This window comes from Methylophaga nitratireducenticrescens, assembly GCF_000260985.4.
Classification (GTDB): Bacteria; Pseudomonadota; Gammaproteobacteria; order Nitrosococcales; family Methylophagaceae; genus Methylophaga; species Methylophaga nitratireducenticrescens.
Genome location: NC_017857.3, coordinates 1323843 through 1439185, shown reverse-complemented (window position 1 = coordinate 1439185; position 115343 = coordinate 1323843). Strand labels below are relative to the sequence as shown.

103 protein-coding genes, 1 pseudogene and 4 riboswitches (2 of these 108 cut by a window edge) are annotated in these 115343 nt (G+C 42.9%); of the genes and pseudogenes, 16 read left to right on the top strand and 88 right to left on the bottom strand.

The features are described from left to right. The 9 genes from Q7A_RS06965 to Q7A_RS06925 form a co-directional block, all read right to left on the bottom strand. Window positions 1–659: the beginning of an O-antigen ligase family protein gene (locus tag Q7A_RS06965; RefSeq protein ID WP_014706633.1), read on the bottom strand. 850 nt of this gene lie to the left of the window's left edge; only the first 659 of its 1509 coding nucleotides appear in the window; its start codon is at window positions 657–659; its stop codon lies off the left edge, out of view. 250 nt (window positions 660–909) lie between these two features. Beyond that, window positions 910–1554, bottom strand: a complete 645-nt coding sequence (locus Q7A_RS06960) for a CpsD/CapB family tyrosine-protein kinase (RefSeq protein ID WP_014706632.1) — start codon at window positions 1552–1554, stop codon at window positions 910–912. Beyond that, window positions 1535–2890 carry a GumC family protein gene (locus Q7A_RS06955; RefSeq protein WP_089418516.1) on the bottom strand — a complete coding sequence of 452 codons (1356 nt, stop codon included), beginning with the start codon at window positions 2888–2890 and terminating at the stop codon, window positions 1535–1537. Before Q7A_RS06955 ends, Q7A_RS06960 begins: the two co-directional genes overlap by 20 nt. Window positions 2891–2908: 18 nt before the next feature. Beyond that, window positions 2909–4033, bottom strand: coding sequence for a polysaccharide biosynthesis/export family protein (locus Q7A_RS06950; RefSeq protein ID WP_014706630.1), 1125 nt, complete (start codon window positions 4031–4033; stop codon window positions 2909–2911). A gap of 451 nt (window positions 4034–4484) precedes the next feature. Further along, on the bottom strand, window positions 4485–6422 hold the full coding sequence (gene asnB, locus Q7A_RS06945; protein ID WP_014706629.1) for an asparagine synthase (glutamine-hydrolyzing): 1938 nt from the start codon (window positions 6420–6422) through the stop codon (window positions 4485–4487). A gap of 13 nt (window positions 6423–6435) precedes the next feature. Then, entirely contained in the window at window positions 6436–7641 is a 1206-nt protein-coding gene (locus Q7A_RS06940; RefSeq protein WP_014706628.1) for a glycosyltransferase family 4 protein, read from the bottom strand. 47 nt (window positions 7642–7688) lie between these two features. Beyond that, the gene (locus Q7A_RS06935) at window positions 7689–8606 is read right to left on the bottom strand and encodes a glycosyltransferase family 2 protein (protein ID WP_041354439.1); all 918 of its coding nucleotides are present in this window, start codon (window positions 8604–8606) and stop codon (window positions 7689–7691) included. A 40-nt stretch (window positions 8607–8646) separates the two neighbouring features. Beyond that, the gene (locus tag Q7A_RS06930; protein WP_014706626.1) at window positions 8647–9006 is read right to left on the bottom strand and encodes an SMR family transporter; all 360 of its coding nucleotides are present in this window, start codon (window positions 9004–9006) and stop codon (window positions 8647–8649) included. Continuing rightward, entirely contained in the window at window positions 9003–10433 is a 1431-nt protein-coding gene (locus Q7A_RS06925; protein ID WP_014706625.1) for a UbiA family prenyltransferase, read from the bottom strand. Before Q7A_RS06925 ends, Q7A_RS06930 begins: the two co-directional genes overlap by 4 nt. Before the next feature lie 85 nt (window positions 10434–10518). Here Q7A_RS06925 and Q7A_RS06920 point away from each other — a divergent pair, with 85 nt between their 5' ends. Further along, window positions 10519–11745, top strand: coding sequence for an ArnT family glycosyltransferase (locus Q7A_RS06920; protein ID WP_014706624.1), 1227 nt, complete (start codon window positions 10519–10521; stop codon window positions 11743–11745). Between the two features lie 6 nt (window positions 11746–11751). On the opposite strand, the gene Q7A_RS06915 is transcribed toward Q7A_RS06920, so the two are convergent. The 8 genes from Q7A_RS06915 to Q7A_RS06880 form a co-directional block, all read right to left on the bottom strand. After that, window positions 11752–12747: a glycosyltransferase gene (locus tag Q7A_RS06915; RefSeq protein WP_014706623.1), complete on the bottom strand. Its 996-nt coding sequence runs from the start codon at window positions 12745–12747 to the stop codon at window positions 11752–11754. Further along, window positions 12744–13274, bottom strand: a complete 531-nt coding sequence (locus Q7A_RS15515) for a serine O-acetyltransferase (RefSeq protein ID WP_014706622.1) — start codon at window positions 13272–13274, stop codon at window positions 12744–12746. Before Q7A_RS15515 ends, Q7A_RS06915 begins: the two co-directional genes overlap by 4 nt. After that, window positions 13271–14149, bottom strand: coding sequence for a sulfotransferase family protein (locus Q7A_RS06905; protein ID WP_014706621.1), 879 nt, complete (start codon window positions 14147–14149; stop codon window positions 13271–13273). The genes Q7A_RS15515 and Q7A_RS06905 overlap by 4 nt, the downstream gene beginning before the upstream one ends. Then, entirely contained in the window at window positions 14130–15110 is a 981-nt protein-coding gene (locus tag Q7A_RS06900; RefSeq protein ID WP_014706620.1) for a glycosyltransferase family 2 protein, read from the bottom strand. The genes Q7A_RS06905 and Q7A_RS06900 overlap by 20 nt, the downstream gene beginning before the upstream one ends. Continuing rightward, window positions 15107–16183 (bottom strand): glycosyltransferase, encoded by a 1077-nt coding sequence (locus Q7A_RS06895; protein WP_014706619.1) that lies wholly within the window; start codon window positions 16181–16183, stop codon window positions 15107–15109. Before Q7A_RS06895 ends, Q7A_RS06900 begins: the two co-directional genes overlap by 4 nt. 115 nt (window positions 16184–16298) lie before the next feature. Then, on the bottom strand, window positions 16299–17672 hold the full coding sequence (locus Q7A_RS06890) for a hypothetical protein (RefSeq protein WP_151903901.1): 1374 nt from the start codon (window positions 17670–17672) through the stop codon (window positions 16299–16301). A gap of 21 nt (window positions 17673–17693) precedes the next feature. Continuing rightward, window positions 17694–18605, bottom strand: coding sequence for an NAD-dependent epimerase/dehydratase family protein (locus Q7A_RS06885; protein WP_014706617.1), 912 nt, complete (start codon window positions 18603–18605; stop codon window positions 17694–17696). Further along, window positions 18602–19756 carry a glycosyltransferase family 4 protein gene (locus tag Q7A_RS06880; protein ID WP_014706616.1) on the bottom strand — a complete coding sequence of 385 codons (1155 nt, stop codon included), beginning with the start codon at window positions 19754–19756 and terminating at the stop codon, window positions 18602–18604. The genes Q7A_RS06885 and Q7A_RS06880 overlap by 4 nt, the downstream gene beginning before the upstream one ends. A gap of 43 nt (window positions 19757–19799) precedes the next feature. Between Q7A_RS06880 and Q7A_RS06875 the strand changes: the two genes are divergently transcribed. Both Q7A_RS06875 and Q7A_RS06870 read left to right on the top strand, forming a co-directional pair. Then, window positions 19800–21167 carry an oligosaccharide flippase family protein gene (locus tag Q7A_RS06875; RefSeq protein ID WP_014706615.1) on the top strand — a complete coding sequence of 456 codons (1368 nt, stop codon included), beginning with the start codon at window positions 19800–19802 and terminating at the stop codon, window positions 21165–21167. Between the two features lie 2 nt (window positions 21168–21169). Continuing rightward, entirely contained in the window at window positions 21170–22072 is a 903-nt protein-coding gene (locus tag Q7A_RS06870) for a glycosyltransferase (protein ID WP_014706614.1), read from the top strand. 112 nt (window positions 22073–22184) lie between these two features. On the opposite strand, the gene Q7A_RS06865 is transcribed toward Q7A_RS06870, so the two are convergent. From Q7A_RS06865 to galE, 13 genes are all read right to left on the bottom strand, one after another. Beyond that, window positions 22185–23090: a glycosyltransferase family protein gene (locus Q7A_RS06865; protein ID WP_014706613.1), complete on the bottom strand. Its 906-nt coding sequence runs from the start codon at window positions 23088–23090 to the stop codon at window positions 22185–22187. A gap of 302 nt (window positions 23091–23392) precedes the next feature. Continuing rightward, a complete protein-coding gene (locus tag Q7A_RS06860) occupies window positions 23393–25285 on the bottom strand; it encodes a right-handed parallel beta-helix repeat-containing protein (protein WP_014706612.1) in 1893 nt (630 codons plus the stop codon). Between the two features lie 356 nt (window positions 25286–25641). Beyond that, entirely contained in the window at window positions 25642–26532 is an 891-nt protein-coding gene (locus tag Q7A_RS06855; RefSeq protein WP_041354437.1) for an ExeA family protein, read from the bottom strand. A 3-nt stretch (window positions 26533–26535) separates the two neighbouring features. Continuing rightward, window positions 26536–27372: a polysaccharide biosynthesis tyrosine autokinase gene (locus Q7A_RS06850; RefSeq protein ID WP_014706609.1), complete on the bottom strand. Its 837-nt coding sequence runs from the start codon at window positions 27370–27372 to the stop codon at window positions 26536–26538. Between the two features lie 34 nt (window positions 27373–27406). Continuing rightward, window positions 27407–29167, bottom strand: a complete 1761-nt coding sequence (locus Q7A_RS06845; RefSeq protein WP_014706608.1) for a GumC family protein — start codon at window positions 29165–29167, stop codon at window positions 27407–27409. A gap of 15 nt (window positions 29168–29182) precedes the next feature. Further along, complete coding sequence (locus Q7A_RS06840) at window positions 29183–30367, bottom strand: autotransporter domain-containing protein (protein WP_014706607.1); 1185 nt, start codon at window positions 30365–30367, stop codon at window positions 29183–29185. A 38-nt stretch (window positions 30368–30405) separates the two neighbouring features. Beyond that, on the bottom strand, window positions 30406–30957 hold the full coding sequence (locus tag Q7A_RS06835) for a polysaccharide biosynthesis/export family protein (RefSeq protein ID WP_014706606.1): 552 nt from the start codon (window positions 30955–30957) through the stop codon (window positions 30406–30408). Window positions 30958–31528: 571 nt separating this feature from the next. Then, window positions 31529–32053, bottom strand: a complete 525-nt coding sequence (locus Q7A_RS06830) for a PEP-CTERM domain protein (RefSeq protein ID WP_014706605.1) — start codon at window positions 32051–32053, stop codon at window positions 31529–31531. Window positions 32054–32081: 28 nt separating this feature from the next. Then, window positions 32082–32166: riboswitch (cyclic di-GMP riboswitch) on the bottom strand. 296 nt (window positions 32167–32462) lie between these two features. Continuing rightward, window positions 32463–32993: a hypothetical protein gene (locus Q7A_RS06825; RefSeq protein WP_014706604.1), complete on the bottom strand. Its 531-nt coding sequence runs from the start codon at window positions 32991–32993 to the stop codon at window positions 32463–32465. A gap of 28 nt (window positions 32994–33021) precedes the next feature. After that, window positions 33022–33107: riboswitch (cyclic di-GMP riboswitch) on the bottom strand. A 283-nt stretch (window positions 33108–33390) separates the two neighbouring features. Continuing rightward, window positions 33391–33915 carry a hypothetical protein gene (locus tag Q7A_RS06820; RefSeq protein ID WP_014706603.1) on the bottom strand — a complete coding sequence of 175 codons (525 nt, stop codon included), beginning with the start codon at window positions 33913–33915 and terminating at the stop codon, window positions 33391–33393. A gap of 28 nt (window positions 33916–33943) precedes the next feature. After that, window positions 33944–34028: riboswitch (cyclic di-GMP riboswitch) on the bottom strand. A gap of 204 nt (window positions 34029–34232) precedes the next feature. Continuing rightward, entirely contained in the window at window positions 34233–35636 is a 1404-nt protein-coding gene (locus Q7A_RS06815; protein WP_014706602.1) for an undecaprenyl-phosphate glucose phosphotransferase, read from the bottom strand. Window positions 35637–35663: 27 nt separating this feature from the next. Next, window positions 35664–37064, bottom strand: coding sequence for a mannose-1-phosphate guanylyltransferase/mannose-6-phosphate isomerase (locus Q7A_RS06810; RefSeq protein WP_014706601.1), 1401 nt, complete (start codon window positions 37062–37064; stop codon window positions 35664–35666). Between the two features lie 15 nt (window positions 37065–37079). Then, window positions 37080–38060: a UDP-glucose 4-epimerase GalE gene (gene galE, locus Q7A_RS06805; RefSeq protein ID WP_014706600.1), complete on the bottom strand. Its 981-nt coding sequence runs from the start codon at window positions 38058–38060 to the stop codon at window positions 37080–37082. A gap of 247 nt (window positions 38061–38307) precedes the next feature. Between galE and galU (Q7A_RS06800) the strand changes: the two genes are divergently transcribed. After that, complete coding sequence (gene galU, locus Q7A_RS06800) at window positions 38308–39165, top strand: UTP--glucose-1-phosphate uridylyltransferase GalU (protein WP_014706599.1); 858 nt, start codon at window positions 38308–38310, stop codon at window positions 39163–39165. A gap of 232 nt (window positions 39166–39397) precedes the next feature. Here galU (Q7A_RS06800) and Q7A_RS06795 read toward each other — a convergent pair whose 3' ends face one another. Both Q7A_RS06795 and Q7A_RS06790 read right to left on the bottom strand, forming a co-directional pair. Then, a complete protein-coding gene (locus Q7A_RS06795) occupies window positions 39398–40504 on the bottom strand; it encodes a beta-alanine-activating enzyme beta-propeller domain-containing protein (RefSeq protein ID WP_169712024.1) in 1107 nt (368 codons plus the stop codon). 281 nt (window positions 40505–40785) lie between these two features. Beyond that, window positions 40786–41151: a hypothetical protein gene (locus Q7A_RS06790; RefSeq protein ID WP_014706597.1), complete on the bottom strand. Its 366-nt coding sequence runs from the start codon at window positions 41149–41151 to the stop codon at window positions 40786–40788. 322 nt (window positions 41152–41473) lie between these two features. On the opposite strand from Q7A_RS06790, the gene galU (Q7A_RS06785) reads away from it, so the two are divergent. Continuing rightward, complete coding sequence (gene galU / locus Q7A_RS06785; RefSeq protein WP_014706596.1) at window positions 41474–42319, top strand: UTP--glucose-1-phosphate uridylyltransferase GalU; 846 nt, start codon at window positions 41474–41476, stop codon at window positions 42317–42319. Window positions 42320–42396: 77 nt separating this feature from the next. Here the strand turns inward: galU (Q7A_RS06785) and Q7A_RS06780 are convergent. Continuing rightward, window positions 42397–42549, bottom strand: a pseudogene (locus tag Q7A_RS06780) (LexA family protein); the annotation flags it as partial. An 870-nt stretch (window positions 42550–43419) separates the two neighbouring features. On the opposite strand from Q7A_RS06780, the gene Q7A_RS06775 reads away from it, so the two are divergent. Together Q7A_RS06775 and ppsA are read left to right on the top strand one after the other, a co-directional pair. Further along, a complete protein-coding gene (locus Q7A_RS06775; protein ID WP_014706594.1) occupies window positions 43420–44310 on the top strand; it encodes a pyruvate, water dikinase regulatory protein in 891 nt (296 codons plus the stop codon). A 5-nt stretch (window positions 44311–44315) separates the two neighbouring features. After that, the gene (gene ppsA / locus Q7A_RS06770; protein WP_014706593.1) at window positions 44316–46673 is read left to right on the top strand and encodes a phosphoenolpyruvate synthase; all 2358 of its coding nucleotides are present in this window, start codon (window positions 44316–44318) and stop codon (window positions 46671–46673) included. Window positions 46674–46754: 81 nt separating this feature from the next. Here ppsA and Q7A_RS06765 read toward each other — a convergent pair whose 3' ends face one another. The 14 genes from Q7A_RS06765 to lepA all read right to left on the bottom strand — a co-directional run bounded on the left by Q7A_RS06765 (window position 46755) and on the right by lepA (window position 60288). After that, window positions 46755–47897 carry a DNA alkylation repair protein gene (locus Q7A_RS06765; protein WP_014706592.1) on the bottom strand — a complete coding sequence of 381 codons (1143 nt, stop codon included), beginning with the start codon at window positions 47895–47897 and terminating at the stop codon, window positions 46755–46757. Window positions 47898–47979: 82 nt separating this feature from the next. After that, window positions 47980–48567: a VPLPA-CTERM sorting domain-containing protein gene (locus Q7A_RS15510; RefSeq protein WP_014706591.1), complete on the bottom strand. Its 588-nt coding sequence runs from the start codon at window positions 48565–48567 to the stop codon at window positions 47980–47982. Between the two features lie 17 nt (window positions 48568–48584). Continuing rightward, window positions 48585–48661, bottom strand: a riboswitch (cyclic di-GMP riboswitch). Between the two features lie 145 nt (window positions 48662–48806). Continuing rightward, the gene (rlmD, locus tag Q7A_RS06755; protein ID WP_014706590.1) at window positions 48807–50135 is read right to left on the bottom strand and encodes a 23S rRNA (uracil(1939)-C(5))-methyltransferase RlmD; all 1329 of its coding nucleotides are present in this window, start codon (window positions 50133–50135) and stop codon (window positions 48807–48809) included. A gap of 81 nt (window positions 50136–50216) precedes the next feature. Next, window positions 50217–50816 (bottom strand): YdbL family protein, encoded by a 600-nt coding sequence (locus Q7A_RS06750; RefSeq protein ID WP_014706589.1) that lies wholly within the window; start codon window positions 50814–50816, stop codon window positions 50217–50219. A gap of 11 nt (window positions 50817–50827) precedes the next feature. Beyond that, the gene (locus Q7A_RS06745; RefSeq protein WP_041354435.1) at window positions 50828–52885 is read right to left on the bottom strand and encodes a translocation/assembly module TamB domain-containing protein; all 2058 of its coding nucleotides are present in this window, start codon (window positions 52883–52885) and stop codon (window positions 50828–50830) included. Continuing rightward, window positions 52885–53772 carry a cysteine synthase CysM gene (gene cysM / locus Q7A_RS06740; RefSeq protein WP_014706587.1) on the bottom strand — a complete coding sequence of 296 codons (888 nt, stop codon included), beginning with the start codon at window positions 53770–53772 and terminating at the stop codon, window positions 52885–52887. The genes Q7A_RS06745 and cysM overlap by 1 nt, the downstream gene beginning before the upstream one ends. Before the next feature lies 1 nt (window position 53773). After that, window positions 53774–54154, bottom strand: a complete 381-nt coding sequence (gene acpS / locus Q7A_RS06735) for a holo-ACP synthase (RefSeq protein ID WP_014706586.1) — start codon at window positions 54152–54154, stop codon at window positions 53774–53776. After that, a complete protein-coding gene (gene pdxJ, locus Q7A_RS06730; RefSeq protein ID WP_014706585.1) occupies window positions 54151–54882 on the bottom strand; it encodes a pyridoxine 5'-phosphate synthase in 732 nt (243 codons plus the stop codon). The genes acpS and pdxJ overlap by 4 nt, the downstream gene beginning before the upstream one ends. 12 nt (window positions 54883–54894) lie before the next feature. Next, window positions 54895–55614 (bottom strand): DNA repair protein RecO, encoded by a 720-nt coding sequence (gene recO / locus Q7A_RS06725; protein WP_014706584.1) that lies wholly within the window; start codon window positions 55612–55614, stop codon window positions 54895–54897. A 12-nt stretch (window positions 55615–55626) separates the two neighbouring features. Further along, the gene (gene era, locus Q7A_RS06720) at window positions 55627–56532 is read right to left on the bottom strand and encodes a GTPase Era (RefSeq protein WP_014706583.1); all 906 of its coding nucleotides are present in this window, start codon (window positions 56530–56532) and stop codon (window positions 55627–55629) included. Further along, window positions 56529–57212: a ribonuclease III gene (gene rnc, locus Q7A_RS06715; protein ID WP_089418515.1), complete on the bottom strand. Its 684-nt coding sequence runs from the start codon at window positions 57210–57212 to the stop codon at window positions 56529–56531. The genes era and rnc overlap by 4 nt, the downstream gene beginning before the upstream one ends. Further along, on the bottom strand, window positions 57209–57595 hold the full coding sequence (locus Q7A_RS06710; RefSeq protein WP_014706581.1) for a DUF4845 domain-containing protein: 387 nt from the start codon (window positions 57593–57595) through the stop codon (window positions 57209–57211). Before Q7A_RS06710 ends, rnc begins: the two co-directional genes overlap by 4 nt. A 121-nt stretch (window positions 57596–57716) precedes the next feature. After that, on the bottom strand, window positions 57717–58478 hold the full coding sequence (lepB, locus tag Q7A_RS06705) for a signal peptidase I (RefSeq protein ID WP_014706580.1): 762 nt from the start codon (window positions 58476–58478) through the stop codon (window positions 57717–57719). A 13-nt stretch (window positions 58479–58491) separates the two neighbouring features. Next, window positions 58492–60288 carry a translation elongation factor 4 gene (lepA, locus tag Q7A_RS06700; RefSeq protein WP_014706579.1) on the bottom strand — a complete coding sequence of 599 codons (1797 nt, stop codon included), beginning with the start codon at window positions 60286–60288 and terminating at the stop codon, window positions 58492–58494. A 265-nt stretch (window positions 60289–60553) separates the two neighbouring features. Here lepA and Q7A_RS06695 point away from each other — a divergent pair, with 265 nt between their 5' ends. Beyond that, entirely contained in the window at window positions 60554–61921 is a 1368-nt protein-coding gene (locus tag Q7A_RS06695; RefSeq protein ID WP_014706578.1) for an MATE family efflux transporter, read from the top strand. 70 nt (window positions 61922–61991) lie between these two features. Here the strand turns inward: Q7A_RS06695 and Q7A_RS06690 are convergent, their stop codons facing one another. From Q7A_RS06690 to rpoE, 8 genes are all read right to left on the bottom strand, one after another. Further along, window positions 61992–63938: a TonB-dependent receptor domain-containing protein gene (locus Q7A_RS06690; protein WP_014706577.1), complete on the bottom strand. Its 1947-nt coding sequence runs from the start codon at window positions 63936–63938 to the stop codon at window positions 61992–61994. A 171-nt stretch (window positions 63939–64109) separates the two neighbouring features. After that, window positions 64110–65453 (bottom strand): sensor histidine kinase, encoded by a 1344-nt coding sequence (locus tag Q7A_RS06685; protein WP_014706576.1) that lies wholly within the window; start codon window positions 65451–65453, stop codon window positions 64110–64112. Then, entirely contained in the window at window positions 65450–66154 is a 705-nt protein-coding gene (locus tag Q7A_RS06680) for a response regulator transcription factor (RefSeq protein ID WP_014706575.1), read from the bottom strand. The genes Q7A_RS06685 and Q7A_RS06680 overlap by 4 nt, the downstream gene beginning before the upstream one ends. A gap of 177 nt (window positions 66155–66331) precedes the next feature. After that, a complete protein-coding gene (locus Q7A_RS06675) occupies window positions 66332–67759 on the bottom strand; it encodes a DegQ family serine endoprotease (RefSeq protein ID WP_014706573.1) in 1428 nt (475 codons plus the stop codon). Continuing rightward, entirely contained in the window at window positions 67759–68181 is a 423-nt protein-coding gene (locus tag Q7A_RS06670; RefSeq protein WP_014706572.1) for a SoxR reducing system RseC family protein, read from the bottom strand. Before Q7A_RS06670 ends, Q7A_RS06675 begins: the two co-directional genes overlap by 1 nt. After that, window positions 68178–69158 (bottom strand): MucB/RseB C-terminal domain-containing protein, encoded by a 981-nt coding sequence (locus Q7A_RS06665; protein WP_014706571.1) that lies wholly within the window; start codon window positions 69156–69158, stop codon window positions 68178–68180. The genes Q7A_RS06670 and Q7A_RS06665 overlap by 4 nt, the downstream gene beginning before the upstream one ends. Before the next feature lie 3 nt (window positions 69159–69161). Continuing rightward, complete coding sequence (locus tag Q7A_RS06660) at window positions 69162–69731, bottom strand: sigma-E factor negative regulatory protein (RefSeq protein ID WP_014706570.1); 570 nt, start codon at window positions 69729–69731, stop codon at window positions 69162–69164. A 2-nt stretch (window positions 69732–69733) separates the two neighbouring features. Further along, window positions 69734–70309, bottom strand: coding sequence for an RNA polymerase sigma factor RpoE (rpoE, locus tag Q7A_RS06655; protein WP_014706569.1), 576 nt, complete (start codon window positions 70307–70309; stop codon window positions 69734–69736). 128 nt (window positions 70310–70437) lie between these two features. Between rpoE and nadB the strand changes: the two genes are divergently transcribed. Next, complete coding sequence (gene nadB, locus Q7A_RS06650; RefSeq protein ID WP_014706568.1) at window positions 70438–72039, top strand: L-aspartate oxidase; 1602 nt, start codon at window positions 70438–70440, stop codon at window positions 72037–72039. Here nadB and Q7A_RS06645 read toward each other — a convergent pair. Further along, window positions 72014–72457 (bottom strand): protein YgfX, encoded by a 444-nt coding sequence (locus Q7A_RS06645; protein ID WP_014706567.1) that lies wholly within the window; start codon window positions 72455–72457, stop codon window positions 72014–72016. The two genes, nadB and Q7A_RS06645, sit on opposite strands and share 26 nt — an antisense overlap. Before the next feature lie 70 nt (window positions 72458–72527). On the opposite strand from Q7A_RS06645, the gene ygfZ reads away from it, so the two are divergent. Then, the gene (gene ygfZ, locus Q7A_RS06640; RefSeq protein ID WP_014706566.1) at window positions 72528–73436 is read left to right on the top strand and encodes a CAF17-like 4Fe-4S cluster assembly/insertion protein YgfZ; all 909 of its coding nucleotides are present in this window, start codon (window positions 72528–72530) and stop codon (window positions 73434–73436) included. Between the two features lie 14 nt (window positions 73437–73450). On the opposite strand, the gene Q7A_RS06635 is transcribed toward ygfZ, so the two are convergent. The 5 genes from Q7A_RS06635 to suhB form a co-directional block, all read right to left on the bottom strand. Further along, on the bottom strand, window positions 73451–74806 hold the full coding sequence (locus Q7A_RS06635; protein ID WP_014706565.1) for a sigma-54-dependent transcriptional regulator: 1356 nt from the start codon (window positions 74804–74806) through the stop codon (window positions 73451–73453). Continuing rightward, window positions 74803–76398, bottom strand: coding sequence for a sensor histidine kinase (locus tag Q7A_RS06630; RefSeq protein WP_014706564.1), 1596 nt, complete (start codon window positions 76396–76398; stop codon window positions 74803–74805). Before Q7A_RS06630 ends, Q7A_RS06635 begins: the two co-directional genes overlap by 4 nt. Next, the gene (locus Q7A_RS06625) at window positions 76398–76616 is read right to left on the bottom strand and encodes a PP0621 family protein (RefSeq protein ID WP_014706563.1); all 219 of its coding nucleotides are present in this window, start codon (window positions 76614–76616) and stop codon (window positions 76398–76400) included. The genes Q7A_RS06630 and Q7A_RS06625 overlap by 1 nt, the downstream gene beginning before the upstream one ends. A gap of 111 nt (window positions 76617–76727) precedes the next feature. Then, entirely contained in the window at window positions 76728–78560 is a 1833-nt protein-coding gene (gene typA, locus Q7A_RS06620; RefSeq protein WP_014706562.1) for a translational GTPase TypA, read from the bottom strand. 64 nt (window positions 78561–78624) lie between these two features. Beyond that, the gene (gene suhB, locus Q7A_RS06615; RefSeq protein ID WP_014706561.1) at window positions 78625–79419 is read right to left on the bottom strand and encodes an inositol-1-monophosphatase; all 795 of its coding nucleotides are present in this window, start codon (window positions 79417–79419) and stop codon (window positions 78625–78627) included. A gap of 225 nt (window positions 79420–79644) precedes the next feature. On the opposite strand from suhB, the gene Q7A_RS06610 reads away from it, so the two are divergent. Continuing rightward, window positions 79645–79944: an Lpp/OprI family alanine-zipper lipoprotein gene (locus tag Q7A_RS06610; protein WP_014706560.1), complete on the top strand. Its 300-nt coding sequence runs from the start codon at window positions 79645–79647 to the stop codon at window positions 79942–79944. 87 nt (window positions 79945–80031) lie between these two features. Here Q7A_RS06610 and Q7A_RS06605 read toward each other — a convergent pair whose 3' ends face one another. Next, on the bottom strand, window positions 80032–81195 hold the full coding sequence (locus Q7A_RS06605; protein ID WP_014706559.1) for a L,D-transpeptidase family protein: 1164 nt from the start codon (window positions 81193–81195) through the stop codon (window positions 80032–80034). 470 nt (window positions 81196–81665) lie between these two features. On the opposite strand from Q7A_RS06605, the gene Q7A_RS06600 reads away from it, so the two are divergent. After that, on the top strand, window positions 81666–82448 hold the full coding sequence (locus Q7A_RS06600) for an outer membrane protein assembly factor BamD (protein WP_014706558.1): 783 nt from the start codon (window positions 81666–81668) through the stop codon (window positions 82446–82448). A gap of 21 nt (window positions 82449–82469) precedes the next feature. Here the strand turns inward: Q7A_RS06600 and Q7A_RS06595 are convergent, their stop codons facing one another. The 4 genes from Q7A_RS06595 to sucC are packed head-to-tail and all read right to left on the bottom strand — an operon-like array spanning window position 82470 to window position 86503. Continuing rightward, window positions 82470–82808: a P-II family nitrogen regulator gene (locus tag Q7A_RS06595; RefSeq protein WP_014706557.1), complete on the bottom strand. Its 339-nt coding sequence runs from the start codon at window positions 82806–82808 to the stop codon at window positions 82470–82472. 8 nt (window positions 82809–82816) lie between these two features. Next, on the bottom strand, window positions 82817–84460 hold the full coding sequence (locus Q7A_RS06590) for an NAD+ synthase (RefSeq protein ID WP_014706556.1): 1644 nt from the start codon (window positions 84458–84460) through the stop codon (window positions 82817–82819). Beyond that, the gene (sucD, locus tag Q7A_RS06585; protein WP_014706555.1) at window positions 84460–85332 is read right to left on the bottom strand and encodes a succinate--CoA ligase subunit alpha; all 873 of its coding nucleotides are present in this window, start codon (window positions 85330–85332) and stop codon (window positions 84460–84462) included. The genes Q7A_RS06590 and sucD overlap by 1 nt, the downstream gene beginning before the upstream one ends. Before the next feature lie 7 nt (window positions 85333–85339). Further along, complete coding sequence (gene sucC / locus Q7A_RS06580; protein ID WP_014706554.1) at window positions 85340–86503, bottom strand: ADP-forming succinate--CoA ligase subunit beta; 1164 nt, start codon at window positions 86501–86503, stop codon at window positions 85340–85342. A gap of 113 nt (window positions 86504–86616) precedes the next feature. Here sucC and pip point away from each other — a divergent pair, with 113 nt between their 5' ends. From pip to Q7A_RS06565, 3 genes are read left to right on the top strand one after another with little or no spacing between them, the layout of a single operon-like run. After that, window positions 86617–87609 carry a prolyl aminopeptidase gene (pip, locus tag Q7A_RS06575; RefSeq protein ID WP_014706553.1) on the top strand — a complete coding sequence of 331 codons (993 nt, stop codon included), beginning with the start codon at window positions 86617–86619 and terminating at the stop codon, window positions 87607–87609. Then, entirely contained in the window at window positions 87606–88049 is a 444-nt protein-coding gene (gene dtd / locus Q7A_RS06570) for a D-aminoacyl-tRNA deacylase (RefSeq protein WP_014706552.1), read from the top strand. Before pip ends, dtd begins: the two co-directional genes overlap by 4 nt. A gap of 14 nt (window positions 88050–88063) precedes the next feature. After that, entirely contained in the window at window positions 88064–88690 is a 627-nt protein-coding gene (locus Q7A_RS06565) for a hypothetical protein (protein WP_041354432.1), read from the top strand. Here Q7A_RS06565 and Q7A_RS15625 read toward each other — a convergent pair. From Q7A_RS15625 to ileS, 18 genes are all read right to left on the bottom strand, one after another. Further along, on the bottom strand, window positions 88669–92013 hold the full coding sequence (locus Q7A_RS15625; RefSeq protein ID WP_104935198.1) for an EAL domain-containing protein: 3345 nt from the start codon (window positions 92011–92013) through the stop codon (window positions 88669–88671). The genes Q7A_RS06565 and Q7A_RS15625 overlap by 22 nt on opposite strands. 39 nt (window positions 92014–92052) lie before the next feature. Next, a complete protein-coding gene (locus Q7A_RS06555; RefSeq protein ID WP_169697719.1) occupies window positions 92053–93138 on the bottom strand; it encodes an ABC transporter substrate-binding protein in 1086 nt (361 codons plus the stop codon). Between the two features lie 70 nt (window positions 93139–93208). Further along, on the bottom strand, window positions 93209–93418 hold the full coding sequence (ccoS, locus tag Q7A_RS06550; RefSeq protein WP_014706548.1) for a cbb3-type cytochrome oxidase assembly protein CcoS: 210 nt from the start codon (window positions 93416–93418) through the stop codon (window positions 93209–93211). Between the two features lie 3 nt (window positions 93419–93421). Further along, window positions 93422–95884, bottom strand: coding sequence for a heavy metal translocating P-type ATPase (locus tag Q7A_RS06545; RefSeq protein ID WP_169697717.1), 2463 nt, complete (start codon window positions 95882–95884; stop codon window positions 93422–93424). A 25-nt stretch (window positions 95885–95909) separates the two neighbouring features. Beyond that, window positions 95910–96413, bottom strand: a complete 504-nt coding sequence (locus Q7A_RS06540) for a FixH family protein (protein ID WP_014706547.1) — start codon at window positions 96411–96413, stop codon at window positions 95910–95912. A gap of 559 nt (window positions 96414–96972) precedes the next feature. Further along, window positions 96973–97908, bottom strand: a complete 936-nt coding sequence (ccoP, locus tag Q7A_RS06535) for a cytochrome-c oxidase, cbb3-type subunit III (RefSeq protein WP_238595960.1) — start codon at window positions 97906–97908, stop codon at window positions 96973–96975. After that, window positions 97898–98107 (bottom strand): cbb3-type cytochrome c oxidase subunit 3, encoded by a 210-nt coding sequence (locus tag Q7A_RS06530; RefSeq protein WP_014706544.1) that lies wholly within the window; start codon window positions 98105–98107, stop codon window positions 97898–97900. Before Q7A_RS06530 ends, ccoP begins: the two co-directional genes overlap by 11 nt. Beyond that, the gene (gene ccoO, locus Q7A_RS06525) at window positions 98100–98777 is read right to left on the bottom strand and encodes a cytochrome-c oxidase, cbb3-type subunit II (RefSeq protein ID WP_014706543.1); all 678 of its coding nucleotides are present in this window, start codon (window positions 98775–98777) and stop codon (window positions 98100–98102) included. The genes Q7A_RS06530 and ccoO overlap by 8 nt, the downstream gene beginning before the upstream one ends. A 10-nt stretch (window positions 98778–98787) precedes the next feature. Then, window positions 98788–100209, bottom strand: coding sequence for a cytochrome-c oxidase, cbb3-type subunit I (gene ccoN / locus Q7A_RS06520; protein WP_041354430.1), 1422 nt, complete (start codon window positions 100207–100209; stop codon window positions 98788–98790). A gap of 718 nt (window positions 100210–100927) precedes the next feature. Beyond that, window positions 100928–101314, bottom strand: a complete 387-nt coding sequence (locus Q7A_RS06515) for an Mth938-like domain-containing protein (RefSeq protein WP_014706541.1) — start codon at window positions 101312–101314, stop codon at window positions 100928–100930. 6 nt (window positions 101315–101320) lie between these two features. Next, window positions 101321–101611, bottom strand: coding sequence for an integration host factor subunit beta (locus tag Q7A_RS06510; RefSeq protein ID WP_014706540.1), 291 nt, complete (start codon window positions 101609–101611; stop codon window positions 101321–101323). A 112-nt stretch (window positions 101612–101723) separates the two neighbouring features. Beyond that, a complete protein-coding gene (gene rpsA / locus Q7A_RS06505) occupies window positions 101724–103397 on the bottom strand; it encodes a 30S ribosomal protein S1 (RefSeq protein WP_014706539.1) in 1674 nt (557 codons plus the stop codon). A 109-nt stretch (window positions 103398–103506) separates the two neighbouring features. After that, window positions 103507–104169 (bottom strand): (d)CMP kinase, encoded by a 663-nt coding sequence (gene cmk / locus Q7A_RS06500; protein ID WP_014706538.1) that lies wholly within the window; start codon window positions 104167–104169, stop codon window positions 103507–103509. Then, window positions 104162–105481: a 3-phosphoshikimate 1-carboxyvinyltransferase gene (gene aroA, locus Q7A_RS06495; RefSeq protein WP_014706537.1), complete on the bottom strand. Its 1320-nt coding sequence runs from the start codon at window positions 105479–105481 to the stop codon at window positions 104162–104164. Before aroA ends, cmk begins: the two co-directional genes overlap by 8 nt. A 19-nt stretch (window positions 105482–105500) precedes the next feature. Further along, on the bottom strand, window positions 105501–106388 hold the full coding sequence (locus tag Q7A_RS06490) for a prephenate dehydrogenase (RefSeq protein WP_014706536.1): 888 nt from the start codon (window positions 106386–106388) through the stop codon (window positions 105501–105503). Next, on the bottom strand, window positions 106385–107482 hold the full coding sequence (gene hisC, locus Q7A_RS06485) for a histidinol-phosphate transaminase (RefSeq protein WP_014706535.1): 1098 nt from the start codon (window positions 107480–107482) through the stop codon (window positions 106385–106387). Before hisC ends, Q7A_RS06490 begins: the two co-directional genes overlap by 4 nt. Next, on the bottom strand, window positions 107479–107946 hold the full coding sequence (gene lspA / locus Q7A_RS06480) for a signal peptidase II (protein ID WP_014706534.1): 468 nt from the start codon (window positions 107944–107946) through the stop codon (window positions 107479–107481). The genes hisC and lspA overlap by 4 nt, the downstream gene beginning before the upstream one ends. A gap of 10 nt (window positions 107947–107956) precedes the next feature. Next, window positions 107957–110758, bottom strand: coding sequence for an isoleucine--tRNA ligase (gene ileS, locus Q7A_RS06475; RefSeq protein ID WP_014706533.1), 2802 nt, complete (start codon window positions 110756–110758; stop codon window positions 107957–107959). A 586-nt stretch (window positions 110759–111344) separates the two neighbouring features. Here ileS and Q7A_RS06470 point away from each other — a divergent pair. Continuing rightward, a complete protein-coding gene (locus tag Q7A_RS06470; protein WP_014706532.1) occupies window positions 111345–111632 on the top strand; it encodes a DUF3579 domain-containing protein in 288 nt (95 codons plus the stop codon). A 78-nt stretch (window positions 111633–111710) separates the two neighbouring features. On the opposite strand, the gene Q7A_RS06465 is transcribed toward Q7A_RS06470, so the two are convergent. The 4 genes from Q7A_RS06465 to Q7A_RS06450 form a co-directional block, all read right to left on the bottom strand. After that, the gene (locus Q7A_RS06465; RefSeq protein ID WP_014706531.1) at window positions 111711–112160 is read right to left on the bottom strand and encodes a CBS domain-containing protein; all 450 of its coding nucleotides are present in this window, start codon (window positions 112158–112160) and stop codon (window positions 111711–111713) included. 64 nt (window positions 112161–112224) lie between these two features. After that, on the bottom strand, window positions 112225–113811 hold the full coding sequence (locus Q7A_RS06460) for a peptide chain release factor 3 (protein WP_014706530.1): 1587 nt from the start codon (window positions 113809–113811) through the stop codon (window positions 112225–112227). Between the two features lie 163 nt (window positions 113812–113974). Beyond that, complete coding sequence (locus Q7A_RS06455; RefSeq protein ID WP_014706529.1) at window positions 113975–114889, bottom strand: nucleotidyl transferase AbiEii/AbiGii toxin family protein; 915 nt, start codon at window positions 114887–114889, stop codon at window positions 113975–113977. A gap of 2 nt (window positions 114890–114891) precedes the next feature. Next, window positions 114892–115343: the 3' portion of a type IV toxin-antitoxin system AbiEi family antitoxin gene (locus Q7A_RS06450; RefSeq protein WP_014706528.1), read on the bottom strand. Its footprint extends 388 nt past the window's final position; 452 of the gene's 840 nt are visible here — the last part of the coding sequence; its start codon lies beyond the right edge, outside the window; it ends in the stop codon at window positions 114892–114894.

The window sequence follows — 115343 nt, the reverse complement described above, 5'->3', positions numbered from 1 at the left end:
CCTCCAGCCTCAGCAAAGACCAAACTGGTACCAGTTGTTGTAGTTTTTGCTCCCTGGAGATCAATAATATTACCCACCATAAGTTCTAGAAACATCATCATGAAATGGACACACATAGCTAATCCAAACGCATAGAAAATCAACCGGATTTGACGTGGGGTTTTTACATAATCAGCAAAAAAAACGAAAATAACAAAATACTTGGTAAAGCTGATACATAGAAAAAAACCGGCAAGTTTGTCTTCTGATATCGCCATCGTTGCCCATGACCACAAGAGAAAAATCAATGGTAAAAAATGCAGTTTACTCCAATAAATTTTTTCTCCATGTACAATTTTTTTATCAAAAAGCCATAAAAATAATAGTGGGATCAAGAAAATATCAGACAACGTTACTGAAAGACCCGGAGTATAAATCCCTCCTTCCACAATCAACGCTTTCGTCAATGAAATCGAACTGGTAAAAACAAACCCAAAAAAAAGAACGTTTTGAATATCTTTAAACCAGAATGCCCCTGCCGCAAAACAAAGCGCCAGAAAAAGTAACACAATCCAGGTAAAACTGAGCGCACTTAAACTGACATATATAAGTGCAAAGATACCTGCCAAAGGCAGATACCAAAGAGGGTAATGCTGTATGCGACTTGCTGGATTATCCATGAGCTAAAATTAAGGCTTGTTTATCTTTCATATCCACCACCGCTGGCGGCCGTAAAAATAGTCCCAGTCCTACGGGCTGTGACTGAAAAAGCGCCGAACTGCGTGGCCTACCTGGATGTAGGTCAGGGGCGTGAGCAGGATGCGGAAGCTTTGCTCGTTGCTTATTTAGAATAACTAAAAGACGCTTCTCGTGCCTTGATTGACGCTTTTTCAGCTCATAACAGAGGCAAAGAAGAAAGACAAACAAGCCCTAGGCCCTATCGTATATAAAACGAGGAATATAGCGAAGCTTCTTGTTTAGCACCGCACCAAGAATTTTGTCTTCGGAAACGTTTAATTCACCTAATGCAAAATCCAAAACCTGCTTTCGAGTGGCACTGGCATCAATCACAATCACAATCCCATCTGCAAGATTGGCAAGGCTATTGGCACCGCTTCGAATTATGCTTGCTGAGTCGACAATTATCAGGTCATACTGGCTTTTAACGGTGTTTAAAAACGCATCCATAACATGCTGTTTAAATAACAACCCGGGACGTCTTTGCCCTCCTCCAGACAGTAGGAACAAATTATCCAGATCAGTTGTTTGATAAGGAATTGATTGCCACTCTTTATCTATTAAGACATCTGATAAACCAGCCTCTTCATTCGCATCAAAAAAATGATGTAATGTTGGAGACTCCATATTGGCATCAATCAACAATACACGATTATCCGTGATCGAAGCTGCATGGCTTGCTAATGAAGCAGAGATAAACGATTTACCTTCCTGATCACCAGCACTGGTGACATAGACCACCTTTCCATGTTGTGATGGAACAGCACTTTTCTCCAACCGTGACAACAAACGAATGGTCATTTTCTGGAACGTGGATTCAGTGCGAGAAAGTTTCATGCAGAAGTCTCCATCCTGTCAGGTCGGGAATATTTTTTTCTGGCAGCTTATCGATCCAGTCCACCGTTCCCAAAACATCCATACCGAATAACCGGTTGACCTGATCCTTGCTGTTAACAGTATGATCCATATATTCACGAAATCCTGCCATACCTAAGCCCAACACCAAACCGGCAAAAGAGCCTAACACAGCTAAAACAATATCCTTTTTCCAGCTCGATTCCCGGGGTTTAATTGCCGGCTCGACAATAATGCGATTTCCCAGTCGACGCTCATTCATTTCCATATAGAGTTCGATTTGCGACATACGTTTTTTCAGTTCCAGGTAAACCGTTTCAGCCGACGTCACTTCACGCTCTAAGGTAATTAATCGTGTATCCGTCTCAGCAAATTGATTACTCTCAGCACTAATACGAGCTTTAAGTTCTCTGATCGCTTTTTGAATGTTCGCAATTCGCTCGCTGCCCGGTTTGTATATCACGCTGGCATCAGTCAGTTCTTTTTCTCGCTCAATCAATTGTTCCTTTAACAAAGCGATTGTAGCGGTATCCCCTGGCGTAGTTATGGTGTTTTTAATCGAGTTATTCGCCTGATTCGACAGTAGCTTTTCTAAATTTTCCTGTGCAGCAATCAAATCAAGGTAAGCATCAGTAGTTTTAGCTTCGACTATACTGTATGCGCGTTCAGCGGCTTCCTGCTTAATACGGATATCGTGATCACGATAAACCTCCATGATTTTTTGCAGAACTACGGTTGATAATTCAGCACTCGGTGCTTTGAGCTCTAACTGCACGATATTAGAAGTTGTTTCTGAACTTTTACTTTTCACAGGTGCAATTGAAATACTTTTTATTAACTCAGTGACCGTATCACTGAATCCTCGTTTCTCTGGATCAGTGGGAATACCAAATTTTTCCAGCATGATTTCGTCATAAAAATCCGCAACAGGACGAAGTAAATGCACATAAGGTTTGTGATATACGTCCCAATATCCCAATTGCAATTCTTCTACAACTTGTTCAGCAATCGGTCTCGCTTCAACCAATTGCATTTCGGTTTCCATTTTACGGTTAACGGGATCCGACTGCTGCTGTTCCTGATAAGCGGCGACTCCGGAAAAAAACATCGGGTTACCCTGTTGCTCTGTCTTAATCAGGACTTTACCGGTAGAGGTATAAACAGGTGGCAAAGAGAAAATACCCCACCAGACTAAAATACTGACCAGCAAAAAAGTAATCAGAATGACATATTTATGTTTGAAAACAATATTGAAAAGATCACGCCGACTGAAAGAACTCTGGTGTTCCTTTTCTGCACTGCTGAAAATCGGTTCCACGACTGGATTCCTTGTGTATTATTGGCCTGTATTCACATTTTCGAACTTATCTACAGGATTAAGATTGTAAATAAATCCAAATGAGCTGTTCCTTAATGCCGGAATTAACGTGTAGAGATATTGATCCAGATAGTTGTTAACCTTGGCAATATTCGATTTTGGTACTATAACAATATCGTTGGGCTGTAAGGTCACATCGCCCAAAGCGGCTAAAGTAACAGGCATATCACTATCATCATTGGAAGAAATTTGAGGATTGAGGTTACGTAACATCAATTTTGGATTCTCGCCATTACTGCCTTTGCGAATAATGGCAACTTGGCGCATTTCACCCGTGTCTCTGTTGCCACCAGCCATGATAATCGCCTGCAATGCTGTTACAGGCCCCGTGTAAGGAAAAAAGCCTGGTAGTTGCACTTCACCACCGACAAAAACCTGCATGGGTGTTTCATCTCTTACAACCACAACGATGTCTTCAAGGCCTTTAACCTTTGCTCTGGTTTTGACACCATTTAAATAAAAGTTATTTTCACTGAATTCGCGAATTATGACGACTAAATTAGGCTGCAGGAGATGCTCCTCGTAAGCCTCCTTTAATTCCTTGTTTAGTTGTTCAGGAGTTTTATCTTCAACAAATAAACTGCCAACCAGAGGCAATGAAATCTTGCCATCTGGTCTGACTATAACAAGTTCATCAAAATCTGAGTGATAGGGAAACTTGATTTCTATCTGGTCATATACTTGAATGCGGTATTCTTTATTCTTTTCAATATCCGGTTCATCCGCCATCCAATCCGAATACAAGTCATTGATCAGGAGTTGTACTTCTTCAGGAGTTTTCCCTGCGGCAAGAATAGAACCAATAAATGGTAATGATATTCTTCCATCGGTTCTTACTGTGTATTCATCATTAAACTCGGGTCTGAAAGGATACTTAACTTCTATTACATCACCCGTTGCGATTCGGTATTGAGCTTTATAAACAGATACTTCAGATGACTCATCCAGGATCATGTCTTTTTCAAGCGAGAGTGGTTTGAGAGCGATATCACGGTTGGAAATATTTCCAGGAGCACATCCGGTAATGATAAAAGCCAGCCCCAGAAGTGTAAGACTGGTTCGAAATAATTGACGAAACTCCATGTGTTTATTCCATGCGTAAGTAATTAAAATTGTGTTTGTTAAACTTACAAAGTTTTCCCACTCTAAACATTAATACTACATGCACATACCCAGTCTGAGGATGTATTTAATTGAGCTGTTCAAGTAATAGGTGCTATTAAATAATAGTTATCCAGTGGTTACACTACCTGATTAATCCTATCATCAAATAATGCAAAGATTAAAGCTTAAAGATGATGATTCGATTAAAAGCTTAACAAAGATTGTCTGCTTACCAAGATGCTTCAATATTTTGAATTCATCTAGATGTTATCTTTTAATGAACACTCCTTTGATACTCTTTAATCGATCATCATAGAATTTGGCAGCGTTTTTATCTACCATCACATACACTACTTTGAAGCAATACAGAGGATGGCATGTGAAAGATGGAATTGTCATTTAAGTTTAAGTTTGTTTGACTTCTTAATTATTAGTACAAAGAAACTTGGTTCTTTTTACACCATGCCAACAAAATATAAATGGACCAGATTCTAGTCCAATATATACCAGCTTGATTTCTTTTAAATGCTACTAGTAGCTCATAGAGCAATGAAGAATTTAACCCTATTGATGAACACAAATCCTTATCATTAAATAATTCTGAAATTTTCTCTTCCATTGAGCTTTTACACCAAACATCCAAAGGTAATACAAAGCCTGATTTGGGTCGCTCAAAGATATCAGGATTTATATATCGAGCAGCAAGATCTCTTAACACTTGTTTTTTTCCAAGAGGTTGGTATCTCGTTTCTGGAGATAAACCTGCAACTGACTCAATGAATACGTGGTCTAGTAGAGGTACTCTTACTTCAAGTGATGTCGCCATACTCGCAGCATCTGTGTCCCTCATCAATCGCTGTTCAATAAACATGTTTAGCTCAAGATTAGAAATTGATTCTAAAGTTGAACAATTAACGATGTCTTCAGATAAAGTCGCATATAGAGCCTTATCTACCCCAAACTTAATATTCTCTGATTTTTGAGCTGAAAGCTTATTTTGAAATTCACTGGTAAATAGTGAATAAGAAGTTTGATAAGCCCCTATCGTATTGCCTTTAACTCTAATCAAATCAGCCAACTTTCCCCACCTTGTCTGTGGCGGCACTGAGCCATACTTTAATTCCATAATTTTATTCCACGCACCTGCTGTTAAATTAGCCAAACATTCTGGTACATGATTAATGATGTTCCCCACTTGTGTAATCTTGGGGACTTCTCTAAAACTGGAATAACCACCGAATAATTCATCGCCTCCAGTTCCTGCCAGAGCGACCGTGATTCCTGCGTCTTTAATTGCCTTACTAATAAAAAAAGTATTGATTCCATCAAATGTTGGTTGATCAATACTCTCAAATGCTGCTGTAAAGTTCTGATTAAAATCGGATTGGGTTAATTTAATTTCGTGATGGTCGGTGCCTAATGACTGCGCAACTTGCCTTGCATACTTTGCTTCGTCAAATAATGCTTCATCAAAAGACAGGTTATATGTTGAAACCTGTGTATCGGCCTGGCTCTTAGCAACTGCTGCAACCGCACTTGAATCAACCCCACCAGATAAAAAAATTCCAAGTGAAACATCGCTCAGCATATGCAATTGCATGGTTTCTTCAAAAACCGTTGAAACACGACTAACCGTTGACTGAGGTGAAGAGGAACTTTTTGGGAGACTCCAAAATTTATACTTAGAAATAATTTCACCTGAAGAAGCAGAAACCCTCATGCTGAACCCGGGAGACAGCGTTTTTATATCCTTGATAATGGTTGACTCTTTAGACGCAACAAACCCATTCCAAAGATAACTTTGCATACTTTCTGGATTTAATTTTCTAGGCACAAGACCACTTTTTAACAGTGTTCTCAACTCAGAAGAAAATAACAGCGTTCTATTTTGATCTTGCTTCTCGTAATAATAGAGAGGCTTTATACCTAGCCTATCACGACAAAATATGACTTCATCTTTACTGGCATCCCATAGCGCAAAAGCAAACATCCCCCTTAATTTTCCAACAAAGCTTTCACCCCAGTGTCGATATGCAACCAAAAGAACTTCAGTATCCGTTTTGGTTTTAAAGGACTCACCTTGAGCAACAAGTTCATCTCTTAAAGACCGATAATTATAAATTTCACCATTAAAGGTAATAGCGTTTCCAGAAACCACATCAATCATTGGCTGATGTCCGTCTTGACTCAAGTCAATGATAGCTAAACGCCGATGACCAAAAATAACGCCTTGATTTTTTTGGGTAAGCTTATGCTCCCAAACACCTTCCCCATCTGGTCCCCGGTGCTTTTGTAATTCATTCATTAAATGAATTTTTTCTGAGATAAAATTATCTACAAAGCCTATTGCACCCACAATTCCACACATATTATTTCCCTAATTAATGAATGGTAGCCAGCGCCCGCTCCAGCTTTGGAATTTCAGTGCTTACCAAATGATTTGATGTTACTGCAGAATAACCGCGCTTACCCATTTCTAACAGCTCATCTGCGGTCATATTAAGTGATTTACTCATTACTTCAGCCAGTTGCACAGAATCATTTGGCGTGATCAGCCAGCCATTCTCACCATTCTTTACCAGCTCAGGGATACCAGCTATATGCGTAGTTATTACGGGTCGATTAAGAATAAATGACTCCATAATCACAACAGGCAGCCCTTCTGCAAAACTGGGTAACACCATCGCTCTAGCTGAAAGAATCAAATTTCTAACATCATTGCCCGTCACCCAGCCTGTAATAGTCACATATTTATCAAGTTTTTTTTGAGTGATATACGCTTCAATCTCTCCCCTCAACTCACCATCACCAGCCAGCACAAGTTGGCACTCTATTCCTTCATTTATAAGTATTTCAAGCGCATCGATCAGTATAAAATGGCCTTTTTGTGCCGATAACCTACCAACACATATAAAAGTCTTGGTATCGGCGTAATCAACACTTTCATCCCCCATAAAGTACGAGTCAACAGTGCACCCAACTACCTGCACTTTTGGCCAGCTGGAAACTGGAATCCAACGCTTCACTTGTGATGCACAATAATTTGATATCGCAACCACAAAAGAGGCTTCTATGGCTTTTTCTTTCAAACTTAAACCGATAGGAGCATCAAACTCGTCTGGGCCGTGGATAGTAAAAGAATATGTAATTTTTTTCCCACTCAAAAGCCGGACAGCATACGCCACGGCAGTAGCGTTAGTTCCAAAATGAACATGAATATGTTTTAAATTATTATCTAATAGATACTTTAAGAGTACACAAGCCTCAACAAAGTATGCAATATGTCTAATATGTCCTCGCTCACTACGTCGACTAAACAAGAACAGTTTTTTTAAAGTATTAAAACTTCTAACAGGGGATTTCAAAAACAAAAAAAATGTTGTTAGTAACATTTTTAGCTTATTGCTCGTTAGTAGATAAATTGTTTTTTGCTGCTCAATAATATCTTGCTCATCAATACATTTTGATGCTTGTCTTATAGAAAACCGTTGAACATTATGACCTCGCTTTTCAAGCTCGATAATCTCACGCCTGATAAAAGTATGACTAACTGCTGGGTACTCCGTCGTCAGATAGGCCAAGTTCATAAATTAAAAGTCATCCATTAAGTTAAGTTCACTAAATTATGCTCAGATTAAACGTTTTTCCAGACAGTGGCGCGTTGCTGATTTAATTCTTCAGTAGCTCTTGCCTTCCCTTTCAACAAACACTGCCATTGATACTTATTAATGAACTTGACCAGTTCTTTATCTTCAAACCGTGGTTTACGTTGCAGCAGGCTTTTCATATAGCCCCACCACATGGCCGCACCGCCAAGAAAATAGGGAGGATGCAACATTCGAAAGATCGATGATGCTGTCATGTAGGTAAGGCCGGTTCCCATAAAATATTGACCAAATCCATGACGCATGCGCCCAGTAACAATACCTTGCTGGCTTGATCCCATTGGCCGTAAATGAATAAAGCGTAAATCAGGCTCATCCCAACTTACTGCAATCCAGCCTAGCTGACGACATTTATGACAATCAATGCCATCCCACATAACCTGACGAACAAATCCACCAATTGCTTCAAAACAGGTGCGTCGATAAAACTTGGTCATCCCCACCGACATTTCATCACCACATTTTTCGCTTATCAAATCACCGGTTTTTTTATCACGAAAATAGGCCTTGCCACTACATGTGCCAATCCGGGGATTCTGCTGCATACGTTCGATCAACGTTTCAAAGTATCTGGGTGGTAAATCCAGATCCAAATCCAGCTTACAAACATAATCAAATTGAGAAACATCCACCTGATCATAGCCATGATAAAATGCCTCAATAACACCAGGCCCTACACTGCGATGACCTCGGTTTTCACGAGTAATAACTTTTATAAATGGATACTTTTCTGTATATTCAGCCAGAATATTTGGCGTTTGATCAGTAGAGCCATCATCCACAATAACCCAGGAGTCTGGCTGCACCGTTTGATTCACCACGCTATCCAAAGTAATGCGCATATACGCGGCTTCGTTCCTACATGGAGAAACTAGTAAATAACTCATAAAACTTCCTATCAATTTTCTATAGGTAAAATATTATTGTTTATCGGGCAAGCAGAAATACACCAGAAACAACAAGCATTGTGCCAATCAATTTTTGAATAGTGATCGGTTCATGTAATAAAAAGTGAGCAAAAAGCATTGTGCCAACGAAACCAAGTCCAACAAAAGGATAGGCTCGGCTCACTTCTACTTTTGTTAAAACGTAAAGCCAAAACACCATACTCATGCCATAACAAAATAAACCCAATATCACGAACCGATTCAAAACCAGCCCGGCAGTTTCAAATGAGACCCACGTTTCAGGAAAGATTAGTCTCCCCATCCCAGCTTTTAAAGACAATTGAGCGGCAACCGATAACATTACGCTGGCTAAAATCATTAATAACGTAAGATAACTCATAAAAGTTTAGCCAACAAAGTAATAGTTAATATGAAGCAAATGGTAGCAAGACTTCCTTTATTTTTAATTGAAAAAACAATTGGATCGTCATGCATTTCGCCTCGATTGGTTTTCAACCACATTCGTAAAAACCAATAAGCAAAAGCAGGTAATGTTGCCCATAACAATATTGGCATTGAATAATCTTGGCCTTCCATTGAGACTTGAACATAAAAGGCCATCAGTAACAATGAAATAAAAGCTGATGTCACACCAAAGCTTTGCATCAAGTAATAATCATCAACCTGATAATCTCTTCCAGTGGCTTTATCTTTATTAACTTTAGATAATAACTTTAATTCAGCACACCGTTTCACCAGCGCCAAGCTGAAAAACGTAAACATGGAAAATGCTAGCAACCAGAAAGACAGTACAACATCAATCACCATGGCTCCGGCGATAATACGGATGGTAAATAAACTGGCCAGAGATATCACATCCGCAATCACATAGCTTTTAAGAACAAAAGTATAGAGAAGCGTCAGGATCAGATAAGCCAGAATAGATAATTGAAATGCAGTATTGGTAAAAACAATCGACCCAATCAAGGTGACAATAATCAGAACGGTTGCTAATAGGATGGCTTCTTGAATAGGTAACATGCCTGAAGCAATAGGTCGCAAGCATTTTCGAGGGTGTGCTCTGTCGGCATCTATATCAAGTAAATCATTTAAAAGATAGGTTGCCGAGGCAAGTAAAGAGAATAAAAGGAACCCAATCAGCGCATTCCCCCAAACCGCTGGTTCGAGATAGAGCGATGATACAAATACTGGCACAAAAATAAGTGTATTTTTCAGCCACTGGTGTACCCGCATGGCTTTTAATGCAATTTTCAGTTTATTGATTTTTCTGTCAAATACACGTGTCACTGGCCTTTTTTTTGATAATCGTAACGCTGACGCAGTGGGATTAACTAAAAATGATTCATCAGCCTTATCAAATAGGCAGAAATCAAATGTCTCATTGCCTGCATAGGCAAACCTTGGAGAAACTTCCAGGCAGTGTTTTAATTTGTTCTCGCCTTTCATGTTAAATGTGGCTGAAGTGGCCAACACACCATCAAAAATCCCCAGATGCTCAGCGATAGCATCCGCATGATTTTGATGACTAGCCGTTGCCAAGTATAACTTTCTACCCTGTTCACGCTGCTCTTTGAGGAACACCAAGAAGTCCTGGTTATAAGGAAGTGTGGCAGCATTAACTTCTACTCGCTCAGCAAGCTTGTGTTTTAAATTCGCCTTACCTTTCGTTAACCAGCCGATTAGTAAGAAAATGTTTAATGGGTTTTGTTTTAAAAACTTTAAACTAACTTCTAACAACAAGTCCGTATAAATTAGTGTTCCATCCAGATCCACAAAAAGTGGGGGCATGTCCTTATCGACAATCATACAAAAGATTCTCTGTTTTACTCGTTAATCAATTTACGTCTACAATAAAACTACTGAATTTATTAGACAGGGACGTAGCTGAGTGATGAAAGATACATTGATGACACCATATGCAAAAAACACCTTATACATTGTTCTGATTGCATTAGCATTACGCCTTCTTTGGCTTTTACTAATCCCAGTGATACCAGTATCTGATTCGGTAATGTATCACGAATTTGCCAAGAGTATTAGTAGTGGTAACGGCTATGCTTTTCCTGCAGGAAACCTCACGGCTTATTGGCCTGTGGGTACCCCAGCTATTTATGCTTTCCTTTACACACTGTTTGGTGAATCATTCTTCGTCATAGCTGTGTTCAATTTAATAGTCGGCTTATTAACACTTGTCTTAATGATGGCGTTGGCTCGGCTCTGGTTTAATGAACAAACAGCCTATATTGTTGGTATCCTCTACGCAATATGGCCCTCTCAAATTCAGTTCACTACGATTTTGGCAAGTGAAACCATATTCAATGTGTTTATTTTGCTAGGTTTATTTTTCTGGTATCGATCACAATCGAACACGCTTTCTAATTGGATTATTGGCACTATCTTTTTTGTTGCTGCAACATATGTCCGTCCAATAGCCTTATTAATTCCTTTTATCCTGATTGGCTTAAGCTTTCTACGTGGCTTTGATTTTAAACAATTGTTTAGTTCGTCCATAATTATCGTGATCACAATGACTATTTTGATTGCGCCATGGGCAGCACGAAACTATGATTTATTTGATGAGTTTGTTCTGATCTCTACCAACGGCGGTCCTGTCTTCTGGATGGGTAACAATCCTGATTCCACAGGTGAATACATGCCACTGCCGAAAGATCTAGAATTTGATTCAGAAACCGAGCGAGCTGATTACTTTAAATCTGAGGCCATCAAACATATCAAAGAAGAGCCAGGTATTTTTGCAAAGAGATTAGCAAAACGATTTGTGGACTATTTTCGTTCTGAAAATATTGGTGTGAACTGGAACATCGAGGGTATAAAACAACAAGGACTGGATAAAACAGTGCTACCACTTAAATTAATGAGCTCAGGTTATTGGATTTTCTTAGTCTTGTTAGCTATCTATGGAGGAATACGGATAATTCGGTCAGATGGATTTTATAATGCCATTACTACCACACCCATCATTGCTTTAATTTCATACAATACAGCATTACATACCATTATTGCCTCTGGAGACCGGTATCATTTTCCAATAATACCTTTTGTAGGTTTATTAGCTGCTTATGCTTTATTCAGAATGAAGAGTCGGATAGAAACTTAAATTGAGCTACTTATATTCAATTAAACCACCCTGCTTTCCATAAGCATAATTTTTTAAAAAAGCTATAACGCCCACAAACTGGGGCCATTTACCCAAAACGTTAGATGTCGCGTAAATGAAACTATGCTTTAACGAACCCAACTTATTTTTATACTGAAGCCCTAATCGCAGTATTTGGAGAGGATATAACAACCATAAAAAGAAAAAACTACTCTCAACCCAGTTCAAAAGAAGAAAAATGATTGGGATGACTGCCGCCCAGATAACAATACTTCGGGTTTCTTTTTTTCGAAAATTTTCTGGTTCTTTCCCATGCAAAGAATAACTCTCAGCATAAGCATGTCCTGCTCGTTCATTGCGCTTCCACCACTGCACGAAATGGGTCATCTCAGCATCATGCAGTGTCATTTCTGCATCAATACGGTAAATTTTCCAACCAGCTTGTCGCAGGCGGTAACACATTTCCGGCTCTTCACCAGCGATCATTGAATCTCGATAACCTTTCAATTGATTGAAAGCGGAAACTCGAACAAGTGCATCGCCGCCACAAGCCAAGGCTTCGCCAATTGGAGTATTCCACTCAATATCACAAAGCTGATTATAAATGCTTGCTTGTGGAAACCTTTCACGACGACGTCCACAAACAACCGCATAGTCGGGATTCTCGCCGAGAAAATGGCTTGAGAGCTCAATCCAGTCCTCAGCTACCTCACAGTCACCATCAACAAACTGAATAAACTCAATATTTGGATATTTCTGCAATAAATAATTAACACCCGTGTTACGGGCGCGAGCAGCCGTGAAAGGTACATTGGTATCCAGCTCAACTACTTCTATACCGAGTTCTTTTGCTGATTTGACACTGCCATCTGTCGAACCTGAATCAACGTAGACAATACGGTTTATATCAGCTAAGGATTGCAGACATCGGATCAGTCTTTGCCCTTCATTTCGACCAATGACAACCCCTCCGATGTTTGAGACAAATCGTTTTGAGCTCATGGTTCAACTTTTTGTGTAAAGCCGATAACTTTTGCAGGAATGCCCGCCACGATAGCATATGCGGGTACATCCTTGATTACCACGGCATTAGCACCGATAAGAGCATGCTCCCCAATGGTAATATTGCCTATAATTTTTGCCCCAGCGCCAATATCAACATGTCCACCTATTATGGGTGCTCCAGGGTCGCCTCGTTTCACACCTATTGTCACCTGTTGATGAATCAGACAGTTGACACCGATAAGGCTTGATGGATGGATGACTATCCCATTGGGATGCGGGATTGACAAGCCACCACCCAACTGACTGTTCAATGGAATATCCGCACTTGTAATTACCGACCAGAAACGGTATCTCAGTACAGCAAAACGCTTAAGCATAGCTGACAACAATGTTCTTCTTTGATTATGGGCGTTATAGTCTCTTATTGATTTAAGCAATTTACGATTAGGCATCCAAAAACCTGTTGGTTTTTCTCTTTGCCAGTCTGCGACTTCTGAAGAAATGCCTGTTATATCGTTGCTCATGAAGACCCCTTCTCCGATGCGTAAGTGATTGCATTTTCACTGAATGTAGCGGTTTTGAACTCCTGCCCCAGAATTTTACTTAGCTTAGCTAAATCGTCATCAAAAATCCGGTTCAATTGATCGATATTTGAAGATGATATCGTGGGTTTTTTTCGCATCGACAGGAATTCCCTCACCCGTGTTCTGAAACTTTTTGGAATTAGCCGCCTTCTCAACCACGTCATTACAGCTGATTCAACTAATACGTTATAACCATTAAAACGTCTCACCCTCTGGCTTGAAACATTTTGTTCAGAAAGATTTTCATGCCACTTTACCCGTTGAGGTGCTATTCCCAAAAACTTCGCCACTCTTTCCAGCTCAGCTTGTGGCCTGACTCGTAAAGTTTCATTAAAGACAAACAAAATATTGTCACGTCCGTAGACGTCAATATACGGCTGAATTTGATAAGCGTACCGGCTGTAATTTACAAGCTCATCATATCGGTCTATTGCTTCATTAATATCACAGCGAAAAATATTCTGTGACCACTGATGAATATAATGCGAAATCAGCCGCTCAACAGGGTGTCTTAGAACGTATATCAGTTTTATATTGGGTAATTCTGATTTCATCCGTGTAATAGTGTCTGGATAGTCAGGCAACTTAGTGTAATGGGTACTGGACTCGCCACACAGCTGATTAGGCTCTGCGTTACTGAACAGGTTCAGGTACCAATCCCGGCCCATGGAAAACACTTCGTCGTCACTGAAGTAGTATGGCTCCTTTGGCGTAGACATAAAAAAATCTGGTTGAAGTGCAAGTTGTTCGTGCAACGTACTGGTCGCACTTTTCATTGCGCCGATAATGATGAAATCAGGTTTTCTTGTAGTCATCTGGATGCGTATACTTTTTAAGTGGATTAAAAAAGTTTGTCCAGATATCCTGCCATTGTTTCTCAGAGATATCTGGGGTGTAATTCGATGAAATCAGACTTCTCAATCGGGTAATCGTCGCGCCGAAACACCAAAGAATATTGGCCATAAACAGCCCGGAACGTCCGTAAATCTGATAAAAATATCGGCTTCTGGATTCATAATAGTAAAGCGGTAAGCGTTTTCTGAGTTGCGTCTGTTTTTTTACTGGAGAGCTGCCGCCACGGAGGTGTACAACATGTGCTTCGGGATTATTAAGTATTTTCCAGCCAGCCTTCCTGGCGCGATGACAAAATTCTGCATCTTCAAAGTACATAAAAAAGCCCTCATCCATCAGGCCAATCTGTTTAAAGACTTCTTGTCGGATCATCACACAGGCAAAACTGGTCCAGTCTGAATAACTGGATGTATGTTCCAAAGGCTTGGCAACCACATACTTTTTAAACAGTTTGCTAAAAAAACCTGTTTTGGCCGCAGATAAGAATTCACTTACAGGGGTATGCATGTTAAAGCAGCTTTGTTGAGGTTTGCCATCCAACCATTCCAGCCTTGGACTTACAATACCTGCTGATTCGTTGGTCTTAATCGTTTCAAGTAAAGTTTCAATAGCGCCCTTGCGAACAACTGTATCGCTGTTCAGTAAAAGATAATAGCGTGCATTTATAAAAGAGAGACCGAGATTGTTGCCAAAAGCAAAACCTCCATTGAACTCCGAAGGAATCAGGTGTACCTGTTCAGCATTGTTCTTATCCATCCATGATTGGATTTGTTTTACAGAGTCATCTTTTGAATCATTGTCAACAACAACAACATGGATGTTTAGATTAGCTATTTCTGGCGAAAGCGAAGCCAGACAATCACAGGTCATTTCTGGAGTTTTATAGTTGATGATGACAATCAACAAATCTATTTCTGGACTCATGACAATGGCAACTTTTCATCTACCTTTTCGACCAGTTCACGAATAAAATTCTGCTGCCGCTGTTCTGAAAAAAGATCTTTAAGATAGTCTATCGATGCTAAATCAAGAGTTTCTTCACCTCTGTCAAAACGCTCAACTGCAGCGAGAATCTTTCTGACGAAGTCTTTAATGTCGCCGCAATGAACTTCTTCAAAACAAGGTAAATGAAAATATTCTTTATTGGCTTCCCCCGTGTAACCAATCACTCTATTGCCTGACATTGCTGCCATAGCCGGAGGCATCGCCAAGCCTTCAAACTCACTAAAGGACAGGAAAATCTTCGATTCATAAAAAATATCGTAGACTTCTTGTTCCGTTACACCATCAATAGCTTTAATTGACCAGTTAGCTGGTAATTTATCGCCCAGGAAAAGCAGCACAAGAGCACTATGTTTACCCAGCTTTCTGGGCATATAAGTAATGATATTTTTTTTGTTCTCAATGGGTTGGTATTTTGCTTTGTTTATAACAAAGTAAGATCGGATTATTTTTTCGGAAATTTCTGGGAATATAATATTGATGTTGTCAATTGTATCGTTTGAGTTTCCAATGACGATTTCTGCTCTTCCATATGCATTTTTTAATTCATCAAAACTAACGATTTTGGCCATTACTTCAACACCGATCGAATAGCCATTTTGAACATGAATTCCATACTTAATACCAAGTTTCTTCAGTTTGGAAGCATATCGTGCAACCATTATCTCGGGAATCATAACAAAATCACTTCTCGCGTTAAGTCTGCAATTTCTTCTGAACTGTGAGTTATGAACGAATTGCTCGATATTGTGGAGCGGATTAAGAGGATAAAGTACTTGTGATTCAATACCGTTGAGATTTATTTTATTTATTGTATCCGAATGGTGATGAGCAACAATACTTCCACCAGCAGGGTGCTTCTGGACTGGAAGGATAAAGATTACATTCTTTTTTTCTGGAGTTTCTTTGGCCAACTTGAAAGGGAAAAAAAGCTCAGACTTTATTAATTTAATTCTTGAAATTAGTCTTTCAGTTTTCAACAGTATTTTTCTCATTTATACAGGTTCCAGTTGTAGAGGTTTTAAACATTATGAATAAAAAGTCGAAAACATTTACGTGGTTGGTAAACCATCAGAACACTCTTAAACATCTAATCGAAAAGCACTAAGACTACTTTAAACTAGCGTTAACTTTATTAACTTGCCATTCTCTAAGAATCTTTTTATACCTTCCAAATAACGCACCTATAACCAGCCAATATAATGGGTGAAGAGATGAATTAGGCATTTGATCCAGTAATATCAATGCAACAACAAGACTGTGGACTGACATTAGATATTGTTTATTTTTCTCATCCTCACTTCCACGTAGATATTTTTGTGTTCTGTATGCAAGGTATATAGACATCACTACGAAATAAAATAATGTAATAAACCTTAACCACCCCCCCGTACCAAGTGTAATAATCCAATTTCCATCAGTTACACTCAAGTCTGCACCAGTTTCTGGATCATAAACACGGTTACGGCCCCAGGAGCCCCATCCAAATTCAGGCTTTTTCAATGCGTGTTGTAATAGCGTATTTTCGTGTTCGAACCTGAAATTCAGAGATTGAGCACGTTCCGGACTCAATGACTCGGCTGTATTTACAATTTCCTGATGTGGGAAAATCCCAATACTGGAAGTAATCGGATAAGTCAAAAAGATGGTAGCGATGCTAACAGAAGCCAGATGTATTTTCCGTGGAGAAAATAAACTAATTATTGTTATTGCAATTAACGCATACGCAATTGCCCCATAACTTTTCTGAAGTACAATTGTTACGAATAAGACTAATAAAAGAAGTCTATTATCAAAGCGCCAAGCCCGTATTTGTGCCTTATGTAAAGCAAAGAGACAGGCAAAACCTGCGGCTAAAAACGTTGCTACGACCAATCCATGCCCAAGGAATACAACCGCTCTAAAACCACCGTCTCGATACTGTTGTAAAAAAGAGTGTGGAAAATATCCATAGATGGTTGAATGTAACTGTGGACTCATTCTGATTTCATACAAAACTGGTATCGAATATAAGACCGCTGCAATTGCCACGAGTCTGAGCAACAAAACTTGTCTATCATAAGTATTAAAATATGCCACCCCCAATAAAAACGGGAAAAAATTCAAGAACTCGATTCCAGACTGCGATAGTCCATCATAAAGACTCAAGCCCTGTATAAAGAGATAGCGTTCCTGATTCGTAATGCTGGTCAGAAAAGGCGACACAATCAAGGCCATTAAGACAAATTTGTGCCAGCCTTTTAGCTCCTTGTAACCTGTAGGTTGGTTTGTAATTATCAGATATATCAACAAAACCAATGAGGTAAGGGTATATTTATTGAGTGGCGGAATTACAGGAAAATCAACTTCAAACCCGGCTGGCAGCAGCAAATACGCAATCAAAAGAGACAGTAGAATACCCTTCGCCGTACCGAAACGTTTGAGTAAAAAAAACATGACCAGTGGCCAGGTAAGCAGTGAGCTATAAGCAATTACATTTGGCAAAATAGAATTCTTTTTTTGCTATTATTTCAAACCGTGCTGAAGTGTAAGGTTCAAGCCCCGCTCAATCGGTGTTTGTGGAACCCAGCCGAGTGATTTTTTAGCTAACTGGTTATCCAGAATCACTTCCGGTATATCAAAGCTTCGTTTTGATTGATAAACAACTTCAACCTCTTCGCCTTTGTACTTTTCAATCATATTGATGATTTGATTAAGTGAATAACCGACACCGCTGGAAATATTGAGAGGACCTCTTTGCTGGCCTTTCATGGTAGCAAGACATGCCGAAACAACGTCGTCTATGTATACGTAATCTCTGACAACACTTCCATCACCCCATACTGTGATGGGTTGCCCGTCATTGATTTTGTCAATGCAGGTTCCAATAAAACCCTGCACACCTTTGTGTGTTTGCCCAGGTCCATATGGGTTTGAAGGTCTTAGAATAGTAGCATCAAGCTGATAAAGTTCAGCATACATTAGAAGATACTTTTCGATGGCAAGCTTTACGATGCCATAACTACATGTCGGATTAGTAGAATGATTTTCGGTAATTGGCAAACTTTTAGGTGTGCCATAAACAGTACCACCAGAGGAAAGGTAAACAATACGCTTGACGTCAGCGTTACGCATTAATTCTAGAAGCTTTACCGTGTTGACCAGATTACTCTCAATGTCATGAACCGGATTTTTATTAGATGTTGCAGGTACTGATGTACTAATTAGATGAAAAACTATATCAACACCGCTCATAGCCTCTGTAAGGCTCATAACATCTACAAAATCCGCCTGGACAACGTCATTAATATCTGGAAATTGTTGTCTGACAGCTTCGATATTTCGATCGAAAACTCTAACCTGATGCCCTTGATTCAGTAAGCCACCAACAAGTGCACTGCCAATAAAACCACTACCCCCTAGCACAAGCACTTTCATTGTTTCTCACCTATCCTTGTCATTAATGCATCTGCTCGACGCATTCCAACATTATGCCACAAGAAATACTCCGATCGTTCATAAGCTGCCATTGATAATTCCCGCCGTTTTGAAGGCTGTTGAGCAAGTGATAAAAGTGTTGAAACCCAGCCTTCTTTATCATGTGGTTCTATAATATAACCTTCAATCCCATGCCTTATCACGCCATCCCCCCCCATAGGTGAGACGATGCAAGGTAACCCAGCACCAATTGCGAGGTAGGTCACCAGAGGGCTACCCTCCTCAAGACTCGGTAACATAAATACATCTGCTTTTTTGAAATATTGGTCTATATCAGTTGTGAAATTGATAAACTCAAACCGTGGATCATCGCGATAAGGTTTAACAATATGCTCAATTGCCGGGTCAATGCTGCCGATGATGACCAGATTACCGCTCAAATCAGCATCTCTCCAATATTGAAGTAAAAGATGGATACCTTTTCTTACAATACCGCTCCCGACAAAAAGCCCATTAAGCCCATCAGTTTGCAAATTATTTTTTTCTGGATAATGACGCTGATGCTCACCTAGACCATAAGATGTTTGAATTAACTTTTGAGGATCAACACCATTCTCAAGCATGGATCTGGTGACATTTGGGCTTGGACAGAAAATGTAATCTGATATCGATAATTTCTGATTTTCAACAACGATAGCAGATTCAGAGATACCTTCGAATGCACCAAGTCCCAAAGATTGATATTCACTTTCAAGGATTTGACGGGCGCTGGTTTGGTGTGTGTTTATCGCTTCATGAAGAATCAATTTATTTTTTTTCTTTGCTTTAACATATAGCTTATGGGGACATCCAGTCCAAAAATGGACAGCTTCATTATTTTTGAGATTGGCCATCAATTTACACGTTAACAGATTATGTAGTCGATTTTCTGACAGCAGTTTCCGCGAAAATGTATATACTAAGTGGTTAGTAAAAAGAGGTATTCTAAGGGTGTTGTCATAGCCCATATCGTTAAAATAAGACAAGATACTGCATTTAGTCTTTGGGTTATTCATTGCAATAGCAATTGAATCAGAAGCATAGCCGATTCCATAAGGTGTAATATGCCTTGCATCACACGCTAATAATCGAAAAGTCAATTTTTCATCCATTCTAAATTTACATTTAAGTTAGGCTGTATCGCTTGAAATCAATATGACAGACACATCATCTAAAGGCATAAAAAATCGCGCTATTCGTTCATCTGTTTGGGTTCTCGCAGGTCAACTCGGTAATCAGTTTATCAGACTAGCTTCAAATTTGATCATGACACGGCTCCTAGTGCCTGAAATGTTCGGTCTCATGTCCATTGTATTTGTTTTTTTAACAGGTGTATCAATGCTGTCAGACGTAGGACTCCGGGCAAATATTATTCAGAGCAAACGTGGAGATTCACCTCTTTTTCTGAGCACCGCATGGTCTGTACAGGTTGTGCGTGGTTTTCTGATATTCATCGTTCTGTTGATTGTTGCGATTAGTCTTAGCCTAATGGTTAGCTCAGGAGCCATTTCACCTGATTCAACCTATGCTTCCCCAGAGTTACCCTTTTTAATCGCAGTTACTGCTTCAACGGCAATAATAAGCGGGTTTAACTCTATCAACTTGCAGTTGATGAACAGAAACCTTCAAATGGGTAAGGTCACGCTTATTGAATTGCTCAGCCAAACTATCGGTATCATCCTGATGATTAGTATCGCTATATTTTGGCGTGAAGTATGGGTATTAGTAATTGCCGCCATAGCAAGCGCTTTGGTCAAACTGATTCTCTCACATAAATTGATTACCGGTGTTAAAACTAAATTTATGTTTGATCGTGATTCCTGGCATGAAATATTTAACTTTGGTAAATGGATATTCATAGGTTCCATATTAGGCTTCTTACTCGGGAACGGAGATAGAATTCTACTGGCAGGTTATCTGACGCCTGAAAAGCTGGGGGTTTACAGCATAGCCTTCTTACTTGCTGGAGCCTGCAGAGAGCTTTTCAAAAAACTCATTGTGACCGTATTTTACCCGGCGATTAGTGAAGTCACTCGAAGTGATCCTGAACATGCGAAAAGAATCTATTACAAAGTCAGACTCAGAGTTGATGCGATCACATTATCAGTTGCTGGATTTTTAATGGCCGCAGGTAGCGATGTCGTATCGTTATTATACGATAATAGATATATTGAAGCAGGCTGGATGTTGGAGCTATTGTCCTTATCACTTGTTTTTGTTGGTTTTAGTATGGCTGGTATGTTTTTAATGGCTAGGGGCAATTCCAAAAGCTATTCCGTAATGATATTTGTTTCTGTGCTATTTTTATTCACCTTCGTACCTTTAGCTTATCATCATTTCGGACTATATGGTGCCATCTTGGTCATTGCTCTGAATCAAGTTGTGGATATACCAACCACCTTTTATTATTTAAAAAAATCAAACCTTTTGATTCTACGTAAAGAGTTCATAATGGTTCCACTATTTTTTATAAGCTTTTTTCTCACTAAAACCATCCTTGACATTACAGGTTTAAGCACATAAGCATGCAAAAAAAACTATCGGTAGTGATGCCAGTTTACAATGGTGAAAAATATCTTCGGGAATCGGTTGAGTCAGTCCTGAATCAAAGTTATGGTGACTTTGAATTTATTATTATTAATGATGGTTCGACTGATGGTTCAAGTCGAATTCTTAGTGAATATCAAAAAGCTGATCCACGAATTAGACTTATTGAAAGAGAAAACAAAGGTCTGATTTGCTCATTAAACGAGGGCATCAGTAAGTCCACCACAGAGCTCATTGCTAGGATGGATCAAGATGATATTTGTCATAAGGATAGATTCAAATTACAAATTGACTATATGGCTCAAAACCCTGAAATAGTTGCACTAGGCACCTTAGTTGAGCTTATAGATGCTGACGGTGATGTTATCTCTGGGTTTACAACAAAATCAAAACACGAGGAAATCGATCACCAACATATTCATGGAGCTGGTGGTGCGATTATTCATCCAAGCGTAATAATGCGTAAAAAGGCTTTAGAAGGAGTCAGAGGGTATGATATGAATTGCCCAAATGCAGAAGATATTGATTTATGGCTAAAGTTAGCTGAGGTAGGGAAGTTGGCTAATCTGAGTAAAATCCTTCTCAAATATAGACAGCATGTTGAAAGCATTGGCTATAAACAACGTAGCAGTCAAATTAATAGTACCATTAATGCAGTTGCTGCTGCCTGCCAAAGAAGAGGTAGTAAATTTGATATTAACGAATTGAATGTAAGAACAGCCCAAGCAAGTAAGTTTGATATCCATCTAAAGTGGGCTTGGTGGGCATATAAGAGTAATCAGAACCAAACAGGTAGGAAACATGCTCTCATGGCGTTAAAATTTAAACCATGGAGTCTAGAGGTTTTAAAAGTTTTATATTTGCTTTCCACTTCAAACTGACTGAGTTGAGAGAATCAAAGTCAGCCCGCGTTCCTCTAAATTAGCCAACTAGCATACCATCACCTATAACTGTCTTGCTTATTATATGCGTTCTTTAAGGGGATAATTTATGCTACCTCAAGATAACCGTCTTCACTTTCTTTAACAAAATCGAAAGCATTTTGTAATATTTACCTGCAGCAAAATTAAGTCGAATTGACTCTGAATTTGTCCATGGATATTTATCGGAAATTATCTTTCTAAGAAGTGAGAGATCTATTTCCTCGTTTATTTTCATATTCCTTACAATCTCATGGAAGTATGTATCATTACGGGTTTCAAAACGCACAGTACTGTAATGATATACCTTCGGATTTTTAGCTCCTACACCTGTTTGTAAGCCTATCATCATATTCCATTCGGGCTCCAAAACCTCAAGCTTTATCGAATTTTTCCGAATTGCTTCATGTAGGGGCGGCTGGTCTTTATGTAAACCCAGTTTTTGATTTTCATGCCATAGCTCGTGCCATGACGAGAAAAGTTTTCTAACACTAGAGTTATCCTTGGTTAGCATCACGCCACTGTTAAAGAACTCAGCTGGTAAGGGCCAGTTATTTTTATCATACGAAATTCGCTCAAAATCATGCAGAATAAATTTTTTAGGGCTGACGTTATAATCATACGCCATTGCTATATCGGCTTGCTTTTTGAAAATATCACTAAGTTCACTCACAGGCACAGCGTCAATATCTACATATAAAAAATCATCCTTTACTAACTCTCTAAGTTTTGTTTTTATGTAACGGCTTTTAAAAGCGTTATTATCAGCATTAATATCAACAACTTTGTAATAATCCACCATGTTAATAATTGAAGATCTATAACCGCTAAGTCCTTCATAAGTCTGCCTGTCCATAACAATTTCTATGTTACACAAGGGTGAATATTGCCTTGCACAATAAACAGAAAGTATCGCCATTTCAGTGAAATGATCTGTTGGGTCACTTACCAAGACGTATACTATTTTTGGTTTCTTCATTCTTGAACTATCTCCATTACAATCTAAAACTTAAGCGATTGATTCTATTTATAGAAATCAATATAACATGGAGTAGTGACAAAACAAGTATCGATGATCTCAAACATGAGTTATTACAGTTAAAACGCCTAAAACATACAAAATTAAAAGTAAAATGGAACTCTTTATTACAATAGACAATCCACCACAGACCGATATCATTTAATTGATCGGTAAAACATCAAATTAGTAACATAAAAAAACCGATTACGAGTTGCAATCGGTTTTAAAAAAATAGTGGTTAATTAGGATTGAAAAAGTTTTCACATCATCATGCAACGTCCACGCGCAAACACTCGACATTGACTTTCTTCAACGGGGATGTCGTTCTCAATTACATTAGCAACCTCATCCACTGTAACTGAACGAACGTAGTTCGAGCTTATTGACTCAGTAACACGAGTTCTAGTGACAGGCTCAGATACCGATGGTTCTGAAAGTTCTGGACTGATTGATTGATCAATCATCGATGCAGAATCCTGAACTGATGCAGATAACATTGTGCTTCTGGTAGTTGAATCACTCAAGCCATCATCCAACGGTGCATCACCTGTTTCAGTGCTGGATGAGCCTGAAATAGAGGTGGAAGTACCCTCATTTCCAGAAATAGCAGTTTCTTCGGTCATTGCATCCTGTACTATGCCACGATCTGCTGATGTAATGTTCAAAGAAGAATCGCCACCATTTTCAGTAGTGTTGTCAGAAGCTACTAAACCCGATCCACGTTGGTACACTGGTTGTGAATCATTTTCTGTTTGTTCAGTTACTGGCTCTGTTGGATCAACTGACAGCTCCGGTTCTGTATTTTCCGCCACTGGCACTTCATCAATTGGAGCAGAGTCATCTATGATGCTGACCGAGGTGTGTGAATTACAGATATTATTACTAATATCAGTATCTAAATTCGCATTTGATACATTAATACATTTAGATCTTGAATCTGTAGATGAGAGACTGATTTCATTATTGATGGCTTCAAACCGATTTTCCCCTCCAAGTGAAATGCCATATGCCAAATCATGGTTTGCAACAATTTTATTATTACGAATCGTAACATTTTCGGATTTTTGTGAATCTTCATGTTTATTTGGAACTGCAATTACGTAACGTAATACTTCACCCTCGTCAACTATTAGGTTATCTGCAATCAGTACATCTTTACAAGAAGCACAACCAATACCCAAATTACCCACATTGAATATTTTATTATTGGTGATTCGCAAGCCAACAAATGATTCATCTAACTGATTGCCAGGATCAACGGAAATTCCCCAACAGTTATCACCCGTTTTTCCAACCTCTTCACGAACAACATTACTATCTATTGTCAGATTTTTAATGATACCGTGAACCACAAATGAAGTTCCTTGACAACGACCATCAACTCTACCGGAATTAAGTAAAGTATTGTTAGTAAAACGAATATTGTTATTGTAGAAATTCTGTGATTTTACAGGACTGTCGATGTATACATTATGACCACGAAGAGCCATTCCAAACCCGTTCCCTTCAAAATGGTTGTTGTCAATAACGCAATCATTACAACCACCCAACCAACCTTGCATTTTGTTATTCAACAATTTGGAATTTTTGAGAATAATGCGATCATTTGCTTGATTTGAACCAGAGTTAGGTGTGTTGGCTCCAGCAGAATATACAGCTACGGTAAAACCTTCAATATGCAGATTTTCCATAAGCACATCATTTACGTCATTAAATAACATGATGCCAGCAGGAGCCTTTTGTTTGCTAATTAGCGTCATGTTTTTTATATGATAACCACCATCAGCTGATGAGTTACCTGGATTTTGGAAATTAAATACTGTAATGCCATCCGACACTATCATTGGTGCTGGTTTGGCATCATCACCATAGTCAGTAATAGTACAGTTTTTCTCTGAGCTACAATTTGAATTGGCCAGTTTTTTAAGTTTTGTGGCTGGAAAAACACCACCACGACAGAAAAGAATACTATCTCCTGCAGCCATCTTATTGAATGTATCCATTGCTTTTTCGTATGAGCGGAATGGTGCAGTTTCGGTACGGCCGTTGTTATTGTCGTCGCCGTTGTCACATACATAATAGTTTTGTGCAGATGCTGCTGAAGCTGAAACAGCTAAAAGTAAACCTGAAAATAGAATTGAAGTAAGTTTCATGATCATCGCCCCCCCTGTGAATTAGATGATACGTGTTAGATGATATGTTCATATTACATAAATAAAAGTGACTCGATTCACACATTCTCATTTGGCTGATTTTATTAACCAGAACTTGTGAATTCGTGAGCAAAAAATCTTGCTTGGCTAATCAGCAAAAAAAAACCCGACCTTTCAGTCGGGCTAAAACCCTCTGGGGGGCAGAGGATTTTAAAATCATTTTTTGTTCATCTGCTGACATCATCTCCTTTGTAGTGGAGAAGATTTGATATTAATAATTTAGCGCATGCTTAATCGTGATGCTTATCACAATATGGAATAATTTCGATTATCAGTGAGAAAATCCCGGCTATAAATCAGGCTATCTGTATATTATGCTGCTCCAACAACCAGTTTTTAACGCGTTTTACATCCGGATTCTCGGAAGCCTTGGCCTCCACAATTCGAGAGGACTTTTTGTCCCGCATCATCTCCTGTATTAAGGCAACATCAATTTCTGTCTTATCATCAGCAAAGGCATAAACCAAAGCAAAATCACAGAGGTTATTAATTCGTCTGGGGATTCCTTCGCTATAACAATAAATTACGGCACAGGCTTCATTACTGAAAATTTTGTGTTTAGCTCCAGCGACTTCCAGGCGGTATTCAATGTAATTCTGTGTTTCTGGATAGCTAAGCGCTTTAAGATGGAACTCTACCCCAATGCGTTGAGCAAATTGCACTAGTTCTGGGCGATTTAGTTTTTCGATTAATTCAGGTTGCCCCGTCAATACAAGCTGCAGGAAGATATCAGAGTCGATATTTACATTGGATAACAGCCGTAATTCTTCAAGAGCCTGAACCGAGAGGTTTTGGGCCTCATCGACAATTAATACGACTCTTCGACCCTGAGCATGTTGCTCAACAACAAAGTTAATATAATCGCGATAACGACCAGCGTTATCTGTCGCACTGGACTCTATTTCAAGCGAGTCCAAGACCCATACCATCAGCTCACCAAATGATTCATGCGTGTTATTGATCAGACCGATAACACAATCATCTTCAATCTTTCCAAGCAGAGCCCGTATAAGCGTCGTCTTACCCGCCCCGATTTCTCCTGTCACCACCGTGAATCCCGCATGGCTCATCAGGCCATATTCCAACATGGTGAGCGCTTTTTTATGGTTGGGGCTCATATAGAGGAACTGTGGATCGGGGACCAGATTAAAGGGCTTGTGCGTGAGACCAAAATGTTCTGTATACATAGATTAATAATTTTGATGTTCGGGAGGACTGGCAGACTTGTTCACCACTGTACCAAGCAAGTGTGATCCCTCAAGCATCTGTAAAGATTTAGTGATATTTGATTCAGTATTCTTACCATCTTCGAGCACAAGCAAGGTACTGTCAAAATAGCTTGCTGCAAGCGACACATCATCAGTTTGCAAAACAGGCGGCACATCAAAAATAATGACCCGGGAATCATATTGAGATTTAATGTCAGCTACCAGACTCGCCATTTTGGGGCTGGATAGCAGTTCAGCAGAATCTTCTGCTCTTCCGACCCCCGGTAATATCACCAATCGTTTGATACCTGGGTTTATCAAGACCTCAGAAAGTTGTAAATCACCCGACAGATAATCTTTGAGTCCCACCTGTGCATTGAGACCAAAATAATTACTGATACTCGGATTACGCAAATCCATATCGACCAGCAATACCGTTTGATTGAGCTCCATGGCAATTGCCATGGCAAGATTGGCGGCCACAACTGATTTACCTTCCCCGGCTGTTGGAGAGGTAACTGCCAGCGTTTGCCAGCGATTGCTACGCATTTTTTTCAGTACTTGGGTCCGCAACATTCTGAACACGGCTGATTGTGGATTATTGTAGAAACCTGCAATGATCCGCTTACGTTCAAGCTGATGATTCGGAACGTTGACCACTTTGGTCTGGGAATACGATATCGATTCAATTGGCGCGGCCAATGGGTCTTCGGCTTGCGAAACACTACTCTCAGATTTAGTGGGTTCTACGGTGACTGGCTCTGGTTTCTGAGCGTGTCGCTGCTTGGCTTTTTCAAGCGCTTTCTGAATTCTGTCCATAATTAAACTACCGTATTAATTGTTGATACTGTTGTTACAGCAAGCTCAGCTTATTCAGTACTTTGAACCAAAGCACTTCCAGATTCATCACAAAGAAATGAAACAATGCGATTGCACATAGGCCGAAGATAATTCCTAAAACGATCAGACTATAGATGATTCGTCTTTTACGGCGTTTTTGTTGATCGGTTTGAATAATTGGTATAACAACAATAGGAGGCTTTCCAACGATTCTTGAAATCTGTGTATAGCCACGCACTCCACCAAATAACATTTCAACCAGAATGGCGAGACCGATTCCTGCACCAACCGAGCCTACAAAGCCCATGGCGATAAGTTTCTTACGATTTGGTTTCTCAGCTTCATTTGAAACCTGAGGCGGTTCAATAAGGGTAAAATTTTCGCCCTTGTTTTCAGTTTCCAGGGTTTGTGCCAGTTCAGCTTCTAATTGTTTGGCTCTTAGCTCTTGATATTTAGCCAGTTTATTTTCACGGTCACGGGTCAGATCCTGATAAGCGCGTTGAACCTGATTGGTCTGATAAACACGGTTTTCGTATTCTGCCAGTTTCTCGCGTAATTCTGCCTGCCTCTCTCTCAAGCGGCCAATCTCACGCTCTGTCGCGTCAATTTTGGCACTTACTTCTATATATACCGGGTTTGTTGAACCATTTGCAGTTGTCGCTTCATCAGACATTTCTTCTGGCAAATCACTAAGGCGTTGTTCCAGACGATCTATTTCAGCTGCTGCAGCTTTAACATCTGGATGTTCTGCTGCATAACGTTGTTTGAGTGTTTGCAAATTACTTCTAGCCGAAGTTAATTGCATTTCAACCTCTTCTCGCGGAGATGCAGCGACACCAATTTCTGCTTCCAGTGCATCTATTTCACGCTTTACACGCTGTAAGTCTGGATGATTAGCAGAATACTTGCTTTGCATTGAACGGTATTCAGCACGTAATTGTTGCAAAGCTACCATGGAGGCTGATGGCTGACCGGCTGCGTTACTGGTCGGGCCGGTGAGCTGCTTAGGAATCATGGACAACTGTAATCCCATTGTGGTCATTTGGTCGCTTTGCACCATGATTTGGTTCTGTATTGAAGCAATCTCTTCCTGAATATTTTGAACCGTGTTCAAATTATATTCGAGCATGTCCGGAAGACTATCGCTGTATTGATCACGAAATTCTGCAATTTCTTTTTCAGTTTGCTGAATTTCTTTCTGCATTCTGTCACCTTCCAGTTTCAAAAACTGGGTGGTGTCCTGGGCCCGATCTGTTCTTGCTCTGGCATTTTCATTTAAGAACTCTGTAACCAGTTCATTTGCAACTTGTTGGGCTTTTCGAGGAGACTGATCCATGAACGAGACAGTAAATGCAATACTGGCTTTTTTAGCTCGACCACTGGCAGGGTCGGTGACATTTGCCTGAATAATATCTACGCTGACATTGCTCTTAAATAACTCCACAATCGGTGCTGTAATGGGTGAGCTTTTTCTTTGCTCCAGATAAAGATTATGTTTTTCAACAACCTCCATAATCCGGTTGGTTGTGAGCAGACGTTGTTTAATAACTTCAATACGTTGATCTGCATAACTTGTCACGGTGGTGCGAATCAAATCTTGTGGAATTTCCTGAGATTCGATCAAAATCAAACCTTGTGATTTAAAGCTCTCGGGAAGTGAGTATGTGAATACCACTGTACCTATCATCAGGATAAAAGCCGGGATTACAATCCAATATTTACGCCGCCACAGAATATCCAAGTAATCCCGTAGGCTTTTGACATCTTCTTCCATTATGTTCTCTTAAAGTTATCGCGAAAAACGCAAACCGTCCCAGTCGTAGTTTACCGTGAGGAAAACCATATTACTGTCGACTTTGTCATCATTGGTATCTAATCCACCAAAACTTGTGCCTTTTTGTTGGCGATACTGATAACCCATTTTTAGGGCAAGGTTTCTTTGCAATTGCCAGTTAAGTGCTGGCGAAAAGGTAAAATATTCTCTGTCGGTGTTTGTCAGATCGTCTGCAGACTGCGTTTCCTGATAGGAGGTGTTGAATGAAACCGACACTGTTTCCGCGATATTTCTGTTCCAGGAAAGTGAGACACGGTCAGTTTCATTGACCACCCCCTCGCCTGAAGGATTAAGAGAACGTGATAATGAAAATGATAATGTATTCAATTCACCAACATAATTTGCTGAAAAATCAAATAAAGAACCTGTGTTTCTGTCTGTTTGTTTGGGGCCACCGAGTAAAGATTGTGATTCACTTTCAGTTGTCCGATAGCCAACCTGACCAGAAAATGACCATTGTTCATTCATCATATAGGTACTGGTGACACTTAAATTGTAACTGTCGTATTCTGATTCGCTAAATTCAGACTCCGATTCATACTGTGCATATGTCAACGCCAATCCACCGGTCAAACGTTCCGTCAAGTTTCGACGCCACCCTCCGGTTAAAGACGTGGTTTCAGTATCACTGAAGCGACTTGTATCGTAAGCACTTTCGTTATAGTTAACGCTGGTATAAAGGAAATCACGTTCCGTGAATTGATATTGATAGCTTGGTGCCAGTGATTTTGTGGTTACCGTTGCATTAGAAGAAAAATCCCCGGTATCTTCATCTGCAATTGAACGCTGTGCTCTTTCAGAATAACCAGCTCTCAGTCCGTAAGCGCTACGTTCCGTATTGTAACTACCCGCTATGTTTGCGAAGGGATCCTGCCTATCCAGATCGGATAAGCTTGTGTATCGTTCCACACGATAACCTGCATTCATACTAATGGATGCATTTTCAACCGCTCGAGACAATAATAATGTGGGGGTTATTTTGGTAACAAAGCTACCTTCTTCATCATCCCGCAACTCAACGTTATCATCATAATTGAATGTCGGAGAAAAGTCGGCCCCGATAATATATTCGGCGGATCTGGCGATATTCGATTGGAACAAGCTTGCAACCAAAACCGACATAATAATTTTTATTTTCATGCTGACTCCGTCATGAGGCCTGTCATTATTATCCCCGTTCAAGGAATAATAATGACATCACCGCTTTGTAACAGCACATTAGATTCGAGCGATTTACCTTGTTTGATATTAGCGTAAAGCACTGGGATGATTTGTTGTTTCATTCCATCTCTGCGGAGAATGATAATGTCATTTTCTTTTGCATAAGTTGTCAGCCCCCCTGCTAGGCTCAAAGCCTGCATTGCATCAAGTGGCTGACTCATTCCAAATGATCCAGGACGTAATACTTTACCCAGGATATGTACCGTATTTCCTGAAACCTGATTGACGGTAACGTTAACTACGGGGTCTGAAATATATTCTGATAATTTTTCTTTAAGTTCTGTTTCAACCTGAAGAACTGTTTTATCCTTAGCATTCAGTTGACCTGCCAAGGGAAAAGAAATGGTGCCATCGGGAAGAACAACGACTTCTTTCTGCAATGCATCTTCATTCCAAACAGAAATACTTAAGATATCTCCTGCATTAAGTGTATAGGGCTCGGAAGCATGAACAAATGATCCCATCATTAGTGTTACCATTAGCAACACCATATTTGCCAACTTATTCATTATTCTTCTCCATGTTTATAAATTACATTCGTTTCGGATGATAACACGTTATTTAAGCATAAAAAAAGCGAGTATTTCTGCTCCCTTATTCTAAATTAGTATTATTGCTAAATTAATCATTTTTATGCATTTGATTTAGCACATTGACGCAGTCCCAAGAGGCCTAATTACGCAGGCGCAAAAAAGTAAAAATGTCACTGAAAAAGGGGCAGCAGAGACAAAAACATCTTATTTGAGTTCATTAGAAGAGGCATTAGAAGAGGCATTAGAAAAGTCTAAACCAGAAGTCACCCCAGACATTATCATGGCTGCAATGAGAAATCTGATGTGATACTAAATTGTTCATAATATTGGACAAGACCAAGGGCTTGTTTATCTTGCATAACTTCCTTGTTGAACAAAATGAGCATCCAGCAGTAGAGCAGCTTAAAGATTAACATGTCCTAAAACTTTTGATTTTTCCAACTTAATATACTGTTTCGTTATAAGTTTTTTGTTTAACTGTTCAAAAAGAAAAGGGAGCGAAGCTCCCTTTTCTTACAAACTAACAATATTGTTAACTCATTTGCTGTTATGCAGCAGTTGCTTTCAGTGCTTTACGGCGTAAACCGAAGAAGCCCATCAGAGCGGGTGCAAACAACCATAACGCAGCTGGTACAGGTACTGCAGAGATCGACAGGTCATATTTCAATACGTCTGAAGTGGCATTAAAAATATCCACGCCAAAGAAAGTTCCCGCAGTCAAAATAGCCGTAAAGACAAAATCACCTGTGATATTAAAGATTGTTGGCAAACCGACATAACTACCACCAGAGCCAGTAATCTCTCCAAACGCCAGTTGAGCATTACTCAAACTGCTAGTAGGATTGAATGACCATTCAACCTTCACTGGCGTATCAACATCCGTTTGAACATCAAACAAAGATTCCCAAAGTCCTGTATTTTCTACAGTACCGCCAGCTAGAACAGTACTGTTATTATTCAGGTCAACACTTTGAGTAGCGCCAGAAGAACTTACGGTTGATAATGTCAGTGTAGCGGCGTTAGCACCAACTGAGAACAATAAAGCTATACAAAATAGCATCGCATTTTTCATAATAATTTCCTTTAATTGAAAAATTAAGCAATGCAACCCGGCCATCTTCAAATAAAGCCCGAAGATCCGTGGCTTTCCGACCTCACCTCGCGGTAAGTTTGGCTATAAAATCAGGAGCAAACATTGTCCCTGAACCATTTATCTCCCAGAAATTTCTCTCGGGGATAGTTGAACATTACTCGCTAGTTAGTACGATTGGAATTGTACTATGGTACTAAATCGTAACTTTTATTAAAAAAAGAGCCCTATTTAGTGAGCTCTGTGATAAGAGAATGATTTTAGTAATTAAATTTATCTCTTAATGATTTAACACGATGCTCAGACATCTCAAATTATCATGATAAGAATTAATTCAAAAAAGGGAGCCGAAGCCCCCTTAAAACTAACAATATTGTTAACTCTTATAGTGTTATGCAACTGTCATTTTCCGAGCTTGTCGGCGTAAACCGAAGAGGCCCATCAAAGCAGGTGCAAATAACCATAACGCAGCCGGTACGGGTACTGCAGAAATTGACAAGTCGTATTTTAGAACATCTGAAGTTGCATTAAAAATGTCAACACCAAAAAATGAACCGGCAGTTAATATCGCCGTAAAAACAAAGTCACCGGTGATATTGTAGTTAGTTGGTCCACCAACAACATAGCCCCCACCAGGACTAGTAAGAAGACCAAAGGCCAATTGTGCACTACTCAAACTGCTTGTTGGATTAAATGACCATTCAACTTTCACTGGTGTATCCACATCTGTTGTAACTTCAAATAATGATGTCCAAACCCCTGAAGAGGAAACAGTACCCCCAGCTAATACCGTACTGTTATTGTTAAGATCAATACTTTGGGTCGCTCCTCCCAAAGAAACAACGGTTGATAAATTCAGTGTAGCGGCGTTAGCACCAACTGAGAATAATAAAGCTATACAAAATAGCATCGCATTTTTCATAATAAATTTCCTTTAATTGAAAATTAAGCAATGCAACCCGGCCATCTTCAAATCAAACCCAGAAGATCCGTGGCTTTCCGACCTTACTTCACAGTAAGTTTGGCAACATCATCAGGAACAAAACTCCACTTCCGAAACTTTTATCTCCCAGAAACATCTCTCAGTGATGATTAAACATTACTAGCCCACTAGTAATGTTGAGAAATTGTACTCCGCAACTAGTTGCAAAATTATTTCAAAAGATTTTGTTTATCCAAAGAGGCGATCTCTAATATTACTTTTGCTTAGATGGCTTTGGCCTCGCGCCGTAACGAGATTCAATGGCAAAACGCTACAAAAAAAGGGAGCCGAAGCTCCCTTTTCTTAAAACTAACAATATTGTTAACTTAATTAGATGCTATGCAGTCGCTGTTTTCAGAGCTTGACGGCGTAAACCGAAAAAGCCCATCAAAGCTGGTGCAAACAACCATAATGCAGCTGGTACTGGCACTGCAGAGATTGACAGGTCATATTTCAAAATACCTGATGTGGCATTAAAAATATCTACAGCAAAAAATGAACCTGCAGTCAAAATAGCAGTAAAGATAAAGTCACCAGTGATATTAAAGATTGTTGGCAAACCAACATAACTACCACCAGGGCCAGAAATCAAACCAAAAGCCAATTGAGCTGAGTCCAAACTCGTTGAAGGATTAAATGACCACTCAACTCTTACAGGAGTATCAACATCCGTTGTCACATCAAACAATGATTCCCAAGAACCTGTATTAGCAACAGTACCGCCAGCAAGCACAGTGCTGTTGTTATTTAAACTGATTTCCTGAGTCGCACCTGAAGATCCGACAGTTGATAAACTCAATGTAGCCGCATTAGCACTAACCGAGAACAATAAAGCTATACAAAATAGCATCGCATTTTTCATAGTAATTTCCTTTAATTGAAAAATTAAGCAATGCAACCCAGCCATCTTCAAATCACACCTGAAGACCCGTGGCTTTCCGACCTTGCCTCACGACAAGTTTGGCGATTTAAAATAGGAACAAACTTTGTTCCTAACAAAAAAGTCCCTTAGAAACATCTCTCAAGCGACGGTTAAACAATACTGTTACTTTGTTACTAATAATGAGTCATGGAACACAAAATCTCGCTGGCTTAATTAAAACCTTTAATCAGGTGTGAATTGCTTCACAGTGTTAATGGTGAGACAGCGATGTCATACCAAAACCAGAACTCTGTGTATTAATATACATCCTTTCCCACAAAACCTCTAGTGATCGTTAATAAAATAATTTTCAGATCGAGAAGCAGTGTCCAAGTCTGTATATATTGAAGGTCGTACTTTATACGCCCTTCCATTTTATCAAGCGTATCGGTTTCTCCACGAAAGCCATTAATCTGAGCTAGCCCTGTAATCCCCGGCTTTACTTTATGACGTAGCATGTAGCCCTGAATTTTTGCTCGGTATTCTTCATTATGCGCCACAGCATGTGGTCGCGGTCCAACAATAGACATTGACCCACCTAGCGAATTAAAGAACTGTGGTAATTCATCAAGAGAGGTTCTGCGTAAAATTTTGCCAAAGTTTGTAACGCGTTGATCATTCTTTTTTGCTTGAACAACTTTATCACCATCTTCAGCAACGGTCATGGTACGAAACTTCCAGACTTTTATTTTTCCACCATCCATTCCATAGCGTGTCTGCTTGAAAAAAACCGGGCCCTTCGATGTGGCTTTTATGCCGATAGCAATAAACAACATAGGAATAGCGATAATACAAAGTATTAAAAAGCTTAAGACAACATCCTCAATGCGTTTGATTGCACTATCAATGCCGGCAAAAGGAGTTTCATAAATACTGATGGCTGTTATTCCCTGATAATCGACCCATCTGGAATTCAACAGATTAAAGGTAAACAGATCGGGAACCAGATAAACCGAAGCCGTTGTATCCGCCAGTTTTTCAGTCATTAAGCGAATACGTGCTTCAGCCGCCAACGATAAGGTGATAAACACAATATCTATTTTCCCAGATCGGCAGTCAGCGATAAGCTCTTCAATACTGCCAATAACTGTAGCCTGCTGCTCTTCTAGTCTGCGGTTTGGCGCTGGTTTGCGATCATCATAAAAACCACTGAACCGGTATCCTGTCCATTCCATTTCGTTAAACGATTTCTCAAGCCGATAACCTAATTCGGTTGCCCCAACGATTGCCACACGTCGGGTATTCAAGCCCTTAGAGCGCATTATCCCGAGCACCATGCGTACAATGGCATGCCAGGAGATCAATTCAATGGGTGTGGCGATAAACCAGATTAATATAAAAGGTGTGGCGTAAGTTTGTTCGTTAATGACAATAAGTTCAATTGCCACTAGAACGAGAATGCTTGTCCCCCAGGAAAATAATACTGCGGTGACTTCTTCACGCAGGTAAGTGCCTCGCCAGGAGCGATAAGCATCCTGAGACTCGGCAAAAAAGTGAAATAGAATAATTGAAAATAATAAAGACCAGACATGTTTTGGTTGCCACTCTATTGCAAACAAATCCATTAAAGCCAGAAATGTCACTAATATAATGGCGCTATCAATTAGCCGCGAAATGGCATTTATTTTTGAGTCGTAGTGTCTGATTTTTCCTTGCGCCATAATCTCCCTAGGCCACCTCTTGTTGTGTTATTGTCGGTTATAACTGTCTTGAAGCCGGATAATGTCATCTTCTTCCAGGTAGGCGCCGGATTGTACTTCAATAATTTCCAATGGAACTCTTCCGGGATTACGCAAACGATGAACACTGCCCAGCGGAATAAATGTTGACTCATTTTCGCCTAATAACATAACTTCATCATCACGCGTCACTTCAGCGGTTCCACTAACCACTACCCAGTGCTCAGCACGATGGTAGTGCATCTGCAAGGATAAAGATGCGCCAGGGTTCACCATAATCCGTTTAACCTGAAACCGATCCCCCATATCTACCGAATCATAATTACCCCAAGGGCGGTAACACTTGCGATGCGTATCAACTTCTTTACGGTTCAGCTTGGTCAGTTCTTCAACAATCGTTTTGACTTTTTGAGCCTGATCTTTATGTGCCACCATCACAGCATCATGGGTTTCGACAACAATTACATCGTCCAAACCTAAAACGGTCACCAGACGATTTTCACTATGAATATAGGCGTTATGTACATTTTCAACCATAACATCGCCAATCAATACATTGTTATTCGCATCTTGTGCAAAAGCCTCCCATAGAGATGACCATGAACCGACATCACTCCAGCCAGCATCAAGCGGGACAACCATCGCCTTATCGGTCTTTTCCATGACGGCATAATCAATTGAGTCACTCGGGCTTTGTGCAAAAAGTTCGGAATCAACGCGGACAAAATCAAGATCGATCACTGCTTGTTCAAGCGATTGTTTACAAAAAGACAACATTTCTGGAGAAAAGCGAGAGAGTTCGTTTATATAGGTGGAAGCCTTGAATAAAAACATCCCACTGTTCCAGAAAAAATTTCCGGCAGTAACATAGGATTCTGCTGTCGACAAATTTGGTTTTTCGATAAAGCGTTTTACTGAACTTGGTTGAGACTTTTCTTCTGCTTCAATATAGCCATAGCCGGTGTGAGCAGATTGAGGCTGAATACCAAAAGTGACAAGCTTATCTTGCTCTGCCAGTTTTTGAGCTTCTTCGATTGACTTATGAAAAGCAGGTACATCCGGAATAATATGATCAGCAGCTAACACCAGAAGTACCGGATCTTCGCCCTTTTCCATCGCTTTTAAGGCGGCCAGTGCAATAGCTGGAGCGGTATTACGTGCACAGGGCTCCAGAATAATGCCACTCGCCTTCAGGCCGATTTCCTGTAACTGTTCGGCGACCATGAAGCGGTGCTCATTGTTGCAGACAATTAACGGAGCTTCCACAGAAGCCAACCCATTTAAGCGGGTAAGCGTGCTTTGAAACATCGATGTGTCACCAAACAATGTCAAGAACTGTTTAGGTTTATTCTTGCGGGATAAAGGCCATAAACGACTTCCGGAACCACCGGATAAAATTACTGGAATCATTTCAAGTCATCCTTATTAAAATTTTTCATTTTGATGCCAAGTCCAGGCCGTCGCGATAATTGATTCAATCTCCGTAAACTTAGGCTGCCACTCTAGAGTTTCTCGTGCCATTGTTGAATTTGCTACCAAAACTGATGGATCGCCAGCTCTTGGTGGTTCAATCGTATAAGCGATATTTTGCTGAACAACCTGTTTGGCGGCTTCAATCACCTCTAAAACACTGAAACCATTTCCATTGCCTAGGTTAAAAGCAAATGCACCATCATGCTGTTGTAAATATTCTCCAGCCAGGATATGAGCGGAAGCCAAATCATTTACATGAATATAATCCCGAATACAGGTACCGTCGGGTGTGGGATAGTTATCTCCAAACACTTTTAATGCTGACGCTTTGTCAGCAATGACAGATTTAAGAATATTAGGAATTAAATGTGTTTCAGGATCGTGACGTTCACCAATCTCACCCTCAGGATCTGCACCACAAGCGTTAAAATAGCGTAATGCCACTGACCTTATACCATAAGCATGGTGATAGTCCCCCAACACGTCCTCAATCATTTTCTTTGATTGTCCGTAAGGATTAATCGGCAATCGGGAATGCTGTTCATCTATTAACGTTTGTGCAGGCATGCCAAATACCGCAGCAGTTGAGGAGAAAACGAGTTTGTCATGTCCGGTTGCAACCATTGCGTCCAACAGGTTTAGCGTACCTGAGACATTGTTTCGATAATACAAAGCAGGGTTTTGAACCGACTCCCCGACCAATGATTTGGCACAAAAATGCATTATCAAATCGAATGGCCCTGCATGTTGCAATATGCTGATTAATTTTGCGGAATCAAGAATATCGGTTTCGACAAATTGGCTCCATTTTACGGCCTCTCGATGACCAGTACTGAGATTGTCGATTACAACACTTTGATGTCCGATTAATGTTAAAGCCTTACAGATGTGTGAACCAATATAACCAGCACCGCCAAGTACTAAAACTTTCATTTTTATCCCTTATTTCACACAACTCCATTGAAAACCTTCTGAGCTAAATTCGAGGCTTCTTAACCCGATTATAAATTGAATGAGTTCCCGGGCGAAATTAAATAGTCATGTTTAATGTTTATCATTTCGTCATCCAATGATGACTTAATCTAATTTGTTTGACTGCGGAGTTGTTGAACTTCACAGCCAATTACTTTAGCTTAACGGCATCTCTTTTTTCCACAACAGTTTGATAAGGATCTCGTCAATGGCTGTAAAAAGTCTTATAAGAAAATGTTTATTCCCTGCGGCAGGTTATGGCACACGATTTCTTCCTGCAACAAAAGCAATGCCCAAAGAAATGTTACCAATTGTCAGTAAACCTTTGATTCAATATGGTGTTGAAGAAGCGATGGAGGCGGGTATTTCACAAATTGGTTTTATTACCGGCCGCGGTAAACGGGCCATTGCCGATCATTTCGACACCAGTTTCGAACTGGAACATCAAATTAAAGGTACCTCAAAAGAAAAATTTCTCGACGATATTCGTTATCTGATGGATAACTGTGAATTTGTATTTATGCGCCAACGGGAAATGTTAGGTTTGGGTCATGCCATCCTGACAGGCGAGCCGATGATTGGCAATGAGCCTTTTGCGGTCATTCTGGCTGACGATTTATGCGCCAAACCGGATGAAGGCGGTGAACGTGCTCTGAGTCAATTGGTTGCATTATATGAACGTTATCAGTGCAGCATCGTCGCGATTGAGGAAGTCCCTGCTGATGAAACCCATAGTTATGGTGTCATTTCCGGTGATGAAATCGCTCCGGGTATTTATCAAATAAAAGACATGGTTGAAAAACCCAAACCTGAAGAAGCCCCCAGCAATCTGGCAATTATCGGACGCTATATTCTGACACCGGAGATTTTTGAATATCTGCGAAAAACCAAACCCGGCACCAATGGCGAGGTTCAAATAACCGATGCCCTGCGTTTGCTGGCAAAGGATCGACTGGTTTTAGCTGTTAAATTTAAAGGTCGTCGTTTTGATTGCGGCAGCGTCGAAGGTTTTGTTGAAGCGACAAACTATTATTACGAACATGAGCATTTGAATAAATTAGCGTAAGGTAGGGTCTGTTTATCTTTCAAAGCCACCACTGCTGGCGGCTATTTTTCCGTCCTACAAGGCGTTAATGATTTGATGTAGTTGTTCTACATAAGTCATTTCCAACACCGTAGGGCGGAAAAATAGTCCCAGCCCTTCGGGTTGGGGCTGAAAATGCACCACTCCGTGTTGCTCGTCGTTTATTTAGAATGACTAAACTGCTCTCCTCGCGCCTTGATTGGTGCATTTTCAGTCACAACAGAGGCGGAGATGAAGGATCAACAAGCCCTAGTAAATCACCATCATCACTGCTTATATAAAGTACTCCATTATCTACAAACGGTGATGCAAAGATGGCCCATCCTGAATCAAGACGCCATTTTTGCTCACCGTTATTTATATCAAGTGCATACAGGTAACCATCCATTGCACCGATATAGATTTGTTCACCGGCGATGGCTGGCGAAGAAAAGATCGTTGCCTGAGCATCAAATTGCCAGAATGGTTCACCACTTTCTTTATTCAAGGCGAACACCCGGCCATCGGTTGCAGCGAAAATGATTTGCTGATTTTTCAAAGCCGGTGAAGCAAACATCCTTGACCCCGATTCAAATAACCAGACAGGTTCACCTGTTTGTAGATCCACGGCAAATAATACGCCGGCATCATTACCGACATACAACATATCATCTTCTTGATCTACCACCGGAGAAGCATCGATAGCTGCGCCGGTGTCCATTGTCCATAACACCTCGCCATCAATTGTCACGGCGTATAACAAACCATCGTCACTGCCAAAATAAAGCTTGTCATCGGCAAAAGCGGCTGACGAATCAACCTGACCTCCCGTTTTAATTTGCCATTTAAGGTCACCACTATGTCTGTCAAGAGCATAAAAGGAATGATCAAGGCTGCCAACAAAAACTCTGTCTTTGGCAACCAATGGTGAAGCAAATACTTTATCTTGTGTCTCAAAAGACCATAAAAAGCTGCCGGTGAATTTATTGAGAGCATAAATATTTTTATCATCACTACCGAAGAAGATTTGCTCTTCAGCGACCGCTGGGGTCGAAAAAATTCCTGCCTGGGTAACAAACCGCCATTGCTCTTCACCAGTCATTTTATTTAATGCCAGCATCAGACCATCAAACCGACCGGAAAAAAGTAAATTTCCACTACTGACAGGAGAAGATGAAGCACCAACGTCTGCATGATAACGCCAAATAATTTCAGGCTTTTTTTGGGGTCCTTTGACTTGAAAATCTCCACTACGTTGTTCGTCAGCTCTGAACATAGCAGATGATTCGGTTTCCGTGTTTTCAGAACAACCGTTTATCAAAGGCAGGACTGAAAAAGCCATGATCATGAGTAAAATTTTAGTGAAGATAAATCGGTTCATTTTAAATTTTGTACTTTAATAAAAGTGGGATTAGGGTTTGTTTATCTTTGATAGCCTTGATTTCTGGAGAAAAAATTAATCTGGGATTCAAATAATATTCTTAGCGAATCTCTACATATATCCCACCCAATGGATCTTATGCCAAAAAAATTTGTCTCTTTGAATAGCGTGTATACAAAGACAATGTCATGAAACGTTGTTTATCGAAGCATTTTTAATTAACGATACAAACCTTTACTGTTTTATTCAGATAAATATCCTGATCCAGCTGGATAGCCTGTTTGATCCTTCACCTGCAAAATCCGTTGTATTATCTCATCTTTACTTGCCGTAAAAATATAGGGTGACAAGTCACGAAGCCGTCCCTGTATATAAGGTGAAACATCTTCTCCTTGCAAAAATAATTCTGTACGAGCTTCACAAATCTGCATGATGCCATTACGAAAGCCAAGGATATTGTCAGCCAGTTGCCTGTCTTCACCTAAAGTCCATCCACGACTTTGCCATTCCTGGTAACAATCCATCATCAAATTCTGAGAACGTTGCATATCTGCCGCGATTAAAGGTATTGGAACCAAAAACAATAAAGAGATACCAAAGTTAGTCACACTCTCTCCTGCTTTGATTCGTTAGTAATATTTATATTGACCCATACAAAACCAGGAAAAATTCCTTCAATCGCTGTTTGCATACGCTACCTAATGCTATTGGTCTCAGACTAACAGAAAGTATACCCTGTACTTTCAATATCAATCACCAGTCCAAAGCATGACGTATTACCGATCTTAAATCTGGCGAAGACTAATGACTGGCATGATTTGATCAACGGTAATATTATCGACTCTTGGCAAAGTGGCATTCAGCTTTCTCCCTATCAATGCATATGACTAAGTAACCGCTAATTTCTCTATTTTAGTTAAGGATTAATTCATGACCGAACACGTTTCTATCCGTAAATGTCTATTTCCCGTAGCCGGATATGGCACACGTTTTTTGCCCGCGATCAAGGCAATGCCAAAAGAAATGTTGCCTATCGTTGATAAACCGCTGATCCAATATGGTGTCGAAGAAGCGATGGAGGCTGGCCTGCGCAGTATGGGTTTTATTACCGGACGAGGTAAAAGAGCCATTGCCGATCACTTTGATACCAGCTTTGAACTGGAGCATCAAATCCAGGGAACCAGTAAAGAATCCCACCTTGACGATATCCGTAAGGTGATGGATTCCTGTGACTTTATATTTATGCGTCAGCGTGCCATGTTGGGATTAGGCCATGCCATACTGACTGGAGAACCTATTATCGGCAATGAACCCTTTGCGGTATTACTGGCGGATGATTTATGCGCAGCACCTGAATCTGGTGGGAAGCGGGCACTTGGTCAGCTGGTTGAACTTTATCAAAAACATCAATGCACCATTGTAGCGATTGAGGAAGTTCCTGCCGAGGCAACCGGTAGCTATGGTGTAATTTCTGGGGAGGAACTTGAACCGAACGTATATCGTATCAGTGATATGGTAGAGAAACCGAAACCCGAAGAAGCCCCCAGTAATCTGGCGATTATCGGTCGTTATGTTCTTACACCGGATATTTTTGATTATTTACGTAATACTCCTCCCGGTGCAAATGGCGAAATACAAATCACCGATGCCATCCGGGCTATGGCGCAGGAAAAACCGGTGTTAGCCATCAAATTCGATGGCCATCGATTTGATTGCGGCAGCATCGCCGGTTATGTTGAAGCCACCAATTATTACTTTAATAAGCAGTATGGTTAATATCCGTTTGCCATTGATTCCGCTTCGAAGTCATCATTATCTGGCATTAGGGCTTGTTGATCTTTCATCCTGATTGTTCACAGCATGGTTTTGAGGGTGGCATCGTAACCATCGACCAGTGCAACAAACATATCACTATGTTTTGCCTGCCGTGTTGACTCCACCACCACATAATGCCCGGACATGATACCTTTGCCGATCATCGACTCTCCACTGATTTTCAGAACATAACAAAAAGTGTTATTTACAGCTTTTCAATACCGTTGAAAACATAGAAAAACAGCACCTTCCCGACTGGTATATCTGGCTTGCAAGTGGTATCTTTACTAATTGAAATGAATCTTAGGTGAGGCAAAAATGTTAAAAAAAATTGATGAATTTTTAATGCAACGATTTCCCCTTATCATTCTGCTTTTCACTTTTTTCTGGCTGGGGTTAGTGGCAATTGGATGGTATTTGTCTTAATAAAATCGGCTGATTTAATTAACCCGTAAAAAATGCGGACGCATATAACACCGATATGCTTTGATCCAGATCAATGTCCTCTAACCTTCGTAGCATGATAATAAGAACGGCAACTTACTCTGTATAACCGTTACTAAGAAGGTTTATCATGCACAAATTAGAAGAATGGCTAATGGATCATTTCATTGACTTTATAATAGTGATTTCACTGGCTTGCATTGGACTGGTTGCTTTTGGTTTATTCATGTCATGAAGAAATTCAGAGGGGGCTGAAAAATACGTTCACCTTCTTTCTTTTTTTTCAAAGCCGCCCCCTCTTCTCTTAGAAGTAAAACCAATCATGATTCCATCTGTTTTGTGATTATTCAACAAGTCCTGATGCTATAAATGTGATGATCTGTATCATCTTGAACTCTATTTTTTGCGTGTCTAATCGCCGCCAAACTAACTTCTTTCAGCACGACTACACTGTCAAATTTTTCTTGTTCTAGCAGTGCAAGATGCCGAGAGAGAACCTCTCGCAATTTACGATACAATGAGTTATCTACATTTGCTCAACTTGTTGTTAAAACTTATCTGCTTCATTCCTAAACTTTTTGTTGATCAATACCGCCTTTTCAGCACATCATTTAATAATGAACGATGTAACTGCCAATAATAATCAACCCATCAGAAACGTTTTTTTTGTATCGGATCGTACCGGTTTAACCGCTGAATCTTATGGGAAATGCCTGTTAGCGCAATTTCCCGATATTGAATTCGAAACGATTACCCTTGCTTTCGTCGATACCAAAGAAAAAGCAGAAGATGCCCGCAAACAGATTAACGAACTATGTACAGAATCTGATTTACCACCACTGGTTTTTAGCACCTTAGTAAACAATGAAGCCCAACAAATTATCGAAGGCTGTGATGCCTTTGTTATTAGTCTGTTTCACCAGTTTATCGGCTCTATGGAAACATTTCTCGAGATGGAATCCTCTCAGAAACAAGGTGTTTCACGGATTTCAATAAGTGATACTACCTATCAAAAGCGCTTGGATGCTATAGATTATGCGCTCACTCATGATGATGGCATACGCCCAGATCAATATGAAGAATCTGATATCATTCTAGTGGGTGTTTCACGTTGTGGAAAAACGCCTACCAGCTTATATTTGGCGATGAATTTCTCCCTCAAAGTGGCTAACTATCCGTTAACCGTTGAAGATTTGGAAGCAGAAGAATTACCCGAATATCTTAAAATTCATCAACATAAACTTGCTGGCTTAACGATTAAGCCGGTACCGCTGAGTCGAATTCGCCGACAACGCCGCCCTGACAGTAATTATTCCTCTTTGGAAATCTGTCAGGCAGAATTAGACAAAGCGATGATTATGTTTGAGAAAGTGAATATTCCAGTATTTGATACTACAAATACTTCTATTGAGGAAATATCCAGCCGTGTTGTTCGCTCCATGGGCCTCGCGCGTGAGCGCATCCGCGAATCAACCATTACATTTAATAAAACTAAAAATTTAAGGTAGTAGTCATGACCGAATATGTAGTTCCACTTGATAAGTTGTGCATGAATGATGTCGGCAGAGTTGGTGGGAAAAATGCTTCTTTAGGTGAAATGTTGCAGAATTTAGCACCATTGGGTGTCGCTGTTCCAAGCGGTTTTGCGACCACGGCAGATGCTTACAGAGAATTTTTAAAGCATGACGGACTACAAGACCAGATAAACGAATTATTACGTGAACTGAATGTTGACGATGTCGTTGCACTTCAAAAAGCGGGTAAAACCATCCGTGAATGGATCATGACCATTCCTTATCCAGAAAAAATGGAAGCCGCAATTGATGAGGCTTATGAAAAGCTAGTAGAAGAATACGGTACTTCGACCAGCTGGGCTGTTCGTTCATCTGCAACTGCCGAAGACTTACCCGATGCATCTTTTGCCGGACAACAGGAAACCTTTCTGAATGTTGCCGGTTTAGACCATATCAAGTTTGCCATCAGAGAAGTTTTTGCTTCGCTGTTTAACGATCGGGCGATTGCCTATCGCGATCACCAAGGATTTGAACACAGCGAAGTTGCTTTGTCTGCCGGTATCCAGAAGATGGTCCGTTCTGATATTGCTTCTGCCGGTGTAGCTTTCACTCTGGATACTGAAAGCGGTTTTCGGGATGTAGTCTTTATCACTGGCAGCTACGGTCTTGGCGAGATGGTGGTACAAGGCGCGGTTAATCCCGATGAATTTTATGTGCATAAAACCACATTAACCGCTGATCGGCCTGCGGTATTACGCAGAACTCTGGGCCAGAAAGCGCTTAAAATGATTTACTCAGGTGATGCAAAATCACCGGTTAAAACCGTTGATGTCGATCCCCAAGAACGATTGCATTTTTGTCTGAATGATGAAGAAATAGAATCATTGGCCCGCATGGCGATGATTATTGAAAAGCATTACCAAAGACCAATGGATATCGAATGGGCAAAAGATGGTAATGATGGCCAGATCTACATTGTTCAGGCTCGGCCGGAAACGGTAGAAAGCCGTAGCGTAAATGTGACTGAGCAATTTATTTTAAAAGATAAAGGTGAATTGTTGGCCCGCGGTCGTGCCATCGGTAGAAAAATTGGCAGTGGCCGGGTTCGGATTCTGAACAGCCTCGATCAAATGGATCAATTTGAAGCGGGCGATGTATTACTAACAGATATGACGGATCCTGATTGGGAACCGATTATGAAAAAAGCGGCGGCGATTATTACTAATCGTGGTGGTCGCACCTGTCATGCCGCTATCATTGCACGTGAATTAGGCATTCCGGCTGTTGTCGGCTGTGGCGATGCCACTGAAAAAGTCGCTGAAGGCATTTCGGCAACAGTTTCCTGTGCCAAGGGTGATGAAGGTTATATCTATCAGGGCCTGCTTGAATTTGAACATCGCGTTCAGTCTTTGGATCAAATGCCTGAGTTACCAGTCAAAATTATGATGAATGTAGGTAATCCTGACCGTGCATTCAGCTTTTCACAACTCCCTAATGACGGTGTTGGTCTGGCTCGGCTTGAATTTATTATCAATAATATGATCGGTATTCATCCTAAAGCGCTAATGGCAGCAGATAAAATGGATGCCGAAGTGCAACAGGTTATCCGCGAAAAAACCACTGCTTATGGTGATCCGGTAGAGTTTTATATCAGCCGTATTACTGAAGGTGTATCGACTATTGCTGCGGCGTTTTATCCGTCCAAAGTGATTGTGCGTATGTCCGATTTTAAATCGAATGAATACGGCAACCTTGTTGGTGGCGCTGAATTTGAACCACATGAAGAAAATCCGATGATTGGTTTCCGTGGTGCAGCACGCTACAGCTCTCCGGAATTTGAAGCCTGCTTTGAATTGGAATGTGAAGCAATCAAGCGTGTCCGTGATGTCATGGGTTTAACCAACGTTGAAGTGATGATTCCTTTTGTCCGCACCTTGAGTGAAGCTGAAGCCGTTATCAACATTCTGAAAAAGAATGGTCTGGAACGCGGCAAAAATGGCCTGCGTTTGATTATGATGTGTGAATTACCTTCCAATGCAGTACTGGCAGATCAGTTTCTGGAATTCTTTGATGGCTTTTCAATCGGATCTAACGATATGACTCAGCTGACATTGGGTCTGGACCGGGATTCCGCACAAATTGCCGCAGCATTTGATGAACGTGACCCGGCGGTATTGGCGATGCTGGAAATGGCGATTAACGCCTGTCATAAAGCGGATAAATATATCGGTATCTGTGGACAGGGTCCTTCTGATCATCCTGATTTAGCAGCATGGCTGCTTGAGCGTGGAATCAGCAGTATTTCATTAAATCCGGATACGGTTGTCAGTACCTGGCAGGCATTAGCTAAACAGTAAAAATATTGCTTACATTTATGCCAACCAAAATGAGTCCTACGGGGCTCATTTTTTTGGGCTGTGATTAAAAATGCTTTTAATTCACTCCAGCACTAAATTCACCGTAGCCTGCTTATGAACCACCCCGTTGATAAGGATTTCAATGGTGTGTTGGCCACCGTAATATTGTCGGGTAGTCAGTTGTAAAAATCCATGTAACTTCTTCAGATAAACACTCTCCCTAGCCAATAATGTAATGTTTTTCCATTTATACACTTTAGCGGTAGTCTTGCCGTTGCTTTTGACATGCCAGACACGATAATCCACCACCAGTTGTTGAGCCTGACTGGTTTTAGAATGGATGAAGGTCTGCATCTCCAACTTTTGTCCTAACCTCACATGTTGATCAGTTACATTAAAATCAACATTAACCGCTGGTTTCTCGCTATAGCCTAGTAAAGGGAATACAGCTGGCTCACCGGCCTTAATCAGACTGCGAAGCCCGTGACGGATAATCCAGCGGCGTTGTGGTGTGGAATTTTCCAGCCACTCACGACATAGATCTATCACCCGATGAGGATGGTCTTTACTAATGTCATTTAAATTATTGGCAACCGATTTTTGGACATATTTACTTTTGTCATCTCTGAGCTGACTCAGTATTTCAAATACGGGCTGGGGGTCATGTTTAAATGCATTTAAATGCCCTCCCCAAGGTAATCTTGGCCGCATTCCCTCTGATGCCAATCGCCGGACATGTTCATTATCATCCTCACACCACCGCATCAATTCTTTGAAGGTCAGCTCAAAATGCTGTTGTATGTACGGTCTGATAGCAAATTCTGCAGTAAACAATGGTGTCAAATGCTTTAATACGTCCAGCGCAGCGGTTGGCTGTTGCAGTCCTTGTTTTCCGGCATAATCAATTAATGGCCAAGCCATAAAACTATGCCAACCTTTACCGGGCTCCTGATTGGGCCAGTGCTCTGCAACCTGCTTTAACCATTTGGCGTTCACTGAGAAATCATCAACCAGTAGCACGGCCAAAACGTCACTAATATGGTTTACACGGGTTTTAAGTGACATGGGTTCCAACTGAAACATTGCCATAGTCCTGAACTTATCGTCAGGAAAATCCGGTTTATATTGTTTGATTAATCCTGCCAATGCCTCGATAGAATTGGCATTTATATAATCTTTTAATAAAGCTGGGGGGGATTCAGCTAACGGATCAGACTTTGCCATTTGAATTCACTCTCTTTTTTTCAGACATAAAAAAACCGTGGCTCGAAAGCCACGGTTTTTATTTTACGGTATTACGGGAGAATTAAGCTTGCTGAGCTTTTGCTTTTCTACGTACAGCCATAAAGCCCATCAAACCAGAACCAAATAACCATACTGCTGCTGGTAAAGGGACTTCGCTGATCGGCGGGCAATATACACCACTAACGTCTAGTTTAGACCAGTAAACATCCTCTGAACTATCGGTGAAAAGCGCTTTTAGTGACAAGCCGTCAATAATTTCATCAAACAGACTGGAGCTTAATGAAAATACATCATAACCGCCATCAAGCCAGCCAATATGTTCAAAGCCAGTGCCATACCAAGTATCGGTATAAGCGAAAATTTTATCCCAACCGAAAATAAAAAAGTTATCAGCATTTGATTTTACAGTCAAAGTTGCTGATTCAATTGTCAAATCAGCAACATCAATGCTGTCGAAACTCCAGAAAGCATATTTACCGTTATTTTCAATATCATCAGTTGTCAATGTTGTTGAAAAAGGCTGGCTGTTATCACATAACTGACCATTATCACAATAATGTGGCTTGGGATGATAAAAAGTGGCTGATGCAGTTGAAGAAAAGCCAAACATCAAAAGTGTCACAGCAAAGATTGGCGTTAATAATTTCATTTACATTTCCTTCCTGAAAATGCAACCCGGCTATCTTCTATAAGACCCGTGGCTTTCCGTCGCTTGGTTCGCACCAAGGTTGGCACTCAATTAATTGGTATTGTTCCGATTCATTTCTGGAGCAATGTTGCCTATCTTATAGGAAAAAATTGCTAAAACTATTGTACCTTGGTACTAAATAAGGAACTTTTTGTAAATTTGATTTTCAAGTACTTTCTAAACCACTAAAAACCAGGCCATCATTTTTGAAATAATGCGATCGATTCAACATGACTGGTATGGGGAAACATATCCATGATGCCGGTCTGAACAAGCGTATATCCATATTGATTTACTAGCTCACCGGCATCACGTGCCAGAGTGGCGGGGTTACAGGAAACGTAAACAATAGTTTCTGCACCCAATTCAGCAATCTGACCCAGCACCTCAAAGGCACCGCTTCTGGGAGGATCCAGTAAGACTTTTGTGAATCCTTCCAGTGCCCATGGATAATCTTTTAATCGGGTTATCGTTAGATCAGCCATTTCAAATACAGCGTTGTCCAAACCATTCATTGCGGCATTGCGCTGTGCATGTGCCACAAGAGATTTGTCCCCTTCTACCCCTATGACACTACTGACACGTTTTGCCAGTGGCAGCGTAAAGTTACCCAAACCACAAAACAAATCCAGTACCCGATCACTTTCTTGCAAATCAAGCAATTCAATCGCCTTGGCAATCATTTTATGGTTGATACCGGCGTTGACCTGGGTAAAATCGCCCGGGGCAAATTCCAGTCTGAGACCTTCTTCAGGCGCATAATGCAGTTGTGGTGCTTCTGGCCATAACGGGCTAACAGTATCCGGCCCGCCCGGTTGCTGATAAATCCACAAATCATGTTGCTGACCATAGTTGATCAATTTTTGCTTATCCATTTCACACAACGGATCCATATTCCGGAAAACCAGAGCTGTGTTGGCATCATCCATCGCCACTTCTATTTGTGCGATTCGGTTATAGGCTTCGAGGCTGGCGATCATTTCCCCCAGCTCTTCCAGGCGTAATCCAACACGTGGATCCAGTACTTCACATTGCGTTAGCTCAGCCAGGTAAGGCGAACCTTTTTCTCTAAAGCCGACCAGCACTTTTTCTTTTTTGGTCACATAACGGACACCTAAGCGTGCTTTACGTCGATAACCCCATAAAGGACCGGTTAACGGTGCTAACCAATTCTCTGGAGTAAGTTGTCCAAAGTGCGAAAGTTGTTCCTTTAAGGTGTCTTGTTTCAGGCTTAACTGAGCGTCTGGTGCCATATGCATCAAACTGCAGCCGCCACACACACCAAAATGTTGGCATTTCGCATCAACGCGATCAGTTGAGGCAGACTCAACCGAGATTACTTTGGCCTCATCATATTTTTTATGCAGCCGGGTATACTTGAATGACACATTTTCACTCGCCAAAGCACCGTCGACAAAGACGGTTTTACCTTCTATACGGGCAATGCCACGACCATCATGAGAAAGACTCTCTATAGTTGCCTGAACAGCTTCTGCAGGGAGCCGTTTTCTGTGATTACGTCGTGCCATTTGTTAAACCTTTAAACGAAAATTACATAAAAAAAGTCCGATCATGCTTTTGCATAACCGGACTTAAACTTGATCGAAATTTTATTTTTGTTGCCAGCTACCGCCTTGCTGATACCACCAGCCTTTGGCTGCATTGCTTATCCAGCGTCTGGCAAAGGTTTCCTGGATATCAGATTCCCATTCAGGGTGACCGTTAGCACGGGCTATTTCAGCGTATAAGGCTTTTCGATCCTGATTCTCTTCTGCGATCAAAGTATTTACCGTATTACGATCTTTTAATGGCACCGCAGAGGCATCACGCAAGGTAATCAGACCATTGTTAGTTAACCCCACCGCCCCAGTTTGATAAAAAGGATGCAGTTTGTCATGGCGCTGTTTCATTTTTGCCTGTAAGGCATTAATTGCCGGTGAATTAATATTCAAATTGGCTTCCGCCTGCGCCGGTGAGACCAACCAGTTCAATACCTGCATTGCAAGCGGCATATTCTGTTTTAAAGCACTACTACTGTCTTCCGATTCTGTCGGTTGCAACTGGTTCGGGTTTTCGCGTCCCCAAACATCCTCAATAATTCGGTCTGCAGCTTTTTCAGCAGCCGCTGCCGGAAAATAGATATTAATTGTCACGCAGGAAATCAGCATTAACCCTGCGGTACTGCCCATTAACCATTTTAATAAACCCATTCGATTTTCCTTTATTGAATAACTGGTCCGTCGCTTTGACTGACCGCTTTTAATCTGGCGATTAATTCTGGCCAATCCACCTCACGGTTATAGCCAATCACATTAATCCATGGTGGCAGGCCGCCACCTTTAACAATATAGTACCCTTGCTCTGCAGGTTCTATACCATCCATCTGACAGACAGAATTCATCAAACGACAACTTAGACCAATTTTGCTATAGGAAAAATCTTCAAACAGGCCCATAAACCCACGCGATAAAATGGCGGCCGGACCACCACCAATCTGCGAAAGATTATTGACGGCACGCTGACTTATTCGCCGCCGACCTGGCTCCTCTTCTGGCGTCTCAAATAAGGCATCAAACTGCACCGGTTGCCAGTTCGATAAGCGTAAATTATGGATACGACCATTTAATTTACCGCTTATAGTACCAAAATCGAAAGTATTGGTAAGTGTCTGTAGATCAAGACGGTTAATATCGATATTGGCATATAACTGTGGCAGGCTTCCAAATGGCTGCTGTAAACGGAGGTCTTTAATCACCGTAGAGCTATCAAATAATTTCAGTAACAACGCACCATCAACAATGATTTCTTCATCTGCATAACTGACTTTGGGAATCATGCCGGACAATTTACCCTGAAGCGTTGGCCAGCCCAGTAAAGGACTTAATTGATCCATCGAAATCGGGCTTAGTACCCCCTCAAACTGCCAACTTCTTCCCTGAGCCTCATCCAAACTTAATTGAAAGTCATTCAGAGATAATTCACCATCCAGTATCGGCAATGACAGATTGGAAAAATAAATCTGATTCTGGCTCGCTTCTGCCTGCAAGGTCGAGCCACCCAATGGCAAGGATAAAATTGAAGCCGAGCTCCAGCGTAAATCAATCGGTATCACTGTCGCCTGATTAGTCCAGCCGAGTTTTCCTTCGAGGTTTTCAATAGCAAATCGTCCAGCATCATCGACTATCGTGACCGACTGTAAATTCATTTGAAACTGATATTGCTCTGGCTGCCATTGCAAACTGGCGGTTAACTCTCCACGGGTTTGTAAATGACTCAGGGACGAGCCTGGAATAAACGGTTTCAGCCAATCTTTATATAATTGTGCTAAATCAACACTGCTGAGGTCTATTTGCAAATGTGTTAATTGCGTTGCCTCACCTTTTAGCTCCCCATTGGCTGAAATGGAAGTGCTTTGTGCAAATTTAACACTATTTATCTGCCATGTTTTGTTGGCATTATTGAATTGTCCTTCACTGCTTAACGTGACCGATTGTTCAGCCAAATCCAAAAAAATCGGTTCAAGATATGTCTGGCCATCATCGATAGTCAGCGTTTGCTGCCATGACCAGCGATCATTTTCGATTTGCAGTGCCACTTGTATTTGGGCCGCCAGGGCCTCGCCTGCGTAACTTCCGGTAGGATCAGCAAACATTACTTCTCTTAGTTTTCCGGAAACTTTTGCCGATGCTAAGCGTGTTTGATGACCAGTAAGTTCTGCATCAACATTCATTACGGCATTGATATTCCATTGTGAAAGCATCTCCAGTTGCTTTTCATTAACGTATGGACCGATAAACTTCACCAAACTGTTTAATGCAATATTTTTCCCGGTCAGCTCAGCTTGCCACTGTCCCTGTTGGTAATCTGCCTGCACATTCATGCTGCCCTGACCCAGCTGGATACCTGTTAAAGTCAGTTGATAATTTTCTTCTTCTGCACGAGATTTACTATTGAATGCTATTTTTTGGTTTCCCCAAAGGGCATGGGTGAAGTCCAGTTGACCAGACTGACAATCTATTTGCCCGGATAACCAGCGTAAGGTGTCACAGCGCAGTCTGACATTTGATAGCTGACCTACTGGTTCGGTTAACTGTACCTGTTTGGCTGTGGCGTTAATCGCCAATCCAGTGGATTGTAAATTTATTTCAACTTGCAAATCAGTGATGTGGACTTGCTCACTTGACCAGGAACCGATTTGAATAGCCGCCTGTTCTACTGCATGTAACTGGGAGGTCACTACAAGTAATAAAACCAATATGACTAGGACCCTTGATGACATTAGTCTGCCGGAAACACACCCATGGAAAGGTAGCGATCACCACGATCACAAATAATGCAGACGATCACAGCATTGTTAACCGTTTCCGATAATCGTAACGCAGCAGCAACACTGCCACCTGATGAGACTCCACAGAAAATGCCTTCCTCGCTGGCCAGTTTGCGCATGGTGTCTTCAGCAAGGTCCTGTTCTACATCCAGCGTCATATCAACTCGTTCCGGCTCAAAGATTTCCGGTAGGTATGCGGCTGACCAGCGTCGGATACCCGGAATTTTTGAGCCTTCGACGGGTTGAACCCCGACTATCTGAACCGCTGGATTCTGTTGTTTCAAATATCTGGAAACGCCCATGATGGTGCCAGTGGTCCCCATGGCGCTGACAAAATGGGTTATTTCTCCATTGGTATCCTGCCAGATTTCAGGACCGGTGGTTTCATAATGCGCTAATGGATTATCAAAATTACCAAACTGATTCAGTACTTTGCCTTCACCCATCGCCTGCATTTGCAGCGCCAGATCACGCGCAGTTTCCATTCCATCGGTTAAAATAATTTCTGCACCATAAGCCCGCATCGCGGCGCGGCGTTCCGAACTCATGTTTTCCGGCATAATCAGAATCATCCGATATCCCAGAATAGCGGTGACCATTGCCAGCGCGATACCGGTATTGCCACTGGTCGCTTCAATCAGCGTATCACCAGGCTCAATATCGCCTCTCAGTTGAGCATGGCGAATCATGCTGGCAACCGGCCTGTCTTTAACCGAACCTGCTGGGTTATTACCTTCCAACTTGGCCAGAATGGTATTACTGGTATTGCCGGGCAGTCGCTGTAAACGTACCAGAGGGGTATTGCCTATGCAGGATTCAATGGTGGGATAGTGTGACATTCTAGCCTTCCACCAGGACAACATAGGCGGTGGCATAATCACCATCGTCACTCAGACTGAGCATAGCGGTCTGGATATTTTTTTCAGACAATAACTGCTCGGCATAAGCATTGAATATCAGTTCCGGTTTGCCCAGACTATTATTACGAACCGCGATATGTTGCAGGCTTAGTCCATCACGGAAACCTGTGCCCAGGGCTTTGGCCGTGGCTTCTTTTGCAGCAAACCGCTTTGCCAGAAAAGCTGCGGGTTGCTGGTTTTTTTGAAACTGCTCGAATTCGCAGTCATCCAGAATACGCTGCGCGGCTTTATCGCCGTATTTTTTTAACATTTCAGCGATACGGGGAATATGCACTAAATCCGTGCCAATACCACTGATCATGAATGCCGTGCACCTAACATCAGTTTTTTCATTTCCCGGACGGCTTCCTGAAATCCGGTAAAGAATGATCGTGCCACAATGGCATGGCCGATGTTCAGCTCCACCAGCTCTTTAATCGCTGCGATGGGTCTTACATTGTGATAATGCAAACCATGACCAGCATTCACCTGCAAGCCCATAGCATGGGCTTTTTCAGCAGCCTGACGAATAATTTTAAGCTCATGTTGGGCTTCAGCTGCAGAGCTGGCCTCGGCGTAACGACCGGTATGTAACTCGATGACTGGCGCACCACACGCCGCGGCAGCTTCGATTTGTTTCATTTCTGGATCAATAAATAACGAAACAGTAATATCGGCTTCTGCTAATCGCGTACAGGCGTCATGCATTCTGGATTGTTGTCCGGCGACGTCCAGACCACCTTCCGTTGTTAACTCTTCTCTGCGTTCAGGTACCAGGCAGCAATCAGCCGGACGGTATAGTTCAGCGATGCCAAGCATTTCTTCGGTGACCGCCATCTCCAGATTCATTTTGGTTTGCAGAATATCGGCCAGCATTCTGACATCACGATCCTGAATATGCCGGCGGTCTTCGCGTAGATGCAAAGTAATACTGTCGGCACCGGCTTGTTCGGCTTCAATAGCTGCCTGAATCGGATCGGGGTAACGGGTATCGCGGGCTTGTCTTAACGTGGCCACATGATCAATATTAACGCCAAGATAAATCGACATGATGTTCCTTAATTAATTCGCTGCTGTAGGACCGGCATAACGTTGCATTTCAGCAAACAACTGCCGGCTTTTCAGCGGTTTGCCATCCAAATGATAGTTTATTATCAAACGCATTAATTGTTTCGTTTCATTGAGACTAACCGGATCACTCAGTTTTTCCTGCTGAAGCTGTGACAAACTGGCTCCTGAAATAATCCGTTTTCGGTCATTCGCCAGACAAGGCTGCAACCCCAGCTCCGGCTGATAACTGTAATGCTGTTGATCGGACACTGGCTCACCCTGACTATCGGTGTTCAGGTCCAGCCCATAACCTAGCGCTTCAAGCAGTCGCTTTTCAAAAAGTCTTAACACGTGCTCTGCCTGATCAGCCTGCTGCAAGCCATCCAAAGCTTTTTGATAAGCTTCAAACACCATTGGTTCCGCTTGCTGCTGGGTTAACAATCTGACTAATAATTCATTGATATAAAGACCGCATAAAGCAGCATGTCCCTGCAACCAATAGGGTGCGTTGGTCGTTTCAATTTTGCTTAGTGTCAACAAGTCACCTCTTCCAAACCAGTTTACCCATAGTGGCTGGAATAATTGGAGTGGGTTATTGTGACGGCGTTTGTTTTGGCGCATGCCGCGAGCTACCAGGCTTAATCGTCCGTAATCTTCGGTAAACACATCCAGCAAAAAACTGGTTTCCCGATAGGGGCGTTGGTGTAAAACAAATGCCTGGGTGAACTCCAACGTAATGCCTAATCAGAGATCGTCGTTATAGCCCAGATTTCTGAGCATTCGCTCGTTATCAGACCAGCCTTCACGCACTTTGACCCATAATTGCAAGAACACCTTACAATCAAATAACTTTTCCATATCTTCACGAGCATCTTTGCCGACTTGCTTGAGCAACTCACCTTTTTTGCCAATAACAATAGATTTCTGGCCACTGCGTTCTACATAGATAACTGCGCTGATACGATACATACCGTTATCATCTTCAAATTGCTCGATATCAACCGTCAATGAATAAGGCAGTTCCTGACCTAAATGGCGGAACAACTTTTCACGCACCATTTCGGCCGCCAGAAAGCGTGAACTGCGATCGGTGAGTTGATCCTCATCAAAGATCATCTCACCTTCCGGCATTAACTTATAGATGGACTCTTCGAGAGATTCCAGATTGATGCCTTTACGCGCTGATAAAGGCACGATATCGGTAAATTTGAACAATGCATCCAGCTTTTCTACCTGTGGAAACAAAGTCGCTTTATCTTCTAATTTATCAATTTTATTCATCACTAAAATGACTGGCTTGCTGGTTTCCTTTAATTTCTGTAATACCCGCTCATCCTCTTCGGTCCACTTCATGCCTTCGATAACAAACACCACGACATCGACATCTTCTACCGAAGCGGCTGCAGCACGATTCATATAGCGATTCATGGCCCGTTTGCCATCACTGTGAATACCAGGGGTATCCACGTAAATGAATTGGCCCAGTTCAGTGGTTTTGATACCCAGAATACGATGACGGGTGGTTTGCGGACGGCGGGAGGTAATACATAACTTTTGACCCAACACCCGATTAATCAGGGTGGATTTGCCGACATTGGGACGGCCGATAATGGCTACATAGCCACTGCGAAAAGCAGGTTGATCATTCATAATTTTGACTCGATTAGCGTCAGGGCGCGTTCAGCGGCTTTTTTTTCAGCCTTGCGATGACTGCTTCCCTGAGCCACCACTAATTTATTCAGCAAACTTACCTGACAAGAGGCTTCAAAAACCGGCTGTTTATCAGCAGATTCAATTTCTCTCACACTGTATAGCGGCAAAGGTAATTTGCGGCTTTGTAGTAATTCCTGCAAGCGGGTTTTGGGATCCTTTACCGTTTCGGTGACGTCAATAGAGTCCAGACGTTCATCATAAAGACGCAGGATCAATGGCTTGACAGCGTCAATGCCACAATCCAGAAACAGGGCACCAATAATAGCTTCCAGCGCATCGGCCAGAATTGACTCACGGCGGAAACCACCACTTTTCAATTCACCCTGGCCGAGGATTAACACCTCACCTAATTTGAGTTCGCGAGCAATTTCTGCCAGGGTTTCCCCTTTCACCAAGCTGGCGCGCAGGCGACTCATCTTGCCTTCTTTGGCTTGTGGAAAACGATTAAACAGTTCTTCAGCGATCACGAAACTCAAAATTGCATCGCCCAGGAATTCTAGTCGTTCATTATTTTTTGGATCGGCACTGCGATGTGTCAAAGCCTGCAACAAAAACGCTTCATTGTTAAATTGAACGCCAAGTTGCTGACACAGTTTTTTTTGTTTGATGCTTGTCATCGATTTGTTGGTTCCGGTTCCACATCCACTTCAGTCACAAAATGCCCGACTAAATCAATGTGGGCAAAAAACGGTTTCCGCACTTCATAATCAAGCACTATTTTGGTGACATAAGCATTGCTTCTGCCACGGGATAATTCGATATTTTCTTTTTTTACGCTGGAGATATAACCGGTATTAAACCGTTTACTCAGTAGTAACATTACTTGTTGATTGCTCAGCTTATTGTTTTTTAATTCGGTTTCCATAGACTTCATGATTTGCAAGACACCGTAGTATTCCTGATACATCGGCACCAACCGCATGGTTAAGGTCGCAAAAAAAGCAATGATTGCCAGCACAATCACCCAACTGATTAATGTCATTCCCTGTTGTTTTTTCATAATGCACTCCTAGGACTTGTTAATCTTTCCTCGCCACCACTGCTGGAGGCTCCTTTCATCAAATAAGGCGGAAATAACTTATTTAGATTCTATAAATCAATTCCAATGGAAAAACTCGTCCCTAGTTAATAGAGCTTCCCACCCTTGACCAGACCAAACCGCCTTGATTCCAATCCCAACTCATCCAGACAAAGAATGCTTTACCGACCAGATTTTCTTCGGGCACAGTGCCCCACACACGGCTGTCATTACTATTGTCGCGGTTATCGCCCATAACAAAATAATGGCCTTCCGGAACAGTAACCTCACCTTCCATTGAATGACGTTGCGGATCTAAAAATATTTCATGTCCGTCAGCGTCCAGAAATTCATGCTTCAGCTGTACCCGCGGCGCAATAGTACCCAGCATTTCTGAAGGTTTATCAACTAACTCCGTTTTAACTTCCTGACCGTTTATATAGAGTGTTTTGTTGAAATAACCGACTTTGTCACCCGGTAAACCAATAACACGTTTGATATAGTCAATTTCAGGTTGTTTAGGATAACGAAATACCATCACATCACCGCGTTCCGGCGAACCGGTATCCAGAATTTTAGTATTAATGACCGGCAGTCGAACACCGTAGGAAAATTTGTTCACCAAAATAAAGTCACCGACATGCAAAGTCGGCAACATAGATTCTGAAGGAATGCGGAACGGTTCAGCGATAAACGAGCGAATCACCAACACCAGCAACAGGATGGGGAAAAATGATTTGGCATATTCAACAATCGCCGGTTCACTGTCATTTACTTTACGTTTAGGTGCTAACCAAAAGCGGTCCACCAACCATATCAGACCGGTTATCGCGACCAGTAACACCATTATTGCTGGGAAACTCACTTGACGCTCCTTATTAAGATTTCTTGGATAACTGTAATACCGCCAAGAAGGCTTCCTGCGGCACATCCACTTTGCCGATGGATTTCATTCGTTTTTTACCGGCTTTTTGTTTTTCAAGCAATTTACGTTTACGAGAAACGTCGCCTCCGTAACATTTTGCTAAAACATTCTTCCGCATTGCCTTGACTGTTGAGCGCGCAATAATGTGTCCGCCAATAGCGGCCTGAATGGCGACATCAAACATTTGCCGCGGGATCAACTCCTGCATTTTTTCAACTAGCTGACGACCACGTGAAACGCTTTGATCTTTATGCACTATCATCGACAAAGCATCAACTTTTTCGCCGTTAATCAAGACATCAAGTTTCACAAGGGGTGCCGCCTGAAAGCGAATAAAATGATAGTCCAATGAGGCATAGCCACGGCTGACCGATTTGATGCGATCAAAGAAATCGATCACTACTTCATTCATTGGCAATTCGTAACTCAGTGCAACCTGTTTGCCCATGTAATGCATGGATTTCTGTACGCCACGTTTTTCTACACACAGGGTGATAACCGCGCCGAGATAATCCTGCGGCACCAGCATGTCGGCCGCTACGATAGGTTCACGGATTTCTTCAACAGAACCGGCATCCGGTAATGAGGCCGGATTTTCGATCTTAATCACATCACCTTTTTTGGTGACCACTTCAAACACCACGGTCGGAGCCGTGGTAATCAGATCCAGATCATATTCACGTTCCAGACGTTCCTGGATAATTTCCATATGCAGCAGACCGAGGAAACCACAGCGAAAGCCGAAGCCCAAAGCCTGAGAGTTTTCCGGTTCAAAAAACAGCGATGAATCGTTTAAGCGTAATTTGCCCAGAGCTTCACGAAATGCATCGTAATCATCACTGCTAACAGGGAATACACCGGCATAAACCTGCGGCGTTACCGATTTAAAGCCCGGCAACATTTCAGTAGCACCATGTTGAGCCGTCGTTAACGTATCCCCCACTGGCGCCCCGTCAATTTCTTTGACTCCGGAAATAACATAACCCACTTCACCACAATTTAAAGCAGTGCGTTTACTACGCTTGGGCGTAAATACGCCGACTTCGTCAACCTGATATTCCTGTCCGGTGGACATAACTTTGATTTTATCGCGGGTTTTCAGTCTGCCCTGTTTGATTCGTACCAAAGAGATAACACCGACATAGCTATCAAACCAGGAATCAATAATCAGGGCTTTTAATTGACCTTCGGGATCGCCTTGTGGTGGCGGAATACGCGCAACTAACTCTTCAAGGACTTCATCAATACCGACACCCGTTTTAGCACTGCAACGCACGGCATTCAATGCGTCCACACCGATAATATCTTCAATTTCCTGAGCAACCCGATCGGGTTCTGCAGCAGGTAAATCAATTTTGTTTAACACCGGCAGGACTTCAAGCCCCAGATCGATAGCTGTGTAACAGTTGGCAACACTTTGTGCTTCAACACCCTGAGCCGCATCCACAACCAGTAAAGCACCTTCACAGGCAGCCAGTGAGCGGGAAACTTCATAGGAAAAGTCAACGTGGCCAGGCGTATCGATAAAGTTGAGGTGATAGGTTTCACCATCTTTTGCCTTGTAGTCCAAAGAAACGCTTTGCGCCTTGATGGTAATGCCGCGCTCTTTTTCGATGTCCATCGAATCAAGCACCTGTTGGGACATCTCACGTGCAGTAAGACCACCGCAGATTTGAATAAAGCGGTCTGCTATGGTGGATTTACCGTGATCAATATGGGCAATGATTGAAAAGTTTCTGATATTTTTCATTGAATAGCGATTATGAACGTGTCGGAGTTTGAAATGATGTGTTGCAAAATGTGTTCAGCTCCATGTTTTAGAATGTGTTGCCAACGCGAAACACGCATCGTGCAAATGACCCGGTATTATACGCACTTAACTGAGTTATAACGATAATAAATACCGCATTACTCAATCGTTTTGATGTGCTCCGGTGAAAAGAGCGTTGCTAAAATAAAAAGAATTATTAGCATTAAGCACTCCCCGACCTTTCCTCTTTGAAAATGGAAACCAAATGCAGGCTAGCAACACCGATAATGACGTCCTCAACGGTCCGATTATTTCCACTTTTTTTCGCTTTGCTATCCCTTCCATCCTCGGATTACTGGCCATCACTACCGCCAGCATCGTAGATGGAATTTTTATCGGTCAGTTTGTCAGCTCTGATGGCTTGGCTGCCATCACGTTATTGATTCCATTTTTTACACTAATTTTTGCTGTTGCTCTGATGTTTTCCATTGGCGGGGCTGTTCGTGCCGGTAGTTATTTAGGGCAAAACAAAATCAAAGCCGCTTCTGCTGTTTTCAGTAAGTGTTTGATAAGTATTTTTATTATCGGCTTGCTGTTTATGAGTTTTTCATTGATTTTAGATCAATCAATATTAATGCTGCTGGGCGCGACGAAGGAATTGATATCGCTGATCCTGCCCTACTTTCATATTATTTGTGTTGTACTGGTTCTACAGGTGACCAGTATGGTGCTGTATTACTTTGTACGGCTGGATAACCGTCAAAAACTGGGGACATTCGCGCTGGTTGCCGGGGCGTTAATCAATATTGCGCTGGATGCTCTGTTCATTATCAGCTTGGAAATGGGGTTAAGGGGTGCGGCGTTGGCAACGTTGGCTGCACATGTTGTGCAACTGTTGATTCTATCAACCTATTTTCTCAGCAAACAACGACGCTTAACGTTGCTATGGTGTCCTGGAAACTGGTCGGAACTGATTAAAATCGCCTACAACGGGCTATCTGAATTTGTGAATGAGCTTTCCGGCGGTATGGTAATTTTATTGCTGAACTGGCTACTGATTATCTATCAGGGAGTCAGTGGATTAGCGGCATTTGCAGTGATTAACTATCTGATTTTCATCAGTCTGATGATTTATTACGGTATCGCCGATGCGCTGCATTTGTTAATCAGTCAAAATCATGGGGCTGCCCGGGCAAAGCGAATAGGAGACTTTTTAATCACCGCAATGTCATTGGTACTGGTTTTATCACTTTTATTAATGAGTGTTTTACTGCTATATCCGCAGTGGTTGATACAACTGTTTTTACAGGATAATGCCGTGAAAAGTCAGCAATTATCCGCTCAGTTTATATTATTGGTTTGGCCGTTATTTATTGTTAATGGTCTGAATGTCACGTTGTCTGTTTATTTAACCGCCATGCAAAAGCCGTTGCCTTCTATGATTGTTGCCTTATCCCGAGGCTTACTGCTACCTGCTGCTTTATTGTTACTGTTTGTCGCATGGCTACCAGACAAACAGTTTCTTATCGCTCTTCCGCTGGCCGAATGGCTGACTTTTTTTCTGGCTTTGGTTCTTTGCTGGAAATATTCTCCCAGCAACATTATTCAGAAAAATAGTGAACGTGAAAAATAAAAAGGCCGGACGTCATCACAACATCCGGCCCAGGGTCACCAGACATCCTAGGGAAAGCTTGCCAGATACCTTAGAATTGCCAGCCCACACTTAATCGCACATCTCGTCCGGGTTCTGCAAATCCAGATGTCCCCTCATAACCTGGGAATTGTTGCAGATCTTCTGCACTAGCATGATCAAAATAGTGTTTATCGAAAACATTTCTGACTGTCAGCGTTATGGTGACATCTTCCGTAGTTGATGGTCGCCATTGTGTATAGAAATCATGGATACCGTAGCCAGGCTTATCGATAGTGGCACCAGCTGGCAACCAATCGCCAGCATAGACGTCAACATTATCTTCGCCTTTGACAAATTGCGCATTCCAGCCGAACGTCCATTGTGAGTTCAGCCGGTAATCAAGTGTCGCAACCAGATTATCACCGATGGTATTACCCACCCCGTTAGTCGAATAGCCTCCCGCATCTCTACCATCGATTTCAATATCGTTTTGGTGATAACTCAATCGAGCCATCAGTTTATCCCAATGACGACCAATTTCCAGAATATAGCCATCTGATTCCAAGTCACCAATATTGGTAAAGAAGGTACCAGCATCATCTGCAATCCGATCACCAATCAAGTCATCAATGTCAGAGCGATAGGCTTTGGCCGAACCGAACCAGGTCGCTGATTCATAGGCGATACCAAATTCAGTGTTATCTGCATCCTCCGGTTTTAGGCTGGCATCGTTAGTACCGAATAATTTGTATGCGTCCTGGGACAAGGGGCCTTTGAAAGCTTCGGCATAAGAAACAAAGGCATGCCAGTTATCATTGAAATGAAAGTTCATACCAATATTGTGACTAATTTCACTTTCATCAAATTTCTGATCATTTGAATCGTCAAGTTCATAATCATCGTAGCGTAGCCCAGCACTCAGCAGCAGATCATCCGTCAGTTGGATATCATCCTGGAGGTAAATGCCTTTTACTTTGGCCTTTTCCTTTAGATTACTTCTGTCAGTTGGTGGACCAGCAATTGTTTCATCACGTCGATAATCCACACCATAACTTAGTTTGTGCATGCCCAGAATAGAGGTGTTTCTCAAATCAAACCCCTTGCTCTCACCATTACCCACATATGGACGAAAATCACCGCTTCGATCAAGCTCAGAATCAATGTTATAAATTGTCAGATCGACATCAATATAAGGATTTTCAATCGGATTCAGCTCATAGTTAAGCGTAATGGTTTCACGCTCAAGTTCAGTGGGAACAAGCGGATTCCATCCACTTACCAGCCATTGCGGTCTGAGCGCTCGTTCTCCATCATCATTTCTTTTCTGATAACTCAAGCGCAATGTCTGACTGTCTGTCAGATTGCCGACCAACTTGGCAAACAGGAAATCTTGGTCAAACTTAGTTCCGGAAACTTCATCACCACTACCATCTTCATAAGCATCAGGATTGTAATTGGTAGCTGAGACCATCGCACTCCAGTCATCGTTTAGACGACCGAATAATGTCGTATTGGTTTTAAAAGCGTCGGTATTGCTTGAAAACATACCTTTTACCAATCCACCAAAGTTCTCACCAGGTTTGAGCATATCCTCAGGATCTTTGGTCACAAATTTTACCGAACCACCCAAAGCACCCGCACCGGAAAGTGCATTACCGGCCCCAGCGTTGACTTCTACTCTTTTTAACAGTTCCGGCTCGATACTAATTCGACTAGCATGATGGAACAATCGAGTAGCTTGTACAGCACCATCAATATTGATATTTAATAGTTGGTCCTCAATTCCACGTATATAAAGCTTTTGTGCGATATCCACACCTCCACCAATGCTTACCTCCGGTGACTGGCTGAATAAATCTTCCAAATCATTGGCTTGAATTTTTCCAATTTGCTCTGCTGTGACGCTATTAATTTCTGGTGTAATCGTATTTGCCGTCACTTTTACGATATCCAGTTCAACATTTTCCTTTTCTGCTGACACGGCAACCTTACTTGACAAGGCAGCTAAAATTGCCATTGTTAAAATCGTTGGCCGAACGATGAAACCCTGTTTTATGCTCACACTTAACCTCCAGCGAATAGTAATCATTACCAAATAGAATAGATTCGCATTCTAGTTTGCATGAACAAAGATTAAAACCAAATTTACAATTGTTACAACCGCGTTACTGATTAAGGTTATTGCGTTTTAAACCGGTATTGGTAAGTGGATTATCATTCTCAAGCCACCCTTTTCATGAAGCTGTGCCCATAACTTGCCGCCAGTCGACTCGACCTGCCGTCTGGCAAGCGCCAACCCCACACCAAAACCTTTGTGTTTTCCTGATTCAACACTATTCAAACGGAAAAAAGGTTTGAATATATTTTGCAATTGATCTTCAGGGACGCCAGGCCCCTGATCATCAATCTGTAAATCATAATGATCTGTATGCTGCTTCAACGTTAAATTCACTTCACCTTCTGCTGGTGTATAGGAAAGTGCATTACGTAGTATGTTCTCGATCGCATGTCCTAAGGCGCGATCACTACTTTGTTGAAGACATGCCGTTTCCGGTGTCTGTACGCTAATCAAATGCCTGGGAAATTCAAATCGAGCATTCTCCACAATACTATCAATCAGATCGGTCAAATCCAGTGTTTCATTTCGTAAAGCGGGTCGCTCATTCTCTAACCAGGCAAGTGTTAAGGCATCTTCCACCAGCTCACGCATTTGCAGGCATTCATGACGGATACGCTGAAGTGACTCATCGTTTGGATTGGATTGTTCGGCGATGCTTAATGCCAGCTCAACGCGTGTTAATGGGGTGCGTAATTCATGGGATAAATCCGAAGTAAGGTGACGTTGAGTCTGAATTTGGGTGCCAATTCTTTCAGCCATGCTGTCAAAGGTACTGGCTAAAGAAGCTATTTCATCATTTCGTTTACCGAGATCATCACGTACTCTGACCTGATAATTACCATCGCTGAATTGTTTTGTGGCTTTTTCAAGTTGCCTCAGTGGGGACATAACATGGCGATAAATCACCATACTCAGGATAGCCAGTAACAGCATTGGTAATGCAATCTGCAATAACAGGCTGGTATAAGTCCAGTAGCCTCCGGGACGCATACGCTGTGGCAGACGAATCAGGAAATGGGTATGACCATCAGAAAATGTGATATCCATAATGGGATTTTGGGCAAAATACAGATGGATCTTCCAGCTGATATCCCTGCCCAAAGCAAAATTATCAATAAAATAATTATCCATCTCACTGCCTGCCAGTGGAGTGAGCTTTGAACGGATCAGCGCCACCCAAGTGTCTTCCCGCTGCTGTATCGTATTAATCCAATCGGCTAATTTTTCCTCTTCTCCTTGTAAATAAAGTTTTTCTGCGTGACTGGCATAATCAATCAATTGCTGCTGATAGTGTTGATCGATAAAACTCATGTGCTGCTCAGTTTGCAGAATCAAATGATGAATTATCCAGAATAATACGATAGTTCCTACCGTAATCGTTGTGCACAGTTTCCAGAACAGACGACGTTTCATAACAGGATATAGCCCGTGCCATGCACTGTCTGCAGTCGATCAACAGGCATACCAACCTCAACAAGTTTTCTTCTGACTCGACTCATATGCATATCAAGACTACGGTCATAACGACTGAAATCACGCTCCATAACCAGTCGATAGAGCTGTGCTTTACTGAGCAAATGATTAGCGTGCTGCATTAAAATCCACAGTAATTTGAACTGGATGGGTGTCAGTTGCACGGCATGACCATGAAAAAATACCTGCTGTTTCAGCCTGTCTAGCATTAAACCTTCATGTTGCAAAACTGAAATATCTGGTTGTTGATGATTGGGCCCACTGGCTCTTCTGAGAATTACTTCTATTCGAAGCACCAGTTCAGTGAAATTAAAGGGTTTTGGCAGATAATCGTCCGCCCCATTTTTAAAACCAAGAATGCGTTCTTCTTCAGCGCCATGTGCGGTAAGAATAATCACAGGCGTTTGTCGAGTTTTTCGCAAGGTATTTAAAACAGAATAACCATCGCGTTGAGGCAAACTGATATCAAGCAGAATCAGGTCGAAATGATTACTCACAGCAGTCAGTAATCCCTGTTCACCATTGAAGCACTGGCAAACAACGAAGCTTTGATTTTCCAGCAACTGTTTTAACTGATGATTTAACACCAAATCATCTTCAATAATAAGAATGCTGTTGGGGTCTTTGTTTTTATCGGGCATAAAATACAGAATGGTTATTAGATGATAATAGTTATCATTAATGATAAAGCGAAATCATTCAATAAGAAACTTTGTTTTTTTTATGGGCTCTTTTGCTAAGCAAAAAAAAGCAGCTGATGGAATCCCATCAACTGCTTTTAAAGCTCACCCAGAAAAGTACGGGGTTATCGTGCTGTTTTATTCTGGAATTTTTAATGCCAGAAATTGAGAGGTTCCAGAACGCTGTACCAATACAGGAATAGCTTTGTCGACAGGCAATTGTTCGACCAGCTCAATAAACTGTTTTGCATCGACAATCTTTTGATTATTAATACTCAACAACACATCGCCAGGAACAATGCCAGCTTCTGCCGCCGGACCTGACTCAATTTTTCGTACCGTTACACCCGTCTGATTTGGCCCCAATTCAGCACGTTGCTCTACGATCAAATCAGTGACTTCAATCGCAAGGCGTTTATTATAAAATTCACCTGAACGAGGCACCGCACCACTCGCGATTTGCTCATCTTCAGGCAATTCTTCCACAATGACTGAAAGCGTCATTTTTTTGTTGTTACGCATGATTTCAGCAGTGGATTTCTTCCCAATTTCGGTGCGTCCAACAATTGGCGGTAAGTCTGATGAAGCATCAACATTACGGTCATCAAATTTGAGAATCACATCACCCGCTTCAAAACCGGCTTTCTCGGCAGGACTTTCAGCCACAACCCGTGAGACCAAAGCGCCACGAGGTTTATCCAAGCCAAAGGATTCTGCCAGTTCACGTGTTACATCCTGAATAACCACACCGAGCCAACCACGGCTGACATAACCTTGTGCTTTGATCTGATCGACCACATTCATTACTGTATCCACCGGGATAGCAAACGAAACCCCCATAAAGCCACCGGTACGGCTATAGATTTGAGAGTTTATGCCAACGACTTCACCATCCAGATTGAATAATGGTCCACCTGAGTTACCCGGATTGATAGCGACGTCAGTTTGGATAAACGGCACATAACTGTCGCTTGGCAGGCTGCGCCCCAGTGCACTGACAATACCGGCAGTCGCCGAATAATCAAAGCCGAAAGGAGAGCCAATTGCCAATACCCATTCTCCGACTTTCAAATCGTTTGAATCGCCAAGTTTAACGGCTTTCAAATTCATGCCTTTTGCATCAACTTTCAATAAAGCCACATCACTACGCTCATCACTACCTAATAATTCGGCAACTAATTCTGTTCGGTCACTAAAACGTACAATAATTTCGTCAGCATCTTTGATAACATGATGATTTGTCAGAATATATCCATCAGTTGATAAAACAAATCCTGAGCCTAGTGAACTTGGTAGCGGTGCACGAGGTTGTGAAGGGTCACCAAAAAATCGTTTGAAAAAATCATCAAACGGCGTGCCTTCTGGCATTTCCATGCCCGGGGGGAGTTGTGAAGAAGCCACTTCATTAGGTTTACTTTTGGTGCTGATATTAACAACTGCATCACCATTTTCAGCCACTAATTCAGTAAATTCTGGTAAACCGCCCCGTGCCTGAACAGCTGAACTCAACATTAACCACATCAGCAATGTGAATATCATTGCGCCTGTTGTTTTGTATTGCGTCATTATTTTTCCTCTATGATTTGAGTTTCGATGGCTATTTTCTGATGTTTGAGTCGATTTCTGACCCAATAAAATCCAAGAATCAGACCCGCTAATCCACAAAAAATTTCCAGCAGTTCATTTGCAAAAACAAACCGACTGAGGACAGCGCCTGCGAACATAAATAAAATCGGTAATAGGTACATCATGAAAGCGCCTTGCAACAGAGCAGTTTCCGGAATAGACACATTCATTTGTTGTCCTGGCTGTACAGCTTGTTTTTTAGGAACGGCTATGGTGGAAAAGCGCCGCCCCACATGTTCACTCAACAAGCCAGTCCCACAGCCTTTTTTTACCTGGCATTTATCACAGGTGGATTGTCGTTCGGCTTGCAACCAGATAGTTGATTCATCTGAACGTAAAACCGTCGCTTTTTGTTCAATCATTTTGGTTCTGGGCCAGCATATTCAATTGCTGCACCAATTTTTTCGACCGTCACAGCAGGGACTTCACCGACCACAGTTACAAAATGCGCATGGATCACGCTACCAAATGCATTTACTGCTCCCATGTGAGAGCCACCATAAAAATGGCTATGTTGAGACCGCATTTTTTCAATAAATACTGAGACAGAGCTTAAACCATCACTGTAAACACGCTGCTCAATATGAGCTCCATTATTGGCACGCAATCGGTTTTGATGGGCGATCAGCGTAAAACCTTCGGGCAGCCACTTTGCCTGCCAATATGAAAAAGCCACGAGATCCTGAGTCGTCATTTCACCGGGCTCGGTACGATGCCAAACCATTTCATTGCCTGACATCTGTGGGGCCAGATCGATATCCCGAATATCAACACTCGTATCGATAACAGTAAATTCGAAGGTTTCCAAAACCTCATCGTTTTCATCAATCAATTCGGATTTGAGGAGTAAATCAGTTTCTTTATCCATCCACAGCCGATACCCATAACGATAGTTATCGACCGGTTTGATTTCCAGTCTCTGGGTTAATTTTCCCGCAATACGATCTTCATCGCCCATGACCAATTCGTAAAATGGTGTAGCCGAACGTAACCGACGTGGCAAATCACTGGGAAAACCATGACCTAAAGGACGCTGACTAACATTGACCTGTTTACCCTCGGGATTAATACAGGTGACCGTATCGTTAGAGCGAAGCACTTCGCGGGCAGAACCATTAAGTGAAATCAGTCGTTCTGATTCATTGCCGTCATCATTACGATGATAAATACGTACTGACTGGAAAGTTTTGCCACTTTGGTAGGCAAATACGCCTTCATAGTTGAGTTGAGTTGCTGCCTGACTCATTCGTTCGAGTAATTCTATCGAAGCGGGCTCTGCCTGAACGGTTGGAATAAATAGCACCAACAACGCAACACAAAAACGAAATTGCTGGCGCATTTTTTATCGCTCCGTACCATAGGAAACGACACGTCCATACGAAAACATACCAGATGTACCAACATACTCATTGTGATCAACGAGATAATTATTCAGTCTGTCTTCAACCTCCGGTTCGGCAACCGTCCAGCGATTTGAGCGACTGGTTATGCTGATCGGGGCTTCATCAGCGACCATACTGGCTACGGGAAGATTATCCATTCCGGATTGCTGTTGAGCGACACCTATTACAGCCAATGCTCCTACAGAAGCGGCCATTGCCAGTCCAGTTGCCTGTTTCCAGAAGTTTTTTTTCGGAAACCGCAATAATTTTTTTGAAGAACTGGCTTCTGTCTTAATTGTGTAAACCGGTTCATCATCAAGTGCAGCGGAAATTCGTGAGGTTAAATCTATAGGATGCTGAGTGATACTTCGTGTATATCCGTGGAGGATATCGCTTGCTTGCTGGTATCGCATAAATGCTTCGCGGGCATGTCTGTCGTTGTTTACTAACGCCAACGCCTGTTCGAGTTCATTGCCGGTCAGCTGGCCATCAACCAAAGCAGACACTAATTCGAGATGATTAATTGCCATTATTATTCCTCTTCACCCATCACTGACTTAACTTGTATATCGATAGCTTCCCTAGCCCTGAATATCCGCGATCGGACGGTACCGATCGGACAATCCATCGCTTCCGCGATTTCTTCATAACTCATACCTTCAAATTCGCGTAATTTAATCGCTGTTGCCGTATCTTCGGGTAGATCTTCAATAGCTTGCTGAATCGCTTGTTCGAGTTCAACACACATGAGACTGTTTTCAGGGGTCTCAAATTCCTTAAGTTCAGGTGCATCGTAATAATTTGTTGCATCCATCGCATCAACATCACTCATCGGTGGTCGACGTGAACTGGCAGTAAGATGATTTTTAGATGTGTTGATGGCGATACGATAAAGCCACGTATAAAAAGCACTGTCACCGCGAAAGTTTGGTAACGCACGATATGCTTTGATAAAAGCTTCCTGCGCAACATCCATCGCTTCTACTGGGTCATGCACAAATCCGGTTATCACATGTATGATTCGCTGTTGATACTTCATTATCAGCATATCAAACGCCTTTTTATCGCCCGCCTGCACACGCTGAACTAATTCCTGATCCACGTTCATTTATTTATCCGGCCTACTCCGACAAGCCGGAGACAATTTCTGTTTAATGCTAGATTGACCAATGTCATTTATTTTTGTTCCACAATCAGTGCACAATAATTGTTGGCATTCTACCTGTAACAGGACCCATGACGACAACACATCATTTTGATCTGCTGATTATTGGCAGCGGTACAGCAGGTTTAACCCTTGCTTTGAAGATGGCAGACCAGGCCCATGTTGCCGTTCTATCCAAAAGCCAGCTTGAGGAAGGAGCCTCTCTTTATGCTCAAGGTGGCATCTCTGTTGTACTCGATAAAGGCGATTCTTTGCAATCCCATATTGATGATACTTTGCGCACCGGGGACGGGTTATGCGACGAAGATGTTGTACGATTTACTGTTGAACATGCGCGAGAAAGTATTGAATGGTTAATTGAACAAGGGGTTACTTTTACCCGAGATGATATGACCTCTGAAACTTATCATCTCACTCAGGAAGGTGGTCACAGTCATCGACGGGTAATTCATTCCGCAGATGCAACTGGTCGCGCTGTAGAAACCACCTTGCTGGATAAAGCCAAAGCACATCCCAATATTTCATTATTTCCTTTTCACATCGGTATTGATCTGATTACCTCACGCAAACATCTGGCCACTGATGAAAATAGCTGTCTTGGCTGTTACGTGCTGGATATCAAAAAAGATCAACCCAAAACCTTTCTGGCCCCAGTCACTGTGCTCGCCACGGGTGGTGCCGGAAAAGTGTATTTATATACCAGTAACCCCGATGTCTCAACAGGCGATGGCATTGCGATGGGCTGGCGTGCCGGCTGCCGAATAGCCAATATGGAATTTATCCAGTTCCACCCGACCTGTTTATTTCATCCTAAAGCCAAATCTTTCTTAATCTCCGAAGCTTTGCGTGGTGAAGGTGCCACATTGAAACTAGCTGATGGAACGCGGTTTATGCCGGCATTTCATCCTCAGGCTGAACTGGCACCAAGAGATATAGTGGCACGCGCCATTGATCATGAAATGAAACGTCTTGGACAGGATTGTGTTTATCTGGATATCAGTCATCAAGCAAAAACTTTTATTACCACTCACTTTCCGACTATCTATAAACGTTGCCTGCAGTTCGGTGTGGATATGGCGAAAGAGCCGATTCCTGTAGTGCCAGCAGCACACTACACCTGTGGTGGGATTATGACCGATATGCGAGGTAGAACGGATATCGATGGTCTTTATGCGATTGGTGAAACGGCTCATACCGGTTTGCACGGTGCTAATCGTATGGCGAGCAATTCCTTACTGGAATGCCTGGTCTTTGCCAATGCGGCGGCACACGATATTATCAAGCGTCCCAAAACCACATTGCCGCGCAACATCCCCCATTGGGACGAAAGTCGCGTGTACCCGGCCAAGGAAGCCGTCGCAATAAGTCATAACTGGGACGAATTGCGTCGTTTTATGTGGGACTATGTGGGGATTGTCCGCAGTACCCAACGACTTAATCGCGCCCGACAACGATTATTTCTGTTACAACAGGAAATTGATGAGTTTTATAGTCAACACCATATCAGTAATGATTTGCTGGAATTACGTAATCTGGCGGATGTGGCTGAATTGATTATTGAGTCAGCATTGCAGCGTAAAGAAAGTCGTGGGCTGCATTACACGCTAGATTATCCGGAGACATCGGACAAAACCGCCAGTAACAGTATTATTGCTGGAAAAAAGCCAACCTGAGTCGCACACGTAATTGTCGAAATTGTTTCTGCTCAACCGAATCTTTCAGGATAACAATTGAAAGACGTTTTTTATTAAATGATTTGAAATGGATAATGACGGCGAAACGGTTGATCCAGGCCGATTCGAGTAATAAATCGGATGTTTTTGAACTGTCGGCATAGCCTATTTGCCAATATTCATTCATGGCGTTTATCAGTGCGATAGGCCGTTTCTTATATTCCCGGATATAACCCAACCGCCTGATATGCAAAAACTGATTTATAAAAATCCCTGTAATAAACAATATTTTCACAGCTGGGCTGACGGCTATTAACACTATACTTATCACTGCCAGCAAATGCGCCAGCAGGCTGTAACTAAGCAGATATCGTGATCGCCCTAATGGCAGATAAAATCCTTTTTCCTGCTTCTTCATCCATGTTCTCCCTAACTGGGGGCCTGTTACAATGACACGTTACTAATCCTTTAAGCTAAAGAGTAAATTTATGAACGCTGACTATCAATCCATTTTGCAACAACAGACATCAGCTCCATTGGCATCCAGGAATGATGAAAACCATTACCTGATTCCATTACCTAGTTATGGCGTAATAACGGTAACGGGTGAAGAAGCTGCCGACTTTTTGCAAAATCTACTGACCAATGATGTCAAGCAACTGGAACAACAAGCTTCGCAGATTACGGCTATGTGTAACCCAAAAGGTCGTTTGCTGGCACTTTTTCTGCTGGCTAAAACAGAGCACGGTTATCAGCTGGTATTACCTGAGAGCCAGTGTGCTTTTTTGGCACAGCGGCTGCAAATGTTCAAATTACGCAGCAAAGTTGAGGTTGTAGACTGCAGCGAAACGCTACAAGTATGCGGGCTGCAGGGTAACGATCCATCGACTTCCGCAATCCCTTTACCTTCACAATCCCGTGCTCTGCTGATCGCTTCAGCCGACCAGATGACTTCTGAGTTGGAAGATCTGATGAGCAAAGGCTGGCAGCTTGCTGCAGAAGCCAGTTGGTTTATCACTGAGATTGAAAGCGGAGTTCCGGTAATTTTTCCATCAAGTCGCGAGCTGTTTACCGCACAACAGCTGAACCTGGATTTAATCGGTGGTGTGAGTTTCCGTAAAGGCTGTTACCCGGGACAGGAAGTGGTCGCGCGTTTGCATTATCTTGGGGAACCCAAACGTCGTTTGTTTCAGGCTATAGCCAAAACAGATACTGTGCCTGAAACTGGTGAGACCATTGTTGATAACGAAAAAGCAGTGATTGGCCATGTTGTTAATGCTATCCACGGCGATGAAAACCAGCTATTTCTGCAGCTCAGTTTAAAGCTGGATGGAGCCAATCAGGATTTGTATTTGAATGATGGTACCGCCATAGAATCGGTGCAGGCGTATGTTTAGGGCTTGTTGCTCTTTTAGTCCAAGTCCAGCTTTTTTAGCTTGTAACGTAAAGCCCGAAACGTAATACCAAGCCGTTTGGCAGCAGCTGTTTTATTCCAGCGAGTTTCATTTAGTGCTTTTTCAATAATGGCCCGCTCCTGTTCTTCCAGATGCGACTCTAAATCCTGATCCAAAACAGGCATTGATACGTCTGATGTCTGGGAGGCAGCATGATTTATTAGGGGAGCGGCTGGCAACATCAAATCTTCTGCTGTTATTCGTGTCCCCTCTGCCCAGGTCAACGCACGCTCAAGCGTGTTTTCCAGCTCACGTACATTCCCAGGGAAAGGATATTGCTCTAATGAAGTAAGAGCTTCAGGTGTTAATGCCGTAACCGCTGATTGGGTCTTACCCGCCAGTTTTAATAGAATATGCTCTGACAGAATAGGGATATCAGCTTTGCGTTCACGCAATGGTGGTACATGTAATTCGATCACATTAAGCCGATAAAATAAATCCTGACGAAAGGTTCCTTTTTCCACGCATTCTGCAAGATTTTTATGTGTTGCGGATAAAATTCTGACATCGACATTGATCTCTTCGTGGCATCCCACCGGCCGAATAGCTTTTTCCTGAATCGCCCGTAACAGTTTGACCTGCATCATCAACGGTAAATCGGCAACTTCATCGAGAAATAGTGTGCCACCATGAGCATGTTGGAATAATCCCTGTTTATCGGCAACTGCGCCGGTAAACGCGCCTTTTTTGTGGCCAAAAAATTCGCTTTCCATCAGTTCGTTGGGTATCGCCCCACAGTTTACCGGAACAAAAGCCTTATCGGAGCGGGCACCAAGATCATGAATTAACCTTGCCACCAACTCCTTCCCCGTCCCGGATTCACCGCTGATATAAACCGGTGCTTGACTGCGTGCCAGTTTGGCAACTTTACCCCGCAACTCACGCATCAATCCAGTATCACCTAATAAACGGTCACGTGAACGACGCTCCTTTTTATGAGACCGTTTGGGCGAGAGTTTTAATGCGGCATCCACAAGCTCGCGTAATACTCTTAATTTCAATGGTTTGGAGACAAAATCAAACGCACCGGATTTTAATGCTGTGATTGCTAAATCCATATTGCCATAAGCAGTCACCACGGCAATGGGAAGCTCCGGATAACTGGTTTGAATTTTTTTTACCAGTTCCAGTCCGTCGCCATCCGGCAATCGCATATCGGTAAAACATAAATCAAAGGATTGTTGTGCCAGAAGTCTTTCAGCTTCAGCGATACTCTCAGCGGTAACACAATCTATCGACATGCCTGACAGCGTCATCGACAATAAATCAAGAATGTCAGGTTCATCATCGACAATCAATGCTTGTGGATTCATTGGATAAACTCTTGTCTTTGCAGTGGATAACTAATTCTGAAACAACTGCCAAACTCCGGCAGGTAACTTAATCTGGCACCATTTGCCTGGCATAACTCACGCGCCAGATATAACCCCAAACCTGTGCCACCAGTGCGTTCTGAATGAAAAGGTTCAAACAAATGCTGCATCGCTTGAGGACTGACACCTGCTCCGTTATCAATCACATCAATATGGATATCTTCAGACTGTAACGTAATACGGATTTCAATGGGCAGTTCTTGTGCTTTATCGGCATAGTGCCATGCATTATCTATCAAATTCCATATTACCTGATGTAATTGTTCCTCATCGGTGCAGATGCGAGCCAAAGGTGCTGCCGAGGTCAGTACTATTTGCCGCCGGAAAATATGTTTAATTTCACAATATTCGTCCACCAGCTTTTCCAGCCAGGGACTTAAAACCACCACGGTAGGATCGATATTTTTGCGTCGGCTCATTTCCAGAATGGTTTCAATAATGTTATCCATCCGAACACTATGTCGCTGAATAATCTCCGTCAGCTTGCTCACAGAAGCATCGCCATTCAACGATTCAGCCAACAACTCACTGGCATGACTGATAGCGCTTAATGGGTTGCGAATCTCATGTGCAATACTGGCGGTTAAACGACCCAGTGAGGCTAATTTTAATTGCTGAGCCTGTTGCGCCATTGCAGTAGTGTTTTCAATAAATACCAGTACTTCACCAGAATCCAACTCTGTTGCGCGGGCTAGTAGCTCAGGCAAATCAGCTCGGGCCTGAAAGGGTTTAAAGGGATCCGGTAAATGTTGTTTCCAGCACCAGATTTGTTCCGCTAATTCCGGAACATATTGTTTGAGTAAAAACTGTGTCGGAAGGTTTTCTATTCCCATAAATTGAGATGCAGATTGATTACAAAGAGACACCCTTCCCTGCTCATCCAGAACCAAAACAGCGACCTGCATCCGGCTGATAATATGTTGATTCAGATTGGCCAGCTTATTCAGATCCTGAGCCTGCTGTTCAGCAAGCAATTGCGAGCGCTGCATGGTTCGCGACAACAGTTGCGCCAGAACAGCCGTAATAAAAAAGATTGCCCCCAACATCCCGGCTTGGGCAAAGTGGCTTTGGCCAAGTCCAATCAATTCCGCATAAACCGCTTCAAGTAAAACCGATAATGTGGCTATGGCCGCAATAAATACCGCCAAACGGCCTGGAATTAAAGCACCACCGGCGACCACCACGACTACCAGCAAGGCTCCCAGACCACTTTGCAAACCACCAGCAGCATGAATAATCAACGCCAGTGCGATAATATCGATAATCAGCTGAATACTGCATTGCGTGACAAATACTCCCCAGTGCCGACTGGAAAAGATCATCAGCAGTACAGCAACCATCAGGTAACTCAGGCTAACGAAATGATGTAATAAAGGGTATTTATTACCAATAAATTCTGGCGCTAACTCCAGGTAAAAGGCGACAAACAGGGTGGCAGCCAGAAACAGGCGATAACCAGAAAATAGCGTCAGAGCACGCCAGGAAGCCTGATCCTGATCCGATTTACTGGAGGTGAAATATTCGCCAGCCATTATTTTTGTTGCTGATAAGCCTCAAGATGCTCTGTAGTACAAAAATAATGCTGATTTTTTTGAATGGCTTCCTGTTCCAGTAAATGCAAACCACATTGTTCACAACGCACCATTTTTTCAGCTTGCTCGATTTGCCTTTCATTTTTTATCTTGCGATACAAATTACGGAAGATTACATATAACAGCAGGCCTATCGCCAGCAGGATCAAAATTCGCATGTTTTACCTCAAAAAAAGGGCATCCAATATAGGATACCCTTTCTTGTTCTGTTGTTGATACAGCAAGGGGCTGTTTATCTTTCACCGCCCCTGATACTAGATCAACAATTGCTAGCCACGGGAAGCACGCTTGCGCTCATGCTCCAGCAGGAGTTTTTTCCGTACTCTGATGGATTTAGGTGTAACTTCCAGCAATTCATCTTCACCGATAAATTCCAGCGCCTGTTCCAAACTCATACGAATTGGCGGAACCAGAGCAATTGCTTCATCCGTACCAGAAGCACGAACGTTGGTTAGTTGTTTACCTTTCAGGGCATTAACCACCAAATCGTTATCGCGTGAATGAATACCGATAACCATACCTTCATAAACTTCATCACCATGACCAACAAACATACGGCCACGTTCCTGCAGGTTAAAGATAGCAAAAGCGACTGCTTTACCAACACCATTGGCAATTAACACGCCATTCTGGCGCTTACCAAAGGTTCCCGGTTTCACTGGCGCATAATGATCAAATACGCTGTAAATTAACCCTGTACCCTGGGTAGCAGTCAAAAATTCAGTACGAAAGCCAATCAAACCACGTGATGGAATAATAAAGTCGAGACGAACACGACCTTTACCATCGGGTGCCATATCTTTCAATTCACCGCCGCGAGTACCCATTTTTTCCATCACGGTACCCTGATGCGTATCTTCAACATCAATGGTCACCGCTTCGTATGGCTCTTCTTTATTGCCATTCACTTCACGAATAATCACTTCTGGACGTGAAACCCCCATCTCGAAACCTTCGCGACGCATGTTTTCAATCAATACAGAAAGATGTAATTCACCACGACCGGAAACACGGAATTTATCCGGATCTTCCACCAGTTGTTCGACTTTTAATGCCACATTATGGATTAACTCACGATCCAGACGTTCGCGGATTTGTCGGGTAGTAACAAACTTGCCTTCTTTACCGGCAAACGGGGAATTGTTGACCTGAAAGGTCATGGTGACGGTTGGTTCATCCACACTTAGTGGTGGTAATGCTTCAACAGCACTTGGATCACATAACGTATCAGAAATATTCAGTGGATCCAGACCGGTAAAGGCAATGATATCGCCGGCATGCGCTTCTTCAACTTCTTCACGACGCAGCCCCATAAAACCCATAACCTGCATTACACGGCCATTGCGTTTTTTGCCTTGAGGATCAATTACGGTAACCGGCATATTGGTTTTCACTTTACCGCGCTCAATACGGCCGATGCCGATAACACCCACATAGCTATTGTAATCCAGTGACGTTACCTGCATACGGAATGGGCCATCAGGGTCAACCGCAGGAGGATTCACTTTATCCACAACCAGTTGGAATAAAGGCGTCATATCACCATCACGAACCGTATCTTCCATACCGGCAAAACCGTTCAATCCAGAGGCGTAAATTACATCAAAATCCAATTGTTCATCGGTCGCATCCAGATTGGCGAACAGATCAAATGTTTGATCCAAAACCCAACCTGGACGAGCACTTGGTTTATCAATCTTATTGATGACGACGATTGGTTTAAGACCTAATGCCAACGCTTTTTGAGTCACGAAACGCGTTTGCGGCATAGGGCCTTCTGAAGAGTCGACCAGCAACAATACTGAATCAACCATCGACAGAACACGTTCAACTTCACCACCAAAATCGGCATGGCCTGGTGTATCCACAATATTGATGCGGTAGTCATTCCAGCGGATGGCTGTATTTTTGGAAAGGATGGTAATACCACGCTCACGTTCCAAATCATTGGAGTCCATTACCCTTTCCTGTAACTCTTCATGTTCACTGAAAGTACCGGACTGACGCAGCAACTGATCGACCAGGGTGGTTTTACCATGGTCAACGTGCGCGATGATGGCTATGTTACGTAGTTTGTTTATATCTCTAGAATTATTACTCATAAAATCAGTTCATTAAGGCATGGCTGGCATGCGCTGTTAAAAAATGTCCCGTTGGGGACCACAATCACTTCAGATTATCCACCACAAACGGGGCAATACTTTTTTGCAGATGAGCATGGAGTGATAAATTGCCCGCCACAACGTGCCCTTTATCCAAAACCTTGTCACCGCCGGTAAAGTTCGTTACCGAACCACCTGCTTCTTCAACCAACAATTTACCGGCCGCCAAATCCCAGTTTTCCAGACCAATTTCCCAATAACCATCGACTCTTCCGGCTGCAACATATGCCAGATCAAGCGCTGCCGAACCGGCACGGCGAATATCCGCCACCTTTGGAAAAACTGCGGCAAACATTTGCATATAAGCATCAATATGTTGCGGATATTTGAAAGGAAAGCCGGTAGCAATCAATGCCCCGTTGAGATCTTTACGTTTGGTAACACGCAGTCGGCGATCATTCAATTTTGCACCTTCGCCGCGACTGGCAGTAAACAGTTCATCGCGCATTGGATCAAATACCACTGCATGATCGATGCGGCCTTTGACCATGACACCTATTGATACGCAGTAATGCGGAAAACCATGCAGATAATTTGTTGTGCCATCCAGCGGATCGATGATCCAGACAACATCATTTTGTCCTGTTTCACCCGACTCTTCAGCCATGATTGCGTGTTCGGGATAGGACTTTTTAATGGTATTAATGATTTCCTGTTCCGCCATGCGGTCAACATCGGTGACAAAATCATTCAAACCTTTAGCGGTGATTTCCAAATGATCGACGTGTTGTAAAGAACGCATAATCAGGCTACCAGCCTGACGAGCCGCACGAACGGCTATATTAAGCATCGGATGCATAGAACAAATTTTTCCAGAGCAAAAATAAAGAATGTGACAGAAATAGCAAGATACTATTCCCGTCAAAAAAAAGAGAGCATAATTATACCAACTATCGCCATCGATTCGCAGTTTAAATTTGTGGCAATAGACAGCATAAATATTTCCTGCTAGCCTTTTATCAGGCTTGCATTTACAAACGAAATGGAAATGCTACCAACCCTAGTACACTTTAAGGAGATACAAATGAAATCATTAGCTAAACTGGGCGCCGTTATCCTGCCTTTGGCATTACTGACTGCATGTGCAAATACTGCTGAAATGGAAGCATTAAAAGGTTCAGTTGAATCCGCACAATCAACAGCTGATTCTGCTTTAGTTGCAGCTCGCAACGCGCAAAGTACTGCTGATACTGCACAACGTACTGCAACTGATGCTGAAATGGCTGCTGTCAGTGCTTTAAGTGCTGCTGAAGATGCTCAAGCACAAGTTGATGCATGCTGTGCCAAAATTGATCGTATGTTCGAAAAAGCCATGAGCAAATAATCTAACCTTTTATTTAGTTCATGCTTAAAAACAAAAAGGCCGGGATATTAATCCCGGCTTTTTTGGTTGTGAAATTTGCTGTTCTGATTAGAACATTTCTTCCGATAAATGCGCTGGCCAAACAGTAATACCTGCCGTAGCGGAAATTTTATCTGCCGCTTCACGCGCAGCTTCCAACGTATCAAATGGACCGACCACCACTTCATCTACAGCCTTATTTTGTAACGGCCAGAATTTGTCCTGCATATTCAAATCTTCTAATGCCTTACGCATTTTCGCTCCGGTTTCCAGCTTTAAGCCGCCGTGGACAAACCAGACATTATCAACGATCTTTTCTTCCTGCTGATTGAGTTGTTTAACCACACCATCTGAAGTCATCACAATCTCTTCAGCAAACGGCCAGTCCTGCTCTGACAATACAGAATCCTGAGCACCCAAAACGGCCATCACCATCGGTGTCATATTACCGCTCACACCATCATACATTTCCGGTATGGGCTTCTGTGCTTCCAGGAAAAGTTTTCCATTCGACACTGCAGCTTTATACGGTTGATGGATTATGTTCACTTGGGTATTCAATGACACTACACTATATAAATGCTCTATGTCTTCCGGATATAAACGTATACAGCCACTGCTGACACGTAAGCCAACGCCATAAGGTTTGGAGGTTCCATGAATCAAATAGCTTGGATTGGACAAACGCATTGCTCGCGTGCCCAATGGGTTATTTGGGCCGGGGGGAACGACTGCAGGCAGAATATCTCCTTCCGCTGCATGTTCCTTGCGAACGGACTCCGGAGGTGTCCATGATGGGTTCTCGCGTTTTTGAATAATCGATAACTTACCTAATGGTGTATCGCGACCTTCACGACCAATACCGATGGGATGCGTCACTACTTTTTGTAATTGATCACCTTGTTTTGGCAAGAAATAATATAAGCGCATTTCCGGGATATTAATGACCACACCTTTTCTTGGCGCGTCAGGAATTATAAAACGGTTGGGGATTAATACCGGTTGATTATCACCGGGTAACCACGGGTCCAGATTTGGATTTGCTGCCACCATATCGGTATAGCCCAAATCAAATTTACGACCAATATCCAGTAACGTATCTTCATGGCGGCTGTAGACAATAAGGTTGTGTCCAATGACACGCGCTTCTTCATCAGCCAATTCAAACGTTGTAGCACCGACTGGCAGCATCAACAAACCGCTCGCCAAACCGATAAATAAACGACTAATCATTAAAAACCTATAGAGTTAAGAGTGAATAAACAGCGGCTATTGTACAATGTTCCGCAAAAACTGTTACTACTGGACTTGCTGGGCGAATAAAAAGTCTTCAGCAGTGGTGGTTATGAAAAATTAACAAGCTCAGGGTCTGTTTATCTTTCATAATCGCCTCTGTTGTGACTGAAAATGCACCAATCAAGGCGCGAGGAGAGCAGTTTAGTCATTCTAAATAAACGACGAGCAACACGGAGTGGTGCATTTTCAGCCCCAACCCGAAGGGCTGGGACTATTTTTCCGCCCTACGGCGTTGGGAATGACTTATGTAGAATGACTACGTCGCATCATTACCGCCATGTTGGACAAAAAAATTGCCTCCAGCAGTGGTGGTTATGAAAGATTAACAGACCCTAGTGATGATTTGCCCGCTTAAACAGTCTACAATCGCAGGCTGTGATTTTTTTGTTTTATACAGATAGAAGCCCATGATGAAATACATTCTGCCGTTGTTCCTGTTGCTCACACTTAGCGCGTGCTCCTTCTTTTCAGGTAGAGACCCGGTAGTTGCTGAAGAAAGCTGGACTGTAGAGCGCGTTTATGCCGAAGCTAAAGCCGCCCTGAATATTAATGATTACCGCACGGCAATCGAATATTACGAACAACTTGAAGCACGCTTCCCGTTTGGTGAGTATGCGCAGCAAGCCTTGCTGGATTCTGCTTATGCTTATTACAAAACAGACGAGCCTGAAACGGCTATCGCCACCCTGGACCGCTTTATGCGAGTGTATCCGCTTAACGAAAACATTGATTATGCAATGTATCTGCGTGGTCTGATTAACTTTAACCGTGATATGGGCATTCTGGAAAAATACATTCCCCGTGATGAGACTCAACGGGATCCTGGATCAGCATTACAGGCACTGCGTGACTTCACTACGTTGGTCAACCGCTTTCCCACTAGCCGTTACAGTGATGATGCAGCTCAACGTGTAGTGTATCTACGCAATCGCCTGGCCCAGCATGAATTGCACGTTGCAAGTTATTACATGCGCCGAGCTTCCTATCTGGCAGCGGCCAATCGCGCTAAGTATGTTATTGAGAATTATCCACGTACTCCGGCCATGCCAGATGCTCTGGTGATAATGGCAAAAGCCTATAAGATCCTGGAGCTAAATGATTTATCAGAAGATGCTGTACGCGTTCTGGAAGCAAACTACCCGGGACATCCAGGAGTTGCGGAAGTACGTAAAACGACGCTGTTTGATTAACAGCGTCGTCTTTGGTAGATATTAAATAGCCGCTTCACCATCTTCACTGGTACGAATGCGAATGGCACGCTCCAATGGCGTAACAAAAATCTTACCATCGCCGATGCGCCCGGTATGAGCGGCTTTGGTAATTGCTTCAATACAGGCATCAACTTGATCATCTGCCAATACAATTTCCATTTTTACTTTCGGTAAAAAATCCACAACATACTCAGCACCACGATACAATTCAGTATGGCCTTTTTGTCTGCCAAAGCCTTTAACTTCGGATACCGTCATGCCCGTGACTCCGATATCGGACAATGCTTCACGCACGTCATCCAGTTTAAAAGGTTTAATAATGGCTTCAATTTTTTTCATGTGATTGCCTACTCTATTGTTGATGTTACGGTATACCCTGATGTTATCGGATAGCGACGATCTCTGCCAAATGCTCTTCCGGTAATACGAATTCCGGGAGGAGCCTGCCGCCGTTTATATTCACTACGATCTACCATTTTGATGACCTGTGCAACCGTTTCTGCATCAAATCCCGATGCCACCAAATCCTCAAAACAGCCATCTTTGGCAATATAGGCTTCCAGGATTTCATCAAGTATTTCATAGGCGGGTAATGAATCCTGATCCACCTGGTCTGCTGAAAGCTCAGCGGAAGGTGGTCGACTTATGATGCGTTCAGGAATGATCGCCGATAAACTGTTGCGATAGCGTGCAAGCTTATAAACCAGCGTTTTATACACATCCTTTAATGGCGAAAAACCACCCGCCATATCTCCATATAATGTGGAATAACCAACGGCCATTTCACTTTTGTTACCAGTAGAAAGTACCATGGCGCCAGTTTTGTTGGATATTGCCATCAGCAATACACCGCGACAACGCGCCTGAATATTCTCTTCTGTGGCATCAGGCTGGGTACCAGCAAAAACATCTTCCAACTCACGTAGAAAGGTCTGAAACAGATTTTCAATATTAATGTTTCGATATTGAACACCCAAGATCGTAGCCATTTCTGCTGCATCATCCAGGCTGATTTGTGAGGTATAACGCGATGGCATCATCACTGCCTGTACTCGCTCAGCTCCCAATGCATCGACAGCCAGCGCCATGGTCAATGCAGAGTCAATCCCACCCGATAAACCAATTACGACACCCGGAAAGCGGTTTTTTTCAACATAATCACGTAAGCCACAGACTAATGCCTGGTAGACCGTTTCCAGCTCTTCCATCAACGGTTGTTGTGGCCCGCTGAGTTCAATGCCATGTTCGGTTTTATGAAGTGTTATCGGTACCAATGCTGTAGCAAACTGAATAGCCTGTACACATTTTTCACCTATAGCATTTACTGCAAATGAGGCACCATCAAATACCAGTTCATCCTGGCCGCCAATCTGGTTCACATATAGAACAGGGACATTATTTTCGCGAGCCCGCTGGCCTACTTCCGCTTCGCGTAACTGGGTTTTATCTTGTTTAAACGGCGAGGCATTGAGATTCACAATGATTTCGGCACCAGCATCCACTGCCTGTGATGAAGGTTCAATAAACCAGATATCTTCGCAAATGGTCAGACCAATTTTGAACTGGTTAATCTCAATAATAGTCGCTTCACGTCCTTCAATGAAATAGCGTTTTTCATCAAATACACCGTAATTAGGCAATTTTTGTTTGAGGTATTGGGCGGTGATGTGTTTTTTGTTGATCACTGAAGCGGCATTAAATAATTCTTTGCCAACTTCCCCGAGCGGGTGACCGACAATAATCGTAATATCATCAATTTGCTGACAAAGCGTCTGCAAGGCTTTATCGACCCGCTTTAACAAACCGGGTCGCAGTAACAAATCTTCAGGTGGATAACCGGTCAGGCATAGTTCGGGAAACACAACCAGCTCAGCATCATGCTCTTGTCTTGCTTGCTGGGTGGCAGCAATCACCTTTCTGGTATTGCCAGCGACATCTCCCACAACCGGGTCGGTCTGTGCCAGTACTACCCGAATTTGATTATTGGCCATTACTTTTTCATCAGTTGCAGCATGGTTGAACCAATTTCTGCCGGTGAACCTGCAATCGCTACGCCGGCTGCTTCCAGCGCTGCAAGTTTGGCTTTGGCAGTACCCCGTCCACCGCTGATAATAGCCCCGGCATGCCCCATACGTTTTCCTGCTGGAGCGGTTAAACCGGCAATATAAGCTGCAACAGGTTTGGTGACATATTGCTTGATATACTCCGCAGCTTCCTCTTCAGCCTGACCGCCGATTTCTCCGACCATAACAATGCCTTCGGTCAGGGGATCAGCTTCAAACAACGCCAGACAATCAATAAAATTCATGCCATGTATCGGATCACCACCAATTCCGACACAGGTGCTTTGACCCAGCTCATTCTGAGTGGTTTGATAAACCGCTTCATAAGTCAGGGTACCGGATCGCGAGACAATACCGATTTTGCCGGGCAAATGAATACTGCCAGGCATAATGCCAATTTTGCATTCACCCGGCGTGATCAGACCAGGACAGTTTGGCCCGATTAATCTGGCCTCATAGGATTTCAGCGCGTGCTTTACCCGCAACATGTCCAGTACCGGAATACCTTCGGTGATACAGGCAATCACTTTAATGCCAGCATCAGCTGCTTCAAGTATGGCATCAGCAGCGAATGCCGCCGGAACATAGATCATGCTGGCATCAGCACCGGTTTCGTTGACGGCTTCATGCACCGTATTAAATACCGGCATATTCAGATGCGTTTGCCCCCCTTTACCGGGTGTGACCCCACCAACGAACTGTGTGCCATAGGCAATAGCCTGCTCGGAATGGAAAGTGCCCTGTTTGCCGGTAAAACCCTGACAGATAACTTTGGTGTCTTTATTAACCAAGATACTCACGTGTTTATTACTCCCCTGCCGCAGTGACAGCCATGGCTGCTGCTTCAGTTAAATCCTGTGCTACGCGTAAATTCATTCCACTGTTTTCCAGTAATGTGCGGCCCAAATCGGCATTGGTACCTTCCAGGCGAACCACCACCGGCAACGATAAACCAACTTCCTTGGCAGCCTGCATAATGCCTTGAGCAATTAGGTCACAGCGCACGATTCCGCCAAAGATATTCACCAGAATGGATTTCACTTTTTTATCAGATAAAATCAACTTGAACGCTTCAGCAACGCGATCTGCAGTCGTACCACCACCAACATCAAGGAAATTGGCCGGTTCACCTCCCTGCTTCTGTATCAAATCCATGGTGGCCATTGCCAACCCGGCACCATTGACCATACAGGCCACATTGCCATCCAGAGCAATATAATTCAGTCCAAAATCACGCGCGATCACTTCAGCTGGATTTTCCTGGCTTGGATCAAATAATTCAGCCAAATCCGTGTGACGATATAAAGCGTTATCATCGACATTGATTTTGGCATCCAATGCCAGTAAATCTCCGGATTCGGTCACCACTAACGGGTTAATTTCCAACAGGCTGATGTCTTTTTCACAAAACAGCTGATAGAGGTTTTGCATCAGTTGCTGTAACTGCTTGAAGGCTGCACCGGTTAACTGCAAAAAGAAACCCGCCTGACGACATTGATAGGGTTGCAGACCGGCGGCTGGATCGACGTAGAGATTTAAAATAGCTTCCGGCGTTTTCTCGGCGACTTCTTCAATATCCATTCCGCCTTCAGCTGAAATCATAAATACAACACGTTGCGTGACGCGGTCGACCAGTAAGGCGAGATATAATTCACGGGCAATTGATGATGGGGTTTCAATCCAGATTTTATTTACCGGTAAGCCCTCTGCCGTCGTCTGGTGTGTCACCAGCTGACTTCCCAGCATCGCATTTACCGCATCCTTCACCGCATCCAGGTTATCTTCAACGCGCACCCCGCCCGCCTTACCACGTCCGCCGCTATGCACCTGGGCTTTTACGACCCAACGTTCACCACCAATTGCTGTAATGGCAGATTCCACTTCATCAGCAGTAGCTATCATCTGTCCTTTAGGTGTTGCGATGCCATATTGGTTAAACAATTGTTTTGCCTGATACTCATGCAGGTTCATGTTGAGTTCGCCTTGTATGTCTTTATTATTGCTGAACAGCAGTGCCAACAGTTAAACGTCATATTTTCGCCCATCAAGGTAATAATTACCATCATCTGACATGATATAGTTGCGTGCTGAAAACCAATACGGAACAGCATATGCGTACTCTCTACCCTGATATCGAGCCTTTTCACAGCCAGCTATTATCCTGTGAAGAAATGTTGGATGGTCGACATCATGAGGTTTATTTCGAGCAGTGCGGCAATCCTCAGGGAATCCCGGTGATATTTTTACATGGTGGTCCTGGCTCAGGTAGTCGCCCACAGCACCGCTGTTATTTTGATCCTGAGTTATATCACGTTATTTTATTTGATCAGCGTGGTTGCGGACGTTCGTTACCAGCAGGTGAACTGGAACATAACACCACCGATTATCTGATAGCGGATATGGAAGCCATTCGTAAATTACTCGATATTGATAAGTGGATGTTATTTGGTGGTTCCTGGGGAGCAACCTTAGCATTAGCCTATGCCCGACAGCATCCCCAAAATGTCTCAAACATGGTGTTACGCGGCACTTTTCTTGGCAGACAACAGGATATTAACTGGGTTTACGCTGCCGGAGGCGCATCCAAAGTGTTTGCTGAAGCCTGGCATGAACTGGTGAAAGATTTGCCGGAAAAAGAGCAACAGACACCGTTGGCGTATTTTTATCAGAAATTAACCCATCCGGATGTCTCTCAACAGGTAATCGCTGCCAATACATTACAAAACTGGGAAGCCACCATCGTGATGCTCCGCGATCGACATTATCAACCCGATGCTGAGCAATCGCCGGGGCCACTGGCACACTCCAGAATCCAATTGCATTACGCGTTGAATAATTGTTTTCTGGCAGACCAGCCTTTGTTGGAAAGCATTGAATCCATTAATCATCTCCCGGCAACCATTATTCATGGCCGCTACGATATGGTGTGTCCAATGCAGCAATCGTGGGAAGTCTATCAACGCTGGCCGAATGCACAGTTTGAAGTGTTGCCTTTGGCTGGACACGCAGCAAGCGAGCCAGCGATTATTGATGCGCTGGTGAGAACGACAGATCAATTGGCATCACAACTGAAATGATTGCATTGCTACAACGTGTCCGTCAGGCGGATGTGACTATCAATGAAAATCAAACCATTGCTCAAATCGGACAAGGTTTGCTGGTATTGATTGGTATAGAAAAAACCGACACGATGGCTGTTGCTGGTCGATTGTTAAAACGCATTTTAAACTATCGGGTATTCAGCGATGCAGACGACAAAATGAATTTAAGTTTGCTGGATATAAAAGGTGATTTATTGCTGGTACCGCAATTTACCTTGCCCGCTGATACCCGTAAAGGCAATCGCCCCAGCTTCACGCCTGCTGCACCGCCCGATCAGGGCAAACAATTATTTGATTATTTGCTGGCGCAGGCACGACTGCAAACTCTCACGGTTGAAGCCGGACAATTTGCTGCTGATATGCAGGTTTCACTGACCAACGATGGGCCAGTCACTTTCTGGTTACAGGTTAATTAATTCGACGGATCTTTATGCGTATATTACTCAATTTTTTACTTGGCATAGCCTTAGTAATCATTTGTATCGGTGCATTAATGCTGATTCCATCACCACAACCGACATCTCCGAAACCTTGGGAAATTACGGTTATGCCTGATAACGAAATTGAAGTGATGGGTGTGCACTTAGGTACCACTACTTACGGAGAAATCCAGCAGTTATGGCGTGAAGCTGGGGAAGCGGCCCTGTTTATTTCTGAAAACGATAATATCTCTGCTGAAGTATTTTTTGAATCAATTAACCTTGGCGGGCTATCGGCGCGGGCGGTGATTAATCTGCAAGTCGCTGAGGATAAATTACAAACCATGGCTTCAAGAGCGGCTTCAGCCAAACTCCAACCCAGCGGGGCTAGACGTTATGATCCTGCATTTGATGATAAGCAGTATTTATTGTCTGCTCCAGCAATAGCCATTACTTATATTCCATCGGTACGTCTTGATGAGGAGATGGTGCGCACGCGCTTTGGTGAGCCTGAAAAAATCAGTTATGAAACGGAAGAAAATCCAGCACAAACCTGGCATTATCCAAACAACGATCTTACTATCAGGCTTCATCCTGATGAGCGATCGGTGCTGACTTATACCGCTCGGACATTCTGATCCGTTGCTTTTATGTAATCCATCAGTTCGTCCAAATTAATGGCTTTACTGAAATAAAACCCCTGGGCTCGTTTGCACTGACTCTTACGTAAAAATGCCAGCTGTTCTGCAGTCTCAACACCTTCCGCAACCACTTCTAATGCGAGGCTTTTGGACATCGCTAAAATCGCATTTACGATAGCCGCATCGTCACTGTCCTCTGTTACATCACGAACAAACGTCCGGTCAATTTTCAATACATTGAGCGGAAACTGCTTCAAGTAAGATAATGAAGAATAACCGGTACCAAAATCATCAATTGCCAGGGTAATACCAAGCAAACTCAATTCTCGTAAGGTCTGAACAGCTTGCTCAGTGTTCTCCATTAATAAACTTTCAGTGATTTCCAATTCCAGGTTTTTTGCAGGCATCCCGGTCTGTTCAAGCAAATTACGAACAAAATTGATCAGTAAATTACCCTTAAATTGTCGTCCGGAAAGGTTTACCGCTATTAAAAAGTCATCCGGCAAATAATTTCGATTCGCCATAAATGCTTCACAGGTTTTTTTCAAAACCCACTCGCCTACCGTGTTAATAAGTCCAGTATCTTCCAATACTGGGACAAAAATCGCTGGTGAAACATCTCCCCATTGCTCTGTATGCCAACGTAATAACACCTCAGCACCTGCAACACGGCCTGTTTCCAGATCAATTTGCGGTTGAAATTGCAGATAAAACTCTTGCAATTCAACTGCACGACGCAAACTGGTTTCCATCGCCAGTCGCTGTGATGCCTGGGCATTCATTTCTGAAGAGTAAAACTGAAAATTATTACGTCCACTACTTTTGGCATAGTACATTGCCGCATCTGCGTTACGTACCAGCATATCTACATCACGCCCATCGGCAGGGTACAAGCTGATTCCGATACTCGGACTGATATTAACTTCAATATTATCCAGCATATAAGGCAATGCTGTGGTGTTTAGAATTTTTTCAGCCACTTTGCCGACATATCGAGCAGAATTGACGTCTTCCAGAATCACGGTAAATTCATCCCCGCCCAATCTAGCGACAGTGTCGCTGTCTCTGACACAGGAACGAATACGTCGTGCCACCTCGCACAAGAGAATGTCACCAGCTTTATGGCCCAATGAATCATTTATATGTTTGAAATGGTCCAAATCAAGAAAAAATACGGCCAGGCGACCATTTTGACGTTTGGCTTTATGAATGGCATGTTCGAGGCGATCTTTGAAGACACCACGATTAGGCAAGCCCGTCAAAATATCGCTGCTGGCTAAACGGGTCAGCCGTTCTTCATTTTGTCGTTGATGTGTGACATCTTCATACAGCCAGATTGATCCCGCAGCCGGATTTACCGGATCAATTATCTGGCCAGCGACCGCACACCAGAATTTTTCCCCATTGGCACGAATCATTTCAACCTGGGCTTCAAAGTTCTCTGCTTCAGATAATGTGTTATAAGCCTGCTCGCCAAAGCGTTCAAAGGCTTCCTCACTTGGATGCAGACATAACGTACTTTGTCCTTCAATATCCTCACGGGCAAACAAAAACAATTGTTCGAATTTATTATTCACCCGAATAATATGGCGATTCTTGATAAAGGCAATACCGACCATGGCATTTTCCAGAATGGCATTTAATTCATTACTAGTTTGCACTAACGCCAGTTTGGTTCGTTTCCATGAACTGATATCCGAAATCACGCAAACCCAGATATCATCATCAAACTCTGATAAAGGACTAAGCGAAACCCACATAGAAAATACATCGCCGTGCCAGTTAACGCCTTCAAATTCGCGGTTATCTTTCTGTATCCGATTGATATCAGTAAGCGACTGGATTCTTTCAGATGGTGCAAAAAAACGCAGTATTTTCTGACCAGCCAGCTGGCATTCGCTGGCTTGTAAAATTTTTTCTGCTGCAGGATTGCACGAACTGATAGTTCCATCCGCCTGTAATGCCAGAATGGCTTCAGGAACGCCATTTAAAATAGCACGAATATGCGTTTCCCTGACTTCCAGTGAATGTTTTGTTTCATCCAATTTCGCAATTAAACTCTGCGTTTGCGCTGCAAACACATTAAAATCACTGGCCAGTAAATTAAATTCACTCTGACCATTGTTTGTTGGCATGCGGGTATCAAATTTTTGTGCTGACAACGCATGCATCGCTTTACGCAATCGTTGCATCGGTTGATTGATCTGTGCCGTCATAGTAAACACAAACCAGGTTATCCCCAGAGCAAGAACAAAACAGCTGATAATCACCCACCATCTGGCCGTTTTGGCCAGCGCGGCTGATTCTTGGGTTCTGGCTAATCCCTGCTCCCCGGCTCGGGTGGAAAGATTATTTAGATTGAGCATCAGCATTTTCAGAATATTCAATCCCTGTTGCTGCACTGCCTGAGACGTTTTATAGGCCTCCATTTGACGGATCCGCAACTGATAGATGGAATTATCCTCATCAATAACGAGGTGAATAAAGCTATCAATATGCTGTTGTAATTTGTCTGCCAACACCAATAACTCAGAGTGAGTTTGCAAATGTTGTTTAATGATCAAAATATCATTATGTAACATTGATACCAGCTCACGAATATCGTTTTCCCGAAGGCTGAGCAATAAATCCGGATTTTGTGTCTCCCGGAGTTGCTGACTTAAGTTACTGATGCGTAACACATTGAGCATGAGTGAATAACTGCTTCGCTCAACGGTCGTGTAATTCTGGATTAATGCAGCCGTTTCAGGTTCCTCGTCTACCACTTTATTAGCACGTAATGTTTGCAATTTTAGTGTCACGGCCAAATCAATTTTTCCGGTAATTGATTCGGCCAGACGTTGTATCTCTCTGGTCAGCACAGATACATTGTTTGCACGTTGTTCAAGTTGATCGGAAAGTTGATGCTGCAGCTGCATTTGTTGTAGTAACTGGCTGTCAGTTTCAAGGAATTGCTGATAATATTCAGCCAACACACCGGTTAATTCTGGTTCAATTTCAAGCTGTTGCATATGCCTCAACAAATCTTGCCAACTTTGTTCAAATGCTGATTCAAGCGGTTCTCGTTGAGGAATATGCAGAAGCTGATCAGCATGTTGTGCACTGATAATCTGCTTCTGTCTGGAAATAAACGCCGCTACATTCGTACTGATTTCTCTGGCATTATTCACCAGCGGAAAAACTTGTTCGGTAAGCTGTTGTTGATTTTTGGTGTAATGCTGATGACTGAACATAGCAATCGCTGCCATCAACAATATCATTAATACCGTGACGACCGCCCAGAAGTGTAGCAGGGTTCGGATGCTCCAATTTTTAAACATATTTTCCCTGTTCATCTTGCTCACATCTCATTGATGAAGCTAGTGTGATAACTCAAAATCACGCCACTCGAAAGATTGAAACGTTCCGTTCTCCAATTTGCTGAGCCAGACTTTATTACTTATTTGTGATGAGGAGGGGATGGGAACAACCTGACTTTCTAAACCGATATCCACATCAGCCAGATCATGTAAAGCATTGCTCACGGACTCTCGTGTTATAGAACCATCAATACGTTGTAGGGCCTGGCAAAAGACTTTTGCGACAATATAACCTTCCAAAGAGACTGTATTAGGCTGCAGGCTTTCATCATACGCTGCTAAAGCCTTTCTATATTCATCAACAACTGGCAATTCAGCATCAATTTCCGGTACAACCTGACTGACCAGCACATTTGCATTGACGCCTTTAAGGGATCGCTCCAGAACATGACTACCGACAAACGACACATTAACAAACCAAACATCAGATATTGATTCATGTAACAGCTTGATAAACTTGGCCGAAGGAGCATAGCTTCCTCCCATGAGAATAACTTTAGGTAATTTTTCTGCTTTCAGAATCGTCGCAACAGCCCCTTCCACATTCAACGTATTGCGAGAGTAATAGGCATGGGTCAGAAAATCGACGTGGATAAACCCTCGGGCTTGCAATGCCAGGGTTGCAGCCTGAAATACAGCATTGCCGTAACTATCTTGTTGAGTAAAAAAAGCAATATCCTCGGGTTGAATCCCTGCATCCAACAAACCATTTATCAGCGTGGCAACTTCTTGCCGGTATCCTGGCCGGAAATTGATGATGTACTGACTCGGTGGTTCCGGTCTTAATACATCGCCACCAGAAAACGCTCCTACCAAAGCAATCTTAAACTGCTCGGCAATCGGTACAGTAACGACCGCTGTTGGTGTTCCAACATTGCCAAGCACTGCCACCACCTCATGCTTATTAATTAATTCGCGCATGTTAGCTGCCGCCTGTACTGGCTCATAGGCATCATCCAGAGCCAACAATTCAAGATGATTACCTTTAATACCTCCCACAGAATTAATCTTGGAAAAATATGCGTTTATTCCGGCTTGCATTGACAGTCCCATTTCGGATAGTGGACCACTCAAAGCACTACTCATGCCAACTCGTACATTTTCCGCCAGAACATTTTTCACCAGCATAAGGCTGAAACAACATAGAACAAAAACTCTAATCAACCTTACTATCTTCATTTTGTTCTTTGGTTTCGTTATCTGATTCCGCTTGAGTTTCTTCGGTAATATCATCATCCATTAAAATCCGATTAGCATCACCTTCCATGTCATCATACTGGCCACTGCGCACCGTCCAAAAAAATACGACAACGCCTACCAAACCTAGTAATAACATACCAGGCAATAGTCCATAAATGACTTCCATAGCCTACCTCTTTACTATTCGACTAATCCTGGCAGCATTGCCAATGACAAGTAACGAACTAATCGGCATCGTGATTGCAGCCAGTAAGGGACTGACTAATGCCATCATTGCCAATGGAACCATAATCACGTTATAACTGATGGATAATACAATATTCTGCCGGATGGTGCGTAATGTCCTGGTAGCCAGCTGTCTTGTCAGTGAAAGCTGGCTTAATTGGTTATACGACAAAACGATATCTGCACTTTCAATGGATACGTCTGTTCCCGAAGCCAAAGCAATACCGACATCAGACTGGATCAATGCAGGTGAATCATTAATGCCATCTCCAACCATTGCAACACATTCACCTTGTTGTTGTAATTGTTGAATCACCTGCCGTTTCTCCCCAGGCAAAACCTCTGCTAAGCGCTGCACGTTACCTAACACTGCTGTCACAGAGTTGACTACCTGTTGGCGGTCGCCGCTTAATACAGTGACCTTCATCCCTTGCTCCAACAAATCAGAAATTGTGGTCTTGGCATCTTCTCGTAATGTATCAAACAACCCCAGAATACCGATAAGCTGTTGTTCACGGGCGACAAAAACACAACTGATGCCCTGTTGTTCCAGTTGTTCGACTGTTGCTCGCCATTCACCTTCAAGCGTTACATTGTGAGATAACATCCAGTCAGCCGTACCGACGATAATTTTTTTTCCTTCAATCTCGGCCTTCACACCTCTTCCTGGCGAAGCATAAAACCGGGAAATATCTAATAATGGCAAGTTCTCTGATCGCGCAGCGGATACGATTGTTTTGGCGATGCCATGCTCTGATTTTTGTTCTGCCGATGCAGCAATCTGCAATACTGTTTGTTGTGAAACACTCTCGGCAGTTATGTTTTGAACCAGCGATAATTTACCTTCGGTCAGTGTACCGGTTTTATCAAACACATAATGGGTGACTCGCGATAATGACTCCAATGCAATCCCTTGTTTTACCAGAATCCCATTGCTGGCACCAACGCCACTGGCCACAGCAATAGACATTGGCGTAGCCATGCCAAAAGCACAGGGACAAGTCACCACTAACACCGAAGCTGAAGCCAGTAATGCTGTTTCAAAATCAGTGCCCACCCAGAACATGAAAGTTAATGTCGCCAAAGTTAACGTTACAACAACAAACCAAGGCACGACCTTATCAGCCAGCGTCTGAATGGGGGCTTTGGAGGTTTGCGCCTCGTCCATCAGGGCAATGATCTTTGCCAAGGCAGTATGGCGTAACACCTGTTGTGCTTTCACCACAAAAGCACCTTCATTATTGATACTACCTGCGACCACCGAATCATTCACTTGTTTGCGAACAGGCTGCGATTCACCTGTCAGCATTGACTCGTCAACGGCACTTTCCCCCTCTGTCACAATGCCATCAACAGGAACATTTTCTCCGGGACGAACCAGCACTAAATCCCCTACTTTAACCGAACGGATTGGTACCGTTTTCTGCTCGCCCGTTTCGATTACCGTAGCCAGTTTTGGTTGCAACTCTAGCATACGACGGGTTGCTGATAACGCATTACGTTTGGAAAGCGCTTCCAGATAGCGTCCAATCAAAATAACAAATATAAAGTTTACAACTGTATCAAAGAAAACCTCGCCTTCAACTGAGCCCGTGAAAGTGATATAAGAAGAATAGAGATACGTGGCCGTTGCACCGATAGCAATCGGTAAGTCCATTGTCAGATATAGACTTCGTAATCCACTGATTGCATTGCGAAAAAATGGGTAGCCTGAGTAAAGCAAGGTCGGTGTGGCAATAAAAAACCCCACCCAATGAAACAGATTCCGAAACTCATCCTCTGCTGCACCGGAATAAAGAGCAATCGAAACCCACATCAGATTCATCATGGCAAAACCAGCAAATGCCATACGATAAAGTATTCCACGATGACGTTTTGCCAGCGCCCCTTCTGCTGTTTCCGGATCAAACGGGATGGCTGCATAGCCAAGTTTAGCCAGATGCTGCATTAACACAGATAAAGAGGTTTCTCGGTTATCCCATTTAATTCGACAACGTTTTGCAGTCAAACTAACATCTGCAGACAACACTCCGGGTAATTTATACAGTGCTCGTTCAATTAACCAAACGCAGGCGGCACAGTGAATGCCTTCAATCAAAAGGTAAATTGTTCGTTCATCGTCCAGCTGATCGACATAGTCCACCTGAATTTCATCTATATCATAGGCGTGAAAATCATTAGCTGTTTCTGGAGGTGGGGCAAGCGATTCACCGTCAGGTGTTTTATTATAAAAACCCTGCAATCCTGCCGAATAAATCGTCTGGCAGGCCATACGACAACCATGGCAACAAAACTCATGAGAAATTGTGTTTATTTTTGCAGTAAATTCACCTGGATTTTGAACAGCTAATCCACAATGAAAACATTTGCCAATATCGGCGTGGGCAACGACTTTTGCTTCGGACAAAAAAATTCAACTTACATTAAATTGATCAAGGGTCGATATAGATTCTGCGAGTAACCACAAATTTATCATCGCCGCGCTTGGCTTCAACAATAATGTCCCAGTTACCTGGCAAACCAAACTCAATATCCGCTCCATATCGACCCAGTCCTATGGGATTCATTTCAACCGAAAAATCTTTACGCTGATCTGATGGGCGATAAGCGAATAAGCTGACAGAATCCAATTCTACAGTTCTAGAATTTTTTCCTTGGATCAACACTTCATAAGCCTGACGCTGGTTAACCCGGTTATTGGCCGGAACCATAATGACTCCGCTCCAACCAAGCTCATTTTCTTGCCCCATTTGTACTTCTTTATTAGTGTAGGCTTTGCCGCGCTCGTAATAATTATCTACTACCAAATTGGGTGGCGAGCTAAAAGCCAGGTAGATAAAAACCGCATTTGCTGATAAAAAAAGGCACATAAACCCAAGAAACCCCAATACCCAGGGATTTTTGAGTGCTTGTTTGTTTTCCTGAGAAATTGCCATGAATTTGGGCCCATCAAAGATGCTTTTGTATAGTATTGATATTGCTGAATTGTATAAATTATCTAGCTCTACCTGTCTGACGCCACAAGTCGATACTAAGCTTTCATTCGGTACACAGTAAAAACCATCAGTATTGTAATTTTAAGTGTGTCAATAGTAACGCCATCTGTTATTTCATGCAAAATAGTGCATTGCTGTCTACATAAAATAGAGTGAACAACAATCATTTTGTCGATGGTATTGAACATTACTCAATGAATAACGAGCTGAATTGAACCCACAATTATTCGAACAAAAATTTGTTGAACTGCTGCCAATTTTAAACATAAACATTTACTAATTTAGTTTTTCAAACACAAAAAAAGCCGCTGGTATCGGCTTTTTTTGCTCACAGATAATTTCATTTGTCTTCGGAACTATCTTCCATATTTTTAACAATCTTGTACGCAATTACCCCAATCACCACAATTGTTAATACCACACTGACAATCGCGGCAATTACAACAGCATCTAACCCCATAACATGCTCCTTAACGGATAAGATTCAGTTTAACGTTTATTATTCACCACCACCCAGCTGATGCACATAAATCGCAAGTTTCTTAATCTCGGTTTCGGTTAGACGTTCGATTTCATCACCTTCGTAATATTCTTCAGGATCGTCACCATATTCTTCAGCTTCTATCCGCACAGCAAGTTTTTCATTCCATGCGGGCATCACAGCAACACGTGTTTTTGGATCATTAGCATCGTTCACCCCATGCAGAATAGTATGACGGATTTCGTCCGGTTCCCCTGAAAAACGCCAAATTCTATCGGATAAATTTGCTGAGCCTAATTGTTGCACCCCTTTAGCATCTGCACCATGACACGCTGCACAGCCTTTTTCATTATAGAGTTTCCATTGCGCGTCAGTGGCTTCACCCATTGAATTGCTGATAACAAAACCAACCAGACCATCGACTTCTTCCGTAGTCAGTAAATCAGCATGTGCCGGCATCATTCCTTGTCGCCCTTTCGCCAGGGTTTCGATAATTTTATTGACTGAACCACCATATAACCAGTCATCATCAGCAAGAATTGGATAACCTGCACCTTCTGGGGGAATACCACCTACACCATGGCAAGCAGCGCAATTATCACCATAAAGTACCTTGCTAGAGCCTACGGCATAACGCAATAATTCATCATCTTGAAGAATTTCTTCAGCCGACATCTCAGCAATTCGATTTTCATAGGGTGCCCGCTTGGCTTCAATTTCTGCCAAACCTTCTTTGTATTCGTCGATTTGGCTCCAGCCTAGCAACCCATCGGTACTGTCATTGACTAAAGGTATTGATGGATAAAGTATAAAATAAATAAAAACCATTAAACCGCTTAAATACAAAGCGATGATCCACCAGCGTGGTGGTGGATTTGTCAATTCTCTGATGCCATCCCACTCATGTCCTGTATCAGGACACTCATTTGGGTTTTTATTGTTATCAGCCATCATTTCTCTCCGAATTTTTATCGTCTTCTCTCAGTGGCAGGTCACGGTGGGCTTCAATTTTGTCTTTATTTTTTGGACGTAAAACCCAGAAATACATACCGAACATCAGTATGAAAATAATGACTGTCAATATCGTACCGACCCAATCACTTACGGTCATGGCAGACCAATTGGTTTCAAAGTAAGACAGGAAGTCACTCACGATAGTCTCTTCCTGGTTCAAACTGGATCATTGTGCCAAGGACCTGCAGGTATGCAACCAATGCTTCCATTTCGGTTTTTCCCGACACCATTTCAGCAGCACCAATAATTTCTTCATCAGTATAAGGTACACCCAATACTTTCATCGCTTTAAGACGTTTAGTAATACCCTCTTCATCAATGGTGGCTTGATCAAGCCATGGATAACGAGGCATAACTGATTCTGGTACAACAGAGCGCGGATCACGTAAATGCTGAATATGCCATGCATCCGAGTATTTACCACCAACCCGAGCCAAATCCGGACCAGTACGTTTGGATCCCCATTGAAACGGATGATCATACTTTGACTCTACAGCCAGAGAATAGTGGCCATATCGATCACGTTCATTTCGAAACGGCCGAACCATCTGCGAATGGCATAAATAACAGCCCTCACGTTGATAAACATCACGACCAGCTAACTCTAAGGCGGTATATGGACGTACTCCTTCAAGCTCTTCATATTCCGGAAAAACATCATCCTCAAAGGTAGTATCCAAATAAAACAAAGGCACAATCTCAACAATACCGCCCACAGACACAACAAGTGCTGTGGCAAGTACCAGACCCCACACATTTTGTTCTACCCACTCTTGAAAACTAATGCGTTTGTTAGATTTTTTAGCCATGCTGTTGTCCTCAAATATTCGCTGCAGCAGCCATTTCGGCTGATGGTTTTGCAATTGCGCGGCGAATAGTCACTGTTACATTAAACAGCATGATGACCGCACCCAGGAAGAAGATCAGCCCACCAAATGCTCGCATTGCATAATAAGGATGCATTTGAGCTACTGATTCAACAAATGTGTATGCCAAATTACCGTATTCATCATAGGCGCGCCACATCAAACCTTGCATGATGCCTGATACCCACATTGCTGTGATGTAAATTGCGGTACCTATGGTAGCCATCCAGAAATGCAAGTTAACCAGTTTCACAGAATACATCGTTGTGCCCCACATCCGTTCAACCATATGATACAAGGCCCCCACAGATACCATGGCAACCCAGCCAAGAGCGCCGGAGTGAACATGGCCAATGGTCCAGTCGGTGTAATGGGATAATGCATTGACTGTTTTCGCAGCCATGACCGGACCTTCAAAGGTTGACATCGCATAGAAAGCAAGAGAAACGATCAGGAAGCGTAAAATATAGTCTGTACGTAACTTATCCCATGCACCACTCAGTGTGAACATACCGTTTAGTGCGCCACCCCAGGATGGAATAATCATTGCAAGTGAAATTGCAGCACCCAACGAACCCGTCCAATCTGGAAGTGCTGTATATTGCAGATGATGCGCACCTAACCAGACATAGCCAAAAACCAATGCCCAGAAATGAATAACTGACAAGCGATAGGAGTAAACCGGACGGTTTGCCTGTTTAGGTACAAAGTAATACATGATGCCGAGGAAACCAGCTGTCAGGAAGAAACCAACAGCGTTATGTCCCCACCACCATTGGATCATCGCATCCTGTACACCAGAGAATATCGAATAGGATTTCCACATACTGACCGGAATAGACAAACTATTGACCACATGGAGGTAGGTAATCATGATCATCATTGCCAGGAAAAACCAGTTGGCAACGTAAATATGGGAAACTTTACGTATCGATAAGGTCATGATGAAGTTGAACATGTAACTAATCCAAACAACTGCAATCAGAATATCTAATGGCCATTCCAATTCAGCATATTCTTTAGACTGAGTTAACCCTAAAGGCAAGGTGATGATGGCACCTAAAATAATCAGGTTCCATCCCCAGAAGGTAAACCATGCCAATTTATCACTCCAAAGCCTTACGCCAGAAGTGCGTTGTACGACATAAAAAGCGGTTGCCATTAGCGTTGATCCGGCAAAGGCGAAAATGACCGCGTTAGTATGCAACGGGCGCAGTCGTCCAAAACTGATATAGGGATTATCAAAGTTTAGTACTGGCCAAGCTAACTGCGATGCGATAAAGACACCGAGACCTGTTCCAACTACCAAATAGACACATGCCATATAGGCAAACCATTTGACTACTTCAAAGTTGTACTGTTGTTTCGCCTGCATAGCGATCACACCTTCTCTCTCATGAAAATTCTTGTACTGTTTCTTTGTTGAAGAAACAGAGCCCGGTTTCATTCTGCATAACATTCCAGCTGGATAAATTTTACCGCAAAACAATTCTGAATGATTCAAAACAGTTATACAGATTAATTCTGCTGAATTTCTTCAATTTTCAACTGGCCTAGGACTTGTTAATCTTTCATGTCCACCACTGCTGGCGGCTATTTTTGTCCCGACTAGGCAGAAAGCGGCGGTATGGCCTTCCTGCATAAGTAATTGACAAATGCATCTGGAACGCATTTGAACAGCTTTGCTGGCCGCCTGCGTTGTTAGTCACTTATTTAGAATGACTACAAAAACGTCAGGACAAGCAATGTTCCAGACATTGCTTTTGCATACACTCCATCCATGGAGATAAACGTTTTTGAGCGCAAGCCCCCTTTGGGGTGAGATACATGGATGTATCTCACAAAAGGCGCTCCTCGTGCCTTGATTGACGCTTTTTCAGCTCACAACAGAGGCGGAGATGAAAGATCAACAAGCCCTAGTGTTATCCAACAAGAGAATTTTCCTGTCTTCATCTAACGGGGTCAAGTATTAGCAATACGTACAATTTTTGCAGCCACTAATAATTAACATAAAAACAATGATTTAATCTGTATCAATAATAAGGTTATTTACTGATTTACATAAAGCAGTATCGGTATCATCCGCTTTAATACTAAAAATAAATTAAAACTAACGGCTTTCTGCCTTCATTTAATAGCAAATTATAGGTTCGACAAGCGGCACCAAGTGACATAGTTTCTAATGAAATGCCCCTCTGGGAGAATAGGCTAATTATTTGTAACACATGAGGTGTAATGCCTTCGGCTGTCACCATAATGACAACATCAGCATTGAAGCCTTTTACATTTTCAATTAGAGAGTCGCTTAGATAATCTGCTGAGGGTGGCAACTCCAGCGGATCAAACAAGCCATCAGGTGAAAGGATACAATTATTGGTGATACGTTGTAAGGTCTGATCGTTTGATTGAATCAGTAGAAAGCCATCGCCATAACTTTTAATTACAAAAGCGTCTGTAATGGCTTCCTGACTAATTTTCATTTTCTGTTAAAAACCAGCGGCATTATTCACGCGATCTCGTAATTCTTTACCGGGTTTAAAATGTGGCACATATTTTTCTTCAAGCTTAACAGCTTCACCGCTTTTTGGATTACGTCCCACTCTGGGTGGACGATGATGTAAGGTAAAACTGCCAAACCCTCTGATCTCAATTCGATCGCCACGTGACAGGCTATCACTCATCTGTTCCAGAATTAGCTTCACCGCTAGTTCAACGTCTCGGTAATTCAATAGAGATTGTTTTTCGGATAGTATTTCTATCAAATCAGACTTGGTCATAATTTCCTAGATTCCCGGCAGTAGACTTTTGGGTTATGCCTTAAATAAAAAGGCAGCTGTATAACAAGAAAATGAGCATCCGGGCTGACCGGATGCTCACCCAATGATCAGATTAGCTGTCTTTCTGATTCATCTGTTCTTTCAGCAAATCACCTAAAGTGGTATTGCCGGAACTAACATTACTGTACTCTTTCACTGCTTCAGATTCTTCTTGATCATCCTTAGCTTTGATTGACAGAGTCAGCGTGCGATCCTTGCGAGACATTCCTGTAAATTTAGCTTCAACATCATCACCGATATTCAGCACTTTGCTGGCATCTTCGATACGCTCACGTGCGATATCCGCTACGCGAACGTAACCTTCAACACCTTCAGCCAATTCAATCGTTGCACCTTTAGCATCAACTGCAATAACTTTACCGTTTACAACAGTGCCACGTGGGTGTTCAGACAGATACGCTGAAAACGGATCGTCCTGCAATTGTTTGATACCCAGTGAAATGCGTTCACGTTCAGGGTCAATCGCCAATACAACCGCTTCTACTTCATCGCCTTTTTTGAAGTCACGAATTAATTCTTCGTTTTCTTCTTCCCAAGAGATATCTGACAAGTGGATCAGGCCGTCAATGCCACCATCCAGGCCAATGAAGATACCGAAATCAGTGATTGATTTGATAGCGCCGCTGACTTTATCACCTTTGTTATGAGTCATTGAGAACTCTTCCCAAGGGTTAGTCTGGCACTGTTTGATACCCAGTGAGATACGACGACGTTCAGCATCAATATCCAGAACCATCACTTCAACTTCATCACCCAAAGTAACCAGTTTAGAAGGGTGAACGTTTTTGTTGGTCCAGTCCATTTCAGACATGTGAACCAAACCTTCAACGCCATCTTCGATTTCAACAAAGCAACCGTAGTCGGCAATGTTAGTGACTTTACCCTGGATGCGGGTGCTGTTTGGATAACGACGTGCGATATCTTTCCATGGATCGTCACCCAGTTGTTTCAGGCCTAGCGATACACGTTCACGTTCTTTATCAAATTTCAGAACCTGTACATCGATTTCGTCACCGATAGCGACAACTTCTGAAGGATGTTTAACACGTTTCCATGCCATATCCGTGATATGCAACAGACCATCAATACCACCAAGGTCAACAAACGCGCCGTAATCGGTCAGGTTCTTAACAATACCTTTAACAACTTTGCCTTCTTCCAATGTTTCCAGAAGGGCTTCGCGTTCAACACTGTTCTCAGCTTCCATAATGGCGCGACGAGAAACAACGATATTGTTACGTGGGCGATCCAGCTTAATCAGTTTGAACTCAAGCTCTTTGCCTTCGAGATGTGAAGTATCACGGATAGGACGTACATCAACAAGTGATCCCGGCAGGAACGCTCGGATGTTTTCCAAATCGACAGTGAAACCACCCTTGACCTTACCGGAAATAATACCGATTACGGTTTCATTGGCTTCAAATGCATGCTCCAATCTGGTCCATGCTTCAGCGGCTTTGGCTTTTTCACGTGATAATTGTGTTGCACCAAATCCATCTTCCAGTGTTTCCAGAGAAACATCGACCAAATCACCAACAGAAACGGTGATTTCACCTTTTTCGTTCATGAATTCGGCAACTGGGATAGCGCCTTCAGATTTCAGACCTGCGTTAACCATAACAACATCAGGACCAACATTGACTACCGTACCGGTAACAATTTTGCCTGGTTGCATTGGGGTTGCGTTTAGACTCTCTTCAAAGAGATCAGCAAAGCTTTCGCTCATTATAAATATCCTTGATCCTGTTCAGATAACAGAATCGCCCGTTAGTCCTGCGATTGCAGGAAATTAACAAAAAACCTGCCTGGAACACCCAGACAAGTACCCTAATAAATCAGCCGATTAATGCACTGACTTTTTCTAAAACTGCTTTGATACCGAGTTGTGTTGAATCCAGAATAACAGCATCATCGGCAGGCCGTAGTGGCGCTACTTCACGTTGCGTATCCCGTTCATCACGTTCTGATATTTCGGCTACGAGATCGGAAAGGTTACTATCAATTCCTTTCTCTTTCAACTGCTTATATCGTCTCTCCGCCCGAACCTCGGCACTGGCTGTGAGAAAGACTTTGTATGGCGCATCTGGAAACACCACGGTGCCCATATCGCGGCCATCTGTGACTAACCCTGGCGATTGGCAAAAATCACGCTGTCTTTGTAATAAAGCTGAGCGAACAGCCGGAAATGCGGCAACTTTCGACGCAGCATTACCCGCCTGTTCAGAACGAATCAGTAACGAAACATCTTCACCTTCCAGAACAACCTGCAGCTGTCCATCCTTTAACACAAATTGCACATCCAGCTGACCCGCTATGACTGCCAGCGCGGTTTCATCGGTTAAATCAATTTGATGCTTTAACGCTGCCTGAGCCAGGACACGGTAAATGGCACCACTATCCAGATAGTGCCAACCCAGCTTTTCTGCCATCTGCTGGGCCAAAGTGCCCTTTCCGGAGCCGCTTGGACCATCAATTGTTAATACAGGTATATCAGACATCGAAGGCATCAATCTGCAAACCACAGTGAGTCGCTAATTCGACAAAGTTCGGGAATGAAGTGGCAACATTGGCACAGTCATTAATCTGTATGGCACCGCCTGCCTGTAATGCCGCCATGGCAAATGACATCGCAATACGGTGATCACCATGTCCATCCACTTCACCACTGCCAATAATTCCACCTTCGATAATCATGCCATCAGACGTTGGTTTAGCGTCAATACCGAGTGCCTGTAATCCATCAGCCATGACCTGAATTCGATCACTTTCTTTAACCCGTAATTCTTCAGCACCCGTCAATACTGTGCGGCCTTCTGCGCAAGCAGCGGCAATAAATATTGCCGGAAATTCATCAATCGCCAATGGCACCTGATCCTGTGGAATGTCAATTCCGGTTAACGGTGCATAGCGAACCCGGATATCTGCCACCGGTTCTCCGCCGGTCACTGCTTCGTTGCTCAAGCTTATATCCGCGCCCATTTGCTTCAAAATATTGATAACACCAATCCGCGTTGGGTTAATACCTACATGTTGCAGAGTAATATCTGAACCCGGTGCAATCGCAGCCCCCACCATAAAGAACGTGGCCGAGGAAATATCGCCGGGCACATCAATATTGGTTGCGGTTAATTTTCCGCCGCCCTGAATACTGATGCGGTTACCCTGAACGTCGATTGGATATCCCATGCCTTGCAGCATGCGTTCAGTATGATCGCGAGTTGGGGCAGGTTCCGTCACGCTAGTGGTTCCCTCGGCATACATCCCTGCCAGTAATAGACAGGATTTCACCTGAGCACTGGCCATTGGCAAGTCATATTCAATAGCCTTTAATGTATGGCCACCATGAATAGTCAGAGGCGGTTTGCCATCAGCACTGTCGATATTTGCCCCCATCAGGGCTAACGGATCGGTTACCCGACGCATGGGGCGAACGGATAATGATTTATCACCACTCATCGTTACATCAAAAGTTTGCCCCGTCAGTAAACCACTTAATAAACGAATCGAGGTACCCGAGTTACCCACATACACATCATTTTCCGGGGCTTTCAGTCCATGCATACCAACACCATGCACGGTGACTTTACCATCCGTCGGACCATCAATTTTGACGCCCATGGCACGAAAAGCTGCCAATGTCGCCAATGCATCTTCACCTTCCAGAAAACCGCTGATTTCAGTCACACCTTCTGCCAGCGATCCCAGCATAATAGAACGATGTGAGATGGATTTATCTCCGGGTACACGGAAGCTGCCTGTTAATTGACCACCAGCCTGTACTATAAATTTACGATCCTGCTGCCCGCTCACGCTACTGTTCACTCCCACTTTACACTTCGCTGTTATCTTTCAGATCAGGATCGGCAAAACGGGTATCTCTGGCCCGTTTTGCTCGTCCGAAAATATCGATAAGATAATCGCCATCATCTTGCCGAATTGCCTGTTCAATCTTATCCAGACCACTGCGATATTGTTGTAATAATTCCAGAATCGCACTGCGGTTGCCAAGGCAGATATCCCGCCACATCACTGCATCACTTGAAGCAATCCGGGAAAAATCTCGAAAGCCACCAGCGGCATATCGCAATACTTCATCGCAATCTTCACGCTGAGCCAGCATTCCCACCAGATTAAAGGCTAATACATGCGGTAAATGACTGGTGGCAGCCAGCACCACATCATGATGCTCAACCTCCATTTCAAATACATCTGCACCGGCCTGCTGCCACATTTGACGCACTCGTACCAGAGCTGATTTATTGGTTTCAGCCACTGGCGTTAAGACTACCCGATGCTGTTGATAAAGCTCAGAAAACGCAGCTGATGGACCACTTTTTTCGGTACCGGCAATCGGATGGCCTGGCACAAATTGATCAAACTTATTCCCCAATGCCTGACGAGCCGCATCAATAACCTGTTGTTTAGCACTGCCGCCATCAGTCACAATCGTCTGCGGTTTGAGATGTGGCGCTATTTGTTCAAATACTGTCTGCATCGCCCCCATTGGCACTGCCACAAATACCATATCGGCATCCGAAACGGCCTCCGCCAGCGACTCTGCTGTGTTATCAATAATGCCTAACGCCAAAGCTTCTTCACGCGCGGCCTGAGAGCGAGAGTAACCTGTCACCTGTTCAACCAATCCGGCTTTTTTTAATGCCAAAGCCAGTGAACCGCCAATCAGTCCAACGCCGATGATAGCCAGATGCTTAATCATTTGGCCTCTGACAAACTGTTTGCTAATGCTTCCAGACAACGCTGGTTTTCATGTTCCAGACCGATGCTGATGCGTAAATGGTTTGGCAGACCATACCCTGCAACCGGTCTGACAATAACGCCCTGTTGCAACAGCTTTTCATAAATATCAGCAGCATTGGTGTTTACATCAACACAAATAAAATTGGCTTTTGAAGGAATGTAATTCAATCCCATCGCCTCAAAGCCATCAATGTATTGCTGCATCCCCTCGGTATTAACCTGCTTGGCACGTTGCAGATAATCTTCATCGCCCAACGCCGCAATCGCAGCACTCATCGCCAGATGATTGACATTAAACGGCTGGCGCAGACGATTTAATAAATCAGCAATCTCTGGACTTGATAGCGCAAACCCAACCCGCAACCCCGCCAGACCATAGGCCTTGGAAAAGGTACGGCAAATGATTAAATTAGGAAATTGTTTGAGCCAATCAATGCTGTTTACATCTTCATCGCCATATTCAATATAGGCTTCATCCAATACGACTATCACGTTATCAGCAACGGACTGCAGAAAATTATGAACTTCCGCTGCCGGAATATGCGTTCCGGTGGGATTGTTAGGATTGGCAATAAAAATCAACTTGGTTTTTTCTGTAATGGCTTGCAGCATGGCTGTTAAATCATGTCCATACTGTTTGGCTGGCACTTCCACCAAGGTGGCGCCTATTGCCTGCGTCACCAATGGATACACTGCAAACGCATGCTGCGAGAATATGACTTCATCAGCAGGTGAAGCAAAACAGCGAGCGATAAGCTCCAGCACATCATTAGAACCATTCCCCAGGGTAATCTGGTTGGCATCAACCTGAAACTTTTCAGATAAAGCCAGTTTTAATGCATAGCCATTACCATCCGGATAACGGGTTAAATCGCGAGTTGCCAACGCAATTGCAGCTTGTGCAGCTTGTGATGGACCAATCGGACTCTCATTTGAGGCCAGTTTGATGACATCTCTTACGCCATATTGACGTTGCAATTCCTCAATTGGTTTTCCCGGGACATAAGGCTGCAAACCGGCAATGCTTTCTACCGCTAAATCACACAGATTCATTTTTGCTCCGCTGGTTTTCTGAAACTATCCACTATCAATAATACGGCGCCGATACAGATTGCCGCATCGGCTATATTAAAGGCTGGCCAGTGGTAACTTCCAACATAGATGTCTACAAAATCAATAACATAGCCATAGATAAATCGATCAATAACATTGCCGATGGCGCCGCCAATAATCAATGCAATCGCTATCGCTTCGACTTTTGCCTGCGCTTTCAAACGTGACAGCCAAATGGTTAACACTATTGAAACGGAGAGCGCCAGACCAATAAAGAACCAACGTTGCCAGCCACCGGCACCCGCCAGAAAACTGAATGCCGCTCCACTATTATGTGCCAAAGTGAAATTGAAATACGGCATCACGGCGACGGTTTGATAAAGCTCCAGCCAGTTTGCCATGACAACTTTGGTCAGCTGATCCAGCACGATAACCAGAGCGCTAACCCATAACCACTTCAACATAATCTTAGCCTCAGGCAAAACGGCGAGTTTCGCCATCGCCATCTACGTTTTCAACACAACGACCACATAACTCGGGGTGGTCGGTATGGCTGCCTACATCTTCCGTCTGGTGCCAGCAACGTTCGCAACGGGCATTTGCAGAAGCTTGAATATCGACCGCCAGGTCCGTCAAACTGGTATGAATAGCCCTTTCCGGTTTATCTGCCATTACAAAGCGCTTGGCCGAAGATGTAATCAATACGAACTTCAACTCATCGCCAACTTTATTTAATACTTCCAGCAACTTATCTTCTGCATACAGATTAACCTCAGCAGTTAAACCACCTTTAACTTCACCCTGATTACGTTTGTTTTCCAACTCTTTTGCTACAGCTTCACGTACAGAAAACAACTGCTGCCAATCAGCCATCGACAAAGCACTGTCCTGAGATAAGGGTTCCAGAGATTGATACCAGTCATTCAATAACACCGACGCATTACGCTGACCCGGAATAAATTCCCAAAGCTCATCAGCAGTGAAACTCAGTATTGGAGCAATCCAACGGCTTAATGCTTCAAGGATATGGTACATCGCTGTTTGCGATGAACGGCGTCCAAGGCTGTCAGCTGGCATCGTGTACTGCCGGTCTTTGGTGATATCCAGATAGGCACTGCCCAGCTCATTGGCACAGAAGTTATGTACTTTCTGATAAATCAGATGGAACTGATAACTTTCATAGGCCGCCAGGATTTCCAGCTGCAGATGATAGGCACGATCCAGTACCCAGCGATCCAGTGGTAATAACTTTTCGGTTACGACCAGATTGGAGGCAGGATCAAAATCATTCAGGTTCGATAATAAATACCGTGCGGTATTACGAATACGGCGATATGAGTCCGCTGTGCGTTTCAGAATTTCATCCGATACCGTCATTTCAGCACTGTAATCAGTAGCCGCTACCCAGAGACGGATAATATCGGCACCCAGATTATTGACCACTTTTTGCGGTGATACTGTATTGCCCTTGGATTTGGACATTTTCTTGCCTTCGGCATCCACGGTAAACCCGTGAGTCAGCACCGCTTTGTAAGGTGCTTTACCGGTAGTGGCAACTGAGGTCAGTAATGATGACTGGAACCAGCCACGGTGCTGATCACTGCCTTCAAGATACAAATCTGCAGGACGTTGCAAATCATCGCGCCGGGTTAATACGCAGGCATGTGACACCCCGGAATCAAACCAGACATCCAGCGTATCGGTGACTTTGAAATAATTTTCTGCATCTGCACCAATCAGATCGCTGGCATCCATATCAAACCAGGCATCAATACCCTGCTGTTCAACAGCCAAGGCAACTTTTTCGATTAAAGCCAGTGAATCAGGATGCAATTCACCACTCTGCTGATGAACAAATAACGGAATCGGTACACCCCAGGTCCGTTGGCGGGAAATACACCAATCCGGACGACCTGACACCATATTTTCAATTCGTTTCTGCCCCCAGTCCGGCATCCATTTGGTTGTAGCAATCGCCTGCATGGCCTGATCACGCAGACCATTTTGATTCATGCTGACAAACCACTGAGGTGTAGCACGGAAAATAATCGGCGTTTTATGCCGCCAGCAATGCGGGTAGCTGTGACGGATATCGATATGGCAGAGTAATGCCGATTTTTCTTTTAATAAATCAATGACCTGTGGATTGGCCTTAAACACCGACTCACCGGCAAACACTGGGGTATCAGGTAAAAACACACCATTGCCCCCTACCGGGTTATCCACTTCCAGTTTATATTTCAAACCGACAATATAATCATCCTGACCATGTCCAGGCGCCGTATGCACCGCGCCGGTACCGGCATCAGTGGTGACATGATCACCCAGAATAACCGGTACCTTGCGATCATAAAACGGATGTTGCAACTGTAAACCTTCCAGCATTGCGCCTTTACAGCGGGCAATCACTTCACCGGTCAATTGATAACGTTCCAGTGCTTTTTCATAGAGCGCTTCAGCAAGCACCAAACGCTCGTTATCACATTGCACCACAACATAATCTAACTCAGGATGTAAACAAACGGCCTGATTGGCAGGCAGTGTCCAAGGCGTAGTGGTCCAGATGGCAATACTGACAGCACCAGAGCCATTGTTTGGACAGGCTTTATCAAATGCAGCGACATCGACCAAAGGAAAACGAACATCAATGGCCGGTGACGTTTTATCCTCATATTCGACTTCGGCTTCAGCCAAAGCGGAACCACAATCCACACACCAATGCACCGGTTTAACACCTTTATGCAGATGACCGTTTTCAATGATTTCGCCCAGTGTGCGAATAATGTCAGCCTCAAACTGAAAATCCATGGTCAGATACGGATTATCCCAATCAGCCAATACACCCAGACGTTTGAAATCTTCTCGTTGCCCATCAACCTGTTTGGCTGCATATTCACGACAAGCCTGACGAAACTCTGCCGGGCTGACTTTAACGCCGGGTTTGCCGACTTTTTTCTCGACATTTAATTCAATCGGCAGACCATGACAATCCCAGCCGGGAACATAAGGTGTATCAAAGCCACTAAGGGTTTTGGATTTAAGAATAATATCCTTGAGGATTTTATTGACGGCATGGCCGATATGGATTTCACCATTGGCATATGGAGGTCCATCATGCAGAATGAATTTGGGTTTATTTTGATTTTTTTGCCGCAACTGCTGATAAAGGTCTTGCTCCTGCCAACGCTTTAACATTACTGGCTCACGATTGGGCAAGCCGGCTTTCATCGGAAAGTCAGTCGCAGGAAGATTTAAAGTCTGTTTGTAGTCGGCCACAAAACGTCTCGTTGTCGTCAAATAATAAAGCGCTCGATTATACGGGTTTTTCGCGCTGACCTAAATCACTGAAACCGGTTTTATTTTGGATTGATTGGTGTCAGGATCTGTTGAATTCTCATCATAGCCTCTGTTGAGAATAAAAATGCCCCTCTCAGACACGAGAAGCACAATTTTTGAACGATATGCGTGTATCCCGTGAGGGGACGCTCTAAAACAATTATCTTCAAGAAGAGATGTCTGAGCCCAACCAATGTCGGGAAAGTTACTTTAGTGACGTTAAGGCCATTATTTAATGTAAACGACTTGCAAAGCTTTCACATCTGACTCAAACCGCCGACTTGTTTACCTATTGGCCTCGCAAAGCGGTAAATTTTCAATATCAATCCGAGAAATTAAAATTTTCCACCCTACTGTGTTGGAAATGACTTATGTAGAATAACTACATCGCAAATTTTCATTCTTTTTGGACAGAACTAACCTTCAAGCAGAATGGGCAATGAAACTTCAGCAGGCCTTAATGGCGTAATTTACAGTAAAATGTCCAGACACTGTCCCTTTTGTTAAATTAAGAGCAACACATTCGATGACTGCAACGGAAAAAGTGATCATTAAAGGCTTCACCAAAGACGGCGATAAATTTCGCCCCAGTGACTGGGCAGAACGACTGTGTGGCGCAGTAGCCAGTTATGGCCCGGGGAGAAGAATCATTTTTCATCCACAGGTTAAACTTGCCTCACTGGAAGCAACAAGGTGTGTGGTAATTGATGCTCAGCTTGAAGAAGATGATCCCATGTTATTCGAGTTTCTTCTCGAATTTGCCGACGATAATCAATTACAAGTTGAAAAAGTGGCTGAGTTACCCGAATCCTAAAGACGGTTTATCTTTCATAGCCGCCTGTGTTGTGAATAAAAAACGTCTACAGATGACTCAACGAAAAACAAACCGACCCTAATCATCATGTTCAGCATCTGGCCAGTTCTGTATATAATTCTTCAATAATTTATTTTCAAACTTCGCTTTTTTCAGCAACTCTTCCACAATATCAGTAATCGATAACATGCCTTCAAGACGACCTTTATAGACCACTGGTAAATGGCGAATATTATGCTCAACCATCATATTCATTACCTCTTCCAGCGTATTATCAGGATCGCAGGTATAAGGATTAGGAGTCATTGCATCTGCAGCAGTTTTCGGCTCCCACATGGCATGCTTCTGGTGCAAAACATTTAGCAAGTCGCGTTCCGACAGAATACCTACCAAAGCCCCATTGTCCGTCACAACCAGAGAACCTATACGATGCTCCATCATTAAACGGACAGCTTTGTCCAGGGAATCTGTTGGTGTCAGGCCGATAACCGGCTTACCTTTGTTTTTGGTAATGAGTCTGACTTTCATCTGTTTCTCCGGCAACGAATAGATAATTCATTCTGCTTGAGAAGCCAGTCCGCTGGCAAGCACTTTAAAGATGTTCACGAGTCGAACGGAACTCAATTTCCGGCCAGCGTTCCATTGTCAGTTCCAGATTGACCCGTGTCGGAGCAATGTAAGTCAGGTTATCTGCCCCATCCAGTGCCAGGTTCATTGACGCTTTACGCTTGAACTCCTCCAGCTTTTTCACATCATCACAATACACCCACCGCGCCGTATGTACCTGAACTGGTTCATATGCGCATTCAACGCCATACTCGCCTTTTAACCGATGAACGACCACGTCAAACTGCAACACACCCACAGCACCGAGTATCAGATCGTTGTTATCCAATGGACGGAACAACTGGGTAGCGCCTTCTTCACTAAGCTGTTGCAAGCCTTTTAATAAGGCTTTGTTTTTTAATGGATCCTTTAAACGAACTCGACGGAACAACTCCGGTGCAAAGTACGGAATACCGGTGAACTGTAAATCTTCTCCCTGTGTAAAGGTATCGCCAATCTGGATGGTGCCATGATTATGCAAACCGAGAATATCGCCCGGCCAGGCTTCTTCCGCCTGTTCACGCTCAGCCGCCATAAAGGTGACAGCATTAGCAATCGTCACATCTTTGCCAATTCGGGTCTGACGCAGTTTCATGCCTTTGGTGTAATGACCGCTACAGACACGCATAAAGGCAATGCGATCACGGTGCTTAGGATCCATATTGGCCTGGATTTTAAATACAAACCCGCTGAAATTGTCTTCTTCGGCCACTACAGTACGAGTTTTGGTTTCACGAGGCTGAGGAGCCGGTGCATACTCCACATAGGCGTCCATTAACTCTGTGACCCCAAAGTTATTCATTGCCGATCCAAAAAACACTGGTGTCATTTGTCCAGACAAAAAGGCATCCAAATCAAATTGATCACTGGCACCACGAACCAGTTCAATTTCTTCACGCAATTCTTCGGCCATTGATCCGAATAGTTCATCCAGACGCGGGTTATTCAAACCTTGAATTACTTCCCCTGCATCGGCATCTTTGCCATGCGCTTCGAACAAGCGAATATTGTCATTGTAAAGATGAAAAATTCCCTTAAAGCCTTTTCCCATACCAATTGGCCAGGTAATTGGTGCACAGCGGATATTCAGTATATTTTCAACTTCGCTAAGCAAATCCAAAGGGTCTCGGCCTTCCCGATCTAGTTTATTGATAAAAGTCAGGATTGGCGTATCGCGTAGACGGCAAACTTCCATTAATTTAATGGTACGTTCTTCGACACCTTTGGCACTATCGATGACCATTAATGCGGAATCCACTGCTGTCAGTGTGCGATAGGTATCCTCAGAAAAATCAGCATGGCCTGGTGTGTCCAACAGATTTACGATGCGGTCTTTATAGGGAAACTGCATCACTGAAGAGGTCACGGAGATACCCCGCTCCTTCTCCATTTCCATCCAGTCAGAGGTGGCATGCTTATCGGTTTTGCGTGATTTCACGCTACCAGCCATCTGAATAGCACCCCCAAATAACAACAGTTTTTCAGTCAGGGTGGTTTTACCGGCATCAGGATGCGAGATGATAGCGAAAGTCCTTCGCTTATTGATTTCATTAAGAAAATCGGCGTTTGCCATGTATCTAAATTCCCGATTTGTACAACTATTTGTACAAAAAAATAAAGTTAACTTTAAGCCCTGATCTTCAAGCAGTTTGCCAAGGACTAGAGCCAGCAAAACCTCCCATCAAAGCATTGAAAAATTTGAGCGTTATTCTAGCAAAATGACTAAGCGTTATAAATCAAACACCCAGTACTTCTTTTAGCTTTTCTAGCGCTTGCTTATGTTTGTCATCTGGCATTTTTGCCAGATTAATCTGTTTCCATTTGATGGCCGGAAGCTCACTAACATCACCTAAGTTCAGTAGCGCCCAATCCGGCTCACGGTTTTTAAACGACAGTAAAAAGCCTTTCTCACTATCGGTCAGCCCTTGGTGAATAAGCTCTACCAAACGCTCTCTAACGGCCACCAGCTCTTCAAGCGGTATGTCCGTTTCGACCATGTTTGCAAATTCACCTGCATAAATGGCCGATATATCTTTAAATTGCGGCCTGAGCAATTCAGCTATTGGCCGATTGTGGCTTGAGAGATACACAAGCAAAGCTTTGCGTATCTCATCAGTCAGGCCTTCATTTTCCAAGAGCCACTTCACATCAAATAAGTCTCTTGGATGCTGCCTGTCTAATGCTGCGCAAATTTTGCTAGCATAGAGATCGGCAAAGGCCACCACAGGCACTTCAACATAACCAAATTCGTCTTCTACCGCTGCGCAGACTTCCATCAACTGTGGCTCGTAAACCGTGCCACGTAATACGGGCGATAACTCGACTTTAATCTGCACCCCATTACGGGCGACAATCAGCCTTAGCGCATCGCGCTTTGACTTATAGGCTTCCGTCAGCTCTATATCTTTAAACGCCGCTTTTAAGTCTGCGCTAATGGCATCAAGTGCTTCGCTGATTTCCTGCAAAGCCTCATCACGGCTTTTCATGGGCAGATAGACCAGATCAATATCAACCGACAAGCGCGGAAACTCTCTGACAAAGAGATTGATTGCTGTGCCGCCTTTAAGCGCAAAACATTCCTGTTTAGCGACAAAGGGCAAAACCTGCATCAACAGTTGCACTTGTTTGTAATAAATACTGTTTCTATCCATTTCTAGCTTTCGCTTTCCATCACCATATGTGACGGAACAGTGATTAAATAATCCGTATCCAATTTGCCGCCTTTCGCCACGACACGCTTACCCGAACCTAAGTCATAGTCTTTGACGTTTAGCTTGCTAAACCAAGGATAGGCTTGGCGCTTTGCCAACCAGAAAAACAATCGTTTTACCTTCACACTTTTACAGGCTTTTAAAAGTGCATCGAGCTTTCTGGGGGATAAATTCACCAAACCTTGCATCAATTCGTCGGCATGTTCAAAGCTAACGGCATTGGGCAAATCGACCAGTAATTCCAATAGCGCTTTTTCAGGGCATGAAAAATACACAGGGGGAAGCTCTGCCTCCCATTCATGCTGTCTGATAAAGGTTTTATCTTTTAACAGCCATTCAGGCCATAACGTATTTGTGCTATGTCCCTCACATTCAACGGGTAGTGACAAACGCC

Bases quoted from the DNA above. Each gene is read 5' to 3' on its own strand.
- Q7A_RS15510 (WP_014706591.1), bottom strand. From the start codon at position 48,567: ATGAAATTATTAACGCCAATCTTTGCTGTGACACTTTTGATGTTTGGC.
- Q7A_RS06815 (WP_014706602.1), bottom strand. From the start codon at position 35,636: ATGGCGCAAGGAAAAATCAGACACTACGACTCAAAAATAAATGCCATT.
- ccoS (WP_014706548.1), bottom strand. From the start codon at position 93,418: ATGGAAGTCATTTATGGACTATTGCCTGGTATGTTATTACTAGGTTTG.
- Q7A_RS06685 (WP_014706576.1), bottom strand. From the start codon at position 65,453: ATGAAACGTCGTCTGTTCTGGAAACTGTGCACAACGATTACGGTAGGA.
- ccoN (WP_041354430.1), bottom strand. From the start codon at position 100,209: ATGCAGGCGAAACAACAGTACAACTTTGAAGTAGTCAAATGGTTTGCC.
- Q7A_RS06775 (WP_014706594.1), top strand. From the start codon at position 43,420: ATGAACGATGTAACTGCCAATAATAATCAACCCATCAGAAACGTTTTT.
- Q7A_RS06825 (WP_014706604.1), bottom strand. From the start codon at position 32,993: ATGAAAAATGCGATGCTATTTTGTATAGCTTTATTATTCTCAGTTGGT.
- Q7A_RS06565 (WP_041354432.1), top strand. From the start codon at position 88,064: ATGCGTATATTACTCAATTTTTTACTTGGCATAGCCTTAGTAATCATT.
- Q7A_RS06540 (WP_014706547.1), bottom strand. From the start codon at position 96,413: ATGGCAATTTCTCAGGAAAACAAACAAGCACTCAAAAATCCCTGGGTA.
- Q7A_RS06555 (WP_169697719.1), bottom strand. From the start codon at position 93,138: ATGAGTAGTGCTTTGAGTGGTCCACTATCCGAAATGGGACTGTCAATG.
- Q7A_RS06820 (WP_014706603.1), bottom strand. From the start codon at position 33,915: ATGAAAAATGCGATGCTATTTTGTATAGCTTTATTGTTCTCGGTTAGT.
- Q7A_RS06660 (WP_014706570.1), bottom strand. From the start codon at position 69,731: ATGGCAATTAATCATCTCGAATTAGTGTCTGCTTTGGTTGATGGCCAG.
- Q7A_RS06595 (WP_014706557.1), bottom strand. From the start codon at position 82,808: ATGAAAAAAATTGAAGCCATTATTAAACCTTTTAAACTGGATGACGTG.
- Q7A_RS06510 (WP_014706540.1), bottom strand. From the start codon at position 101,611: ATGACCAAGTCTGATTTGATAGAAATACTATCCGAAAAACAATCTCTA.
- suhB (WP_014706561.1), bottom strand. From the start codon at position 79,419: ATGCATCCGATGCTTAATATAGCCGTTCGTGCGGCTCGTCAGGCTGGT.
- hisC (WP_014706535.1), bottom strand. From the start codon at position 107,482: ATGAATCTGTGTGATTTAGCGGTAGAAAGCATTGCCGGTTTGCAGCCT.
- Q7A_RS06870 (WP_014706614.1), top strand. From the start codon at position 21,170: ATGCAAAAAAAACTATCGGTAGTGATGCCAGTTTACAATGGTGAAAAA.
- ccoO (WP_014706543.1), bottom strand. From the start codon at position 98,777: ATGGCTAAAAAATCTAACAAACGCATTAGTTTTCAAGAGTGGGTAGAA.
- galU (WP_014706596.1), top strand. From the start codon at position 41,474: ATGACCGAACACGTTTCTATCCGTAAATGTCTATTTCCCGTAGCCGGA.
- Q7A_RS06665 (WP_014706571.1), bottom strand. From the start codon at position 69,158: ATGCGCCAGCAATTTCGTTTTTGTGTTGCGTTGTTGGTGCTATTTATT.
- Q7A_RS06625 (WP_014706563.1), bottom strand. From the start codon at position 76,616: ATGCGAATTTTGATCCTGCTGGCGATAGGCCTGCTGTTATATGTAATC.
- Q7A_RS06900 (WP_014706620.1), bottom strand. From the start codon at position 15,110: ATGAGTCCAGAAATAGATTTGTTGATTGTCATCATCAACTATAAAACT.
- Q7A_RS06895 (WP_014706619.1), bottom strand. From the start codon at position 16,183: ATGAGAAAAATACTGTTGAAAACTGAAAGACTAATTTCAAGAATTAAA.
- era (WP_014706583.1), bottom strand. From the start codon at position 56,532: ATGAATGATCAACCTGCTTTTCGCAGTGGCTATGTAGCCATTATCGGC.
- Q7A_RS06905 (WP_014706621.1), bottom strand. From the start codon at position 14,149: ATGACTACAAGAAAACCTGATTTCATCATTATCGGCGCAATGAAAAGT.
- Q7A_RS06855 (WP_041354437.1), bottom strand. From the start codon at position 26,532: ATGTATACAGAACATTTTGGTCTCACGCACAAGCCCTTTAATCTGGTC.
- rlmD (WP_014706590.1), bottom strand. From the start codon at position 50,135: ATGGCACGACGTAATCACAGAAAACGGCTCCCTGCAGAAGCTGTTCAG.
- ygfZ (WP_014706566.1), top strand. From the start codon at position 72,528: ATGAACGCTGACTATCAATCCATTTTGCAACAACAGACATCAGCTCCA.
- Q7A_RS06850 (WP_014706609.1), bottom strand. From the start codon at position 27,372: ATGGACAGAATTCAGAAAGCGCTTGAAAAAGCCAAGCAGCGACACGCT.
- Q7A_RS06915 (WP_014706623.1), bottom strand. From the start codon at position 12,747: ATGAGCTCAAAACGATTTGTCTCAAACATCGGAGGGGTTGTCATTGGT.
- Q7A_RS06960 (WP_014706632.1), bottom strand. From the start codon at position 1,554: ATGAAACTTTCTCGCACTGAATCCACGTTCCAGAAAATGACCATTCGT.
- acpS (WP_014706586.1), bottom strand. From the start codon at position 54,154: ATGATCAGTGGTATTGGCACGGATTTAGTGCATATTCCCCGTATCGCT.
- Q7A_RS06465 (WP_014706531.1), bottom strand. From the start codon at position 112,160: ATGAAAGTCAGACTCATTACCAAAAACAAAGGTAAGCCGGTTATCGGC.
- Q7A_RS06935 (WP_041354439.1), bottom strand. From the start codon at position 8,606: ATGAGTTATTTACTAGTTTCTCCATGTAGGAACGAAGCCGCGTATATG.
- nadB (WP_014706568.1), top strand. From the start codon at position 70,438: ATGACGACAACACATCATTTTGATCTGCTGATTATTGGCAGCGGTACA.
- Q7A_RS06750 (WP_014706589.1), bottom strand. From the start codon at position 50,816: ATGGGTTTATTAAAATGGTTAATGGGCAGTACCGCAGGGTTAATGCTG.
- Q7A_RS06925 (WP_014706625.1), bottom strand. From the start codon at position 10,433: ATGATTGTCGATAAGGACATGCCCCCACTTTTTGTGGATCTGGATGGA.
- cmk (WP_014706538.1), bottom strand. From the start codon at position 104,169: ATGTCTGATATACCTGTATTAACAATTGATGGTCCAAGCGGCTCCGGA.
- Q7A_RS06940 (WP_014706628.1), bottom strand. From the start codon at position 7,641: ATGAACTTGGCCTATCTGACGACGGAGTACCCAGCAGTTAGTCATACT.
- Q7A_RS06680 (WP_014706575.1), bottom strand. From the start codon at position 66,154: ATGCCCGATAAAAACAAAGACCCCAACAGCATTCTTATTATTGAAGAT.
- Q7A_RS06635 (WP_014706565.1), bottom strand. From the start codon at position 74,806: ATGAATCCACAAGCATTGATTGTCGATGATGAACCTGACATTCTTGAT.
- Q7A_RS06600 (WP_014706558.1), top strand. From the start codon at position 81,666: ATGATGAAATACATTCTGCCGTTGTTCCTGTTGCTCACACTTAGCGCG.
- Q7A_RS06840 (WP_014706607.1), bottom strand. From the start codon at position 30,367: ATGAAAATAAAAATTATTATGTCGGTTTTGGTTGCAAGCTTGTTCCAA.
- ppsA (WP_014706593.1), top strand. From the start codon at position 44,316: ATGACCGAATATGTAGTTCCACTTGATAAGTTGTGCATGAATGATGTC.
- Q7A_RS06920 (WP_014706624.1), top strand. From the start codon at position 10,519: ATGAAAGATACATTGATGACACCATATGCAAAAAACACCTTATACATT.
- Q7A_RS15515 (WP_014706622.1), bottom strand. From the start codon at position 13,274: ATGAGCAACGATATAACAGGCATTTCTTCAGAAGTCGCAGACTGGCAA.
- ccoP (WP_238595960.1), bottom strand. From the start codon at position 97,908: ATGATGGCTGATAACAATAAAAACCCAAATGAGTGTCCTGATACAGGA.
- Q7A_RS06745 (WP_041354435.1), bottom strand. From the start codon at position 52,885: ATGTCATCAAGGGTCCTAGTCATATTGGTTTTATTACTTGTAGTGACC.
- Q7A_RS06695 (WP_014706578.1), top strand. From the start codon at position 60,554: ATGCAGGCTAGCAACACCGATAATGACGTCCTCAACGGTCCGATTATT.
- Q7A_RS06490 (WP_014706536.1), bottom strand. From the start codon at position 106,388: ATGATTAAGCATCTGGCTATCATCGGCGTTGGACTGATTGGCGGTTCA.
- Q7A_RS06880 (WP_014706616.1), bottom strand. From the start codon at position 19,756: ATGGATGAAAAATTGACTTTTCGATTATTAGCGTGTGATGCAAGGCAT.
- Q7A_RS06670 (WP_014706572.1), bottom strand. From the start codon at position 68,181: ATGATTGAACAAAAAGCGACGGTTTTACGTTCAGATGAATCAACTATC.
- Q7A_RS06835 (WP_014706606.1), bottom strand. From the start codon at position 30,957: ATGAATAAGTTGGCAAATATGGTGTTGCTAATGGTAACACTAATGATG.
- Q7A_RS06885 (WP_014706617.1), bottom strand. From the start codon at position 18,605: ATGAAAGTGCTTGTGCTAGGGGGTAGTGGTTTTATTGGCAGTGCACTT.
- Q7A_RS06675 (WP_014706573.1), bottom strand. From the start codon at position 67,759: ATGACGCAATACAAAACAACAGGCGCAATGATATTCACATTGCTGATG.
- lspA (WP_014706534.1), bottom strand. From the start codon at position 107,946: ATGTTGAAGTGGTTATGGGTTAGCGCTCTGGTTATCGTGCTGGATCAG.
- galU (WP_014706599.1), top strand. From the start codon at position 38,308: ATGGCTGTAAAAAGTCTTATAAGAAAATGTTTATTCCCTGCGGCAGGT.
- Q7A_RS06930 (WP_014706626.1), bottom strand. From the start codon at position 9,006: ATGAGTTATCTTACGTTATTAATGATTTTAGCCAGCGTAATGTTATCG.
- Q7A_RS06830 (WP_014706605.1), bottom strand. From the start codon at position 32,053: ATGAAAAATGCGATGCTATTTTGTATAGCTTTATTGTTCTCAGTTGGT.
- Q7A_RS06765 (WP_014706592.1), bottom strand. From the start codon at position 47,897: ATGGCAAAGTCTGATCCGTTAGCTGAATCCCCCCCAGCTTTATTAAAA.
- Q7A_RS06470 (WP_014706532.1), top strand. From the start codon at position 111,345: ATGACTGCAACGGAAAAAGTGATCATTAAAGGCTTCACCAAAGACGGC.
- Q7A_RS06460 (WP_014706530.1), bottom strand. From the start codon at position 113,811: ATGGCAAACGCCGATTTTCTTAATGAAATCAATAAGCGAAGGACTTTC.
- Q7A_RS06630 (WP_014706564.1), bottom strand. From the start codon at position 76,398: ATGGCTGGCGAATATTTCACCTCCAGTAAATCGGATCAGGATCAGGCT.
- Q7A_RS06610 (WP_014706560.1), top strand. From the start codon at position 79,645: ATGAAATCATTAGCTAAACTGGGCGCCGTTATCCTGCCTTTGGCATTA.
- Q7A_RS06860 (WP_014706612.1), bottom strand. From the start codon at position 25,285: ATGAAACTTACTTCAATTCTATTTTCAGGTTTACTTTTAGCTGTTTCA.
- rnc (WP_089418515.1), bottom strand. From the start codon at position 57,212: ATGACAAGCATCAAACAAAAAAAACTGTGTCAGCAACTTGGCGTTCAA.
- Q7A_RS06690 (WP_014706577.1), bottom strand. From the start codon at position 63,938: ATGGCAATTTTAGCTGCCTTGTCAAGTAAGGTTGCCGTGTCAGCAGAA.
- Q7A_RS06710 (WP_014706581.1), bottom strand. From the start codon at position 57,595: ATGAAAAAACAACAGGGAATGACATTAATCAGTTGGGTGATTGTGCTG.
- dtd (WP_014706552.1), top strand. From the start codon at position 87,606: ATGATTGCATTGCTACAACGTGTCCGTCAGGCGGATGTGACTATCAAT.
- asnB (WP_014706629.1), bottom strand. From the start codon at position 6,422: ATGTGTGGAATTGTGGGTGCAATAGGCTTTGTAGATAATTTTATCTCA.
- typA (WP_014706562.1), bottom strand. From the start codon at position 78,560: ATGAGTAATAATTCTAGAGATATAAACAAACTACGTAACATAGCCATC.
- Q7A_RS06590 (WP_014706556.1), bottom strand. From the start codon at position 84,460: ATGGCCAATAATCAAATTCGGGTAGTACTGGCACAGACCGACCCGGTT.
- cysM (WP_014706587.1), bottom strand. From the start codon at position 53,772: ATGTCACACTATCCCACCATTGAATCCTGCATAGGCAATACCCCTCTG.
- rpsA (WP_014706539.1), bottom strand. From the start codon at position 103,397: ATGAGCGAAAGCTTTGCTGATCTCTTTGAAGAGAGTCTAAACGCAACC.
- Q7A_RS06845 (WP_014706608.1), bottom strand. From the start codon at position 29,167: ATGGAAGAAGATGTCAAAAGCCTACGGGATTACTTGGATATTCTGTGG.
- Q7A_RS06645 (WP_014706567.1), bottom strand. From the start codon at position 72,457: ATGAAGAAGCAGGAAAAAGGATTTTATCTGCCATTAGGGCGATCACGA.
- lepA (WP_014706579.1), bottom strand. From the start codon at position 60,288: ATGAAAAATATCAGAAACTTTTCAATCATTGCCCATATTGATCACGGT.
- Q7A_RS06515 (WP_014706541.1), bottom strand. From the start codon at position 101,314: ATGAAAATTAGTCAGGAAGCCATTACAGACGCTTTTGTAATTAAAAGT.
- pdxJ (WP_014706585.1), bottom strand. From the start codon at position 54,882: ATGTCGATTTATCTTGGCGTTAATATTGATCATGTGGCCACGTTAAGA.
- sucC (WP_014706554.1), bottom strand. From the start codon at position 86,503: ATGAACCTGCATGAGTATCAGGCAAAACAATTGTTTAACCAATATGGC.
- Q7A_RS06950 (WP_014706630.1), bottom strand. From the start codon at position 4,033: ATGGAGTTTCGTCAATTATTTCGAACCAGTCTTACACTTCTGGGGCTG.
- Q7A_RS15625 (WP_104935198.1), bottom strand. From the start codon at position 92,013: ATGTTTAAAAATTGGAGCATCCGAACCCTGCTACACTTCTGGGCGGTC.
- Q7A_RS06810 (WP_014706601.1), bottom strand. From the start codon at position 37,064: ATGATTCCAGTAATTTTATCCGGTGGTTCCGGAAGTCGTTTATGGCCT.
- galE (WP_014706600.1), bottom strand. From the start codon at position 38,060: ATGAAAGTTTTAGTACTTGGCGGTGCTGGTTATATTGGTTCACACATC.
- rpoE (WP_014706569.1), bottom strand. From the start codon at position 70,309: ATGAACGTGGATCAGGAATTAGTTCAGCGTGTGCAGGCGGGCGATAAA.
- Q7A_RS06455 (WP_014706529.1), bottom strand. From the start codon at position 114,889: ATGGATAGAAACAGTATTTATTACAAACAAGTGCAACTGTTGATGCAG.
- Q7A_RS06875 (WP_014706615.1), top strand. From the start codon at position 19,800: ATGACAGACACATCATCTAAAGGCATAAAAAATCGCGCTATTCGTTCA.
- Q7A_RS06605 (WP_014706559.1), bottom strand. From the start codon at position 81,195: ATGATTAGTCGTTTATTTATCGGTTTGGCGAGCGGTTTGTTGATGCTG.
- Q7A_RS06795 (WP_169712024.1), bottom strand. From the start codon at position 40,504: ATGGCTTTTTCAGTCCTGCCTTTGATAAACGGTTGTTCTGAAAACACG.
- Q7A_RS06865 (WP_014706613.1), bottom strand. From the start codon at position 23,090: ATGAAGAAACCAAAAATAGTATACGTCTTGGTAAGTGACCCAACAGAT.